The sequence below is a fragment of the Aquimarina sp. BL5 genome (assembly GCF_003443675.1).
Lineage (GTDB): Bacteria > Bacteroidota > Bacteroidia > Flavobacteriales > Flavobacteriaceae > Aquimarina.
This window is the reverse complement of sequence record NZ_CP031963.1, coordinates 346028-461370: the sequence shown is the minus strand read 5'-3', so window position 1 is coordinate 461370 and position 115343 is coordinate 346028. Positions and strand designations below refer to the sequence as shown.

General features: G+C 32.0%; 104 protein-coding genes and 1 pseudogene (2 of these 105 running past the window's edge). 33 read left to right on the top strand and 72 right to left on the bottom strand.

Annotated elements, in window-relative coordinates; genetic code table 11:
• The 6 genes from D1818_RS02145 to D1818_RS02120 all read right to left on the bottom strand — a co-directional run.
• Window positions 1-1557, bottom strand: partial view of a TonB-dependent receptor gene (locus D1818_RS02145; RefSeq protein WP_118455953.1) — the 5' portion only. It extends 630 nt beyond the left edge of the window; 1557 of the gene's 2187 nt are visible here — the first part of the coding sequence; it begins with the start codon at window positions 1555-1557; its stop codon lies beyond the left edge, outside the window.
• Between the two features lie 49 nt (window positions 1558-1606).
• Window positions 1607-1924, bottom strand: a complete 318-nt coding sequence (locus D1818_RS02140; RefSeq protein WP_118463433.1) for a DUF6660 family protein — start codon at window positions 1922-1924, stop codon at window positions 1607-1609.
• Window positions 1925-2104: 180 nt separating this feature from the next.
• On the bottom strand, window positions 2105-2842 hold the full coding sequence (locus tag D1818_RS02135; protein WP_118455951.1) for a hypothetical protein: 738 nt from the start codon (window positions 2840-2842) through the stop codon (window positions 2105-2107).
• Window positions 2842-6120: an Eco57I restriction-modification methylase domain-containing protein gene (locus D1818_RS02130; RefSeq protein ID WP_118455949.1), complete on the bottom strand. Its 3279-nt coding sequence runs from the start codon at window positions 6118-6120 to the stop codon at window positions 2842-2844. Before D1818_RS02130 ends, D1818_RS02135 begins: the two co-directional genes overlap by 1 nt.
• A 7-nt stretch (window positions 6121-6127) precedes the next feature.
• Window positions 6128-6337, bottom strand: a complete 210-nt coding sequence (locus D1818_RS02125; protein ID WP_118455947.1) for a helix-turn-helix transcriptional regulator — start codon at window positions 6335-6337, stop codon at window positions 6128-6130.
• A gap of 71 nt (window positions 6338-6408) precedes the next feature.
• On the bottom strand, window positions 6409-7023 hold the full coding sequence (locus D1818_RS02120; protein ID WP_118455945.1) for a recombinase family protein: 615 nt from the start codon (window positions 7021-7023) through the stop codon (window positions 6409-6411).
• A 171-nt stretch (window positions 7024-7194) separates the two neighbouring features.
• Between D1818_RS02120 and D1818_RS02115 the strand changes: the two genes are divergently transcribed.
• The 3 genes from D1818_RS02115 to D1818_RS02105 all read left to right on the top strand — a co-directional run bounded on the left by D1818_RS02115 (window position 7195) and on the right by D1818_RS02105 (window position 11183).
• Entirely contained in the window at window positions 7195-7767 is a 573-nt protein-coding gene (locus D1818_RS02115) for a metallophosphoesterase family protein (RefSeq protein WP_118455943.1), read from the top strand.
• Window positions 7757-8050, top strand: a complete 294-nt coding sequence (locus D1818_RS02110) for a hypothetical protein (protein WP_109438654.1) — start codon at window positions 7757-7759, stop codon at window positions 8048-8050. The genes D1818_RS02115 and D1818_RS02110 overlap by 11 nt, the downstream gene beginning before the upstream one ends.
• Window positions 8051-8111: 61 nt before the next feature.
• Complete coding sequence (locus tag D1818_RS02105; RefSeq protein WP_118455941.1) at window positions 8112-11183, top strand: Tn3 family transposase; 3072 nt, start codon at window positions 8112-8114, stop codon at window positions 11181-11183.
• A 17-nt stretch (window positions 11184-11200) separates the two neighbouring features.
• Here the strand turns inward: D1818_RS02105 and D1818_RS02100 are convergent, their stop codons facing one another.
• The 3 genes from D1818_RS02100 to D1818_RS02090 all read right to left on the bottom strand — a co-directional run bounded on the left by D1818_RS02100 (window position 11201) and on the right by D1818_RS02090 (window position 15047).
• Window positions 11201-11527, bottom strand: a complete 327-nt coding sequence (locus D1818_RS02100) for a nuclear transport factor 2 family protein (RefSeq protein ID WP_118455939.1) — start codon at window positions 11525-11527, stop codon at window positions 11201-11203.
• A gap of 115 nt (window positions 11528-11642) precedes the next feature.
• Window positions 11643-12701, bottom strand: a complete 1059-nt coding sequence (locus tag D1818_RS02095) for an AraC family transcriptional regulator (protein ID WP_118455936.1) — start codon at window positions 12699-12701, stop codon at window positions 11643-11645.
• Window positions 12702-12854: 153 nt separating this feature from the next.
• Window positions 12855-15047: a T9SS type A sorting domain-containing protein gene (locus D1818_RS02090; RefSeq protein ID WP_118455934.1), complete on the bottom strand. Its 2193-nt coding sequence runs from the start codon at window positions 15045-15047 to the stop codon at window positions 12855-12857.
• Window positions 15048-15465: 418 nt separating this feature from the next.
• On the opposite strand from D1818_RS02090, the gene D1818_RS02085 reads away from it, so the two are divergent.
• The 5 genes from D1818_RS02085 (at window position 15466) to D1818_RS02065 (ending at window position 19785) form a co-directional block, all read left to right on the top strand.
• Complete coding sequence (locus D1818_RS02085) at window positions 15466-16077, top strand: DEAD/DEAH box helicase (RefSeq protein WP_118455932.1); 612 nt, start codon at window positions 15466-15468, stop codon at window positions 16075-16077.
• Between the two features lie 36 nt (window positions 16078-16113).
• Window positions 16114-16758 (top strand): thiamine phosphate synthase, encoded by a 645-nt coding sequence (gene thiE, locus D1818_RS02080; RefSeq protein ID WP_118455930.1) that lies wholly within the window; start codon window positions 16114-16116, stop codon window positions 16756-16758.
• Between the two features lie 144 nt (window positions 16759-16902).
• On the top strand, window positions 16903-17802 hold the full coding sequence (locus D1818_RS02075; RefSeq protein ID WP_118455928.1) for an EamA family transporter: 900 nt from the start codon (window positions 16903-16905) through the stop codon (window positions 17800-17802).
• Between the two features lie 38 nt (window positions 17803-17840).
• Entirely contained in the window at window positions 17841-18968 is a 1128-nt protein-coding gene (locus D1818_RS02070) for a hypothetical protein (RefSeq protein ID WP_118455926.1), read from the top strand.
• The gene (locus tag D1818_RS02065; RefSeq protein WP_118455923.1) at window positions 18940-19785 is read left to right on the top strand and encodes a hypothetical protein; all 846 of its coding nucleotides are present in this window, start codon (window positions 18940-18942) and stop codon (window positions 19783-19785) included. Before D1818_RS02070 ends, D1818_RS02065 begins: the two co-directional genes overlap by 29 nt.
• A 95-nt stretch (window positions 19786-19880) precedes the next feature.
• On the opposite strand, the gene D1818_RS02060 is transcribed toward D1818_RS02065, so the two are convergent.
• Entirely contained in the window at window positions 19881-20453 is a 573-nt protein-coding gene (locus D1818_RS02060; protein ID WP_118455921.1) for a DUF4251 domain-containing protein, read from the bottom strand.
• A gap of 252 nt (window positions 20454-20705) precedes the next feature.
• On the opposite strand from D1818_RS02060, the gene D1818_RS02055 reads away from it, so the two are divergent.
• Window positions 20706-21929 (top strand): multidrug effflux MFS transporter, encoded by a 1224-nt coding sequence (locus D1818_RS02055; protein ID WP_233558665.1) that lies wholly within the window; start codon window positions 20706-20708, stop codon window positions 21927-21929.
• A 3-nt stretch (window positions 21930-21932) separates the two neighbouring features.
• On the opposite strand, the gene D1818_RS02050 is transcribed toward D1818_RS02055, so the two are convergent.
• Window positions 21933-22115 (bottom strand): hypothetical protein, encoded by a 183-nt coding sequence (locus tag D1818_RS02050; protein WP_118455917.1) that lies wholly within the window; start codon window positions 22113-22115, stop codon window positions 21933-21935.
• Window positions 22116-22313: 198 nt separating this feature from the next.
• Between D1818_RS02050 and D1818_RS02045 the strand changes: the two genes are divergently transcribed.
• On the top strand, window positions 22314-22919 hold the full coding sequence (locus D1818_RS02045) for a YceI family protein (RefSeq protein ID WP_118455915.1): 606 nt from the start codon (window positions 22314-22316) through the stop codon (window positions 22917-22919).
• 5 nt (window positions 22920-22924) lie between these two features.
• Here the strand turns inward: D1818_RS02045 and D1818_RS25185 are convergent, their stop codons facing one another.
• From D1818_RS25185 to D1818_RS01930, 24 genes are all read right to left on the bottom strand, one after another.
• Window positions 22925-23068 carry a hypothetical protein gene (locus tag D1818_RS25185; RefSeq protein ID WP_158597071.1) on the bottom strand — a complete coding sequence of 48 codons (144 nt, stop codon included), beginning with the start codon at window positions 23066-23068 and terminating at the stop codon, window positions 22925-22927.
• Window positions 23069-23211: 143 nt separating this feature from the next.
• On the bottom strand, window positions 23212-23754 hold the full coding sequence (locus tag D1818_RS02040) for a 4'-phosphopantetheinyl transferase superfamily protein (RefSeq protein ID WP_118455913.1): 543 nt from the start codon (window positions 23752-23754) through the stop codon (window positions 23212-23214).
• Window positions 23751-24005 (bottom strand): acyl carrier protein, encoded by a 255-nt coding sequence (locus D1818_RS02035; protein ID WP_118463430.1) that lies wholly within the window; start codon window positions 24003-24005, stop codon window positions 23751-23753. Before D1818_RS02035 ends, D1818_RS02040 begins: the two co-directional genes overlap by 4 nt.
• A 10-nt stretch (window positions 24006-24015) precedes the next feature.
• Window positions 24016-25293 carry a beta-ketoacyl synthase gene (locus D1818_RS02030; RefSeq protein ID WP_118455911.1) on the bottom strand — a complete coding sequence of 426 codons (1278 nt, stop codon included), beginning with the start codon at window positions 25291-25293 and terminating at the stop codon, window positions 24016-24018.
• 116 nt (window positions 25294-25409) lie between these two features.
• Entirely contained in the window at window positions 25410-25841 is a 432-nt protein-coding gene (locus D1818_RS02025) for a 3-hydroxyacyl-ACP dehydratase FabZ family protein (RefSeq protein ID WP_118455909.1), read from the bottom strand.
• Between the two features lie 12 nt (window positions 25842-25853).
• A complete protein-coding gene (locus tag D1818_RS02020) occupies window positions 25854-26336 on the bottom strand; it encodes a hypothetical protein (RefSeq protein WP_118455907.1) in 483 nt (160 codons plus the stop codon).
• 43 nt (window positions 26337-26379) lie between these two features.
• On the bottom strand, window positions 26380-27432 hold the full coding sequence (locus D1818_RS02015; protein ID WP_118455905.1) for a type III polyketide synthase: 1053 nt from the start codon (window positions 27430-27432) through the stop codon (window positions 26380-26382).
• 19 nt (window positions 27433-27451) lie between these two features.
• Window positions 27452-28162 (bottom strand): methyltransferase domain-containing protein, encoded by a 711-nt coding sequence (locus tag D1818_RS02010; RefSeq protein WP_118455903.1) that lies wholly within the window; start codon window positions 28160-28162, stop codon window positions 27452-27454.
• Complete coding sequence (locus D1818_RS02005; protein WP_118455901.1) at window positions 28156-29280, bottom strand: NAD(P)/FAD-dependent oxidoreductase; 1125 nt, start codon at window positions 29278-29280, stop codon at window positions 28156-28158. Before D1818_RS02005 ends, D1818_RS02010 begins: the two co-directional genes overlap by 7 nt.
• 79 nt (window positions 29281-29359) lie before the next feature.
• Window positions 29360-30052 (bottom strand): OmpA family protein, encoded by a 693-nt coding sequence (locus D1818_RS02000; RefSeq protein ID WP_118455899.1) that lies wholly within the window; start codon window positions 30050-30052, stop codon window positions 29360-29362.
• Between the two features lie 38 nt (window positions 30053-30090).
• The gene (locus D1818_RS01995; protein ID WP_158597001.1) at window positions 30091-30573 is read right to left on the bottom strand and encodes a lipocalin family protein; all 483 of its coding nucleotides are present in this window, start codon (window positions 30571-30573) and stop codon (window positions 30091-30093) included.
• Window positions 30574-30703: 130 nt separating this feature from the next.
• A complete protein-coding gene (locus D1818_RS01990; RefSeq protein WP_118455894.1) occupies window positions 30704-32290 on the bottom strand; it encodes a hypothetical protein in 1587 nt (528 codons plus the stop codon).
• A gap of 191 nt (window positions 32291-32481) precedes the next feature.
• The gene (locus D1818_RS01985; protein WP_370449446.1) at window positions 32482-33171 is read right to left on the bottom strand and encodes an OmpA family protein; all 690 of its coding nucleotides are present in this window, start codon (window positions 33169-33171) and stop codon (window positions 32482-32484) included.
• A gap of 22 nt (window positions 33172-33193) precedes the next feature.
• Window positions 33194-33670 (bottom strand): lipocalin family protein, encoded by a 477-nt coding sequence (locus D1818_RS01980; protein WP_118455890.1) that lies wholly within the window; start codon window positions 33668-33670, stop codon window positions 33194-33196.
• 347 nt (window positions 33671-34017) lie between these two features.
• Window positions 34018-35337 carry an MFS transporter gene (locus D1818_RS01975; RefSeq protein WP_118455888.1) on the bottom strand — a complete coding sequence of 440 codons (1320 nt, stop codon included), beginning with the start codon at window positions 35335-35337 and terminating at the stop codon, window positions 34018-34020.
• Between the two features lie 86 nt (window positions 35338-35423).
• Window positions 35424-36245, bottom strand: coding sequence for a M48 family metallopeptidase (locus D1818_RS01970; RefSeq protein WP_118455886.1), 822 nt, complete (start codon window positions 36243-36245; stop codon window positions 35424-35426).
• A gap of 126 nt (window positions 36246-36371) precedes the next feature.
• Window positions 36372-38777, bottom strand: a complete 2406-nt coding sequence (locus D1818_RS01965) for a glycoside hydrolase family 31 protein (RefSeq protein ID WP_118455884.1) — start codon at window positions 38775-38777, stop codon at window positions 36372-36374.
• 198 nt (window positions 38778-38975) lie between these two features.
• Entirely contained in the window at window positions 38976-40886 is a 1911-nt protein-coding gene (gene glgB, locus D1818_RS01960) for a 1,4-alpha-glucan branching protein GlgB (protein WP_118455882.1), read from the bottom strand.
• A 129-nt stretch (window positions 40887-41015) separates the two neighbouring features.
• Window positions 41016-42290 carry a glucose-1-phosphate adenylyltransferase gene (locus tag D1818_RS01955; RefSeq protein WP_118455879.1) on the bottom strand — a complete coding sequence of 425 codons (1275 nt, stop codon included), beginning with the start codon at window positions 42288-42290 and terminating at the stop codon, window positions 41016-41018.
• A 5-nt stretch (window positions 42291-42295) separates the two neighbouring features.
• The gene (locus D1818_RS01950; RefSeq protein WP_118455877.1) at window positions 42296-43702 is read right to left on the bottom strand and encodes a glycogen synthase; all 1407 of its coding nucleotides are present in this window, start codon (window positions 43700-43702) and stop codon (window positions 42296-42298) included.
• A 217-nt stretch (window positions 43703-43919) separates the two neighbouring features.
• Window positions 43920-44762 carry a DNA alkylation repair protein gene (locus D1818_RS01945; protein WP_233558623.1) on the bottom strand — a complete coding sequence of 281 codons (843 nt, stop codon included), beginning with the start codon at window positions 44760-44762 and terminating at the stop codon, window positions 43920-43922.
• Between the two features lie 23 nt (window positions 44763-44785).
• Window positions 44786-45100, bottom strand: coding sequence for a hypothetical protein (locus D1818_RS01940; RefSeq protein WP_118455875.1), 315 nt, complete (start codon window positions 45098-45100; stop codon window positions 44786-44788).
• Between the two features lie 137 nt (window positions 45101-45237).
• Entirely contained in the window at window positions 45238-45918 is a 681-nt protein-coding gene (locus D1818_RS01935; RefSeq protein ID WP_118455873.1) for a YafY family protein, read from the bottom strand.
• A 1-nt stretch (window position 45919) separates the two neighbouring features.
• Window positions 45920-47242, bottom strand: a complete 1323-nt coding sequence (locus tag D1818_RS01930; RefSeq protein WP_118455871.1) for a cation:proton antiporter — start codon at window positions 47240-47242, stop codon at window positions 45920-45922.
• 156 nt (window positions 47243-47398) lie between these two features.
• On the opposite strand from D1818_RS01930, the gene D1818_RS01925 reads away from it, so the two are divergent.
• Complete coding sequence (locus D1818_RS01925) at window positions 47399-48271, top strand: pirin family protein (protein WP_118455869.1); 873 nt, start codon at window positions 47399-47401, stop codon at window positions 48269-48271.
• 6 nt (window positions 48272-48277) lie between these two features.
• On the opposite strand, the gene D1818_RS01920 is transcribed toward D1818_RS01925, so the two are convergent.
• The 3 genes from D1818_RS01920 to D1818_RS01910 all read right to left on the bottom strand — a co-directional run bounded on the left by D1818_RS01920 (window position 48278) and on the right by D1818_RS01910 (window position 50642).
• Window positions 48278-48847, bottom strand: coding sequence for a hypothetical protein (locus D1818_RS01920; protein WP_233558624.1), 570 nt, complete (start codon window positions 48845-48847; stop codon window positions 48278-48280).
• 145 nt (window positions 48848-48992) lie between these two features.
• Window positions 48993-50216 (bottom strand): radical SAM protein, encoded by a 1224-nt coding sequence (locus D1818_RS01915; RefSeq protein WP_118455866.1) that lies wholly within the window; start codon window positions 50214-50216, stop codon window positions 48993-48995.
• A 210-nt stretch (window positions 50217-50426) separates the two neighbouring features.
• Complete coding sequence (locus D1818_RS01910) at window positions 50427-50642, bottom strand: hypothetical protein (protein ID WP_118455864.1); 216 nt, start codon at window positions 50640-50642, stop codon at window positions 50427-50429.
• Window positions 50643-51071: 429 nt separating this feature from the next.
• Between D1818_RS01910 and D1818_RS01905 the strand changes: the two genes are divergently transcribed.
• Window positions 51072-51635, top strand: a complete 564-nt coding sequence (locus D1818_RS01905) for a hypothetical protein (protein WP_118455862.1) — start codon at window positions 51072-51074, stop codon at window positions 51633-51635.
• 156 nt (window positions 51636-51791) lie between these two features.
• On the opposite strand, the gene D1818_RS01900 is transcribed toward D1818_RS01905, so the two are convergent.
• From D1818_RS01900 to D1818_RS01890, 3 genes are read right to left on the bottom strand one after another with little or no spacing between them, the layout of a single operon-like run.
• Entirely contained in the window at window positions 51792-52178 is a 387-nt protein-coding gene (locus D1818_RS01900) for a YchJ family protein (protein ID WP_118455860.1), read from the bottom strand.
• Window positions 52171-52356, bottom strand: a complete 186-nt coding sequence (locus D1818_RS01895; RefSeq protein ID WP_118455858.1) for a hypothetical protein — start codon at window positions 52354-52356, stop codon at window positions 52171-52173. Before D1818_RS01895 ends, D1818_RS01900 begins: the two co-directional genes overlap by 8 nt.
• A 42-nt stretch (window positions 52357-52398) precedes the next feature.
• The gene (locus tag D1818_RS01890; RefSeq protein ID WP_118455856.1) at window positions 52399-53070 is read right to left on the bottom strand and encodes a DUF2293 domain-containing protein; all 672 of its coding nucleotides are present in this window, start codon (window positions 53068-53070) and stop codon (window positions 52399-52401) included.
• Between the two features lie 194 nt (window positions 53071-53264).
• On the opposite strand from D1818_RS01890, the gene D1818_RS01885 reads away from it, so the two are divergent.
• A complete protein-coding gene (locus D1818_RS01885; RefSeq protein ID WP_118455854.1) occupies window positions 53265-53516 on the top strand; it encodes a hypothetical protein in 252 nt (83 codons plus the stop codon).
• A gap of 284 nt (window positions 53517-53800) precedes the next feature.
• Here D1818_RS01885 and D1818_RS01880 read toward each other — a convergent pair whose 3' ends face one another.
• The 3 genes from D1818_RS01880 to D1818_RS01870 all read right to left on the bottom strand — a co-directional run bounded on the left by D1818_RS01880 (window position 53801) and on the right by D1818_RS01870 (window position 58530).
• Window positions 53801-56581 carry an IPT/TIG domain-containing protein gene (locus D1818_RS01880; RefSeq protein WP_118455852.1) on the bottom strand — a complete coding sequence of 927 codons (2781 nt, stop codon included), beginning with the start codon at window positions 56579-56581 and terminating at the stop codon, window positions 53801-53803.
• A gap of 339 nt (window positions 56582-56920) precedes the next feature.
• On the bottom strand, window positions 56921-58207 hold the full coding sequence (locus D1818_RS01875) for a type II toxin-antitoxin system HipA family toxin (RefSeq protein ID WP_118455850.1): 1287 nt from the start codon (window positions 58205-58207) through the stop codon (window positions 56921-56923).
• On the bottom strand, window positions 58201-58530 hold the full coding sequence (locus tag D1818_RS01870) for a helix-turn-helix transcriptional regulator (protein WP_118455848.1): 330 nt from the start codon (window positions 58528-58530) through the stop codon (window positions 58201-58203). Before D1818_RS01870 ends, D1818_RS01875 begins: the two co-directional genes overlap by 7 nt.
• 395 nt (window positions 58531-58925) lie before the next feature.
• On the opposite strand from D1818_RS01870, the gene D1818_RS01865 reads away from it, so the two are divergent.
• The gene (locus tag D1818_RS01865; protein WP_120752443.1) at window positions 58926-59180 is read left to right on the top strand and encodes a hypothetical protein; all 255 of its coding nucleotides are present in this window, start codon (window positions 58926-58928) and stop codon (window positions 59178-59180) included.
• Window positions 59181-59209: 29 nt separating this feature from the next.
• A complete protein-coding gene (locus tag D1818_RS01860) occupies window positions 59210-60823 on the top strand; it encodes an FAD-binding protein (protein ID WP_118455844.1) in 1614 nt (537 codons plus the stop codon).
• 40 nt (window positions 60824-60863) lie between these two features.
• Here the strand turns inward: D1818_RS01860 and D1818_RS01855 are convergent, their stop codons facing one another.
• Window positions 60864-61697, bottom strand: a complete 834-nt coding sequence (locus tag D1818_RS01855) for a DMT family transporter (protein ID WP_255424769.1) — start codon at window positions 61695-61697, stop codon at window positions 60864-60866.
• A gap of 258 nt (window positions 61698-61955) precedes the next feature.
• On the opposite strand from D1818_RS01855, the gene D1818_RS01850 reads away from it, so the two are divergent.
• Window positions 61956-62921 (top strand): hypothetical protein, encoded by a 966-nt coding sequence (locus D1818_RS01850; RefSeq protein ID WP_120752444.1) that lies wholly within the window; start codon window positions 61956-61958, stop codon window positions 62919-62921.
• Between the two features lie 72 nt (window positions 62922-62993).
• Here D1818_RS01850 and D1818_RS01845 read toward each other — a convergent pair whose 3' ends face one another.
• Entirely contained in the window at window positions 62994-64709 is a 1716-nt protein-coding gene (locus D1818_RS01845; RefSeq protein WP_118455838.1) for a SulP family inorganic anion transporter, read from the bottom strand.
• Between the two features lie 148 nt (window positions 64710-64857).
• On the opposite strand from D1818_RS01845, the gene D1818_RS01840 reads away from it, so the two are divergent.
• Entirely contained in the window at window positions 64858-65613 is a 756-nt protein-coding gene (locus D1818_RS01840) for a sulfite exporter TauE/SafE family protein (RefSeq protein WP_118455836.1), read from the top strand.
• 69 nt (window positions 65614-65682) lie between these two features.
• Complete coding sequence (locus tag D1818_RS01835; RefSeq protein ID WP_118455834.1) at window positions 65683-66489, top strand: MBL fold metallo-hydrolase; 807 nt, start codon at window positions 65683-65685, stop codon at window positions 66487-66489.
• 66 nt (window positions 66490-66555) lie between these two features.
• Here D1818_RS01835 and D1818_RS01830 read toward each other — a convergent pair whose 3' ends face one another.
• Window positions 66556-67005 carry a cold-shock protein gene (locus D1818_RS01830; protein ID WP_118455832.1) on the bottom strand — a complete coding sequence of 150 codons (450 nt, stop codon included), beginning with the start codon at window positions 67003-67005 and terminating at the stop codon, window positions 66556-66558.
• Between the two features lie 260 nt (window positions 67006-67265).
• On the bottom strand, window positions 67266-68057 hold the full coding sequence (locus D1818_RS01825) for a hypothetical protein (RefSeq protein ID WP_118455829.1): 792 nt from the start codon (window positions 68055-68057) through the stop codon (window positions 67266-67268).
• Between the two features lie 162 nt (window positions 68058-68219).
• Here D1818_RS01825 and D1818_RS01820 point away from each other — a divergent pair, with 162 nt between their 5' ends.
• Both D1818_RS01820 and D1818_RS01815 read left to right on the top strand, forming a co-directional pair.
• On the top strand, window positions 68220-68813 hold the full coding sequence (locus D1818_RS01820) for a pseudouridine synthase (protein WP_118455827.1): 594 nt from the start codon (window positions 68220-68222) through the stop codon (window positions 68811-68813).
• 172 nt (window positions 68814-68985) lie between these two features.
• Complete coding sequence (locus tag D1818_RS01815; RefSeq protein ID WP_120752446.1) at window positions 68986-69576, top strand: hypothetical protein; 591 nt, start codon at window positions 68986-68988, stop codon at window positions 69574-69576.
• A gap of 117 nt (window positions 69577-69693) precedes the next feature.
• Here the strand turns inward: D1818_RS01815 and D1818_RS01810 are convergent, their stop codons facing one another.
• The 6 genes from D1818_RS01810 to D1818_RS01785 all read right to left on the bottom strand — a co-directional run bounded on the left by D1818_RS01810 (window position 69694) and on the right by D1818_RS01785 (window position 75565).
• Entirely contained in the window at window positions 69694-70599 is a 906-nt protein-coding gene (locus tag D1818_RS01810) for a DUF6268 family outer membrane beta-barrel protein (RefSeq protein WP_118455823.1), read from the bottom strand.
• 36 nt (window positions 70600-70635) lie between these two features.
• Window positions 70636-71274, bottom strand: a complete 639-nt coding sequence (locus D1818_RS01805) for a chloramphenicol acetyltransferase (RefSeq protein WP_118455821.1) — start codon at window positions 71272-71274, stop codon at window positions 70636-70638.
• Window positions 71274-71966, bottom strand: a complete 693-nt coding sequence (locus tag D1818_RS01800) for an HAD family hydrolase (protein WP_118455819.1) — start codon at window positions 71964-71966, stop codon at window positions 71274-71276. Before D1818_RS01800 ends, D1818_RS01805 begins: the two co-directional genes overlap by 1 nt.
• A gap of 46 nt (window positions 71967-72012) precedes the next feature.
• A complete protein-coding gene (ettA, locus tag D1818_RS01795) occupies window positions 72013-73704 on the bottom strand; it encodes an energy-dependent translational throttle protein EttA (RefSeq protein ID WP_118455817.1) in 1692 nt (563 codons plus the stop codon).
• Window positions 73705-73760: 56 nt separating this feature from the next.
• Window positions 73761-73943: a CAL67264 family membrane protein gene (locus tag D1818_RS01790; protein WP_118455815.1), complete on the bottom strand. Its 183-nt coding sequence runs from the start codon at window positions 73941-73943 to the stop codon at window positions 73761-73763.
• A 209-nt stretch (window positions 73944-74152) separates the two neighbouring features.
• A complete protein-coding gene (locus tag D1818_RS01785) occupies window positions 74153-75565 on the bottom strand; it encodes a DNA/RNA non-specific endonuclease (RefSeq protein ID WP_118455813.1) in 1413 nt (470 codons plus the stop codon).
• 242 nt (window positions 75566-75807) lie between these two features.
• Between D1818_RS01785 and D1818_RS01780 the strand changes: the two genes are divergently transcribed.
• From D1818_RS01780 to D1818_RS01770, 3 genes are all read left to right on the top strand, one after another.
• Window positions 75808-77436, top strand: a complete 1629-nt coding sequence (locus tag D1818_RS01780) for an acyl-CoA carboxylase subunit beta (protein WP_118455810.1) — start codon at window positions 75808-75810, stop codon at window positions 77434-77436.
• 235 nt (window positions 77437-77671) lie between these two features.
• Window positions 77672-78469, top strand: coding sequence for a hypothetical protein (locus D1818_RS01775; RefSeq protein WP_118455808.1), 798 nt, complete (start codon window positions 77672-77674; stop codon window positions 78467-78469).
• Window positions 78470-78878: 409 nt separating this feature from the next.
• Window positions 78879-79232, top strand: a complete 354-nt coding sequence (locus D1818_RS01770; RefSeq protein ID WP_118455806.1) for a hypothetical protein — start codon at window positions 78879-78881, stop codon at window positions 79230-79232.
• A gap of 30 nt (window positions 79233-79262) precedes the next feature.
• Here D1818_RS01770 and D1818_RS01765 read toward each other — a convergent pair whose 3' ends face one another.
• From D1818_RS01765 to menA, 16 genes and pseudogenes are all read right to left on the bottom strand, one after another.
• Entirely contained in the window at window positions 79263-80582 is a 1320-nt protein-coding gene (locus D1818_RS01765) for a M24 family metallopeptidase (protein WP_118455804.1), read from the bottom strand.
• 98 nt (window positions 80583-80680) lie between these two features.
• Window positions 80681-82180, bottom strand: a pseudogene (locus tag D1818_RS01760) (von Willebrand factor type A domain-containing protein); the annotation flags it as partial.
• A gap of 279 nt (window positions 82181-82459) precedes the next feature.
• On the bottom strand, window positions 82460-82732 hold the full coding sequence (locus D1818_RS01755) for a hypothetical protein (protein ID WP_118455800.1): 273 nt from the start codon (window positions 82730-82732) through the stop codon (window positions 82460-82462).
• A gap of 430 nt (window positions 82733-83162) precedes the next feature.
• Window positions 83163-91415, bottom strand: coding sequence for an RHS repeat-associated core domain-containing protein (locus D1818_RS01750; RefSeq protein ID WP_118455798.1), 8253 nt, complete (start codon window positions 91413-91415; stop codon window positions 83163-83165).
• A gap of 23 nt (window positions 91416-91438) precedes the next feature.
• Window positions 91439-92575 carry a prenyltransferase/squalene oxidase repeat-containing protein gene (locus D1818_RS01745; RefSeq protein WP_118455796.1) on the bottom strand — a complete coding sequence of 379 codons (1137 nt, stop codon included), beginning with the start codon at window positions 92573-92575 and terminating at the stop codon, window positions 91439-91441.
• Window positions 92568-93470 (bottom strand): phytanoyl-CoA dioxygenase family protein, encoded by a 903-nt coding sequence (locus tag D1818_RS01740; RefSeq protein ID WP_118455794.1) that lies wholly within the window; start codon window positions 93468-93470, stop codon window positions 92568-92570. Before D1818_RS01740 ends, D1818_RS01745 begins: the two co-directional genes overlap by 8 nt.
• 42 nt (window positions 93471-93512) lie before the next feature.
• Window positions 93513-94349: a phytanoyl-CoA dioxygenase family protein gene (locus D1818_RS01735; RefSeq protein ID WP_118455792.1), complete on the bottom strand. Its 837-nt coding sequence runs from the start codon at window positions 94347-94349 to the stop codon at window positions 93513-93515.
• 75 nt (window positions 94350-94424) lie between these two features.
• Window positions 94425-94727 carry a hypothetical protein gene (locus D1818_RS01730; protein ID WP_118455790.1) on the bottom strand — a complete coding sequence of 101 codons (303 nt, stop codon included), beginning with the start codon at window positions 94725-94727 and terminating at the stop codon, window positions 94425-94427.
• 65 nt (window positions 94728-94792) lie between these two features.
• Window positions 94793-95812 carry a hypothetical protein gene (locus D1818_RS01725; RefSeq protein WP_118455788.1) on the bottom strand — a complete coding sequence of 340 codons (1020 nt, stop codon included), beginning with the start codon at window positions 95810-95812 and terminating at the stop codon, window positions 94793-94795.
• A 14-nt stretch (window positions 95813-95826) separates the two neighbouring features.
• On the bottom strand, window positions 95827-96492 hold the full coding sequence (locus D1818_RS01720) for a hypothetical protein (protein WP_118455786.1): 666 nt from the start codon (window positions 96490-96492) through the stop codon (window positions 95827-95829).
• Between the two features lie 17 nt (window positions 96493-96509).
• Window positions 96510-96851 (bottom strand): hypothetical protein, encoded by a 342-nt coding sequence (locus D1818_RS01715; RefSeq protein WP_118455784.1) that lies wholly within the window; start codon window positions 96849-96851, stop codon window positions 96510-96512.
• 793 nt (window positions 96852-97644) lie between these two features.
• On the bottom strand, window positions 97645-98754 hold the full coding sequence (locus tag D1818_RS01710) for an AMP-binding protein (RefSeq protein WP_118455781.1): 1110 nt from the start codon (window positions 98752-98754) through the stop codon (window positions 97645-97647).
• 69 nt (window positions 98755-98823) lie between these two features.
• Window positions 98824-99735, bottom strand: a complete 912-nt coding sequence (locus D1818_RS01705; RefSeq protein ID WP_118455779.1) for a CPBP family intramembrane glutamic endopeptidase — start codon at window positions 99733-99735, stop codon at window positions 98824-98826.
• A 14-nt stretch (window positions 99736-99749) separates the two neighbouring features.
• On the bottom strand, window positions 99750-100790 hold the full coding sequence (locus D1818_RS01700; protein ID WP_118455777.1) for an o-succinylbenzoate synthase: 1041 nt from the start codon (window positions 100788-100790) through the stop codon (window positions 99750-99752).
• Entirely contained in the window at window positions 100790-101470 is a 681-nt protein-coding gene (locus tag D1818_RS01695) for a metal-dependent hydrolase (RefSeq protein WP_118455775.1), read from the bottom strand. The genes D1818_RS01700 and D1818_RS01695 overlap by 1 nt, the downstream gene beginning before the upstream one ends.
• Before the next feature lie 190 nt (window positions 101471-101660).
• Complete coding sequence (menA, locus tag D1818_RS01690; protein ID WP_118455773.1) at window positions 101661-102620, bottom strand: 1,4-dihydroxy-2-naphthoate octaprenyltransferase; 960 nt, start codon at window positions 102618-102620, stop codon at window positions 101661-101663.
• Between the two features lie 84 nt (window positions 102621-102704).
• Between menA and D1818_RS01685 the strand changes: the two genes are divergently transcribed.
• From D1818_RS01685 to D1818_RS01650, 8 genes are all read left to right on the top strand, one after another.
• On the top strand, window positions 102705-103892 hold the full coding sequence (locus D1818_RS01685) for an AraC family transcriptional regulator (protein WP_118455771.1): 1188 nt from the start codon (window positions 102705-102707) through the stop codon (window positions 103890-103892).
• Window positions 103893-104052: 160 nt separating this feature from the next.
• Entirely contained in the window at window positions 104053-105756 is a 1704-nt protein-coding gene (locus D1818_RS01680) for an alpha-amylase family glycosyl hydrolase (protein ID WP_118455769.1), read from the top strand.
• 134 nt (window positions 105757-105890) lie between these two features.
• Window positions 105891-106415: a DoxX family protein gene (locus D1818_RS01675; RefSeq protein WP_118455767.1), complete on the top strand. Its 525-nt coding sequence runs from the start codon at window positions 105891-105893 to the stop codon at window positions 106413-106415.
• A gap of 11 nt (window positions 106416-106426) precedes the next feature.
• On the top strand, window positions 106427-107311 hold the full coding sequence (locus D1818_RS01670) for a GIN domain-containing protein (RefSeq protein WP_118455764.1): 885 nt from the start codon (window positions 106427-106429) through the stop codon (window positions 107309-107311).
• A gap of 366 nt (window positions 107312-107677) precedes the next feature.
• Window positions 107678-108049: a hypothetical protein gene (locus D1818_RS01665; protein ID WP_118455762.1), complete on the top strand. Its 372-nt coding sequence runs from the start codon at window positions 107678-107680 to the stop codon at window positions 108047-108049.
• Between the two features lie 239 nt (window positions 108050-108288).
• Window positions 108289-108906, top strand: coding sequence for a YqaA family protein (locus tag D1818_RS01660; RefSeq protein WP_118455760.1), 618 nt, complete (start codon window positions 108289-108291; stop codon window positions 108904-108906).
• A gap of 55 nt (window positions 108907-108961) precedes the next feature.
• Window positions 108962-110200, top strand: coding sequence for a mechanosensitive ion channel family protein (locus D1818_RS01655; protein WP_118455758.1), 1239 nt, complete (start codon window positions 108962-108964; stop codon window positions 110198-110200).
• 66 nt (window positions 110201-110266) lie between these two features.
• Window positions 110267-110545, top strand: a complete 279-nt coding sequence (locus tag D1818_RS01650) for a DUF3817 domain-containing protein (protein WP_118455757.1) — start codon at window positions 110267-110269, stop codon at window positions 110543-110545.
• On the opposite strand, the gene D1818_RS01645 is transcribed toward D1818_RS01650, so the two are convergent.
• Complete coding sequence (locus tag D1818_RS01645) at window positions 110535-111116, bottom strand: hypothetical protein (RefSeq protein ID WP_118455755.1); 582 nt, start codon at window positions 111114-111116, stop codon at window positions 110535-110537. The two genes, D1818_RS01650 and D1818_RS01645, sit on opposite strands and share 11 nt — an antisense overlap.
• A 65-nt stretch (window positions 111117-111181) precedes the next feature.
• Window positions 111182-113227 (bottom strand): HD family phosphohydrolase, encoded by a 2046-nt coding sequence (locus D1818_RS01640; RefSeq protein WP_118455753.1) that lies wholly within the window; start codon window positions 113225-113227, stop codon window positions 111182-111184.
• A 182-nt stretch (window positions 113228-113409) separates the two neighbouring features.
• Here D1818_RS01640 and D1818_RS01635 point away from each other — a divergent pair, with 182 nt between their 5' ends.
• The gene (locus D1818_RS01635; protein WP_118455751.1) at window positions 113410-114588 is read left to right on the top strand and encodes an acetyl-CoA C-acyltransferase; all 1179 of its coding nucleotides are present in this window, start codon (window positions 113410-113412) and stop codon (window positions 114586-114588) included.
• A 61-nt stretch (window positions 114589-114649) separates the two neighbouring features.
• Window positions 114650-115343 carry the 5' portion of a C40 family peptidase gene (locus tag D1818_RS01630; protein WP_118455749.1) on the top strand. 56 nt of this gene lie beyond the right edge of the window, so 694 of the gene's 750 nt are visible here — the first part of the coding sequence; it begins with the start codon at window positions 114650-114652; its stop codon lies beyond the right edge, outside the window.

Here is a 115343-nt window from a genome sequence, read left to right as displayed (position 1 = left end):
TACCATTGATTTATCTATTGCGAGAACATTTTCAAAGTTAATATACTCTGCTTCTTCTGTAAAAATATCTGGAATCTTATACCCTAAACCTCCACCAATTCTACTTGAAAATCCACTATTGTTTTTATAGAGTAATGAAATTCTTGGTAGCGGAAAGAAACCAAAATCATTATTGTAATCTGCTCTTAATCCCGTTTCCAATATCCAATTATCGGAAATGTCATAGATATTATTTGCAAATGCTCCAAAGGTCAGATCTTTTTGGTCTCGTTGTAGTGGTGCATCATCATCTTCATCAAAGTCTGAGGTATATAGATTGGCTCCAATTATCCAATCCGTTTTTTCTGATGCTTTGTTGTACGTAATTTCAGTAAAAGTATTAGTCTGCTGACCATCAAAGTTAAAATCGGGAACAGTTAAATTTCTATCGAAAAAAGAGACGCTATTTTTAAACTCTAATGAACTAACAGAATCTAATTTCGTTTGATATACTAATTGACTGCTTAATCTTTTTGAATTGTTCTCTTCTGTATATTGATGAATACCAGCTTCTCCACTTTCAATTTTGGTAATATCTCCACCAATCCTATCGTCATATGTTCCGTTTAATCCAAACCAAAGAGTTGTTTTCTCTGATGGATAATAAAACAATTTAGGGTTAAATGAAATTGATGTAGTTTTTGGTAAATTGCTAAAGCCATCATCTTCGGGATCATATACTTTTTGATAGTGACCTGATCCATAAAGAGAAAAACCAAACTTCTCGTTTCGTTTGCTGTAAAATATATTGGCTGTACTTCCTAATGCCTGGGTTTGGGTAAGCATAATATCTAATGCAGGTTCTTCATCTGGCGTTTTAGATACCATATTTACTAATCCTGCTATTGCGCCACCTCCATAAAGCGTTGAGGAACTTCCCTTGATAATCTCAAATTGTTGTAAGTCTAAAGGCGGTATTTGAAGAATACTTAAACCACTTGAAAAACCACCGTATAAAGGAAACCCATCTCTTAATAGTTGCGTGTATCTACCGTCTAAACCTTGAATTCGAATATTTGTGCTACCACTACTTAAAGAAGTTTGTTGCATTTGTATTCCTGTGCTTTCACGAAGTACCATAGAAATATTGGTAGGATTCATTATAGCTTTTTCACCTAATTCTTCTGCGCCAATAAATTCAATTCGTGTTGGTATTTTTTTAACGGTTCTAGTGCTTCTTGTAGACTGTAATACTATAGCATCTAATTCATTACCACCTTCTTTGAGTTCTAATATCAAATCTGTTTTGCTTGGAACTTGAATTACTACTTCTAATGTTTCAAAACCTAAAAAGGAAATAATTATTTGATGCTGACCATTAGGTATTTCTGTAAACTTTGCTATCCCATCAAAGTCGGTTACTACTCCTTTTTTGAAAGCTTCAAAGTAAACGGTGGCGCCCATCAAAGGCTCGTTTTTCGTTTCTGTGATTACTTTTATATTTACGTCTGATGTTTGAGCCTTTAGCGAAAGGCACAGTAATAGAATGAGCTTAATGCTCAATATGTATTTATTCATTAAAATATGATTGTGATTAACTAAATAATTGATTTAAAACCGTATTGTTTTAGCTAATTACTTGTGGCGGTTGCCAAATATTGGAATGAAAGTTAAATCTATAATTCGACTTATAAATAGATATTACTTGAGTAGAAATTTTGTGAAAATTTAATAACTCAAATGTCACCAAAGGTTCATAGGTAATTGATATACCACAACAATTACAGATACAGGTAATAGGGCAAGAGTCGTCACTATCTTCTTGATGATTGTGATTAACACTTATCTCTTCTGGGTGTTGGTCTTCCATGTTTTGACCATCAGAACAAGGTTTTGCTGATAAGAACAGTATTGTTAATGATAATATGACTGTTAAAAATTTCATTGCCGTAAAGTTAAAAATTATTTGATGCAATGGCTGTGCAAAGTTCGCATAAATGACTTCCATTAAAAAGTATAGCCTTTGATATTAATTAGCCTCCTTTGCAGTAGTTGGCTTTATACCAAAAATCCGCAAAATTTCCGTTAGTGGTTTGTAATTTTAGTTATGATGATTGTCAAATTATTAAGAATCAATAATGTCGTAGTAATCTAAAAATACGTGATAAACTATGAGTTCTGTACTATCAATTCTTTTAATTAAAGAATTAAAGACTTCAAGAGTAGGATCTATATCCATATTTAGGTCTTTTTCACCAATATTATCAATGACATTCTTTTCGTAAGCTTCTTGAAGTAAAGTATTAAAATCTTTTACAATATCAATTGGATATTGTTTTTGAGAGTCTTTTTCACATTCCATAAAAGATAACATAAAAGCAACTTTCGTATCAGCTTCAGGGTAATATTGTCTAGTGATAAATCTATTTACCCCTTCATCAATATAATATCGTTTCTTATCAAGAAGCTTATTTATTCTTTTACATTCTATAGCTAGATACTCTTCACCTGAGAGTAATGATTTATTAGGAAAAATAACCTTGATATCTAAACTACCTGTCGTAACTCCATCATTAATTTCGTCAGCTCCAGGTATAAAGTATAGATGGTCAAGATTAAATTTGGTCTTGTAAATGGTTAAATAATTTTGAACAAGATCATTTCTAAGATAGTCTTCAAGCTCAAGTTTTGTTTTTGATCCAGCCTTACCTTTTTTTACTATATGTTTTGCAAGAATATCAGCTCTAGAAAATTTAGTTTTTGATCGAATCTTTTTAATTTCGGATTGAGCGTAACCAAGAAGATTAAATATATTTTCTTGATAATATGGTTCGCTGGTATATGTAAAACAATCTGCGTTCATTAATTTATTTTTTGTTTTACATTATTAATTTCTGCATTAGCTATTGCTTCAATAAACTCAATAAGATCAACGTGAGCCATCGCTAAATGCCAGTTTTTCACGATGTTTGGTTTAATAAGATAAAAAGAGTCTTTATTAAACCCCCTTATATCTTGCTGTGTAAAAAGTCCTGAACTTACCTCGTTAACACTTAAGCCTCCTAATGCAATTACAGTAGAATCAATATCTGCTTCATAACTATATTTAATGGTTTTGTTTTGTTTTTCAATAATGATGAAATGTAATGCGATGAAATCTTCATTAATAAAGATATCAATAGCAAACATCTTATTCTTTTTATTGAACCTCTTTGAGAAATGATTAATAAAAACATCGCAATAATCTGAAAGTATTTTATTATTGTTTTTATTAATCATTTTAAAAATAGAGGGTAACACATTACTTGAAAGATCTGCTCTCTTCATAACAGGAATACTAACGTCTAATGCGTAATTAATAAGCTCTTTTTCAAGAGGACTTATTTTATAAAGGTGATCAATTTTATTCTCTATCAGTTTTTCAAGAACATTAATTTGTTCCTGAGTTTGATTCATGAGATTACCTTTTGTAGACTTGTGAATTTCTCTAGAGTAGTAACTCAATTCAGAATCTGTTACGAAAGGCATATCTAAAAACTCCTTGTAATTAACCCTATTTCTTCCTGCTCCAAAAGATGAACTGGTCATAAGCAAATAGTAGGTAAATAATTTAGAATTAAAAATAGCAGACATACTATACAGGATATCTTCATCTTTTTTGGAAATTGAACCACTTATTAAACTAATAGAAGCAATTGTTGCAGAAAAAACACAATTATTTTCAACTACGGCACTTACCGCTCTATGATTTAAATATTGATCTAATCCTTTTTTGATTAATAACTTAACTCCTTTAAATATTGATATCTCAGCAATTTGAGGGACGCGTAAGTCACTATTAAGTACACCATTTAGATTAAGTTTCTCTAATTTTTGTTTGAATGTTTTATTAACAGAAACCTCGTATTGTTTTAATCCTTTTTCACCTTCAACTTCTATATAGTCATAGTCCCATAACATGGTTGTATCTTTTCTTTTTTCTACCCTTACATTGCTGTCTTTTGATTTGAAACCTCCTTTTAATTGCAACCCAGATTCTTCCATGATCTCCGATACAGTAGTACCCTGTTGTTTTATTTTTTTAACAAAAAGATAATCAAGAGAGTTTCCGTACATCATAACTTTCCAGAGTTTGTCATCAGCTAAGAATAGCTTTTGATTAACTAATTTAACATCATTTTTTTCAATAACAATTGTCTTGAAATAATGATAATACAAATTAGCTCTAGCTACAATATGCTTTACAATATTCTTTTTAGAATCATTAGTTTTCTTGGAATATAGTAATATAGCAGGTGGTTGTTTCGCATTATCAAAAACCTGATTACCACCAGCAATTTTATTGTTAATTCCAAATAAATCAAAACATTGATGTATATTGAAATTAGTTAAAAAATACTTTCTCCAATTTTCAGCACTTTTATCGGAATTATAAAGATTTTTCCCTGTAACAATAAAACATATTTTTGTTTGTGCATTTGACTGTATTAGATCATCCACTCGTACCATAAAAGCCTGAGAGATTTCTTTGTTACCTATTGCTAAACGTACTGCTTTTGGTTCTTTTTGTTTTTCAGCAAGTGCTCTTTCTTTTATATAATTTACATAATTAGACTTAAGCACAGCTCCCCAAGGAGGATTACCTACTATAAAATCAAGTTTCACTTTCTTTTTAAAAAGTTTATTGAAAGGATTATCTGTATTAAAGAAATCAGCTTCAGAACCACCAAAAAGATTTTTATTTCTTAACGGACGAAACTCAAAATTCTCTATTTCTTTGGGATGTGTTTTATAGTCAAGTAATGTTATATATAGTGAGAATATTGTAATCTCTATAGCATTTTGATCTATGTCTATTCCGTAGATATTATCTTCCAGAAGTTCCCACAAACGGTCATTAGAAATAAGCTCCTTTTTTAATCCGTTAGAGAAAGAAGCCTCCTCTACTTTGATTTCTTTATCGATTATTCGTCTCAATGATTCCACCAAGAAAATTCCCGAACCACAAGAAGGATCTAGTATCTTACATTTAGTGATATTTGATTTTCCTAGATGCGGTTTTACAGTTTGGCTTAAGACATAGTCAACTAAAAATGGTGGAGTATAGAATGCTTTAACCTGATTTTGTTTTGATAGCTTAGTAACAATCTCACCTTTTGAAAAAACTGTATTACCCAAGAAACTCTCATATATATTACTAATAAGTTCAACTGGTATTATCTCAAAATCATATACATTGAAGAGTGAAGGTTGAACAGTGTAACCTTTTACTTTATTTCCTTTAAACATATTAGAACAAGTGAAGAGATAATGTAAGACTTCTAGATTTTCTTTCCTTACATAATCTCGTTCTAAAAATGGAAGCCCTTGATTTTCAAAATTTAAAGGAAACAAGTCTCCTTTAAATTTTTTATTTATGTAATCAAAGAAATCATAGGTCTTTTTATGATCTAATAACAATTGATTTAAAGCTTTTTGACGTTCTGTTTTATTATTACCTAATAGTATATCTTGATCATTAAACGTAACTCTTCTATCTATTAAATATCGTATAAATATTAATCGTCCTATAAGTCTATTAGCTACATCAGGTGATAAATTACCAGCAGGAAAGTTATTTTCTTTTGCTATTAAGATTCTTCTAGCATCAGTAATATTACTTAGCAAATAACGATCTACTGTTTTTATTTTATTAAAATACTCTTCATGAATAGACTTCCAACCTTTACCAGATCTTAATTTAGAAATGGATAATAAATCATGATCAATTTCAATAGACTTTAACCATTTGTGGTTATTTTCAGAAAAGTCAAATCCATTAAAAATTTCAATATTATTATCTCTGTTAATTATGATAATTGGAGAACGACTGAGATTAAATGAATGCTTAGGGATCAAATCATAGTCGTCTTTTGATGGGTTATCGTAAAACAGTATAAGAGGATTATTAAATGGTTTTACATGATCTTCATTCTTATCATGTGAATCTAAGCTAAAAATAGCATATGGCTTAATTACATCAATTAACACTCTACTAATTCTACTAGGGAAATTATCCAGTATATCTTTTTCAGATTCTGAAAATATATATAACCCATTCTGCCTGGTATACCCTAATTTTTTAAATAACTTTTCTAACATCGATGCGTTAATTGCTTTTAGTAGGTACAAGCAATTCTCGAATGTCTACATCAAGAATTTCTGCTATTAATTTTAAATCTTTTAAATGAGGCTGAGACTTGTTATTACAAATTGAAGCTATAGTATTTGGATTTTTACCTAGTCTTTTTGCAAGATCTTTTTGGCTTACATCCTGTATTACAAGTATTTCTTTAATCCTATTAAGTCTCTCAGGCATTTCATAAAGGTAGAAATTATATAAATTATAAACAAACCTATACTTATATCAATTTAAACAATATTAAGTTATTAATGCTTTTTTACATTAAGCCTATTTGCAGAATTTGGTATTTTCTTATTATTTATTTCCTTTTCAACTCTATAAAAAGTAGCCTTACTCACTCCTGCCTTTTCGCATGCTTTATCTATAGGAATATTCTGGTTATCATAAAGATGCTTTGCATATTGATATTTTTCTACGGTTTCCTTTTTAGGTCCTTTAGGTCTTCCTAAGAGTTTTTTTCTTTTTCTAGCATTATTAAGACCAATTTTGGTTCTTTCACTAATAAGGTTACGCTCGAATTCTGCAACTGCAGCAAAAATCTGTAATAAAAATTTTCCATTTGCAGAAGTTGTATCGAACTCTGGTTCACTAAGGCTTTTAAAATGAACACCCTTTTCATTGAAGGTATCTATAAGGTCAATCATATTTTTTAATGATCTAAAGATCCTATCATTTTTATAAGTGTAAACTATATCACCCTTTCTGAGATATTCTATCATCTCATTCAGTCCAGACCGATCTTCTCTAACTCCACTGGCAATGTCAGTATAAATTTTTTCACACCCAGCTTCCTCAAGTAAATCTATTTGTGATTCTATTTTTTGATCAGGTGTTGATACTCTTGCATATCCAACAATCATAATTGTCTCATAAAAGATTATTTAACAAAACTACTAAAAAAGACCGAAAATGTTACTAATTATAATATTTCTGTCAGGGTGTCAGAGATGTCTCATAAAACGACCGTTTTATAGTACTACTTATCTGTAGGAATTAATTTTAATCTTACTATTATTTAATAACTTTGATGTATGAGTAAAATATTTTTTACATCGGATCATCATTTTGGTCATGCAAATATTATCAAATTTTCCAATCGCCCTTTTACACACGTGGAAGAGATGAATGAAGTCTTAATCGAAAAGTGGAATAAAAAAGTTGGAAAAAAAGATCAAGTATATCATTTAGGTGATATTGGTTTAACTAACCCTAAAAATCTTGAAAAAATATTAGAAAAATTGAATGGTAGAATATATCTAATTAAGGGTAATCATGAAAAATCAGGAGAAGCTTGTAAGGAAAGGTTTGAATGGATAAAGGATTACTATGAATTAACGGTTCAAGACACTGATTTTGAGAGAGGAAAACAATTACTAGTGCTTTTTCATTACGGATTGAGAGTATGGAATGCTTCTCACCACGGCACTTATCATTTATATGGACATTCTCACGGAACGCTTCCGGATAACCCAAATTCATTATCATTTGATATAGGAGTAGACTGCCATAATTTCTGCCCTCTGTCTTATGATGAAGTAAAAGTTATTATGAAAACTAAAAAATGGAAACCTCCATTTAAAACCAGAAAAAATAATGTTATCTGAACTTTCTAAACAAGAACTTATCGATAAAGTCATTTCATTATCGAATATACGTAAAAGTCAGGCTTCTAAATTAAAAGAACTTGAAGATGCTCTAATAATCCGTAATATAAAAGTACAATCACAAGAATCGATTATAAATTCATTACAAAACGAAAAAAAGAATAATGTCCTAGATCATTATGAAAATTTATTACGGGACTATCGATTAGAAATAAGTGATCTAAGGGAAGAAATTGAATCTTGGAAACTACGATATATCAATAAGAATATTAAAAAAAAATGATTACAAGTTAATTAGTAAAATTTTGCCCAAGTTTGGTATGAATCTATCTAAACCTTTATAAATGAAGCAGATTAATTTCCTTAAAGATTCGGAAATCCAAAAATTTGATTTACCTCCAGAACTAACGGATGAAGAAAGACAATTAGTTTTTACCACAAGAGATATTTTGGATCATAACCTATCTTTCAGAAAAACTATAACAAAAATTGGTTTCATTCTTCAAATGGGCTATTTCACTTTAAAAAGGAAATTTTTCTTGCCTTATCAATTTCATAAAGACGACATCAATTTTGTAATAAGATTATTGGATATAAAACATTCTATTTCTATTTCAGAGTATAAAAAAGTAGCCTATAATTTGCATCGTAAATTAATTTTAGAACTTAATGGATATAGGAAATTTAGTGAATTCAAAAAGAGTTTCATACAAGAAGCAGAGTCTTTGGTTAAAACTTCTTTAAAACCAAAAGATATATTTTATTCTCTTCTAGATTATCTAGAAGAAAGAAAAGTTGAAATACCCAAGTACTATGTCTTTTCTAATGTTGTAAGTGAAGCCCTTAATTCTTTTGAATCTATTCTTGTTAAGCAAATCGATAAGGCCTTGACAAAATCTCAAAAAGAGACATTAGATAGTCTAATGATTTTACCATCTAATCCTGATAAACTTTCTTCCAATAACCCATATTTAATAACTAGTTTAAAAAAACCAGAACAGGGTATTACACCAAAAAAAATAAGAGAAAGCCTTGAAGATTTTTATATTATTCAAGATTTACATTTCACTTTCTTACCGGCTATCACTACTACTGATATTTCTAAAGAATTATTAAACTATTATGCTGTTTGGTTAATTAAAGCTGAGCACATTCAGTTTGAAAGTATTAGTAACATAGAAATTAAAAGGCTATATCTAATTGCTTTCATTGTATATCAATTTAGGCTTAGACAAGATTTATTTACTGAAATTGTTTTACAATGTGTTCCAAAATATTTTAATGACACTGAAAAAATTGTAGCAACTCAGTTTTTAAATCAAACTATTGATCAAAATTCACAAAAGAAAAGTAGATTTTCAAATATTCGAAATATTATTCTTTCGTCTAAACAACAAATGACAAAAGTTAAAGAAATAATTATATCCAATAATTATCAGGATACTGAAAAAGTAGAAAAAATAACCCAACTTCTTTTTAAAAAAGAAAACTCATTTCAGGATAAGTTGTTAGAAGAATTATCCAAAATTGATCCATTCAATATAAAAGGGATTAAAGATCAACTGTTTTTCACTCAACTGTCTAAGGGTTTTAGAAAAATCCAAAATAGGGTTGGTAATATTATCCAAATTCTTGAATTTAATCCTAACACATCAAATTTGGAAATAATTTCAGCGATTAACTATTATAAGGATAAAAAGGGAAAAATAACAAATTATGCACCAACCGAATTTGTATCTGAAAAAGACAATAAGTGGCTATTTGATGAGAAAGGTGAACTAGATAAGAGTCTCTATAAAGTTATTTTGTATAGGGAAATCTCTAATCATATCAAAGCAGGATCCCTTAACTTAAAATATTCTGATAAATATAAATCTATTGATGAATATCTAATTAGTTCCGAAAAATGGAATTCCAGTAAATCCGAACTAATTGAGAGAGCTAATTTAAAAGAATTTAAATTTGTCAAAGGCTTTCTAACCAATTTTAAGAATATTTTGTCCGATCAGTATTTAAAGACTAATCAAGGAATTGGGGATAATACCAATTTAAAAATTGGTAAAGATGGAAAACCTAGAATTACCACCCCAAAACTGAATGATGTGGATACAAATAATGGTTGTATTGAAGTTTTAGGTTCAGACCAATATTTACCACTAATTAATATTTTATCTGAGATAAGGCATACGACCAAAATAGGAGATGTCTTTGTACACTATAGTAGAAAAACTTTTAAGAACAACTTGTCAGATGATGTCTTGTATGCCGCTATTATTGGATTAGGGTGTAATATAGGAATAAGAAAAATGGGTAAGATTTCGAAGGGAATAGGAGCGGATAAATTGGAATATGCGGTTAGATGGTATTTCAGTAAAGAAAATTTAGATGAAGCTAATAGAAGGATACTAGCGCTAATAAATAGCCTTTCACTACCCAAAATATTTTCAAAAGATAAATTACATACCTCTAGTGATGGCCAAAAATTTAATGTGAGTATTCCATCACTACACGCTAGATATTCTTATAAATATTTCGGATTTGGTAAAGGGGTTTCTGCATATAGTTTCATCGATGATCAAAGTAAATTGTTTTACAATACCATTATTAGTACATCAGAACGTGAAGCAGGATATGTTTTGGATGGATTAATGCATAATGATGAAATCGAAAGTAATATTCATTCAACTGATACACATGGATACAGTGAAATAGTTTTTGGAATATGTAATTCACTAGGTATTTTTTTTGCTCCTAGGATAAAAAACCATAAAAATCAACTTTTATATACTTTCAAAAGCCACCCAAGAAAGAATTATCAACAGAAAGGTTATCAAATTCTACCAGCAAAAGGAATGCAAATTGATGAAACTATTTTAGATACACAGTGGGATAATGTAATAAGGCTTTTATGTACGATAAAATTGAAAGAGGTAAGGGCATCAGAAATACTAAGTAGATTAAGTTCTTATTCTAAACAACATCCATTATATAAAGCTCTAAAAGAATTAGGCAGAATTTATAAAACAATTTTTCTCTTAAGATATTATTCTGAAACGCCATTAAGACAAGCGATAGAGAAGCAGTTGAATAAAGTTGAGTTATCTCATTTATTTGCTAAAGCGGTCTTTTTTGGTAATAATCAAGAATTCAAAGTAAGTACAAAAGAAGAACAAGAAATAGCTCTTTCTTGTAGACATTTAATACAAAACTCCATAATTCTATGGAATTATTTATTTATCTCTGAAAAGCTTTCAAAAATTGAAAGTAAACAAGAGTATGATAGGATAATCGATATATTAAAACAAAGTTCAGTTATGACCTGGCAGCATATAAACATGCACGGTGAATATGATTTTGAAATTTCTAATAAAGAATCAAAGTTTGATTTAAAAAGTATTTTAGAATTTCAGATATAAAAATAAGTTATTGACTATTAGTGTTTTATGTGTTTTAGCACACATTTTTCATATTTTTGGTATAAGGCCACATCTATAGAAACGATCTTCCCTACTCGATCTCGTTTTTGACCTTCTTTAAAATAGCCGATATATTTTTTTCCAGAAGTAATGCCCAGCGTATCGTTAGAAATGGAATATAAATTCAAGTCTTTATGGAAAGCATTTTTTATTCGTTCTGGTTGGCCATTAGCGGTTCCTTCTATATAATCCAAAAGGGTTTCGGTAATTTGATCTTTGTCTGATTGTGCTAATACTATTTCACAACTGATTAAGCATAAGAATACTACAAATAGATTTTTCATTGTTCGATTTTTATAAGATTGATTTCGAAAGCTAATCTATTTTAAACCTTGGAAATCAACATACAAAAAGAGGTTGATGTTCTTCGGATTTATAATTCCGAAGAAAAAAACGCGACTACTTCCAAGATTTTTTAAACTGAGAAGGTGTCATTCCTTCTTGTTTTTTAAAAGCCGTATAAAACGTAGAATTTGATTTAAAACCACATTCATTCCCAATGGCTTCTAGTGTAAGTAATGTATTGGTTTGAATTAATTTTGTAGCCGTTTTTACACGATGCATATTAATATAATTCGAAAAACTTAATTCCAAATTATCATTTAGATACTGAGAAAGTTCGTGAGGTTTTATGTGAAGTTGATCAGCAACATCAGATAACTTTAAATTAGGATTACGATGTATTTCTTCTTCTTTGAACAAGGTATTCAACTTATCTGCAATCGAAGAAGCTTTTTCTTGATCAATCTTTCTATTGGCATATTTTACGGTAGGTGTAAGAAATGTAAGTGTGCTTTTTCTTCGTTTTATAATCCAGATAACTAATGTGATATAAAAGGTAAAAGAAAATGATAAAGCCCCTACAATATATGAGGTATAGGTTGTAGTATTATATGCCAACCAAATAATAAAACTACCTGTGACAATATTAATAATCCAAAAATCCAGTGTAGTAATTTTTTTTGTGCTACTCCAAAGTATTTTAAATGTGTTTCTAGCTTGATGGATAGCTGCTATTGTATAGAGTGTCCATTGGATAAATAATAGCATCCCAAAAATTCTAGGAGGACTACGCCACCACAAATGCCTATACTCTCTATAAGGATATTGGATACTAATAATAGTCATAAATATCAATACCGGAATGACGTGAAACAACCAATTCCATTTATGGACTTTATGAGGGTTTATGGCAATTCTGGTATACAGATATAAAAATGGACCGATTAAAAAACAGGCTGTTAAACCCACACTTACGAATACGGAAGATGTTCCTGGGTAAAATGTTAGAAAAACAGATTTGGTAACACGTACACTTATTACAAATAACAATGCTGCTAGAAAATGGGTAGCTCTGCTCCTATTTTTAATTAAAAACCCAAAATATAAACTCAGAAAAAGCCCATTAAATGCTCCTAAAGCACTAAAAAAGAATAACAAATTTTTACTAAATTCCAAATGATCATAGTTAGTTTTACAAATATAAGGAATGTTATTTCTGATTTTCAGTATTCTTTATAACCTAAACCTTTTAAATAGCTTATAAAAAAAGATGCTTCAGTGAAAATACTGAAGCATCTTTTATATGTCATGAATCAATTATTTTGTTTATTATCTAACAATTAATTTTTGAGCGATTCCTTCCTCTCCTTGAGATTTAATTTTTACAACATAAATCCCAGAACTAAGTCCTAAACTATTCGCAGAAAAATTATTTACACCTGATTGTAATCTGGCTTCGTATTTTTTCTGACCTAATAGCGTATAAATACTAATCATAGTATCTACAGTGCTTTCTGAGTTTAGGTTTAAAGAAAACAGATCATTTGTAGGATTAGGAGTCATTTTAATAGCACCTATTCCTTCACCTTCTGTACCTAGAATTGGTGTTAAACTATCAAAATCACTAGATCTATCGGCTATAAGAGAGCCTCCACAAGAGCCTTCATATATTTTTACATTAGAAAAAACAGAATTATTTCCTGAACCACTATCATTATCATTGATAAATACTAATCTATCCATAGATCCTGTATAGAAACTCCCTACAGGAATAACATAGTTGGTAGTACCAGATGAATAGTTGTCAAAATTTGTTACACCATAGTTCTGAGTCCCATGTACTTTAAAATAACGCGATGCTGTTAATGAATTGTTATTCTCAAAACCTACTGCATGAATCTCTCCCTGAGATGTACTACTAAAATCAAATTCGATAACAGTATTCGCAGTAACGTTATAATTAAGACCAATATATTTCCAAGTATTATTGGTTAATGATAAAGCATCTCCACCACTTTCGATAGAGAAATTACCAGCATTATCTTGATTAGAAAATGGAGTAACAGTAAAATCATTAAAGTTAATACTATCACATGTTGGACCTGGATCTACAGTACCGTTCTGGATGGATACAGCATCAATTGCAATATCACTTTGCCATCCACTACCACCAGAACCAGTTACTACATTAAATCGTAGTTGAACACTTGGATTACCAGCATAATCTGATAGATTTATACTTGTTCCATTCCATACATTCCCTTGATCTCCAGATCTGCTAAATACAGCTAACCAGTTTCCTGTGTTGTCTGTTCTTGCTTCTACAGTTAAACTATTTATAGCACTACCAAACATATGATATTGAAAGTTAAGTGTCGGAGTATCTACACCACTAAAATCTAAACAAGGAGAATTAAGTATTGCTCTTTTATTAGGAAAACCGGTACCATTACCAGATGCTTCTACATAAAGGTAAAAATTACCATCTGCTCCATTAGATGGTCCTGTACTATTAGAAGGGGTACCTCCAGAATCTCTAGTCCAGTTTATATCATCACTAGTGGATTGCGACCATTGTCCTAAACCACTTTCGAAGCTTTCACTAAAAGGAAAGGATGTTATAGTAGTACTACAAGCTGTAGGTGGCGGTGGCGGAGTACCATCTATGGCTCCATCTATATCAAATCGAGAAAAGAAATTCCAAACCTCTTGAGAAGTATTTACATTTCCCCCGTTCCAGCTATGTCCTTTTCCCTGGACTCTAATAAATTCTGCTATCACACCATTATCACCATTATCCCAAATAGAACGTGTAGATCCACCTCCTAATTGAATTACGTCTGGTGTAGAATCTCCATTATTAACAGCAGACCAATATTCCATTACATCTTGTATAGGTTCATTACTTCCGTTACCGTTTATAGAAATTACATTATCATTAGTACCCGTTATTTGTAATACAGCCGTTGGATGTTGTGGTTGGCATTGATTATTATCAATCCATCTTCTCGTCATACTTCCTGCAACCGAAGCTACTGCTGCAATTCTAGGGCTCAATTCACAAGCCAAACGATAACTAAAAAAACCTCCGTTAGAAAATCCGGTTGCATAAATTCGTTTCTCGTTTATATTATAATCCTGTTGAATTCTATCTATTAACGCGTCTGAGAACCCCAGATCATCTTCATTACCACCAAAATTATTGTTTATCGCCCATCCCGCTAAAAAACCTAAGCCTTGTGGTGTTACAAATATAAATTGATTGTCTTCGGCTAGTTGTCTAAAATCACTCTGATTAAACTGGGTATCAATATTGTTTGTAAATCCGTGAAAATTTAAAATTAAAGGAGTTGGTGTACTGGCATCATAACTCGCGGGAATATAGAGCCGGTATTGTCGTGTTCTTCCGTCATTTTGTAAGGTAGCATTAATAATCTGTTGCGCTTCCATGGCGACAGTAGTAACCATTGTTATGGCCAATAGCCATAAAGTTCTTTTTGTAAAGCTTAGTTGAGTTTTCATTTTTAGGTTTTAGATTAATTGATTTGTGTTAAATAATTTAAAAGTATTATGCGTGAATAATAAATTAACTGTGGCGCAAATATATTTAATTAATTATGTAAATGTTAATTTTATTCTTAAAAAAATACAATATTGATAATTTTGTTACATAAAAAATAAGATAAGCGTAAATTTTTGGGACACCCATAGCAATTCGAAAGGATTTATTTGAGTTTCATCGATTTTTACTAAGCTTTTATCCTGCTCTTTTTTTTAATTTTTAGATAACTTAATTACTACCATTTCTTAAGCTTACTACTCGAGTACTTTAGATTAGAAAAAGTAATTATCCATTTATTCCGTTTCTAGGTAGTATCTTTGTTTCATACCAGAATAACAATTAAGAATCTTACGATAAACAATCATTTCTTTAATTCCTATGCCTTTTAAAAAATTACATTCTCATATAAAAGAGATGCTAGAGCATCTAGAAATCACAACGCCTACTTCTTTTCAGAGTAAAAGTATTCCGGTAATAAAAAGCGGTGCTAATGTCTTTTGTACAGCTTCAAAAGACAGTGGGAAAACGACTACCCTTATACTTACTACTTTACAAAAGTTAAAATGTGAGGCAGTTGGAAATGCGCCACGCGCAATAGTTCTTGTAGAAAATTCAGAAAGAGCTTTAGAGTTATACGATGTTTTTTTAGCATATACCAAACACAATTCTTTGCGAGTTTATGTAGGACACGAAAAGCTTCATATTGATCTACAGAAATCAGAAATATTTGAGGGTGTAGATATTCTTATTTCTACGCCTACTTCGATGAATAAATTATTATTATCTAATGGAGTTAGTACTTCTCAATTAAAGATTTTTAGTGTAGACGATGCCGAATTTTTAGTTCAAAACTCAGCGTATACAGCTATTCTTTCTATAACTAGAGGTATTAAGAAATGTCAGTATGTGTTATACTCAGAAAAAATACACCCAAAACTAAAACGTTTTGAATCTAGTTTTATGGAATACGCTAAAACGGTTACTACTTAAATGTTTGTCAACTGTTTATAATAATATAATCCACATATGCTCATACCTAAATTACATTACATATCACAGGGAAAATCTCCAAAAGAACATATAGAGAATATCCAAAAAGCTTGTACATCGGGTGCAGAGTTAGTACAGTTACGATTAAAAAATATTTCAGAAAAGAAACTTCTAAAATTTGCTGAAGAAGCTAGAGAGATTACAGCTCATTTTCAGACAAGATTGATCATTAACGATCACTATAAAATAGCAAAAGAGGTAAAAGCAGATGGAGTCCATTTAGGAAAAACAGATTCATGTCCTACTATAGCTAGACCAAACTTATATTCTTGGCAAATTATTGGAGGAACAGCAAATACATTACATGATTGCGAAACATTGATAAGCAAAGAAGTGGATTATATTGGTTTGGGTCCATTTAGATATACAATCACCAAAGACAATTTAAGCCCGGTTTTAGGTATAAGTGGTTATACTTCAATTATAGAAGCACTAAAAACTAAAACACCAATTATTGGTATTGGCGGTATTACTACAGAAGACGTTACAGATATATTAAAAACGGGCATTTCTGGAATAGCTGTCTCTGGAGAAATTACACGTAATTTTAATACCATAAGGACATTCAATGAATTACTAAATGCATCTTCGACAAAAGAACAGCGGCATACATTTAAATAAGATATAGGAGATAAGATAAGATAAGATAAAATGAACTTAAGATTGCTTCTTAGATCTAATACAACAGTTAGGAATTCAGAATAACACTACAACATAATTTCTATATTTTAATTAGAAAATAACTTAAAAAACTATATTCGCGGCATGTGGATGTATTTAGGTTTATTGGCTGCACTTTTTTTAGGGTTGCATAACTTGTGCAAAAAACACGCTGTGCAAGGAAATGAGGTTTTTCCTGTACTGTTAGGAACTATAAGCTCAGGGTTTCTATTACTCCTTCCATTTTTTATAGGTTCTCATTATTATCCAGAATACACTAAAAAAATAGGCTTCCATATCACTACTATTTCCTGGGAAACTCATGGATATATTTTTATAAAATCAATGATTATGACAACATCATGGGTTTTAGCATATCAAGCTTTAAAACATTTACCAATAACTATTGTAACCCCAATACGTTCTGCAGGACCCTTTTTTACTTTTATTGGTGCCATTTTAATTTACCAAGAAAAACCTAACCTGCTGCAATGGATCGGTTTTTTTCTTATCATATTTTCAGTAGTATTATACTCTAAAATCGGAAAAAAAGAGGGGATCAATTTTAAAAGAAACAAATGGATATTTGCGATTATAGGAGCCACATTTTTAGGTGCTTCAAGTGGTTTATATGATAAATTTTTGATTCAAAGTTTATCACTAAATCCACAAACATTACAATTTTGGTTTTGTTGGTATACTGTTTTAATACTTTTAGTGATTTTATCATTAACATGGTTTAATAATAAAGAAAAGCGAAAGAAGTTTACCTGGCGTTGGACTATTATCGCAGTGGGTGTTTTATTACAAACCGCAGATTATTTTTATTTTAAAGCGCTCCAAGATCCTGATGCGTTAATTATGCTATTATCGGCTATAAAACGTAGTCAAATACTCATTGCCGTGGTTATTGGTGGATTGGTATTTAAAGAAAAGAATAAGAGGAAAAAATTGGTCCCCCTATTTGGTATTATGATTGGTGTTTTTTTGATTTTGTATTCATAAAATTAAATTATCTTTATTCCAGAACCATTACCAACTAAATGAATCACAAATTACTTCTATTCTTTTTATGTATTATCGGTTATTCCTGTAATAATAGCTCAGACAATATTGAGCGATTTTTTATACCTCAGGATGGCGATAATAATGGTATCATTAACAAATACTACATAAACATCTATCCAAAAAATCAACAGAGTAAAAAAACTATAATTGATTATTCTTTGATTGAAAAAATTAATGATTCTATTTATCGTAAAGAAAGGTATAGTCCTTCCTTTCAATTACAATCTTCCAAACAGTTCAGAATTGAAGGTAAAGATTTTATTGAGGTTAATTATGAACGCTATTTTTTAGCCGATACATTAATAGCTTCCTATCCTGATGATAGAACAATGACTTATACGACCTTTGGAAAAGATACTGTCCATTATAGAACAAGTCTGAAAAATAAAGATTCTTTGTCCAGGAACATCCATCAGTCTAGTACGATGGTTAAAGACACTATTATACAAAACAAACCCGCTAAAATAGTAGAGCAAAACACTACCAATATTACTACTTTTGGAAAAATATTTAGTGATACGCTACAATTAAGTTCTCGTAGCATTTATGTTCAAGACTTGGGATTATATTCATCTACTCTTACTACAGATAAGGATGTTATAGAAAGAATTTTGGTAGAGCAATTATTGCCCTCAGAATTTGACAAATTGTCTAATCATACTATAAAACGTGTTGGTTATATTGATTTTGCACAAACCATTGATAAAGATAAGGAGTTAGAACTTTGCTTACCTCATAAATTAATTGCGGATTACTATAATGGAGGAAATGATCGTGCAGGATTTATTGGCGGAAAAAGTAATTTAAAAAAGTGGATATACAGTAAACTGGACACTAAAAAATTAAATAATGAATCAGGATACTTAACCTTTAGGTTTGTTATCAATTGCAAAGGCATTGCTGGTAAATTTACAACCGATGAATCTGCAGATTTTGACTATAATAAAAAAGAATTCTCGCAAGAGACTGTTATGCATCTCTACGACATTCTTGCTGATGTTAAACAATGGGAACCAGTGATCATCAGAAACAAAAAGAGAGATTCATATTTCTACGTAACTTTTATTTTAAAAAATGGAAAGATTCAAGATATTTTGCCTTAGTTTTCTTTGTAGTTTGTTGTTGATGACCTCTTGTAGTAAACAACCACAATTGTATAAAAAAGAATTTGACGAAACAGAGAAAAAAAAATATGCTAAACAATTTATAGAAGGGTTAAAAATAGCTCATAATCAAGGCTCTCCTGAAGAACATTTTTTAATTAAGGAAGCTATACTTCTTGATGCTACTTTTTCTGATTCGTATAGAGAAATGGGAGCTTCTAGAGTAAAAAGAGGGATCAATACAGAGACGATGAAGAAATATGCCAAAGCTGTATCACTTGATCCAGAATCTTGGCAAGGATATCGAGGATATTTATACTTATATTTTTATAGAGATTATGATAATGCTATCAAAGATTTTGATGAATTAGATGAGCTTACTCCAAATTTTGTAGATTATCCGCAGTCCGAAAATATTGACCTTATGAGAGGTATAGCCTATATGATGAAAAAAGAATATCCAAAGGCTCAAGAATATTTCAAAAAGTTTTTTGAACACGAGTCAAAATCTGGAGATTTAAATTATATAGAAAGTAGAGCTTTTATGTACTACGGTATTACTTATTTTGAAACGGGTGATTTAGAAAAAGCACTAGAAAAATTTGATTTAGGAATAAAAAATAACAAAAATGCGGATCTGTTTTATTGGAAAGCAAAAACGATGAAGGCTCTTCATAAAAAACCTTTAGAAATTTTAGCACTTATAAAAACATCGAAAGAACTTTTATCGCAAGGATATAATAGTAGAAGACCCTATGTAGAAGAATTTTATCAAACTTATATTGAAGACATTGAAGAACTACAGAATAGCATCTAAGCTTTGATTAGTCTATTTACTTTTCTTTATATAAGACATAAGCAACTAGTAGTTAACTTATCAAATGATATATTAAAAAACTTGACAAATAACAATTAATTTGTCACAACAGCGTCATCTGCTTCAAGCCCAGAGACCATTCCCCTGTACTGGACTGTTGTTAAGTAAGTACTATTGATTACAATATTGCTATTCCAATTAGGATATAATGTAATAATCCCCTGATAAGATTCACTATTATTTTTTACAGTAAACTTGATTATATGCCGTTGTCTTTTTTCATCTTTTGTTACCTCATATCGATCTGGTATTCCTTTAAAAACAATACCTCCATTGTTTCCACCATATTGCCCTGATGATAATCGTCTTTCTCCATAAAACGGTAAATCCAATGTAATACTATCTCCATGAACTTTTAGCGAATTCGGATTTCCTATAAGACTAATATTATTTGTTGTACTTCCAGGAGGAAGTAACCCGCTGTTAGCAATTGCATTCATACTAGATGTTGGTTGTGGATACATCCAATCTGATTCTATAATAAATTCCTTATTGGCAATCATTGCTTCCAAAGCTTTACTTTTTGCAGTTGGTTCAATTGTTTTTCTTGCACTATTACATCCAATAAAAAAACCACTTATGATAAATATAAAAACTAAAACCCTCATCTTTCTATCTTTTTGTTTTACAATTATTTAATCAGCAATTTTCATACCGTAATTTACAAATTTTATTTTTCAATAATCCATAGAGCGCCTGTATTTAGCTCAATTTTATAATTTAAAAGATAATTTTCTGTGGTTTTAAACTAAAATTATAATACAAATAAATTAATGAATGAGTACCAGTTTTAATACTAAAAAAAGTTGCTGCTAAATAAAGGTTAAATAGCAACAATGAATATTAGACTGTATTACTAAATGAGCTACTTTTGCGGGATGCTCAAAAAGAAATATGCACAGTTAGAATTTATTGTCTTAATGGCCTCGCTGATGTCTATTGTGGCTTTGGCTATTGATGCGCTATTACCTGCATTAGACATTATTGGAAATACTATTGGCTCAACTAAATTGTCAGATAATCAATTACTGATTACTATGATCTTTTTAGGTCTAGGCATTGGTCCTCTAATTTTTGGGCCTATTTCGGACAGTATTGGCAGAAAACCTGTAGTTTATATGGGGTTTGCACTCTTTATTATTGCAAGTTTTATGTGTATTAATGCTACTAGTCTTAGCGTAATGATAGCTGGAAGAATTATACAAGGTATTGGGCTTTCTGCTCCCAGAACGATTGCTATTGCAATGATTCGAGATATTTATAGTGGTGATTATATGGCTCGTATTATGTCATTTATCACTGTGGTTTTTATTTTAGTTCCCATCATTGCTCCGGCTTTAGGAAAATCCGTGTTGGATCATTATAATTGGCAAGCGATATTCTATATTCAACTAATATTTAGTGGATTAGTTTCTTTTTGGTTTTGGAAACGACAAACCGAAACCTTAGAAATTTCTAAACGTATTCAATTTTCTTCTCATATTTTTATAGATGGGGTTAAAGAATTAGTAAAGCATAAAAACACTATTGGTTACACCATTATTTCTGGTTTTATTGTAGGTTCCTTTTTAGTGTATCTTAGTAGTTCTCAGCAAATTTTTGAACAGCAATATCAGCTCAAAGATGAGTTCCCGTATATTTTTGCATTATTGGCAATTTCTATTGGAACTGCTACTTTTCTGAATGGCACCTTGGTTCTAAAATATGGAATGGAAAGACTTGTTTCTATTTCACTATACGCATTCTTTGGCATTTCATTATTATACATTGTCTTGTTTTATGGTGATACAAACCCTAGTGTAATTATATTATTGATTTTCTTTGGATTACAATTTTTTTCGATAGGATTTCTATTCGGAAACTTAAGAGCTTTGGCTATGGAACCAGTAGGTCATATCGCAGGAATAGCAGCTGCATTAACCGGATTTATAAGCACATTAATGGCTGTTCCTATTAGCACTTATATAGGAAGATATGTTGAAAATACTGCGTTACCATTATTTTTAGGTTTCTCAATTTGCGCAGCAATTTCTATTGGAATTCTGCTATATCTAAAAGCTTCCAGGAAAAAAGTAAAACAATAGTTTTCAGCTTGTAGCATCTTTATCACTTGTATTCTTATTTCCGGGAACAGATAATTCACCATTACCTGCGATAGCAAACTTATCTCTCTTCGATCCATACCCGAAATTAGAAGATCGACGATACTTGTTTTGGAAATCCGCAAACTTTCTTTTTGACCAGGACTTCTCTTTTTTTTGATTTTCCATACCTGAGTTTTTATGACTTAGTAACCTGATTAACAATTAATTTCCTTTCTAAGTTAGATTTTTTTTTAGAATTTCGTAGAAACGTTAACACCAAATTATAATTATTTACTCGATTTTCATCTATTTTACAATCGCCGATTTATTAAAGCAGTTGGAACGATTCTTGATCCTCGGTATACCTATAAAACGATATGTATTATGAAAACCTACGTTAATTTTATCTTTTTTTTAGTCTTATTGGTCCCTTTTGGATATGGCCAATTTACGCCTCCTTCTGAGGAAATGATTAATAGATCTGATGGTTATATTGGGCATGAAGATGCTTTAATCAATGATGTTATTAAGTTAGAGTTTGATAAGAAAAATGCTAAAATAACTTTTGATTTTATTTCTGAAGAAACTAACGGAACTATCGGTGGTTTGGATTTCAAGATATCTTTTAATCCAGAAGATCCAGATAATGCATATTTTAAAGGTACCGCCCTTGTGAATACATTGGATACGGATAACTTCATAAGGGATGGTCATCTGATGTGGGAAAAGTTTTTTTATAAAAAGAAGTACCCAAAAATTGCTTTTGAAAGCAAAGAAGTAGTTCATTTTGGCGATAACAATTACAAAGTAATAGGAGATCTTACTATAAAAGGTGTGACTAAAGAAATTATCATTAATTTCACTTTAGATATTACCAAAAACCTTTTAGGAAAAACTACTATTCATACCAGTGATTTTGGTGTTAATATCCACGATGAAAGGGAGAAAAACAAACTGAATATTATATTTGATTTCCCCATTTTGAAGTAAAATGGTTATAAATTTATACTATATGCCTTTGCCAATCTTTCTGAAGTTGTCATAAGTCCAGTATTTACAATATTCGCTTTTGTTAAACGTGTAATTTTAATTTTATCATCACGTTTTTCTTTCCCTTTTGTTACTAATTGTGTAATCATTTTAGTTGTTTTTCTGTATTCATTTTCCCTGATACAAAGATACCTACTATTCATAAACTATGTAAGGGTATAAATACTGTATTTTATAAGGGCAATACCCCCTAACATTTTTTGAAAAGAAACTAAAAAAACACTTTTAGGAATTATAAATCAATTGTAAAGGCCGAAAAAGATCCATGACTAGACAAAGAAATAGCTATATCTGTTACTTTATTATGAATTTTGACACATGGAATACCATTTACGTCCTTTTGTAAAGTGACAGCAGATAGATTCACATCCATTACATTGGCAATATAATACACAAGTTTACGCTTATACTGTAATGACTCATCTGTAAATATTTTTGAAATAAAATTCGTTTGATCTGTATATGCAATTGTATAAACGTACTTCTCGGTTTGTTTTGAGACAGTTTGATAATTATAATTTTGTATGGTCACATTAGCACCTGTACAAATAAAATCATATGGATTGTATCTAGGTGAAAGCGAAAAAAGCCGCTGATGTGCTTTATATGCAGCCTCTTTCATACTCCATAACTTCCATACCATATGATTGGAATCTTCCGCATCCCAAATCCTATCCTGTTCTGATTCATTAAAGATTTTTTGTAACCATCCCTTTCTCCGCCAATTACTTTGTACAGAAGCAAGTTTAAGGTCTACAATATCATTGCCTATCATTTAGCTGCTAATTTATCCCGTATTACCTCTATAGATGCCTTTATGGTAAGCATCTTATCCATTCCGTCATTATCTATCTCAATACCAAACTCATCTTCTACATCCAGAATAACATCTACCAAGTTGGCGGAGTTAATCTCTAAATCCTCTATGAAATTTGTATCCTCGGAGATATTATGCAATCCATCTTGGTTCTGCACATAAGGCTCTATAATAGTTTTTAATTTGGATAGTAATTCTTCTTTTGTCATGAAATTTTGATTATGAATATTTTTTAAAGATAATACAAGCATTTACATCTCCAAATCCAAAACTGGCTTTTGCTGCAATTTGAAGAGGTTTAGATACGGTTTTACTGGGAATCCTTTCTCTGTCTACCATAGCTGCAATTTCAGGATGCAAATCTTCGCAGTTAATATTTCCAAAAATGAAGTCTTCTTTTAACTGAAGTACTGTAGCAACACTTTCTATACTGCCAGATGCTGCAAGACAATGACCAACTAAGCTTTTTAATGAATTTATGTAGGGAAAATCTTTTCCTTTTCTCCCCAATGCATCACACCAATTCTCGATTTCCATAGCATCTTTGGTAGTAGCTGTTAAATGACCATTAACAGTATCGATATCATTTGCTTTAATTCCAGAATTTATAACTGCCTGTTGGATACATTCTTTTACGGCTATACTATTGGGGGCAGTCATACTACCACCATTTCGCTGACCACCACTATTTACGTGTCCTCCTAATATTTCTGCATAGATTGTAGCTCCACGTTTATGAGCACTTTCTAAGCTTTCTACAACGAGCGCTCCTGCTCCACTTCCCGGCACAAAACCACTAGCAGTTTCGCTCATTGGTCTTGAAGCCTCTGTAGGATTATTATTGTATTTATGAGGAAGAATTCTCATCGCATCAAAACCTCCCCAAACATAAGGACCACTATCACTAGTGCTACCCGCTAGTATGATTTCTGCTTTTTCGGATACAATACGATCATATGCCATTAAAATAGCTTCTGTACCCGTACTACAAGCAGACGAATTGGTCGTAGTAACATTTCCGCAACCTAGCATTCCTCCTAAAAAGGCACTAATACCACTTGCCATTGTCTGTATAACCGTAGTGCTCCCTAATCTTCTTACATTTCCTGCATCAACTTTATAAATTGCTTCTCTAAATTTATCAACTCCTAATACTCCAGTCCCGAAGATAATTCCAGCGTTCCAAAGTGGATTTTCGGTTTTATCTGGTATTGTTAATCCAGCATCTTTCCAGGCATCTAATCCAGCAATTACACCATATTCCAAACCTGAAGCGTGTAAACCTCTTAACTGAATACTATTAAAGTAATTATTTAAGTAATCATACTCATATATCGGTTTACCAGCAATTTGACAAGAAAATTTTAATTGATTTAATTCATCTACATACTGTATTCCAGATGTACCGGTTCTGATTGCCTCGGTAAAATCTGAAACGTTCGTTCCATTTGGAGCAACTACACCTAAACCTGTTATGACAACCCGTTTTTTACTCATAAGATTTAGAAGTATTAATAAAGTTACCTATTTTCTTAAATACTGTTTTAGGTTCAATTATCTGCACAATGATTCCTTATTTTTTGTTTTCCTTTAAGCTTAACTAATTAACTACTTCACACAATCATTCCGGCAATTTCTCCTTTTGCAATTAATTTTTGCTCCTCATTAAACATTTCAACTTTACATTTTAACTTATTAAATCTAAAGTATTCCTTTTCCGATTTCACCAATACCTTTTCTCCTGGCAGGACCGATTTATAAAAATTGATTCCAGTACTACTCATAGCAACTCCAATTGTGCTTTTATCTATTTGTTCTTTTAGAATAAATATTCCTAAACACACTAATCCGATTTGGGCCATAATCTCTGTTAGAATGACACCTGGCGTAATAGGATGATCTTTAAAATGACCTTTATAAAAATATTCATCGGGTTTTAATGTATAGTATCCTTTAATACCGTCCTCATTTACCTCTAAAATTTCATCTACAAATAAAAAGGGAGCTTCATACGGTAATTTTTCTATGATTTGTTCTTTAGTCAAAGTTTTTATTTTTTAAAAAGCACATCCGTTTGGTAAAGGTGCAGTCGTTTCTAATTCACTAGCAAAAGTAGTTTCCAACGTTTCTTGGTTAAACCCAGCAGATACGCTTCCTTTAAATACTACATCTCCATACCCTTTATTATTCATATGCGCTCTGATATATACTATCTCATCCTTAGCAATATTCACGGGACCTCCAGATCTGGTAAAAGGTTGCTCATTTACATGGCTATGCGCCAATATCCTACGATACAGTAATCTCCCGTCTTCAGACACGATTTCCCACCAATCTGCATATTGGTTACATCCTAAATCTGGGCTCTTTATTTCTACACTAAATGTATAATTATCCTCTTGTCCAGTTACAGAAACACTTGTAACACCAGCAGTAACTTCAGGTATCGAAATATCTGTTTCTATAGACGAATCATTGTCCTTTGAGCAAGCAGAAGCTGAGATTGTGAATACAATAATACAAATCAATACATTCTTCATTTTTGTATAGTTTTAGTTAATACTAATTAAACCTACTTTATGTTTACCACTCTAATAATATCCTTTGTGCCGAGAATCCGGGGCCAAAACTAAGCATAAGCCCTGTTTCTCCTTTAGTTGGCTTTTTATTCATAAAACGCTCTAATACATATAGCACAGTAGCGCTACTCATATTACCATATTCTTGCAATACAGCCTTAGTATCATCGATGTTCTTACCAAGATCTCCAAAAAGACCTTCTACGGTCTGAACAATCTTTTTCCCACCAGGATGAAAGATTAAATGATCAATTTCTTCTATCGTTTTTCCGTGCTTTTGTAAAAAAGGATGTATGATATCCGGAAAATGTCTTGCAATCTTTTCAGGAACCTCTTTGTCCAATACCATTTGCAATCCACCATTTGTTAATTTAAATCCCATCATTGTCGTTGCATCATAAAAATGATACATCTCATCTGCGATAATTTTAGGACCGTTAACCTCTTCTTCTGAAGAAAGCAATACACAAGCGGCTCCATCTCCAAAAATAGCCGCACTTACAATATTTACCATGCTATAATCAGTATGTTGAAACGTTGCGGTTGGTGATTCAATAGCAATTACTGCAGCTCTTTTACCTGGATTTGCTTGTAAAAAGTTTTTAGCATAAATCATCCCTGATACTCCGGCGGCACATCCCATTTCAGTAACAGGTAATCTTACAACATCTTGTCTAAGACCTAGTTCATTAATAATATATGCATCCAAAGACGGAATCATGATTCCAGTACAGCTTACAGTAATAATATAGTCTAGTGATTTTGGATCCCAATCTGCTTGATTCAAAGCTTTCTTGACTACAGAGTTCCCTAACTTTTTTACTTCTCTGATATGGATGTCATTCTTTTCTTCAAAAGAAGTTGCTGTAAAAACTTCTTCGATACTCATGATTCCATATCGTCTATCCACAGCAGCATTTTCAAAAATCTTAAGAACTTTTCGCCTAAAACGATCTTCCTGACCTGTAAGCCATTGGGATACAAAAGGAAGTATTTCCTTTGTATCTCTAACATATTGTGGCAACTCTTTAGCAACCGTCTTTATTTTTACACTCAATTTATTTCCCTTTATTTTTTTAATTTCTAATTACCCAACGATATCTAAACGCCCATTTCCAATCTAATTGATACGTATCTAACTTTAGTTCTTTTGCAAAATGAAGTAATTCTTTTCTTTTAAAACCTCTCTTTATAGATACTAATCCATCATTTTTAGCTATATATCCTTTAATAAAAAAGTAGCTAAACATTTTGAATAGATAATAAGACCACTTATTTCTATGAATATCATTAATAATTACTGCTTTAGAAACCAGCTCTAAACTTTTTTTAAGCACACTTTTTATATCTTCATCTTTAAAATGATGTAATGTTAGTGTACAAATGATAATATCACAATGAAAATCATTTTTTTCTAATGTTAAAATATTCTTATTATGGAATTCTATCTCAGTATATGAAGCACTCAATTCTCTTGCTTGTGATAGGCATTTTTCGTTATTATCAACTCCAATTAATCGTGCATTTATTTCTTTTTTACTAAAAACATCTGCTAATTTTCTAAGCATTTCGCCGTCACCACAACCTAAGTCCATAATCACCAAATTCTTTGTATGCTCACTCTTTTTTATTTCATCTAAAACCGCATTTATTGTAATACTATTTCCACCAAGTAATCGATTAACTCTAGAAATATCTTCTAGTGCTATTCCTAAATCTTTTTCATTAACCTCTGGATCATCCATGAGTTCCGCTTCATTACTTCTATATTCAAGGTTTACTAGCATACTATAGGTTTTCCATGTGTTTGTTTTATAATTTCCGGAACAATCGAAGGAACAGTGCTAGCGATTTTTTGAGCTACATGTTGAAAATTATCACTTAATAGCACTTTCTGTAATATTCTTCCTGCTCGTAATCTTTTAGAAAAAGTAGTATTCCATTGCTTAGTATACCGTTTTTCAATTTCTTCTGAAGAATATATTTTAGAACTATAATTCTTAACTAACAGTTCACATAAAATTTGAGAACTTTGGATCGCCATTGCCATGCCATTGCCACAAAGAGGATGAATCAGTCCCGCTGCATCTCCCAACATAAAAATATGATTCTCTACAGGTTTTTTCTTATCAAAATTAATCTGACTAATGGTTATAGGTTTCTCGAATATCTGCTTAGAGTTTTCAAAAAAGTCTTTTAGATGAGGGTTCTCATAAAGCACTTTCTTTTCAAATTCCTCAATATTTTTGTACTTTTTAAAGCTTTTATAATTGACTAAATAACAAGCGTTTACTGTATTGTTTTCTACCAAAGATAATCCACAATAACCTCCATCAAAATTATGCAATGCCACTGTTTTAGAATCGAAATTAGCCTTATAATGAGCTTTTACGGCTAACCAAGGAGATTTTTTATAACTAAAATCTCGTTTGAAATTTTTGTCCAAGCTAGAGCGTTTACCATAAGCACCAATTACATAATCACTGGTAAATATATTATGAGTAGTCAATACCTGAAACGTCTTGTGATCGTACTTAACATCTAGAACTTGATCATTTATCATTTGTACCCCAAAACTCTTAGCCTGGTTCCATAGATAATAATCTAATGCGTATCTACTTATCCCAAAACCACCTAATGGAAGTTTACTTTTGATCATTTTTCCTTTTTGGGTACTTATATTTAGCTCTGAAATTTTTACAGGTTTCAATTCATTCATATTCACTCCCAAAAAATCCAAATAAGACAGTACTTCATTAGAAATGTATTCCCCACAAACTTTATGCTTCGGATATATATCTTTCTCAATAAGAGTAACCGGAATTTGGGCCTTAGCGAGATGAATAGCACTGGTTAAACCTGCTAAACCACCACCGATAATTAGTATGTGTGCATGACTATTCATTTATTGAAGATACATAAATTTTGAGCATAAAAAAATCCCGAACATTAAGTCGGGATTTATCATTCTCAATTACAATATCTTACTCTTTTATTTGTGCAACCGCTTGTCGTCTTAGTTCTTCATTCGGTGATATTGTTACTTCTACCCTTCTATTTTTGGTTTTACCTTCTGTAGTAGTATTATCATATCTAGGTTGTGATTCCCCATAATACTTAACAGTAAACCTCTGTTCATCAACGCCTTGGAGAACAAGATAATCCCTTACAGCTTGTGCCCTATATTTTGATAACAGAAAATTTGATTCTTCTTTACCTACATTATCGGTATGTCCTTCAATAAGTATATTAGAATTAGGATATTCTTCCAGAATTACTGCCAATTTTTCGATTGTTTCTTTAGATGACTCGTTTAAATCATGCTTATTGGTATTAAAATACACGCCACTTTCTTCATCAAAAACAATATTAATGTCTTCTTCAATTCTCTGCACTGCTACACTTGGCATTTCTTCTTCTATTTTTTTAGCTTGCTGGTCCATTCGATTACCAATAACGCTACCTACAGTTGCTCCTACAACTCCACCTATAACGGCTCCAAGTTCAGTTTCCCCTCCTACATTATTTCCTATAACTCCGCCTATAATAGCACCGCCTGCTGCTCCTATATAACCACCTATCTCTGCATTTTTTATAGACTTACAACTAACCATAGTTATCAATAGTATTCCTAGGTATATAAGCTTTTTTGAGTATTTAATATTGTGTGACTTCATGTGTATTCTATGTTTATCGGTTTTAATGTTTATGAGTTTTATTGTTTATCAAAGTTCAGTTTTATTGTAAATTTTTCTCCATCGACTATCATATCATAACTCCAGATCATTGTAGTTTCTTCTAGTTCAAACAATTGCATACGATATCCTTTGTTGTTATTATTACTTTTCATTTTATGATTCACAGGTTTCATCATAATACTATGATTAAACCCATACATTTCTTTGGGAATTGACCATATAAAATTTTGGACACCAGTATTTGAACAAGACGAACCTGATAAGGCATAACTACCAGTGTTATTATTAGCAATAAACTCCCAATTAGTATTTTCGATACACTTTAGTGAAATGTTGTCTAAAACAGTAATAGCATAGGTTCCTTTACTATCTGTATTATAGTCCACATCTTTTAAGATCCAAACTCCATTAATCGATTTTTTTGCTGCTCTGGTTAGTTTATTTGATGCTCCACAACTGAATAAAATAGTACAGGTAAGTATTATATAGATTGTTTTCAAGATTTTGGTTTAAAGAGGTTCTTATAATTTGTACAGTACAAATATCATCATAACACCTTCTTTAAACTACATCATAAATGGTGAAAACTACATCACGGTTTTCAGGGAGAAAAAATATTATTTTTGGAAACTATTGTATTACCTTATTTAGAATAAGCTTTTTTAAATTCTTTTTAACATAAGAATTTGGTTCAATCTTTTTAAGTTTTAATAATTCATTTTCTATTTCTTGTGTCCAATTACTAGATGTCCATTTTTCCAGAGTTTCTATGGTTCTATATCTATTTTCGCTCATTGGGTTTCTTAACCCAGCTATTATTATCTCGTGACCCTCTTTTGGATAATTTTCTAAAAACGTAATTAGATACTGTAAAGAAAGATGTTTCTCATAAATTAATTTGGTATCTGGTATGGAACAATTTTTTGGACCCGTTGATATTTCTTCTAGAGGTAAATGTTTAATTGCTTGTTCAATAATTCTGGTTGCATCTTCTGGATTAGCATTTGCGATAATATTCGACCAAGTTACACTATCAAAAGGGTGGCTTATGAGCTTATCCCATAAAATATCTAAAATATTAATCCTCATTTTTTTTGCTGCCTCTACAGCAGAATTGTATTCTTCTTTATCCGAACTCTTAAAGGCTTTTTGAATATCAAAATTCCAATCTTTGGATATTAAGATTTCATCAATATCGATTAGGCAATTGGATAAATCATTTTCTTCCCAATTCTGAATATTTACATCTTGAATTTCAGACAAAAGATCTTCAAAGTAACTTTTAATCGTATTTATAAAATTAAAATCAGAAATCTTTAACTGTTGTTCTTTTGAATGTTTTAAATAATCTTTTAATAAAGAAACAGGATTCAATTGTTCTTCAGGTTCTTCATACATAACTACAGGAATTAATTTACCCGCCGAAATGAATAATTCATTATCAATTGAACTTTTAGATAACTTCTCACTTAATCTCCCATTAATAATACAAGTATACGCTGAGTGTTCATATAGCATGTTGTTTTTATACCCTTCATACACTAACCAATCACGTATTTCATCTGACATATCCATTTTGGCCATGTATTCCACTAGATTTATTTTACCGTATCCGTCAACTTTTTTTGCTAATTCCCATAAGTCAGATATCACATTATCTGAAAGGTATGATATCGCAAGACTTGACAAAACAGTGAATTCCTCGTGTAATCCAAGTATCTTTAAATCTTCAACAGGTTTCTTTTTTTCGCATATAATCAGAATAGCAATACCAAACTTTACACTGTTCTTATTATCTGTTTTCGTAGCTAAATTATGAGCGAAATTAAATAAATGGTCTTCAATAGGGATTTTTAATTGGGTTAACTTATAAAGAAATTCATCGATTATTTCTGTTATATACTTAGTCTCAGTAATTTCTTTGTAAAATTCTGATTCACTTTTTATATCACCTGTTTTAGATATTTTTTTCAAAAGTTTGGTAAGCTTTCCAATTCTTTTTTTTAATTTTTTTAAATCTTTTTTCCCAGGTTTAGGATTATCAAAAGGACCGAAAGTAGAAAACGGTAATTTATTATCAATTTTTTTATCTCCTGGCAACGTGAAGGCATTAGTGCCAAGATTACCATTAGTGTCAATATTGTTTTTCAAAAAACTAAGAATAGATTCATCTGTTTTCCATTTTATTACTTCTGTTTTATTAAAGATATTTTTCATATTTCTTCTGATTCTTAATTATTCTTTCCAAGAGTCTGAACACATATTTCAAAACTACTTTATTAATTAGAAATCAAAGTGCTTTTTTGTTAAACCTTGTAATTATAATAATTCTCTAAATAAGAATTAACATAAAATCCCCAACAGAACTTTATTCTGTTGGGGATTTTATATCTATTTTAAGTTTTTATTTAGTCTATTTTTTTAGCATCATTGATCATTTTATCATTTGCTAATACTCCAAACTCCACTCTTCTATTTTTTGCTCTTCCTTCCGCAGTGGCATTATCATATTTTGGTAAAGTTTCACCGTGGTAATAGGTTGTTAATCTTGATTTACTTATTCCCTGAGACATAAGATAATCCGTTACAGAGTTAGCTCGTTTCTTTGATAACTCCATATTATAAGCATCATCACCTGAGCTATCAGTATGTCCATCAACTATAATATTCGTATCAGGATAATCTTTAAAAACACCAATCAATTTATTAAGGGTTTCTTTAGATTTTGTATTGATATTATGCTTATTCGTTTCAAAATAAATACCACTATTTTCATCAAATATGATATCAATTCCTTCTCCTACTCTAGTTACTTCAGCACCAGGGATTTCTTCCTCTATTTTTTGAGCTTGTTTATCCATTTGTTTACCGATAACTCCACCGGCAACTCCGCCGATAACTCCACCAATGATAGCTCCAAGTACTGAGTTTTCCTTGTTTCCAACATTATTTCCTATTACTCCTCCAAGAACAGCTCCAGAAGTTGTACCGATTACTGCTCCTTTTTGAGTATTATTTGCATTTTGTACAGCATCACAGCTATTTAAAATTGCTAAAGCGGTTAGCGCTAGTATTGTTTTATTAAAAATTGTTTTGATCATTGCTTTATGATTTGAGTTATTATAGTTTGTTAAAATTCATTGTGATTACAAACGGTTTTCCTTCTAGACTTACTGTCTGAGTCCAGGTCATTGTTGTATCATCCAGATGTTTCAGAGTCATTCTATACCCTTTATTGTTATTGGTGCTTTTTTTCTTTTCGTCAGTGGGTTTAAAAAGAAAACTATAATCACCATTCTCTGTTGGTTTAGGAATAGTAAATCTAAAATTTCTAGCTCCTGTAGATGTACATTGGCTATCATTTACAGTATACTTACCAGTATTATTGTTAGGGATAAATTTCCATACACCTCCGGTAAGACATTCTGCAGAAGCATCATTGTACAAAGTAACTTCGAAAATTCCTGAACGGTCATATGATATCTTATCTAACGACCACTCACCTTTTAGTGTTTTTTTTGCAGCAATAATAGTTTTCTGACTAGCAGAACAAGACGCTAGTAAAATAACTGTAACTATTAATATTAGTTTTTTCATGAGTTTCTAATTTATTATTTATGTGTAAAATTTGGTTGCATAATTTAAATTCAAATATCTGTATACTTAAATACTTTATTTGAAAATTAATTTAAAACTATTTCATTAATTAGATAAAGTGTAAAGATTCTAGATTAAAATCAATTTTTAATTATTTTTGAACTATATATTGTAAAATAATAACGGTTAATTCAAATCTATATTTCTTTTTGACGTTACTTTTATATGATATTTCTGCGCAAATAATATATGTAGAAAACGTAAATCTTGATGAAGCAAATTTAGTTATAGATACTTTTTTTTATGTCCTTAAATGATAGAATAATTAATTCATATGAAAAATGTAATTATTGATTTTTGGGAACTCTGAACAATAACAGGACACCAATTACGAAAAATAAAACAAGAAAGAGTATTGAATATCTAATACTTCCGGTAAGCTGAGCTATTAAACCATATGAAAACATACCAATTACTATTCCTATTTTTTCTGCAACATCATAAAAACTGAAATAAGAAGCTGTATCCACAGCATTTTCTGGTAAAAACTTCGAATACGTTGATCTGGATAAGGATTGAATTCCACCCATTACTAAACCAACGATTGCTGCCGTTACATAAAATTGTTCAGGTGCGGTGATTGTATACGCAAATACACATATTCCTATCCAAATAAAATTAATAAAAATCAAAACCTTTATATTTCCATATTTTGCAGAAGCTATTGATGTAAGAAAAGCTCCCAAAACGGCTACCAACTGAATTAATAAAATACTAATAATTAATCCGGTAGTTGCATTCTGATCCCCCCAATCCAATTCTTCTATACCGAAATACGTGGCAATTAACATAATAGTCTGTACCGCCATACTATATACAAAAAAAGCAGAAAGATATCTACGAAGTCTAAGATCATGTTGCATAGCGTTCCAGATACTTCTTAGTTCCTTAAAACCATTAAAAACAACATCTTTTGTAAGCTTATCCTTTTTATTTCCTTTTGGTAAATAGTAGTACGTATATTGACTAAATCCTATCCACCATACTCCTACCATCACAAAAGATAATCTCGTTGGAACTCCTTCATTCTCAAAACCAAAGGTGTCATAAAAGAATATCATCACTAAATTTATTATCAAAAGAATAACACTACCAACATATCCCAAAGAATATCCCTTTGCACTGATAGCATCTTGTTGTTCTGGAAACGCGATATCCGGTAGGTATGAATTATAAAACACCAAACTTGCCCAGAAACCAATTAATGCCAAAAAATAACATAATAGTCCAAACCAAAGATGTTCCATATTAAACCAGTATAAACCAATACAAGACAATGCACCTAAATAACAGAAAAACTTCAAGAAGCTCTTTTTATTACCAATATAATCTGCAATACCAGATAATAAGGGACTAAGAATTGACACTAGTAAAAAAGCTAATGCTGTTACATAACTAATTAGAGAATCATTATTAAAATCAATACCGAGGAAATTAACGGTATCACTAATGATTTTATCATCAGCATCTCTAACAATCGTTAAAGCACCCCAAAAAATTGGGAATATTGCGGATGCAATGGTTAAACTATATACAGAATTCGCCCAATCATAAAAAGCCCAAGCGTTTAGTAATTTTTTATGCCCTTTAGGTAATGTTTCTTGCATGTTATAGAATTAAAAAAGCTGTTCTGGATTGTTCCAGAACAGCTTCTAAAATAGGTATAATCTTTTAAAGAATTGAAAATTTACAATTATTTAAAGCTAGTAACACCAAATTTCTTTGCTTCTTCTTTTGCTGCGGGAGCCCAAGCGGTTAGATTCGCAATACGCGTATCATTCGATGGGTGTGTACTCATAAACTCAGGTGGTGCCTGTCCTCCACTGTTTGCTTTCATACGTTTCCATAATTCAGCAGCTTCATCTGGATTATATCCAGCTATAGCCATTAGTGTCAATCCAATTTTATCAGCTTCAGTCTCGTGACTTCTGCTAAATGGTAACATAACCCCAAATTGGCTTCCTAATCCAAAAGCTTGCCCAACTAATTGTTGTGTTTGCTCATTTTGGCCACTAACAGCTACCGCAGTAGCAACTCCAGCCACTTGTTGGATCTGAGCTGCACTCATACGTTGCTGTCCATGATTTGCGATAGCATGAACTATCTCATGCCCCATGATAGCAGCAATACCAGTTTCAGTTTTAGCGATTGGTAAGATACCTGTGTAAAAAGCAATTTTTCCTCCTGGCATTGCCCAAGCATTTACTACTTTATCATCAATAAGATTATATTCCCATTTATAATCTTTTAGATATCCAGGAAATCCATTAGCATTTAGCCACCTTTCTGCAGCAACAGATAATCTTTTACCTACTCTTTTAATCATTTCAGCATCAGATGTACCTTTCACCACTTTACTTTCCTCTAGTACCTGATTGTATTGAGCAAAAGCCATTGGAAAGATCTGAGAATTAGGCACTAATGCTAATGTTTTCTTACCAGTAAACGGATTCGGTGCACAGGATAGGAAAAGTAAAATCGATCCTAGAGCAACTATTATTTTTTTCTTTTTCATGATATTTATGAATAGATATTAATTTCGTAAGTTAAAATTACAAAATTCAACACACCCTTTTTAATAAAAGATCATCAATTTATACAGTAAGATCTATATAAGGCAATAATTATCGATAAGTTGTTCTTATTTGGCTATAATATGTAATTCAGCAAAGTTTTTTGGAACGACAACTGTATTCTCTTTTTTATTAAATTTTAAATCTTTTAGAGATACAACCACATTATCGATTTCAATTTCATCAATATCAAAAGGTAATCCGATAAATTCAATCTTCATAGTATCGTACTCAGTAATATAGGTCCCATTCTTATGTTGCTGAATGATAAGTTCATTTTCTTTTCCAGTAAAAGCAAAACTTCTTAGACTATATCTACCTTTAGTATAATCATAGCCATCTTGTGCATCTTCATATACTTTGGACACTTCTTTATTTCCTAATTTATAGTATACTTCTAATTTAAGCTCTTCAATCTTTTTCTCTCCTACATATTGCTGGATTGGATATTTAGGTATAATAGCACCTTCTTTCACGAATAGCGGAATTGTATCTAGCTCAGCATCTACCCATTGTTCCATACCACCTTTTACATATTCACGAGTCCAGTAATTATACCAGTTCCCTCTAGGAATATACAATCTTCTACCTTTAGCATTAGGTTCTTGTACTGGGCATACTAATATCTGGTTACCAAACACAAATTCATCTGTTCTATAATGTGTTTGAGGATCTAGCTGATCATATAGAACTAATGATTTAAGCATTGGTATTCCTTCTTCTGCATACTCCCAAAACATCGTATATAAATATGGAAGTAACTGATATCGTAATTCTACATATTTCCTGGTAACATCTATAACTTCTTCGCCAAATGTCCAAGGTTCCTGATTCCCATGATCACCAGAGGAATGCGTACGACAAAAAGGATGAAATACTCCTAACTGTATCCACCTAGCGTATAATTCTCCCGTAGGGTGTTCAGCAAATCCACCAATATCACTACCTGTAAATGACATTCCACTCATACTCATTCGCTGTGCCTGGATATTAGCAATCCAAAGATGCTCCCAAGTCGCCACGTTATCTCCTGTCCACGAGGAAGTATATCGTTGCGCACCAGAATATGCTGATCTAGTAATAACAAATGGCCTTTTAGGGTATCCGAATCTTTTGATTCCTTCATAAGTAGCTCTCGCCATCTGAGTGCCATAGATATTATGTGCTTTTCTGTGACTACAAGGGTTACCATCATAATTATGACGAACATCATCAGGGAATGTTTTTCCTGGAACTTCCATTACTGCAGGTTCATTCATATCATTCCAAACTCCTTTGACTCCTATTTCGTCGATAAGTTCCTTAAATAATCCGGCCCACCACTCTCTAACTTCGGGATTGGTGAAATCAGGAAAGAAACATTCTCCTGGCCATACTTTTCCTCTCATATATGGTCCATCTGCCCGCTTACAGAAATAATCTTTTTCCATAGCTTCTTGATACACCCAATAATCATCGTCAATTTTAATTCCCGGATCTATAATAACTATCGTTTTATAGCCATCTTCTGCTAATTCCTGGACCATACGTTTGGGGTCTGGAAAATATTCTTTATTCCATGTAAAACACCTGAATCCTTCCATATAGTCAATATCCAGATATATCGCATCACAAGGTATTTTTAAATCTCTAAACTTTGTAGTGACTTCTTTTACTTTACTCTCTGGATAGTAACTCCATTTACATTGATGATATCCTAATGCCCATAATGGAGGTAGTTCTGGTTTACCTGTAAGATCTGTATATCTTGTTATCACATCTTCCATATTCGGACCATAAAAGAAATAATAATTCATTTCTCCTCCGTGTGCCCAAAAACTAGTAACGTTGCGACGTTCATTACAAAAATCGAAGTATGTTTTAAAGGAATTGTCAAAGAAGATTCCATAGGCTCTTTCTTCATACATTCCAATATAAAAAGGAACACTCTTATATAATGGATCCTGATCTTTACCGAATGCATATTGGTCCGTAGCCCAATTCTCAATTCGTTTTCCTTTTAGGTTAAGGTGCATTGGTTTATCTCCTAAACCGTAATAACATTCTCCCTGTGGAGCAGATTTACTCATTTTCACAATGTTACCACCATACTCGTAGCTTTGTTCCCAATGAAAACCCCAATCATCTTTACAGATAATGTTTCCTTCTTTGTCTTTTATAGTAACATGGATATTTGCCTTAGCAATAAAGATTTTTATTCTTTTGGTGGTAATCTCATACTCATTTTCCAGCTCCTTAACCTCCAATTCACTATATCCTCTTACTCCTTTTTCACTAATAGCATAAGAAAAATCTTTCTCAAAATTATTATCAGTGGCATATCTAAAACGAACAACACTTCCTCTTATAATAGTAACTTGAAGAATAACTCCATTTTCTGTGGTGAAATTAATCTTATCTACGTTCTGTGAAAAGGAGATGATTTTTCCGGGAAACAAATTCCCTTTTACTTCTAACTCAGTATTAGTAATCATAGCTGGTTGGTTTCTTTTGCTTCTTAGTAATGTAAAAAAACAATATCTATCTCAATAATTAAACTCTTTTAATCAGTATTTATTAATAAAAGTTAACGAAAACGTTTGAAACTAAATTCTATTAACAATTGTTTAATATGTCATAATAAAAGTTTGGAAATATTATTCAAACACATATTGATTTTAATCTTTAGATCTTTATTTATCAATTTTAAAAACAACAGCTCCTAATGGAGGTATATTAATCTCTGATGCATACTTTCTATAATGCCAATCCATTTTTTCTATTGTGATTTGATCATCCCTAAAATCTCCGGTTCCTCCATAGTTTTTATCGTTACTATTAAAAAGTTGCACTAGTCTCCCCTTAGAAGGTAATCCAATTCGATAATTAGTTCTAGGAACTGGTGTGAAATTGCAGGCTACCACTAAACAATCTTCCTCTTTATTCCCTTTTCGGATATATGCTACTACAGAATTTTCATGATCATCATAACTAATCCATTCAAAACCATCTGCATCAAACTGTTTCTCGTATAATGCGGGGTAGCTTTTATATAATGTATTAAGATCTATAATTAGATTTTTGATTCCGGAGTGATAATCATATTTTAATAAGTGCCAGTCTAAACTACTCTGGAAATTCCATTCTTCTCGTTGTCCAAATTCTGCTCCCATAAACAATAGATTGGTACCTGGATGTGTAAACATATAACTGTACATCAATCTTAGATTAGCAAACTGTTGCCACTCATCACCTGGCATTCTACCAATAATGCTTTTTTTACCATACACCACTTCATCATGCGATAATGGAAGCATAAAGTTTTCTGTAAAAGCATATGTCATACTAAAGGTTAAGTCATTCTGATGATGCTTTCTATAAATAGGTTCTTTTGTAAAATATTGTAAAGTGTCATGCATCCACCCCATCATCCATTTCATACCAAAGCCAAGACCACCAAGAAAAGTTGGTTTAGAAACCATAGGGAATGAAGTAGATTCTTCTGCTATGGTCTGTACATCTGGGAAACTTCTATAGACTTCTTTATTTAATTCCTTCATAAAATCAATAGCATCCAAATTTTCTCTTCCTCCATAGATGTTTGGCTCCCATTCTCCTTCTTCTCTGGAATAGTCTAAGAATAACATAGAAGCAACCGCATCAACTCGTAAACCATCGGCATGATACTGGTCTAACCAAAAAATTGCGTTACTAATCAAGAAGCTTTTTACTTCATTTCGACCATAATTAAATATCAGACTTTTCCAGTCTGGATGATATCCTTTTTTCTTATCGGGATGTTCATATAAACAAGATCCATCAAAAAAGCCTAATCCATGAACATCTTCAGGAAAATGAGATGGTACCCAATCCAATAGTATTCCTATATCATTTTGATGTAATTTATCAACTAATACCTTAAACTCTTCTGGATAACCAAAACGCGAAGTAGGTGCAAAATAACCAGTAAGCTGATATCCCCAAGAAGGATCATACGGATATTCCATTACTGGCATCAATTCTACGTGTGTAAAGTTCATCTCTTTCACATAAGACACTAATTCATCTGCTAATTCGATATAAGAAAGTGATCTATTTTCTTCTATTTTTCTTTTCCAAGATCCTAAATGAACTTCGTAAACAGAAAAAGGAGCATCAATAGCATTATTCTTCTTTCTTTTTTTCATCCATTTAGCATCCTTCCAGTCATAAGAATCTTCCCAAACTACAGAAGCTGTTTTTGGCGGATGTTCACATCTACGAGCGTAAGGATCTGCTTTTTCGGTTTTAATATCATTATTATGAGAGTGAATCTTATATTTATAGGTACTACCTTTTCCTACTTCTGGAATAAAACCTTCCCATATACCAGATGCATCCCAGCGAACATTTAATTGATGTTCTCCGTCTGTCCAAAAATTAAAATCTCCAATAACAGAGACTGATTTAGCAGAAGGAGCCCAAACAGCAAAATAAGTTCCTTTTACTCCATCAACAGAAATGATATGAGATCCCATTTTTTCATACAACCTATAGTGTTTTCCGGATTTAAAAAGACTGATATCAAAATCAGAAAATAAACTATGTACTATTACTTCACCCATATTTTTTGGTTCGCCATTAATAATTAACTACTTCCAAAAATAGGAAACAATCATTTTTAGTTTCTTAATTATTATATGGCTCTCTTAAAATTTTAAATTGAAAAGGGTCTACAATAATTATTAAAAATTTTATTCTATTCTAAAACCATCGGGAATAATAGCTCCTTTTTTGATTACAACAATACCGTCTTTTATTACATACTCATCTTCATTTTTATCAGCTAGGTGTTCTCCTCCATTAATAATTACATCATTACCTATTCTACAATTTTTGTCAATAATAGTATTTTTGATGTTACATCGTTCTCCTACACCAATAAAAGGTCTGTTTTCTTTAGCATCCCTTTCTAATTCATCTATATCTTGATACCTATTACTACCTATCATGTAGGATTTTTTAATATTTGTATCCTTGCCTATTCTGGATCGTATTCCAATGACAGATTCGTTAATTTCCTTTGCTTGAATTAAACAACCCTCTGCAATCATGGATTTATCTAAACAAGTCCCCGAGATTTTTGAAGGAGGTAATATTCTTGGTCTAGTTAAAATTCGTCGTGAATTGTCAAATAAATCAAACTTAGGAACATCATTTGCTAACTCTATATTTGCCTCAAAGAATGAAGAAATGTTACCAATATCCGTCCAGTATCCTTCGTACTGGTAGGCCAATACTTTTTTATTACCTATTGATTCAGGAATAATTTCTTTACCAAAATCTATTCTCTTAGGATCCGATAAAATATCTACTAATAACTGTCTACTAAAAATATAAATCCCCATAGAAGCAAGATAGTGTCGATTTTCACTCTTCATTTCTTCACTTACTTCAGATTCCCAACCTGGAAGTTTGTCAAGACTTGGTTTTTCTGTAAAGGAAGTAATAAAACTATCGTCGTCGGTTTTAAGAATCCCAAATTGAGTTGCGTCTTTTGGATTTACTGGTAAAGTAGCAATAGATATATCAGCTTCTTTTTCGATATGCGCATCGATCATCTCGTTAAAATCCATTTGATACAGTTGATCTCCAGATAAAATCAAAGCATATTCGAAATCATGATTAAGAAAGTGATGCATCGATTGTCTTACGGCATCAGCAGTTCCCTGAAACCAAGTTTTATTGTCAGGAGTTTGTTCTGCGGCTAAAACGTCTACAAAAGCATCACTAAAAGAACTGAAGATATAGGTGTTCTTTATATGACTATTTAAAGAGGCAGAATTAAATTGTGTAAGCACAAACATTCTCTTGATATCAGAATGTATACAATTAGTAATAGGTATATCTACTAATCTGTATTTTCCTGCAATTGAAACCGCGGGTTTTGATCGACTTTCTGTCAGTGGGGATAATCTGGTTCCTTGTCCTCCTCCGAGAATAATTGCAAGAACTTTTTTGTTAATCATATTTATTATTTTAAAGATTTGTATAATTCGATATATTGCGCTGCTGAATTATTCCAAGAATGATCAATTTTTAAAATCTCTTTTTGTGTTTTCCTATAATATTTTTGGTCTTCATAAAATTCAACTCCCCTTTTAATTGAATAATAGACATCCTGTATACTTACGTGGTTATGACAAATTCCGAAACCATTATCCCCTATATCTATAACGGTATCCTTTAAACCACCAATACTTCTGACTATAGGTATTAATCCATATCGTAAAGCATACATTTGATTAAGTCCGCAAGGTTCTACTCGCGAAGGCATTAGTAGAAAATCAGCTCCCGCATATATAATATGTGATAATTTTTCATCATATCCGATATATGTATTATAAGAGCCAGGGAAATATTCCTTTAATTCCTCTAAACGCGATTCTACAGTAGAATCCCCAGATCCTAAAATTAAGATATTAACATCCAGACGTTCTAATGCTTCAGAAATGATATCTGGCAGTAAGTCTGCTCCTTTTTCATATACCAAACGACCAATAAAAGCAAATAACGGTTTATCTACATCGAAATTAAACTCCTTACATAACCATTCCTTATTAGCTTTTCGCCCAGAAATTATATTTTTTGCCCCATAGTTATGTACGATCATTGGATCTGTTTTAGGATCCCAGATATCCTGATCTATTCCATTTAAAATGCCAACACATTTAGCTTTCTCATGAGACAAAAGTCCTTCTAAACCATTAGCTTGGTGTTGCAACTCATCCATATAAGTTGGTGAAACTGTCGTAACTTTCCACGCGCATTTAATACCAGTAGCCAATGAATTAATACAATGATCCCAATCCAACAAACCAATATTATGCAGGTCAAATTGTGGTATATAATCTAATTTATCATATGAAAACTGACCTTGATATTGCGCATTATGAATTGTAAGTACCGTAGGTATATCAATTAAACTGTTATATTTATTAACTTGTGATACTAAAAAAGGGATTAATCCCGTATGATGATCATGACAATGAATAATATCAGGTTTTATTTCAGTATCTAATAACCAATTCAAAACAGCTAATTGAAAACCTAAAAACCGTTCTGTGTCATCTTCGTAGCTATAAACATTAGGTCTATACAGTAACTCCTTTTGATGCACCAAATATATCTGAAATCCAAAGTCTTTAGACAATACTTTTTTAATACTAAAATCGAATGTATTCTTGCCTAAATCTAGAGCACCACTATACACCTCTTCGAATGAAAGATGATTGATTTTTTCATTATCAAAAAATGGCATAACAACCTCAGTAATGCAATCTAAATCAGTTAAATATTTAGGTAGTGAACCTACTACATCACCGAGACCTCCAACTTTTGCTAAAGGATAACATTCTAAACTCGTGTGAAGTACTTTCATAACTTATTCTTTAGTGCCAAAATTTAAGAGATAAAAAAATTGTTAATATCTCTTAAAAGGAGTTTAAATCTATAAAAAACTTGAAAATATTTCCTTATAAAAATTTTAAAAAGAACAAGAATTAATGATTATTTAATAATTATTTGATAAAATGTTTTCTGATTTGATAATTTTTAGACAAAATGAGAAATACTATGAGATTGTTAATAAACGAAAACTACTTGTTGATTGTACGCAATGCCTTCTTAATGATATAAGCTGTATCTTTAGTCGTAGAATTTGTTTTCCACTTTTCGCAAACTTTTATAACCCAGTCGGGTCTGGTTTTACTGGCATCATTTAACCAATTACCAACAGCATCTTTCACATATTTAGAGGTATCTGATTTTAAGGGTTCTAGAATGTCTATCGCCCTTTCTGGAAATTCTTTTAGTATATCTATCTTTTTAGTCCAAACACCGATAGGCCTTGTCGCTTCTACTGCATATCGTCTAATATTTTCATTAGTATCTTTTGTCCAGTTAGATAATATCATAATAGCTTGATCCAGATCCTGAATGATATATTCCTTAGCAGAAAAAATAGCAACTTCTCTAACCCCGAAATGAGAATCAGCTGCATACGGTTTGATGGTATGCAGTCTTTCTGTGATAGACATATCTATAGCTGCGTAATATTGAGCAGCCCAGCACCTGGGGACATCAGATGTGTGATTCGCTAAATAATCAATAATATCAGTATCATAAGTAAGTTGAGCAAAAGTCATTCCTATTACTTTTGTGTTACTATTGGCACTAGGCTTTTTTTGATTAGAAACAGCCTCATAAAAATTATCATACCAATCTGATTTATTCAATTCATCTAATACTTTTTTTAACAATTTTAATTGATCTACTGCTAGCCACTCCATTAAATTGGCTGTTTGGATAAGACCATTATTTAAATAATCGACAACCTCTGGATTAAGATCTTTAAAACTCCTTGCTCCTTTTCGGTTTAAAATATGATCTGGAATCATTTTATCTTGATATTGTGTAGTTGGTTTTAAGTCTAATAACATGCTAATGAATTTTAAATATATAACTATTCTTCGAACTGATTAAAAACATCCAGATGATACATTTGCATACTCTCAGGTTTAATAACTTCGAAAATTGCAACAGCCTCTGGATTTTTCATGATATCCTCCCCTGCTTTTTTAGCAGCTTCTATGTCTGTCCAATATAATAGATCTATATAGTTACCTTGTTCATTGCATGCGGTAGTTCTATCTATGAATCCATCATATAATTTTATGATATTGTTTAAAGAAATTAAGGCAGTTTTTACTTCTTCTTTGGAATAATTAGGATTTGCTTCGAATAATACAACTTCGATTGCGTACGGTTTGTTTTTCATAAGGTTTTGGTTTTGACTAAATGTAGTTGCGCAGCATAAAAACATACTAAGCATAATTGTGTGAATTAAGTGATACATTATTTAATTTTAGTCAAAATTACTAGAGGCCTATGACAACCTTATGTCAGTAGTAATTACTAATTTTCCCGATATTTCTTAAAATAATCTTCTAGGGTAAATAGTTTAGTAGGAAATAAGTCTGATGTTTCGATAAGGTTAATGATTCTATCAGTTCTAAATTCGCGATAATCCTTACGCAATCTACAATAAGCAATCACTACCCAAATCGTATGAGTAAAATATACTCCAAGTGGTTCTATTGTTCGTTCAGTATATTCTTTAGAAGCTGCTGTATATTGAATTTTAAGAACTCTTAAATCAGTAATTGCTTTTTGAATTACAGATAAATAAGTACTAGAAGGCGATTTTTCATAAGGAGGACTAACGATTCGTTTTTCTAAAAGTTCTAATTTTTCTTTTTGAGTTGCATTTAGAATTGCTTTCACCTTTTCTATAGCTTCATTAAAGTCAGAAATTAGTGACTCGTCGTTATTAGTCTCTATTATTTTAGAAGCCGTAATAAGAGCATTGGCTTCTTTTTCGCTAAACATAATTGGAGGCAGTGAATATCCATCAACCAAAAAATAACCAGTACCAGCTTCTGCTCCTATCGGAACCCCAGCATCAGATAATGCTAACATATCACGATAGATAGTTCGTACGCTAACATCAAATTTATCAGCCAAATCCGAAGCTTGAACGACTTTTTTAGATTGTAATTTTACCAAGATCGCCGTTAACCGATGTAATCTTTTCATTCTAATTACTTATGGTTTCTTCATCAATATCATCATTATCAGTCGCTTCTATTTCACTGAGATCTGTAGTGGTATTCATTATAAATTCCACTTCAGCATCAGCAGCTGCTTCGACTTCTTCTGGAGTAAGTACTGCTCCTTTCATTCTTTTATCACGTATCATTCCACCTGTCATAATTAAGCTGGTTCCGATAATTACAAATAATAAAATTCCAGGTTCAAAACCAGGGACCATTGCTTCTGCAGGAATAGCATAAAATAACAAAATAGTTATTAAACCTCTTGGTGCAATGAATAATTGCGGTGATATGTCTTTACCAACAAATATTCGTAATAGTACATATCGTATCAAATAAATAGATATAATAATCAAAATACTTATCAAGGCTACTTTTAAGTTTAGTAATGAAGATAGTGTTATGGTAATTCCAAAGATTACAAAGAAAAGAGTTCTTACCACAAAAGCAGTTTCTGCAGTGATTACATGCAACTCATGGTAAATAGCCTTTGCCTTTTCATAATCAAGCAGATTTTCCAATTTCCACTGAAAAAACAGTTTCATATTTGCTATTACCAAACCAAAAATCAGTATAATAATTAATGATGATAAATGTATTTTTCCACCTAAACCATACAATAATAATAAAACTGCAATCAACAGGAAAAGTTTTACCTGACTCTTGATTTTTTGAAAAATTAGGATAATTCCATAGCTGACTATTAACGAAATAATAATAGTAAGAATTAGATTAAACCCAAAACCAGCTACTCCTGTATCTTCAGCGGGATTTAACTTTCCTGCAAGAAAATAAAACATTGTGATGCCCAAAATATCCGAGAACGTACTTTCGTATACATGAAATTCCTTCTTGTCCTCTGATAATCCCGCAACACTAGGAATAATAATAGCACTCGATAAAATGGATAATGGTGTAGCATATAGTAATGCAGATTGCATTGTCATTCCGTCAACTAAAGCTTTTAAAATAATGGCTGCTGCATAAGCAGAAGCTACCAATCCTAATAACGAAATAACTAGCGATTTGAAAATAGGGACCAATTTTTCACGTTTTAGTTTTAATTCTAAAGCGGCTTCTAAAACAATCAATATTAAACCAACGGTACCTAATACCTTAAGCTCATCCATGAAATCAGGAGATTCTGCACCAAATGTCTTAATACCATATTGATAAACAATCCCAAGAATAATAAGCATTAATACTGAAGGAATATTCGTTTTTTTAGCGATACCATTAAAAATAAAAGAAAGAATGATTGTAAGCGAAGTACCTATAATTAGATTATAAGAAGAAAATATTTCCATTGGTTAATTTAGGTTATTTAAGATTACTGGGGAAAAGATAGTAAAATAATTTCATCTACCTCTTAGGTAATTATCGTATTACTACTTAATATTTATTTAACGTAACGCTCTTACCAAAAAGTGTATTTTAGAAATTCTAAATAAAAAACTGTTTTAATGTCTAATCAAGGATTAATAATTGAAGAACGCAGTCGTGATATTGGTGATTTCCTGGTAGGAAGGCTCATTCCGTTTAGAAAGAAAAGAATGGTTGGTCCTTTTATTTTTATAGATCATATGGGACCTACCATGATCAAAAAAGGAAAGTATATGGATGTTGGTCAGCATCCTCATATTGGGTTATCCACATTAACCTATTTATTAGATGGCGAAATTATGCATCAGGATAGTATCGGTACCAACCAACGAATTTCTCCAGGTTCTGTAAACTGGATGGTTGCCGGAAAAGGCGTTACTCATACAGAACGTACTCCACGAGATATGAGAGATGGCTCAGAATTTTTAGCACACGGATATCAGATTTGGGTGGCTTTGCCAAAACATCTGGAAGATATGGAACCAGAGTTTCATCATTTAGATAAAAGTGATTTACCTACTTGGGCAGATGGAACTACAGAATTTAAACTCATCGCAGGAAAAGGATACGGAAAAGAGTCGCCTTTACCGGTGCATTCTGAGCTGTTTATGGTAGAAGTAAAAAGTACAGAACGTTATGAATTACAAATCAAAGGAGAGTTACAAGGAGAAATAGGTATCTGCATAGTTGATGGTGAAATACAAGCATGTGAAACTACGATTACAAAAGGAAATATGCTGGTTTCTAAAATAGAGGATAGCTGTTCTGTTATTTTAGAACCCAACACACATCTTTTATTATTTGGTGGGCAACCATTTCCTGAAGAACGACATATCTACTGGAACTTTGTAGCATCAAGTAAAGAGAGACTGGAAGAAGCTAAAAATAAATGGAAAAACAAACAATTCCCTAAGGTTCCGAATGATGATAGTTACGTAGTAATGCCAGAATAGCATTATTTAATAAGCAGCCAATTCCTGTCGTATCTCCTGCAATGATTTATTGGTATTAACTAGTTCCAGAATTACTTCTTTTCTGAACTCATCTAAATCATCGTAATCGTAATATTTTGCCCATTTATGATCTTCTAAAAGATTCTTAATTTGCTTAATCAATTTACGAGTGGCATCCACAGGTCTAATAATTGCTATCTGATCGTAGGCTGGATTATCTTTATGCTTATAACTCACGGTTTTCGTTTCAAAATCTACAGCTATATAATATGCATCTACATCTTCACTTAAATTCTCTCTAAAATCTGTCCAATCCGCATACCCTAAACGTAGATCATCAATCTCTACAGGGATTTCTGAAACCAGTCTCCAGTTACATTTGGCTGCTCTTCCCCAATGATTGGATAATCGATATACTCCGTTAGTTGTATAATAATATGTACTACCGGATTCACTACGATAATGTGGCTTTCTTCTAGATATTTCTCTTAATCGTACTCCTTTGAATACACAATAAGTATTCTTAAAGAAATTATTTCTAGTAAATTTCTTTGTTGTAACAACTTGCTCTTCCAATGACAATTTTTTTTTCCGTGAACAAAGAACTTGTTTTTTTAGGAGAAAAAGAAAACAAGTTTTTAACAGTTCATTGTTGGAAAATATATTTTAAGTTGATTTTGATTTCATTAAAAAATAAAACCTACAAAGCACTATTACAACTTTAAATTTGTCCAAAAAACTCTAGTTCATCAGTATAACTGATGTTTGTACGTTTTTTTTTATGTGCATCATTAACATATCTCATTATCTCATCAGTTTTCATGCGATCTATATGCTCTTTAGAATATAGTTCTGGAAAAAGACCGATCAGTGTATTCTGAACATGAGCTATGAATTTAATAAGATCTTTACAATATACAGATGGATTATTAAAACCATTCTCCTTTTTAAATCGATGTACTAATCTTCCTCCCTGACAAACATCTCGAATAGGACATTCTAAACATTGAGAACATAGTTTTGTAGTACTATCTTCGAAATATAATTTTCCTAGTGGTGAATTTTTGATATCAGAAAAATCATTATTCAATACATTCATTTCCGACTTAGTAAATCCATGACCACAGGCTTTCAATGAATCGATTGCTTCAATTCCCCCATTAGTTTCAATTACTAATACTGCCGATTCATTATTAGAATTCTCGGTAACACCTAGTAACCTATTCATTATCCCAATGAACATTGGTATTTTATATCTATTCGGATCTTGTATCCAAATATCAAATAATACAATCAACCAATCCGCCATTTCACTTTTTTCCATATCAAATGGAAAGTTATCATGTGTGAAATCAGGAATTAAAAAATTTACAGAATTCACCTGCATCTTTTTAAAACTTTCATAAATAGCTTTTGGTTCTTCCTCTATATTAATTACACAAACCGTGTCGGCATACCCTATTTGATTTTTAAGTAATGTTACTGCATTAAAAACTTGATCATAACTTCCATTACCCTTATGATCCACTCGGAACATATCGTGTGCTTTTTTGGTACCATCTACGCTGGTACTGGGATAAATCTGTAACTCTCTAAACAATGAACACCAATCCTTATCAATCAAAACTCCATTGGTCTGAATGTCGTATCTAAAAACGACATCTTGTAACGTTTCTTTAATAGTATTCGCTTTGGTAATAAAAGCTCTATAAAAATCCTTTTCTATTAATAAAGGCTCTCCTCCATGAAAGATAAATGAAAACTCTTTTTTGTTATATCTCAGAATGTATTTTTTGGTTTTTTCTAAAATCGAATCGATCATATCATATGACATAAATTTAGGCTGCCTTTTATAGGTTGTATCGCCAAGATTATACATAAAACAATAAGAACAATTAAGATTGCATCTACTGGCAACCTTGAGTATTAAGGCATCGAATTGCATGAGTTGTGTTTTTTAAGAAGTTAAAGTCGTTTATTTAGCATACTAAGCGAAGTTCAGAGATAATAGATTGTACAAGTAAGTTTCTCTGGCTTCGCTTAGTATTTTATGGATTGATAGATCAACCCTTTTCTATATACGAATTTGAAATAGTGATTGTTAAAGTTCTATAGTGACTATCACTAAGAAAATTAACACCCATTTCTTAATCGTCTACCTACGTTCAATAGGTACTCCGATAACAATCGGAACACATTTTTGTAATGTTTCTGACCAAACCTGGCCATCTGCACATCTTCTACCGCCACTAGTTGGATAGTATATTTCTACAGGGACATCGATTGTTCCTCCTAAAATAGCTTCCATGTTTTTAAGTTCCTTTGAAGAAAACTTGTCTAAGCCTCTTGGTAATAAGAATACCTTTTTCATTATTTGTATGTTTAGATTTTGCCTACTCTTTAAGATTTTCGGCGACCTCAAAAAAAGTTGTATTTATCAAGCGCGCTTTTTGATATTACACCTTTATATAACTGAGGAATAATTTTGTTACCCATTTCATATTTAAAATTTCAAAAACTGCAAAAAATTCGGTTATAAACAATTTTATAAAACACATTATCTATTTCATCAATAAAACACTGTAAACAAGTTACTTGCCGATGATTTAGAATAAAGATAGACTTGTTAAAGAACTAGTATAAACCTTAAAAAAAAGACTTTTCAATTAATTTATAATTACTTTTTTATTCTAGATTTTATCTTTAGGTAAACAATTTTATTGAACTGAAAAATTCCCTTCTTTTTGAATAATTTTGGTGCTATCATTAACCAATTTTATTTAATCAAAAAGTTCATAAAATGAAAAAAATCGTATTAAAATTTAGTCTTATCTTTTGTTCATTTGTATTCATTACAAGTTGCCAAAAAGAAGAAAACGAAACACCTGAGATCCAAAAATCTTCTCCTAACGTACAGCAATTTGTTACCGTAAAAGATGTTTCTAATGAACAAGAAACGTTACAATTATTAGAAGAATTACAACAAAAGCAAGAGGATGGTATATCCACTATGAAAAGAGTGGGTTGTACGCTAAATAGTGATATTGGCTGTGGTAGTGATGCCGCTTTAGAAATAGAAGAATATGTTAATGCTTCGGGATGTATTAGTTATCCTGTAGGAATTATAATATTTCCAATAGAAGCTCAACAATTTACCTATGACTATTCTTATTATATAGATGGTGACTCTGATATTAATATGGATATATATCAATTTCAGTTCGAAGCTCATATCGCTGATATCCAAAGACAAATCAGACCAAAGAAAATTTCTTTTGTAAATGCCGATGCTTCTAATAGATGTTTTAATGAAAGAGGTTGGAACGTAGACAATGTGGTATATACTGTATTTTTAGGAAACTAACACTTTTTCTGCTTTATTGTATGTATATCCATTGTATACAATAAGACATAAATAACCCTACGAGATTCTATCGTGGGGTTTCTATATTTAGAAACTTAGAATAATTAGGTGAAATTTCTACAAAATATTTATAAGTATTGACTTTATGTACGTGCATTAATTTTCTCCAAGATATACCCAATAACCATTTTCTTTAACGAATGAAGAATCTTCATGAATAAATTCCAATGCACCATTTTCAAAGTAAAAAGCCTTGAACGTTACAGTACCTTTTTCATCCGATGCTAGACCTTTAGTAGTATGTAAAACTTCTAATTTGATCCATTTTACAGATTTTGCCCACTGTACAATAGATTTTTTTTCTTTAATAGAGCGGGTCGAACTATGGTGGCTTTTCATTAAATAATCACCTTTCGCCAATACAAAAGCAGTATAACGAGATCTCATTAAATCTTCTGCAGTTAATGCTTGTCTTATATCGTTATGAATACTGCCACAACAACTATCATAAGTCTGTGACCTTCCACAATAGCATTTACTCATTATCAGGTTCATTTTGCTTAGACTCATTTGCTCTTTGTACAATTGCTTTTAATCGTTCTGCTCTAAGCTCTTTTTCTTTTCGGAGTTTATTCTTTTTACGATTCATAAGCTTTGTATGCTTTGCCTTATTCTGAGTATTTTTTTCTCTTCCTTTTTTAGCCATTTTACTCGATACCATGTAATTCTATACACAAAAATAGAAAACAAAACCCTCTTAATCCTATTGTTTCCATTTTTTCAAGACACTGTTAATATTGGATCGGACATCAGATCTGATTTCTTTTTTACGTTTTCCTTTACGAAATTGTTCATCATAATTTGTTTCTGTATGTCTAATATGTGCTTCTACCGCCAAATCGATCATTTTGGGGTCAAAATCTTTTGCATCTGCCGTTCTCCCTACTCTTCCACTATATTTTTCACAAGCATGTATGGCAATTGCAAATTCCCTTTTTTCAGGGCAATTGGGATATCGCCCTCTGATCGCTAATGCAAAATTAAATATATATTCACGATCCTTTTGCTCCCTAACTAATGCTGCCTTCTTATTTTTAAGATCTCTGGATGCTTGGTCTTTCTCACATTCTAAACGCGCTTTTTCTATCGCTTTTTCTTCTACCAATTGCCCTCTACGTTCATATCGTTTTCTGCGTTGATTCCATTCTAGAACAACTCCACAAAGCGTAGAATATTTCTTAGATCTTCTAGTCATTGCTACATTACCAGGAGGCAATAGTACATAACCCACAAAGGGAGAACAACTAAAACAAGTGCCTTTATGATTTTCACTCTCTGAGATAAAAGATTTTCCTAATGGAATTTTTTTATTACAAGAAATACAACGTAATTTTTCTTTTTTAGTAAGAAAGATATTTTGAGAAACAGTAGCCAATACGATACATTTTTCGACTACGAAAATAAGATATTATTCTATTTCCTCTATTAATTATTTACACTAGTTTAGATTATTTCCGGGTAATTTACAAGTAATAAATGGGGAATTATTATCTTTTTTAAGTTTTTATGTTTGTTTTCTTACGGTTTTTCCGTAGATTGTACTTGCCTTAAATTTTTAAAACCCTGCTTATGCAAAAAACTACCCTTGAAAAACGTTTTAATTCACAAGACTTATCCGAAAAATATCATCACATTTGGAATAAAGGAATTCACCTCTTTTCTATTAATGATGCTAACCGCGATTTTTACTATAGTGTATTTTATATAGATTTTCTGTTTGCTGAAATCATATATAATAAATTGAATGGTGAAATTATAGCTATAAAAAGCTTCACTGATAAAGCTAAGTTAATGTTCTATTTAAGAGAAGATTTTAATTAGACTATCACAATATATTTTTTGAGCGTATAAGTGCAATGAGACTTAATTTAGTTTCTTTATTAGAACATTTTGCCCCACTTATTGTAACCAAATTTGAATAATTTGCCCTAGATATTCACCAAATTTCTCGGTACTTGTATGCTCATTAATAAAATATTTTAATGATTATTTTTATATTATTAAACAAGTCAATTTAACAAAAATTCTCTAGTAAATATTAGAGCATAGGATGGTTTAGCATATACTCTTTAGTTTTACAGAACCAATTCAATTGGACATACTATTTAAAAAGGATCTTCATTTATAGTATACTTAATCAATTCGTTATGCTCATACCCATACAAACTTCTACCTAATAAAAAATACAAATTTTGCCCTGAACCAAACACAGAATGATCAGTCAGAACATTGAGTGTAGGCACTTTTTCTATCCACTGTTTTGTTTGTAAATTATACGCATACAACCCTCTTTCTGCATCTTCGTTTCCGAGACCACCACTGAAATAGAGAATTCCATTATATACATATAAATTATTTCGATGAAAATACTTATGACTTCTTGGGAAACCAATATTTTCCCAAGAATCGTTATCCAAGTCGTACACATAAATATCATCATTAAGCGTGTCTAAATAAATTTTACCATTATTATAATAAAAGGTCGTAGCGCTTATGGTACCTATACTTGGAAATTGCATTAATTCTTTTGTATCATCATCTAAATTGTATCTGTAATGAAAAATATTAAAACCACTATCCATTACAATTGCTATCAAAATATTATCATGAATAGCGACTCTTTGAAGTGATAACTCAGAACTTAGATTTAGCTCCTTTATACTCCAGGATTTAGTATCAAAATTATATATATGAAACGTATTTCCTGATGGTATGTATAGCTGGTTTCCAATAACTGGAGGTTGAACTTTATTATTTACAAAAACATTAATAGGAATATCAGTTTCTATTTTATTCCAAGTATAAGAACTCTCATCCAATTCAAATATTCCATTAATGTTGATATAATGAAACTTGTTATTATATTCAAAAGAATAACTACCAACATAATAATCTGATAGGTACAATGAATACCCTTCTATTCTTTCATAGGGTTCAGTTACAGTAATACTTCCCACATCGAAAGTTTGTGGCCCATATTCTAATGTTATATTGGCTACAGGATCTAATTCTATACCCTGTGGTAATTTAAACTCCACTTTATTTTTTGTAGAATTAATTACCTTACAATTATAACCATTAGCCTTAATACGATATGATAGTCTATATTCTAAATTATCGCCTTCTATTGAATACACATTTTTTCTAGTTCCTGCGGTAGGACTTAGACTATTTATGGTTAAAGATTTTATCGTAAATTCAACTTGATTACTTTCCTGTCCTCCTGTAATTATTTTTATTTTATGATTACCAGGATAAAGAGTATTAGAAACAGGAATCTGAGCAGTATAGTTATATAAAAAATAAGAAGAGTTACCAGGATTTTCAACCAATATATCATCAACATAAATTTCAGCAACCCCAGCATAACCTTTATTGTATCCAAAATCGGTTCCTTCTAATGCAATCGAGGATGCGTGAAAAAAAGCTGTTTGATTAATCTTTGTTATTTCTGGTGCATAAATTAAAAAGTCCTTGGAAGATGTTCCATAGTTGGTCTCAATAAACACTTCCATTAAACCAGAATTTTTAATTATATAGTCAGGAAATAAATCTGAAACATCAAGCCATTTTTTCAAATCAACTTTAAAGGTTCCGTCATTATCAATTTGAGTATAGGCACTTTCCGTATCTGCTATTATACTACCTATTTTAGCTGTACTTCTATTTCCTAAATAATATTTTGTTTGTATAATAATTTCACCATCTAAATGATACTTCTCTTTATCAAATCCTATAATTTCAGGAGGTAACATGGTAATTGGTTCAGACAAACTAAAAGTCCCAGTATTCAAAACTAACTCTGGGTTATCAACCGAAAATAACTGATCAATAATAACTTTAATTTCTTCATCACTTTGGCTAATAATATTCTGCGTCCTATCACCTATCACAACTTCAAGAATATCGCTTTGTTGGTCTAAAAATTTTCCTCTTATAGTTAATGTATCTAAAAAACCTGTATTGCGGGGGCTAATTTCTTCTATTACAGGTGTTGTACTTTGATAAAAATCTGTACGTTCAATTATTTTATCAAGTACTTGAAGTTTAAAATCTAATTTTCCCGCTGGCAAATTTTCCGGAACTCTAGCTTTTATTTGCGTAATCGAATCCGTAACAATTAACTCAGTTTCAACACCCTCTAACCATACTTTACTTATATTATGATGGATGTTTTCTCCATAAACAACTAATTCCTCTCCAACATATAGGTTTTTACTTGTTATTGAATCTAGTACAGGCGGATTCACAGAGAACTTCCCTTCAATATCTGTTATGATACCACAACTTTTAAGAGAAGGCGATGCTTCTGAAGAGGTCAAATAAGGATATATTACTGCTCTGATTAACGAATCAGATTCAAAAATCACATTATGATATGTATCATCTAATAAAAGTCTATTGGAACTATTAAAAGATGCTGAACAAAAATTTTCTCCTTTAATCGTAACAGTATCACGTATAAAACCATTCCTTGGAGTTAATTCTGTAATCAAAACATTAACGTCTACATTACTAACAAAACTTAATGTATCACCATAGGTATATCCATATTCTGATACTAAATAAGGAAATACGGAATATCTTTCTCCTTTAATTAAACTTGTTGCAAAATTTGCTTCAAAACTGTTTTGCTGAAGATCTCCAAGATTAAGTCTGTCAACAACAGAACCATTCTTCATCCAAATTACTCCATGGTCATTTATATTATATGCTTCTACATTACTTGGAAAGATATTGGTTGTTGTATAAATACCATTTTCATTATTGTCTATAATTTCAAAAGATGAAATTTTTAAGTCTAGAAAATTGATTTGATTTTCATCTTCATCACAAGAGACAAACAAACCAGCAAACAAAAAAGTTAGAAGTATTTTTTTAAACATGGATCAATTATTTTGGGCCGCTAAATTAAACATATTCTTAGACAAACATCACGCAAATAACATCTTTAGATTTATTATAGATGGTTACTATATATTAGTTGCTAAACCTTAGATTTTGTTACCTTAAATTTTTATTTTTTTTCTATCTGCCAATTTTATTTTAGGCAATTACATAGTAACCAGGCTTTAGAAAGCCTTAACCATTATTTGACATTAAAACCCTGTGAAAAGTTTATAGAATTATTGTTCAAGGTTAACCGTAACAATTATCAAACTTATGTATAGAGTAATAGCTAAACCTTGAAGTATTATGACAAAAATAGTCCTGTAAAAAGAATACTACAACCTAATTCTAAAGGCTTTTTGCAATTTAGCAGCTTGTTCGGGAGGAATTCCTGCTTTATTAGCATAATGATTCCAGTTATTTACTACTTCTAAAATTTGCTGTATTTCGGCCTTACTATTTTTATAACTTATTTTATCTCCTACTTCAAGTAAGTCACTTAACCTAAAATCATCTCTTTTTCCATTTATAGACATCTGATGCATACTAGTCCAAATTCCGGTAGGATTATATGAATATGTGATATCATACGCTGGAGCTAGTTTCCAGATTCCTTGTTTATTCATTAGGAATGAAATATTTTTGGTATGGTCATCTTGATTTCTAGCGATAACGTTTAATAACATTCTTTTATAAAGCTGAATAGCATCCTGATGAGGTAACCTAAGTTGTCTCATAATTTCGAAAGCATTTTCATAAGAGTATGCTCCTGGAGATTTATAATCGAAATGAGCTAAAGAACATAATGTTTGCATATGCAGCTTCTCATTATTGGGTAATCGATCAAATCTTTTCGTCATAAAATGTGCACGATCGTGCTCTTCGAACAACTGAGAATGCTCCATATCAATGCCGCAATCCAGCGCCATTAAATAATATGCGTATTCAATTCTTCCATATCCTTGCGGATCACCAAGAGATATATCATTTACTCCATCGAACTTAAAGAGATAATGCTCGAATCCATCTGGAACATCGGTTTGTCCGGATCTAATCTCATTGGTTGTAGAATTAAATGCAATAATCGCCTTAGCTCTTTGTCCACCAGCAGAAGTACCTACTTTGATTAATTCATTTAGGTGTTCGGTTTCGGAGATATTTAATGCTATTTTCTCACGTGAATTCAATACTTTTTGAGCAAGCGTTACTAGTTTATCTATTTCTACAGTACTTGATATCTTCTTACCTATATTTCTTGCAGGTTGAAATTCTAAAGCTCCCATTCCACGAGTTCCAATATAACATAGGCGATCTAAAGGTGTAAATTGAGCTTTAGGAATATTATTAAGCAATAACCATTGGTCGATCAGACGATTTCCAAAATCATCCGGAAGAACATCTGATAACATTCCTGGTAACCCTTTATAAGTATCTTCATTAATACGAGGAAAACTATATATTCGTTTTTCAGAATTAAGAATTGGCATATGTATGGGTGAAACATCCCAATTGTTCCTTAAGAAATCAGGAAAAAACTCAAAAGAAGCATACTTCTTATCTGCATCCCAGCTCAAAGCACCTAGTTCTTGACCCCAAAGTGTTATTTTAATAACATCTACCATGATGATTTGTTTGGTTTACTTTTAGAGCTTCCAGAAGCTCTTTCTCTTTCTTTACCTTTCAACTTCAGTAATTCAATAGGACTAACTCCTGGATCAGGTAAAAACAAACTCAATGCATCAAGTTCTCCAAATGCTCTTAAAATCTGAATAAAAGTAAGTAAGGTTGTTGCTTTACCAGATTCAAAGTTTTTGATGGTCTGCACATGAACTCCTGCCCTTTTAGAAAGTTCTTCTTGGGTTATATTAAGATTGAGTCTTCTTTTTTTTACCCGCTGTGTAAGTTCTGATAAAACATCATCATCAGAAAGTCTGTTTAAATCCATATCTTTAAATTAACGTATACCAAAATATACTTTATGATATAATAAATATTTTTAGGTATAAAAAAATATACTTAAAGTAATTTATTATTACAAATATAATAAAGTATATAAAAATATACCTTAAAATTATTATAAACATTTAATGTATACTAATCTATACTTTAAAAATTAATATACGCTTTTATACACATATTAGTTGCCAACAGGTACAATCCTAACAAAAAACAGTTAAAATCCCCTTTTTATACATATTTTATATATGTATTTTTAACTCATAACGCATTCACACCCAACTTCCGTCTAATTGCCTCTAAAAATTACGAGGTATGCAAAACTATGTTCGATTACGAAGTGTAAGTCTATTACTTATACTTATCCTATGTTGTCAAAGCTGTATGTCAACACGAGTTGTCAGTGAGTATGATAATGATTCTGTAGTAAAACACACTAAAACTTCATGGAGCTATGCTTGGGGACTAGTAACACCAAAAGATATTGATCCTGGCTGTGAATCTAAACGAATGAACTCAGTTACCAGCACTACTAATTTAGGCTATATTCTTATATCAGCAATAACAATTGGGATCGTAGTACCACAGACCGTAGAATGGGAATGTGCCCCAGTAGACACACCTATAGAAGATTTGTAATACGTATAAGAATTAAAAAAACAGTTAAAATGGCATTACCAAAAGGCATAGAAATATTACCAATCACATCTTGGGAAAACAGACACCAGAATTTTAAACAAAAACTGACTAAGGATGCTTCTTTTAAAATTAGAAACGATCATTCTTTATCTAAAAGTTCTGAAAAATACAAAGCAACCACTAAAAATATTCAATGGTTGATTGGGCATGCGGTCAAAAACAAAATCCGACTCAGAGCAATGGGTAGTGGTTGGTCTTTTTCTAAAGTAGCAGTATCCGAAGGAGGAATCATTGACACTAAATCATTGCGGCTCTCCTTCTCTGTTTCCAAATCATATGTCGATACTGCTTATTTAGACAAAGGCGGAACACCTGAAAACCTATTTTTCACACAATGTGGCATGTCAATACTGCAACTAAACTCAAAACTTGAAAAGGAGAAAAGACCCAATAGATCTATCAAAGCCTCAGGAGCTAGTAACGGACAAACCATTGCAGGAGCTTTATCAACAGGAACACATGGAGCAGCATTTAATGTGGGAGCACTACAAGATTTTGTAGTAGGATTGCATTTAATCGTTGGTAAGGATAGACATATTTGGTTAGAACGTCATTCTAATCCGGTAATGTCTGATAAATTTGTTGACTGGTTAGGAGCCGAAAGAATTCAGGATGACACTATGTTTAATTCCGCTATAGTAAGTTTTGGGAGTTTTGGTTTCATTCACGGAGTGCTAATAGAAACTGAGCCTAAGTATTTATTAGAAGAACACCGTATAGATAAAATCGCTTATAACGATGCGCTAAAACATACGATGAACACACAGGATTTTTCTGCTATTGAAACCCTGCTACCTTTTCCTCAGTTTTCTCCTGATCGGGAATTATATCATTTCGAAGTACTTATCAATCCTTATGATTTTAAGCCTAATGACACAAATAAAGGAGTTTACATCAAAGTTGCATATAAACGAAAATATCGTGATGATTATACGCGTAGAACTAGAGACAGTAACGGATTAACGTACGGCGACGACCTTTTAGGATTGATACAAACTATGATGGATAGTCTAGGAGCCTTATCCGTAAAGCTAGTGCCAAGTCTTGTGAATCTATTATTTCCTCTTGCATACAAAGAAACAGGAGCATTAGAAGGTACTATAGGTGAGACTTATAACAATACGAAGTTTCGAGGAAAAGTAGCAAGTGCAGCACTGGGTATAGACATAAAAAATAGTGCGAAAGTTGTAAAAGAAATACTAAATATAATCGATGGAGGTGATCCTTTTCCTGGCGGGATTTCTTTACGATATGTAAAAGGAACTGATGCGTTATTAGGTTTTACTAAATTTCCAAAAACCTGTGTCTTAGAATTAGACGGAGTAGACTCAGGAGTTACCAGAAATTTCTATGAAAAAATATGGAACCGACTCGAAACTAAAAACATTCCATATACATTACATTGGGGGAAAATAAATTTCAATCTCAATTTTAATAGGATACAAAAAATGTATGGTGCTGCAACTGTTCAGCATTGGATAGACTCTCGGAATGAATTATTAAATGATGATACAAGAGAAGTGTTCACGAACAAGTTTGTAGAACAATGTGGATTAAATAAAAAACTTGGAGCAATAATTTAATTAAATCTTATAAAAAAACTATAAAACAAATGATTAACTTTTATTTTGATCGATAAAACATATTAAGAACCAATCCGGTAATTACCATAGCAGTACCTAAGATACTTAACAAAGGATACTTGTCGCCAAACAAGAAAATCCCTGCAATCATAGTAAAAATAACTTCCATATATTTTAGAGAAACTACCTTATTGGTAACCTGTGACTGAAAAGCTTTTGTCATAAATAATTGTCCAAAATAACCAAAAACACCTAAGCTTAATAACAATCCCCATTCGATCCCTTCTGGCGTTTTCTTCCAATTAAAAATAGAAAAAATTCCACCTAAGATTGTTGCAATCCACATAAAATAATTTACAATGACCACTGGATGATCTCGTAAACCTATCTTATTAATTAAGACATACACTACTCCACTAAACAAAGCAGATAAGACAATTAATAACAATCCAACAGAATTAATATCTGCATCAAAACCTTTGATGATCAAAACACCAAAAAAAGCAAGTAAGAAAAATAACCATTGTATATTTTTCACCTTCTCTCTAAGAAATATAACCGCCAATATAGTTGCGAAAATAGGAGAAAGATACCGTAGAGAAACGGCAGAACCTATTTTAAGATATTCCACAGACATGAAAAACAACCCCATAGAAGTCACTCCAGCCAAACCACGAAATATGAGTAAGCTCTTTTGATTACCAAGAATAGAAATCTTATGATAAAATAAAAATGGCATCGTAAAAAACAATGTACCTATAGATCTAAAAAACACCAGCTGATACGCACTAAAACCAACAAGATATTTAACGAGTAAATTCATAGCCGTGAAGGATATGGTGCTCAGAATCATAAAATAAATTGCTTTCTTCAAATACTTACTTTTTAAACATATTATAGATATAATATATTGAGTCAAAGATAAAACTTGTTCCTCTATCTATTTACCAAATCAAAATACACTATTCTCAAAAATACAGCACATCTAATGAATATGTTTCTTTTTTTGGCTTTCTTTTTGATAATAAAAAAAAGAGAAATACAATCATAAAAATAATATGGCGTTATTAGATTAATTATTGTTTTAAATTATTTTCATTAATTTGCTTAATATTTAAAGCCCCTAACCTCTATGAAAAAAGTATGCTTCATACTTGTATTACTAATGTTTGAAGGCATTTATGCTCAGGTATACAAAATACAAGATGCAGAACAAAAATTCCCCATATCCTATGCAACAATTTCATTTGGAAATGGTAACGGTTTGTTTGCCGATGCTGATGGAGTTTTTAAATTTTCAGAAAAAAGATATAATGGTATAGATTCATTATTTATATCAGCACTTGGATATAAAGAAAAAGGCCTAAGCACAAAAAATTTACCCAAAAATATTTTATTAATACCCGATATAGCCGAACTCCAAGAAGTAGTAGTAAAAGCAGATAATTTAGGTAAATACAAAACAAAGAAAAAGAATTCTAAAGTACACGATGATTACTTTAGATGTTGGTTACCCACAGTAGAGTCCGAAATTGCTGTGTTTTTCCCAAGAGATCCTTTAAAATCTACTAAAATAGCTTCGGTGTTTTTGCCAGTAATGATGGAAACTTCTAGCGGATCCTCTTCCGGTAGAAAGCAATCTTTTTCTACCTTGTTCAAAATGCAATTCTATGAAAATAATAATGGTACTCCTGGTAAAAGGTTATCTGGAGATGATATTATTTTTAGAATCACAAACAGAGATAAAACCAATTTTGAGCTTGATATTTCTGAATATAAAGTGTTTATACCTAAAAACGGTGTTTTTGTTTCCGTTCAAGTATTAGGATATACAGATAAAGAAGGGAAGCTTCAGGACACTAAAAAATACCACGAGGTGGAAACCCGTAAAGGTATCGTGAAAATCTCTACTACATTTAGACCTTTACTTCCTTTCACGAATAAAATAGAAGATAATATTACGTTCACTAGGAGAATATTCTTTAAAAATAGAACTTGGCAGTGTTTTGACAAAAAATACAGTGAAAACAACACTTTAATCCAAAAAGGTTTTATGAATTATGGAATGGGTATAAAAATGCACGTTTACGAAAAATAAGATTTTTAGTTCGAAACTATTTTTCAATCTTACTAATTTATTAATAGAACTTGTTGTGTATTTAGAACTACTTTAATCCAGAAAAGATCGTTTCTTATTATACTGAACAGCAACCTCTAACAAGTTTTCCTGAACTGTTTTATTCTTTGTGTATTGTACTGCATCTTCGATATTAAGAAAATTATGATGACTACCCAGAGTATCTGTAAAACCTGATCTTTTAAGAAAGTCTCTTACTGGCCCAATGGTTCCTGAGATTAATAACTGAACACCTAATTCTTCTAAATATTGATGTACATCTTCCAGAATATGTAATCCCGTACTATCTATATCATTAATATTTGTACTATCTAAAATTAAAAACTCAGGCAATACCTCTCTTCTTTTTATGTGATTTAAAATTTCATCCTTAAAATAACTGGTGTTAGCAAAATACAATTGATCATCAAATCTAATAATCAGATATTTAGAAGATTGTCTTGCTTCTGGAAATCTATTAACATTACGGTAATAATTGGTTCCTGGAATATTTACTAATTCTGCTATATGAGGTCGGGAACTATAATATTGTAAAAAAACATAAGACAGTACTACACCGATAAAAATACCTTTCTCTACTCCAAAAACTAATGTCCCAACAAACGTAATAATCATTACAATAAACTCTCTTCTTCTCAGCTTCAAGAGATATTTTGCTTCACTAAAATTAATTAAACCAAAAACAGAAACCAGTATAATAGCTGCTAAAACTGCTTTGGGTATGTAATAAAAAAAAGATGTTAGAAATAATAATGAAATAACAACCATGATTACAGTAATGATTGACGAAACTGTGGTCTTCCCTCCTGCCTCATCATTAATAGCCGACCTGCTATAACTTCCGGAAGATGGAATGGCCTGAAAAAACGCTCCTATCAATTTAGCAATCCCCAAGGCTAATAATTCTTGATTAGGTCGAACCATATGGTCTCTATTCTTCATTTCTAAAGATTTAGCTATACCAATACTTCCAACATATCCTATGAACGTTACCGTAAGCACTGAAGGTATTAATGCTACCATTGAATCGTAATTCATTTCAGGAATGGTAAACGATGGCAAGCCTTTTGGCACATCCTCAATAACAGAAAGACCTAAAGCTTTTAAATCAAAAAAAATGGTAATAACTGTACTTATAATCAACACAAAAAGGGCCCCTGGAAATGATTTTTTCCATCTTTTTAGAATTAACATAATTAGTATAGATCCTATACACATACAGAATGTTATGAGATGTACTGAAGAAATATTCTGCAATACATACCATAAGGATTCGTGGGTATAATCAAAATTTGGAATATCTATGCCTAATGATTCACTAAGCTGAGAAATAATAATAATGATAGCCGCTGCTGAAATAAATCCAGAAATTACTGGTTGAGAAATAAGATTCACTAAGAAGCCCATTCTTAATAAACTTAACGCTATTTGCAATATTCCAATCAACAACCCAGAAAAAATTACCAAATTGGTGAATTCCTGTGTAAATGGAGTGGCAATCTGGCTAACACCACTCATTACTAAAATAGCAGTAACGGCTACTGGACCAATACTCAATTGTCTTGATGTGCCGAAAAAAGCATACAAAATCAATGGAATTAAGCAGGCATATAATCCATAAATCGGTGGAGTTCCCATCAATAAAGCATATGCAATAGCTTGCGGAATAAGAATCACCCCGACCGTAATACCTGCAATGGCATCTGAACCAAAAGTAGTTTTATCATAGCCTTCAAAAGAAGCTAAAATAGGAAGTATTTTGTGTAGCGCTTTGACTGTTATTTAATTTTTGAATTGTATCGTAAATCTACGATAGTTTAAGATTTTATACTAAATGAATTACAAAAAGCATTGGTATTTTTTAGATTTACTTATTTTTGGGCGCTAACACAATCAAATGAACGAATCACTACTGCTTATTCTCCTGGCATTAGTAGGCTTTATAGCGGGAGTTATTAATACTATTGCTGGAGGCGGGTCTTTATTAACATTACCAATGCTAATTTTTATGGGCTTACCCCCATCAGTTGCCAATGGCACAAATAGAATTGGGATTTTTATACAGAGCATTACTTCTGTAGCAGGTTTTAAAAGTAAAGGAATACAACCAACTCTTTTTAGTGTATATCTAGGGGTATCGGCGCTAGCTGGTTCCTTAATTGGAGCCAGAATTGCAATTGATATAAAAGGTGAAACTTTTAATAGAATATTAGCCACAGTAATGCTGATTGTTGTATTATTTATAATTTTTAAGCCTAAAGTGAATGTTGCGGACTTTGTAGAACGCATACAAGGAAAGTATCGCCTAATAGGGATTTTAGCATTCTTTGTCATTGGTATTTATGGTGGTTTTATACAAGCTGGTGTAGGAATATTTATTCTTCTAGCTCTTACTTCTATCAATAGAATGGGTTTAGTAAAATCTAATGCTGTAAAAGCTGTAGTAGTTTTCATATACACTATAGGTGCGTTAGCAATTTTTGCTTTCGATAATCAAATAAACTATCTATATGGGTTTGTTTTAGCTTTTGGAAATGCTTCAGGTGGCTGGATAGCTAGTAGATGGTCTGTAAAAAAAGGAGATGGTATCGTAAAAGTCTTCCTCCTTATTATGGTAATTGCCATGGCCATTAAGTTATGGATGGATAGTTAATCTTACATTAAAATGTTTCTGGTTTTATAGTCGTTTTATACCTTGTTAACGTAACTAAAACCAAATACAATGAAGTCACATACCCTATTCCTTTTAGGAATTTCGCTTTTTATCATTAGCTGTAAGGATACTAAAAAAGAAGAAACAACTACCAATACAGAAAACCAAGAAACTGCCTCTACGGATAAATCCACAGAAAAACCGATTTCTGATTTAAAAATTATTCCGATCACACACGCTACAGCAGTATTAGAATATAAGGAGAAGACAATTTATATAGACCCGACTGGTGGTGCAAAAGCTTTTAAAAACCAAAAAATTCCTGATATAGTGCTTATAACGGATATACATGGAGATCATATGAATATTGAAACTTTGGACAGTCTTGACCTTGAGAAATCAAAATTAGTAGTACCGCAAGCAGTTGCAGAAAGGCTTCCGGCTCGTTACACAAAACAATTAGTTATTATTAATAATGGAGAAGTAAAAGATGTAGAAGGAATATCAATCGAAGCCATACCTATGTATAATTTAAGAGAAGAAGCATTGAAGTTTCACGATAAAGGACGTGGTAATGGATATGTAATTACCTTAGGGAACGAACGCTTATACTTCTCTGGAGACACAGAGGATATTCCTGAAATGAGAGCACTCAAAAATATTGACAAAGCTTTTGTCTGCATGAATCTTCCTTATACCATGACTGTCGAAAGCGCAGCAGACGCCGTTTTGGAGTTTAAGCCAAAGCAAGTTTATCCATATCATTATAGAGGAAGTAATGGGTTAAGTAATATCATTAAATTTAGGGAAACTGTGAATAAAGGAGATAGTAAAATAGAAGTTGTACAGCTAAATTGGTATCCCACAATGAAATAAAACCAAAAAAGCATTTGCAGATCATATACTGCAAATGCTTTTTTAAATAGTATTATAAAACGATTTTTAAATCTTTTTTACGCGTACAGCGTTTAATCCTTTCATTCCCATTTCCAACTCAAACTGCACTTTATCACCTTCTCGTACTTCCTGCATTAAACCATTCACGTGAACAAAGTATTTTTCTTGAGATTCTTGCTCCGTAATAAATCCATATCCTTTTGAATCATTGAAAAAAGCAACTTTACCCTTTTTAATCGGATCCTCTTCTACGTGTTCTCTTTTAGGTATACCAATTTCTATATTTTCAGCTTTTACCTTTTTCTTTTTTGATGGATCTGGAGGAGTATCAGTTAAGTGGCCATTTTCATCAACATAAGCAATCATATTATCGAAACCGCTTCCTTTTTTAGAATTCGCTCTTCGTTCTTCTTTCTTCTTCTGCTTGTCTTCGCGCTTTTTTATTTTCTTTTTTTCTTTTTCAATCTTGCTAAATGTCTGTTGTGATTTTGCCATTCGGTAAACTTCTATTTTTTTTATTAAACATAATTGTCATCGAAATACTAAACGAATGATTGGAAAATGACAATTCTTAGAGATTGATTTACCGAATAATTGACCCAGTTGTTGCAACGACCAAGTACACATAACTTAAAATATTTTAATATGTACTAATTTCTACAAAGATAGATGATCCATTTTAATTAAGGTAATTATATAGGTAATTTAATCTATATCCTAATAGAAGGAACTTATAATTAAAAAATAATCATCAGTTAACGTTCTCTGAAACGTGTCATTTCTGATGAAGAAAGCATACGCGAAGAAAACCCTGGACATCCCCTAAGCGCTTCTCTAGTCTGACGACTTCGCTCCAAAATTAGTGGTCTACTACCGAAAAGTCGTATCGCAGGAGTTGAACTAGCATAGCAAATAAAATACATATAGGCATTACATAAAGCTTCTAAACTTCCAGGATTTCTTGAAACTCTCGTGTTAGATAAGGTAACTCTATCTCTTTCAGAAAAATATCGATAACTAATTTTACCAGCATGTGTCATTATATGACCGATTTCGTGAATTAATGTAGGCGAAATGCCTAAATTTTGATATCTCCACAATGATCCGTATGTAATTATAATACCCTCACTTTCATCAAAAAACGGAGTACTCCTATCGTCATATCCAGGATTCAAACCACCAGTATATCGCTCTGAACTCCCCCTTCCTGCAGAATTTGCAAAAATGATCCCTTCTGGCTTACGCTCTTTTAGCCATCTTAAATGTCCTGAAGGCAGTAAATCTAATGTTCTTTCTACGAACAATACTTCGGATTGTTTTACAGCATATATATTAATCGAAACATTCTCGTTTGATCTGTAATAATGTATGTCTATTAAATCCTCTTGCTCCATTACTTGATAAAAACCCCTTACTCGATCTCGTTCCCAAGGATCTAAAAAGTTAGGGGCAAAATAATTAGGTTCTCGGTTTCTATTTCTCCCCGAACCATATCCTCCTATAATAATATCTTGGCTATATGGCTGTCCTATCATATGAATTGACATAGTGAAATTTATTTAATTAGCTTAAAAAAGAATAATCCTTATCAAAGTATCAATTAGTGAAAAACAAAACATAAAGGTCAACCTAAAGAAGATAAAAGTTTTCTTATACTGTTAGACAATTATTACATTTGGCTACATCTTATAATAAATGTTTATTTAATAATGTTAGAAGAAAAGAAGAAAGATGATAGGCATTTTATGATCTATAAACCTTATGGGTATTTAAGCCAGTTTGTGAATAATGGACAAAAACAGAATTCCAAAAAATTACTTGGTGAACTATTTGATTTTCCTAATGGAACTATGGCTATAGGTCGATTAGATGAAAAATCCGAAGGCCTATTATTACTAACTACAGATGGAAAAACTAGTAATTATATATGTAGTAGTGGTATTGAAAAAGAATACTATGCGCAAGTAGATGGCGATATTACCAATGATGCTATATCCAAACTAACAAATGGAGTAGAAATTGGTTTTGATGGTAAAAAATACACGACAAACCCATGCAAGGCATTTAAAATAAATGGTATTCCTGATTTTCCAGAAAGATCGAAAAAAATAAGAGATGAAAGACATGGCCCAACGAGTTGGGTTTCAATAACCTTAAAAGAAGGTAAATTCAGACAAGTTCGAAAAATGACATCTGCAGTAGGCTTTCCTACATTGCGATTAGTGCGTATTAGAGTGGGAAATATACAACTAAGTGATATGCAAATTGGTGAGGTAAAGGAGCTACAAACAGTAATGCTGTAAAACAATTATGGTAATACTTCATGGGATTTTGTGCTAAAAAAAATAATTTAAAACACACATCACTTAAATAACGACATTAGTCCACAATTTCCCCAAAAAACACCACAAAACAATTTAAGAAAATGAGATAAGCGACACCTTTGGCTTATAACATATTAATCATTCTTAAATTATGAAAACTACATTAAAACTATCAATTATGTACACAGCAATACTTGCTGTATTGACATTAACATCTTGTGAAAAAGATGAAATTAATTCTGAAAACACGGTATCTGAAGAAGTAAGTACAACTTCAGATATTAACGCTAAAGCAAGTGCTATATTAGCGGTAAGTCGTTATTATTCTGGTGGATCAAATACTGTACACACATACAGAGTATTGAATCTGGGAATAGGAATAGGCACTTATGAAGGTAGACCCTTTAAATTGGGAACTTATGACTTTATCTCTGCACCTCCATCAGGCACCAAACAAATATTCTTCCTCCTTGCACCGGGAAATAGAGATTTTGTTATGACTACTAGTAATTCAGAAAAATCTAATTTATTAAGAAGAGGGTTTAGAGACTATAGCGTTAGAACTTTATATGGGAACATTAAAAAAGCCGCTTATATTCATAATAGTGGAGGAAGCGGAAGAGTAAAACTTTATAGATTTTACGGAGCTTCTAATACTGATCATTTATACACTACTAATTATAATGAAGGTGTAAATGCTGGGTATGCTTATGAAGGTGTTGTAGGATATGTATATCGCTAATCATTACTTTTTTTATGATAAAAGCTTCAAAGTTTAGGTTGAAACTTTGAAGCTTTTCATAATAGTCAACCTAAAACTGTATTTAATAATCTAAATCGACCAAAAACACAATAGATATTATTGTTTTCCTGAAATATCAAATCTATAGATAAAATCTAACCCAAAGAATAAACTACTATCGAACTCATTGTTTAATCGAGTTCTATCATCGCCATCAAGAGCAAACGTAAGAACTTGAACACCTACTTTATCATCAGCAACATACAATCCATAATCAGTGGTATCAAAACCAAGTTTCGCTCTTAGTAATAAAGAATCATTAAGCAATCCATAAGATGTATAAAACGCTGCACGAACAGATTCTTCCTGAACATAAAAATCAATATCTTCATTAACCAAATTATAAGATTTCACAGAAGTTCTTAAATCAAAACCTAAGCTAAAATGGTTTGCTAGCATATAATTTGCCTCAATACGTATTGGCAGAACAGCATCAATATGAAATTTCTTATTAGGTGACTTATAAAAAGCACCTAATAGTGGGGTAATAATTGTCCCAAAATTTTCTGAAGAAGAATATAACCCAAATTTCGCTCTCACCTTTTCGTTATACTGAAAATCTAAAAGAGCAATTGCGCCAAATTGAAAATCCCTGGATCCTACCTCCTCAAAATTAGAAGCCAATTTAGGTAAAACCACATAAGTTCCCGACCATTTTTCCGAATGCTTTACTTTAACCCCCGCATTTACGCGTGTCATAGTTAAATTCTCATCAGTAGCAAACTGAGAAAGGTTTAGATGTGTATTTTCTGCGGTTATACCTGTAAGTAAAACGAACTTATCATTTAATACTTTAGGATATAATAATTCAAAATTAATATTTGTAATATCGGTATCAAAAGTCTGCTCTACATCCTCCAGATTTACTCTTGATATATTCAATCTTACGATATCAGTATAATCCTGAGCATGTACTAGAAATGAAAACAAAACTAAAAGAACCAGAGGTATTAGTTTTTTCATAAAAACATTATTATCTACAATATAATTCTAACTTAATTAAGCGTCCTCGTTTAATAATCGTTGAAACTCTTCTAAATACAATCCCACGTGGTAACCATCCATTAGTGCGTGATGTACATGGATAGATATAGGTAGATTGATTTTACTACCCTCCTTTGTATATTTTCCGAAAGAAATTTTTGGTACACTATCTCTATATTGAAAGTGTCTTGCGTGAGAAATACTAGAAAAATTATACCACGGAATAGAAGAAATATGTAAACTATCCATTCGTTTTGCATTATCATTATTGCGTAATCCTGTGGAATTTCTAACTGCTTCTATTTCTTTTTGGGCGTTTATGCTAAAAGATTTAAAATCTTCATCAAACATTATAAATGAAAAACCAAAAGTATGATCCTCTCTTCCAATAGTTGCAGAAGCGTGAATACTTTCATACACATAGACTTTGTCTTCTTCGATTCTATATCGAAAAGGTGTTACGTGATTAGCTGCTTTTAGTGCTTTATGCAAATAATAAAGAAAATATGGATACCCATTGTCTTTAATTTTTTGATATCCAATAGTAAAATCTACTGTTGATACGATACCAAAAAATGGCTCATCAAAACCACTAAAGAACTCATAATGTTCTCTTCTGTTCCATGTAGTTAGATCCAAAGCCGATTTATTCATTATAGATATTGCAATAGTTCCTTTGAATTAGTTAAACTTCTAAAATTAGGGTAATCAATCGTTCCATTGTGTACTTCGTGCTCCCAAGTAGTATGAAACGGAATATGAAAAGCGTGAGCTCCAATATTCAAAACTGGAATAATATCTGACTTCAAAGAATTACCAACCATTAAAAATTCGGTTTCGCTGATATCCAAATGATGTACTAATTTCTGATATTGCTTTTCTGTTTTATTAGAAACAATTTCTATATGATGAAAATAGGTTGATAATCCGGATTTAATCAACTTACGTTCCTGATCTAATAAATCACCTTTGGTTGCCACTACTAAACGGTATTTTTTAGATAAATATTGAAGTGTCTCTTCGATACCATCCAACAATTCTACAGGTTCTTGAAGCATCTGCTTTCCTTTTTCTATAAGATTCTCTACTAATTGGATGTTCATATTTCCATTAGTAATCTTAATAGCTGCCTCTATTAAAGAAAGCGTAAAAGGTTTAATACCATAGCCATACAGCTTAAGGTTTTGCATTTCTACTTCGAAAAGAAGTTTATTAGCTTGTTCCTTTGGAAGATGATCAGACACAAGTTCGCAAAACTCCTCTTCAGCTTTCCTAAAAAAAGTCTCATTCACCCATAAGGTATCATCCGCATCGAAAGCTATTGCCTTAATATTCTTTAGTGGCATATTTAAGTATTTAGAGGAATATTTAGAGATCAAGGCATTACCTCTTCTACCTAACTAGTTTCTTGTATTTAATACGTTTAGGCATTAAATCTCCTCCTAAACGTTTCTTCTTATTCTCCTCGTAATCTGAGAAACTTCCTTCGAAGAAATATACCTGAGAATCTCCTTCGAAAGCTAATATATGAGTACAAATACGATCTAGAAACCAACGGTCGTGAGAAATCACAACTGCGCAACCTGCAAAGTTCTCTAACCCTTCCTCTAATGCTCTTAATGTATTGACATCAAGATCATTAGTTGGCTCATCTAAAAGTAATACATTACCTTCTTCTTTTAGTGTCATTGCCAAATGTAATCTATTACGTTCTCCACCAGAAAGTGTAGATACCTTCTTATTTTGTTCGCTTCCACCAAAATTAAAACGACTCAGATATGCACGAGAATTTACTTCCTTACCTCCCATCATTACTAAATCCTGTTCATCACTAAAATTTTGCCAAATTGATTTATCAGGATCAATATTAGAATGCGCTTGATCGACATATGCAATCTTTGCAGTTTCACCTACAGAAAAACTTCCTTTATCAGGAGTTTCTTCTCCCATAATCATTTTAAAAATAGTAGTTTTCCCAGCTCCATTAGGACCTATAATCCCAACAATACCTGCTTGAGGAAGCTTGAAATTAAGATCTTCATATAGCAATTTATCTCCATAGGCTTTACTTATTCCAGAAGCTTCTAATACGTTCGTTCCCAAACGCGGCCCGTTAGGAATATATATCTCTAATTTTTCGTCAAGTTGTTTTTGATCTTGACTCATTAATTTATCATAATTCTTTAAACGAGCTTTTTGTTTGGTTTGTCTTCCTTTTGCACCTTGACGTACCCATTCTAGCTCTCGTTCTAAAGTTTTCTGACGTTTTGAGGCAGATTTACTTTCCTGTGCTAAACGTTTTGATTTTTGATCCAACCAGGAAGAATAATTTCCTTTCCAAGGGATTCCTTCTCCCCTATCCAATTCTAAAATCCAACCAGCAACGTTATCTAAGAAATATCTATCGTGCGTTACTGCAATAACAGTTCCTTTATATTGTGCCAAATGGTGTTCTAGCCAATGTACTGATTCTGCATCCAAGTGGTTTGTAGGTTCATCTAATAAAAGAACATCTGGTTCCTGAAGCAGAAGACGACACAGCGCCACTCTTCTTCTTTCTCCTCCTGATAATACTCCTATTTTTTTATCCTGGTCTGGAGTCCTTAGTGCATCCATGGCAATTTCTAGCTTAGTATCTAGTTCCCAACCATTACCAGCATCTATCTGATCCTGTAACACAGCTTGTCGATCCATAAGCTTCTGCATTTTATCAGCGTCACTATATACTTCTTCTAAACCGAACATATCATTAATCTTATTATACTCGTCTAGAATAGAAACCATCTCTGCAGCACCTTCTTTTACGACTTCCAGAACTGTTTTTTCCGGATCTAATTGTGGTTCTTGTTCTAAATATCCAACAGAATAATCTTGAGAAAACAACACGTCTCCCTGATAATTCTTGTCAATACCAGCTATTATCTTAAGTAATGTAGATTTACCAGATCCATTAAGACCTAGAATTCCAATTTTTGCACCGTAGAAAAAACTTAAATATATGTTTTTTAGAACTGGAGTATTCGCGCTTTTATACGTCTTTGTAACCCCAGACATAGAAAAGATGATTTTTTTATCGTCTGACATAAGCCCCTATAATTTTTTTTAATAATATCGTTAGTAATCCAAATAAGTTTGGATAATTATAATCTGCCTTTTAAAGCATTAAATACCCATGCATTAGCGAAAAAACCTACTCCAACAGCTGCAAATCCCCACCCTGAAACATCTCTATATCTAAATGCTCCTAAGGCTATCAACCCTAGTCCAGCTAGAATCATTATAAAAGTAGCCCACGCTAATACCGTATTTTTATTCATTCCCATAGCAAGTTATTTAGTTAAATGTTTTTGATATTAAATCAAAAACAGCGTACAAATATCGGTATTTTATCGTCAAAAAACAGCTTTTTAGAGAGATCTTCGACTACTTTATCTTCTTATCTATTGTTAGACAAATGGTTATCTAATAGATTTCATAAAAAAACAGGAACTGAAATATTAAGTCCCCGTTTTTATACAATTAAATCATTTTTTTAATTAAAAGGTCCATTGTCTATTACAGATTCTAAAACAGATTCAATAGAATTTGTTATGTTTTCCAAAAGATCATACCCAGTTAAACTTTCAATAGAATCAACAGATGTTCTAAACTGAGTCCAATCTGTACTTATCCCTTGATCATTAGGAACATTAATAGCAATAACTCTGGTAGAAGTGGTTACTCTGTTAATATCATTAGTCCCATTAGGCAAGATCAAAGCAACTTTCCAAAATGAATCTGGCACGGTAATATTACCTCCATCTATAGTTGAAGCAAATCCGTTTCTCCCAGTACCGCCACTTCCTACTACTCCTGTAATTATATGGACTTCATTACCCTCTAAAGTTAATGACCTAAGGTAGTTTTCAAAATTTGCCCAACTCCTTTGGTTATTATCTGGTGCTTGTGGAGCAATGTTAGTCATATAATATGTATTTTCATTAGAATCTTCTGACCCATTACGATCTGCAGATGGACATAAATGACCTCTATCGAACCCTGAATTTGTATAATCGCTAGATGTGGCTCTAAAAAAACTACTTGGAAGAGAAGTATCTCGTTTAAAGCAATTACATCTTGGTGTATTTCCTGTCCATGCACTACTTAAATGCCAGCTTACCCAATTAGCAGTTCCTTTGGCGTTATTATATGAAAGAATAAAATCTGGTTTTGATAAATAATAATTATCAGAGTTTGATCCCGCATCGGATGGATTACCAAATGTAATATTACTATCTTTTCCTGCAACTCCGCCGCCAGACGATGGAATAGTAATTTCCACATTATCAATATTAATTCTATTAGAACCTCCAGAAGTTTTTTGTATTCCATAACGAACATTCCCCGTTTCGTTTACATTAAAGCTTACCGTATTTAATGTAGTGGAACTTGTAGTAATTTCAGATCCAACATAATACCAAGAAACTCCGTTATCATACGATGCGATTAATCGCCAAGTAGAATTCCCATTATTGCCATATTTAGCATGGCGTATTCTTACAGTTTCTGCCCCATTATCCATACTAAAAGACATGATTGCATAACCAGTATTCCGGATTCTAACAGATTTAGAACCATATTTACGATCATTAGATAAACTTCCTATCAAAGCATCACTTAAATACCAATCTCCAGAATCTGTAAGCGTAACGGTACCTCCTGCATAACTTCCTTTAGAACCTGATTCATAAGTTTCAGTAAAACCATCAATCCTTTTTTGGTTAAAGAAATGATCATGAGGTCCCTCATTATCATAATAATTTGTCAACACCTTTAATTCTCCAGTAATTTCTAACGGAATCGTCTCTGAAGCTTGGTCAACAAAATCTTCTTCTACGCTACAAGCAGTAAGAAAAAAAGAAAAAAGAAAATAGAATGCGATAGAATTTGTTCTAAATAGTTTCATAATTGGACATATTTTTAATTAGTTCTGATAATTAATTTTCTTAAAATAAACATAAAACTAATTAAAATAGTTAAATTTTCCCCAAAAAACAACATTTAACAAATTGTAAATCAATAATTAACAATTAAACAATACTAAAAAAAAACAACAATATTTTTGATTAAATTAACGGGTGTATGCTTTGGTTTTAATCATTCGAAAATTCCTTGATTTTTGTATTTTCGTGCAAACAATACACACAAATGGATATAAACTTCAATAAGAACGAAGATCACAATAAACTTTTGGTCTCTTCATTACACCAGAAACTAGGAAAAGTAAAACTTGGTGGTGGAGAAAAACGTATAGAAAAACTACACGCTAAAGGTAAAATGACTGCTCGAGAAAGAATCGAATATTTATTAGATGATGACTCTAAGGCTATAGAAATTGCTGCTTTTGCAGGAGACGATATGTACGAAGAGCATGGTGGATGTCCTAGCGGTGGAGTTGTTATAAAGATTGGTCATATTAGTGGTAAGCAATGTATTGTAGTTGCTAATGACGCTACTGTAAAAGCAGGAGCTTGGTTTCCTATTACGGGTAAAAAAAATCTTAGAGCTCAGGAAATATCAATCGAGAATAAACTACCTATAATTTATCTTGTAGATAGTGCTGGTGTTTATCTTCCTATGCAGGATGAGATTTTTCCTGATAAAGAACATTTCGGGAGAATTTTTAGAAATAATGCAGTTATGAGTAGCATGGGAATTACTCAAATCTCTGCAGTTATGGGAAGTTGTGTAGCAGGAGGAGCCTATTTACCAATCATGAGTGATGAAGCATTAATTGTAGATAAAACGGGAAGTATCTTTCTGGCTGGTAGTTATCTTGTAAAAGCTGCTATCGGTGAAAGTATTGATAATGAGACCTTAGGTGGAGCAACTACGCATTGCGAAGTTTCTGGTGTAACCGATTATAAATCTAAAGATGATAAAGCTGCACTGGATACCATAAAAAATATAGTTTCTAAAATTGGAGACTTTGACAAAGCAGGATACAATAGAGCTAAACCTTCTAAACCTAAAAAAGATCCAAAAGATATCTACGGAATTTTGCCAAAAGCAAGAAACGAACAATATGATATGATGGAAATCATCCATCGATTAGTTGATGATTCTGATTTTGAAGAATACAAATCTGGCTATGGTCAGACAATAATTACTGGATATGCTCGAATCGATGGCTGGGCTGTTGGTATTGTGGCTAATCAACGAAAGCTTGTAAAAACGAAAAAAGGCGAAATGCAATTTGGTGGTGTCATCTATTCTGATTCTGCAGATAAAGCTACTAGGTTTATAGCTAATTGTAATCAAAAGAAGATTCCTTTAGTTTTTCTACAAGATGTTACTGGATTTATGGTAGGTAGCAAAAGTGAACATGGAGGTATTATAAAAGATGGTGCAAAAATGGTAAATGCTGTTAGTAACAGTGTGGTACCAAAATTTACTATTGTTATTGGTAATTCTTATGGTGCCGGTAATTATGCGATGTGTGGTAAAGCTTATGATCCAAGATTGATTTGTGCTTGGCCAAGTGCTGAATTAGCAGTGATGGGAGGTGCACAAGCAGCTAAAGTATTGACGCAAATCGAAACAGCTTCTTTAAAAAAGAAAGGAGAAAAACTTTCTGAAGAGGATGAAAAAGCTTTATTCGATAAGGTAAAAGCCCGATACGATAAGCAAATATCTCCTTATTATGCGGCAGCAAGGATCTGGACTGATGGTATTATTGACCCGTTAGACACCAGAAAGTGGGTTTCTATGGGTATCGAAGCTGCGGACCACGCTCCTATCGAAAAGCCTTTTAATCTTGGAGTGATTCAGGTGTAGAATTATAGAGTGAAAACAGTATTTGATAGAATATAGGATTCTATTTATAGTTACTTTTTAAAGAAACAAAAGATCATAGTATTTTCTTGTTAGATCGAAAGGAGTGCCTTTTGTTTTTTGTTTTGATGGCTCATCTACTACATTCTTATTTTAAAAATTAGTATCAAAAATTGAGCTATACATAAAATAAAAAGTAATAAATCTAGTTTTTAAGTAGGACTTAAAAGCAAAAATAATGAACAAACCATTTTTTAAAATTAAGGTATTAGGTATCGCTATAATGGCTTCACTACTCGTAGTGAGTTGTAGCGACGATGATAGTAATACCAATGCTTCTTCTGAAATTACTCAGGAAGATGTAATGAAGAGTTTAGAAGTAGAAGAGATTTCTAATTTTATTGACGATTTGACATTAGATAACATATCTATGAACAGATCCAATGCTGAAATTTCTTCAAGATTTAACAGACCAGATTGTGCAGATTTTAGCGTTACCGAGAATGGATACACTCTTACTTTTACCGAGTGTACTAATGAAGATGGTGAAACAATAAGCGGTTCAATTAATGTAAACATAGTTATCGAAAATAATGCTGTTTCTACATCTATTACTTTTGATAATTTAACGTATGCTGGAAATTCAATTAACGGTAGTAAAACTACATCGTATTCTTTAGATACTAACGGAGGAAGTTTTGTATATACTGTGACTTCGGATTTATCGATAACTTTTGCGGATGGGACAACGGCTTCAGAACAAGGAACTAAGACCTATACAATAACAGGTCTTGGTACTGCTGATGCAGCATATACACTTGGTGGAAACTGGACCGTAACTGTTGATGCTGATACATATGCATTAACTACCGATCCTATTCTAGAAGGAACTTTTAGCTGTGAGTATATTACTACTGGAACTTTAGTAATGACTAAGAATGGACTAACTGCTTCCATTAATTATGGAGACGGTACTTGCGATAATAAAGCAACGGTAACATATCCAGATGGTACAACTGAGGAGATTGATCTATAGACACAAATCTTAAAATCTTACAAAAGCATCCGTAAATAAGTTTTTACGGATGCTTTTTTTATCTACTATCTCTTCGGAATTGTTGTTAATTCGGTTTGTTTTTATTTACATATCTAAAACCTTTAGATCCTCACAAACCTACTTCTCCTAATATAATTCGAATACCTAAACACAATTCTCAAAAGAAAATATTTTGGTTTTTGCAATTATCTCTACTCCTACAATTTCTTGAAGAATTTAAATCAATGTTTATTGTATCAACAGAAGCTTTAAGATACTCTCCTTGCTTAATATTAGCACATTAAAAGGAATAATAGACATCATTCAAGGAAAAACGGACAATCTTAAAGCATTAAAACATAATCATCTTTGATAAGAAATTTTAATTAATCTTATAAAACATAAAATTATGCGCTTTATCACCAAAAAAATTCACGCATTTTTAGATTATCCCGTGGCAATTGCATTAATGGTCTTACCTTTTTTATTAGGTCTTGGAGGATCTAATCCATTAGCAATACAAACTTCGGTAGCTGTTGGAGCAGTAGCTTTTATTTTAACTTTGTTAACAGATCATCAACTAGGAGCACTTAAAGTAATCCCTTACAAGTTTCATTTAATTGCTGACTTTTTAGTCGCTGTACTATTTATTATAGTCCCTTTTGTTCTTTCTTTTGAAGGATTAGATGCTCTTTACTACTGGGTTATCGGTGCAACAGTATTGGTTGTAGTAGGCTTACATAAGCCAGAGATTGAAGGTTAATAGTTATATTTCAAATATTATTTAATTCATTTATCTCTTTGGAATTGTTATTAATTCGGTTTGTCTTTCATTTACATATCTAAAACCTTTAGATCCCCAAAAACCAGCTTCTTCCAACATAATTCTGATATCCTTATTCCATTCTGGTATATTGACTGTAGTATTTAGTTCTATAGCATATACGGTATTTTCATATAAAGGATAGTCACCATTTACAGGAACTCCTCCTTGAGAATCCCACATACCTAAAGTTGTACCTGAAGAATGTCCATACAATCCTAACGGATGTGTGTATATGGATGGTTTCAATCCTTCTGCTCTACCCTCTTCTAATGATTTCAGTAAAATCTGATTTCCAGTTTTTCCAGTTTCAAAATTCGCAGTAAAAATATCTTGAACACGATTCCCATCAGCAAAAGCCTTGGTCAAAAATTCTGGAGGAACCATTTCTTCATTATTAAGGATATATGCGTGCTGCTGGCAATCTGTATTTAATCGTAAATATGTAATTCCAAAATCACAATGAATTAAATCTCCTTTACGAATAATCTTCTTATCCGGTCTATTAGAAAAGGAAGTGATATGACTTTCTAATTTCTCTCCAGCCCTTTGGATATCTACTGTTGGGTGAAACCAAGTCTTTAGACCCATATCCGTAACTTTCTGTCGCAACCACCAAACCACATCATCTGTTGTGGTTGTTCCTGGTTTAATCACCTTTGTACTAAATGCTTCTGCTATAATATCATGCGTAGTTTGAACCAATTCTTTATATAGTTCCATTTCCTGCTCTGTTCTGGTTTCTACCCAAGCAATAGCCAATTTCTCAGCAGAAGTTACTCTAGATTTATAAGTTTCAGGAAGTTCTTTCATAAACTCCTCATAATCTGTCTTTACAATTCCGTCTACGATACCAAAATGTGTAGAATAATTAAGACCTATTTTTTTAGGATCTCTTTTTGTGATTATATCCATAAGCGCTTTCCACTGATCCGGTTGTTTTTCTTTATCCCAAGCAGAATCGATATTCTTACCTACGTTATATCTTGCCACAGCTAATTGTTCGATAGTGTTTTTTTCTTTATCCCTGTAAAAAACAAGGATGGTTCTCCTTCTGGCATTAAGCCATTTAGCCGGTAACATAGTTTTAAGAACAGGATCTTCATTGTATTCTCTGGAAATCAAAATCCACATATCAAAATCCGTACGATCCATGAGTTGAGGTAATAGATTATTAAACCTATCAGAAAGGATTTGATCAATTATATCAGCCCGCTCTCGTTCTGGAAGGATTTGTGCATTGGATATGTTCGTAATAAAAAGTAGTGTAAGAACAAGTAATTTTTTCATTTGTGTGATTCGTTAAGTTCGAATAAAAGTATCACAAAAAAGAGACAACTGCAATCCTTTACAGATGTCTCTTTACCAATTAAACTCACCAATCTTTATTATAAGGTCTGATAACTATTCATTAGCCTGACAAATTCAGCTCTATATCCCTGGTTATCTGTTGCTCTATTTTCTTCTGCTAAAGTGACGATATCTTTTATTTGGTCATTGTTTATGTATTTAGATTTTCTAATTTTCATTCCAAACCAAGCCACGGAAGCAGCAAAGCTAAAATCTTTAGAAACTTTGTTTTCGCCTGTTTTTAGTACATGTATCATTTCAATACTTTTACTTTCTTGTGGTTTTTTATATCTAAATTTTACCGTTAACAATTCATCTCCAAAAGTTTTATTGATTTGAGAGCTTGTATATTTTAGATCTGGAATATCGTTAAGATACTCAGTTCTAATACCTACAGGAATTACTTGGTATAAAGCAGTAACGGTATGACCACTTCCTAATTCACCTGCATCTTTTGTATCATCCACAAAATCTTCATCTGCCAACAACCTGTTTTCATATCCTATAAGTCGATATGCTTGTACTTTTGCTGGATTAAATTCCACCTGAATTTTAACATCTTTTGCTATTGTATACAATGTTCCTCCAAACTCTTTCCCTAACACTCTTTGTGCTTCCTGCATCGTATCAATGTATGCGTGATTTCCATTGCCTTTGTCTGCTAAGATTTCTAATTTACTATCTTTATAGTTATTCATACCGAAACCTAAACAAGTTAGAAATACTCCGGATTTACGCTTTTCTTCTATCAAGGTTTTCATATCCTTATCACTACTTATTCCAACATTAAAGTCACCATCTGTAGCAAGAATTACACGGTTATTACCTTTTTTTATGAAATTTTCCTGAGCAATCTTATAAGCAAGTTGGATTCCAGCCCCTCCAGCTGTTGATCCACCAGCACTAATATTATCTAAGGCTTGGTTGATTTCGTTTTTATAAGCACCAGATGTAGGTTTTAATACCATTCCGGCAGCTCCAGCATAAACCACTATAGAAACCTTATCTTTTTCTCTTAATTGATTTACTAATAATTTAAAAGCTCTCTTTAATAATGGTAATTTATTTGCTTCATCCATAGAACCTGATACATCAAGCAGAAATACTAAGTTGGAAGCAGGAATCGCATCTTGCGGAATTTCCTTTCCTTTTAAACCAATTTTGACTAATTGAGTTTCTTTATTCCAAGGAGTTTTTCCATATTCTGTATGGATTGCAAAAGGATGATCTCCTTTTGGTTGTTTATAATCATACTCAAAATAGTTGATCATTTCTTCAATCTTTACAGCGCCTGCAGGTATTTGTTGTCCATTGTTAATCATTCTACGCACATTACTATAGGATGCTTTATCCACATCAATAGAGAATGTAGATAGCGGAGATGTCTGGACTTTTTCAAAACTATTTTCTACAATTTCTTCATAGGATTCTTTGTTTTTTATTTCGTAATTTCCCTTATGTGTAGTAATAATAATACATCCATGAACTGCTCTAGATCCATATAACGAAGCAGCTTTTTTATCTTTTAAAACTCTTACATCATAAAGTAGTGTAGTGATTTCATATTGGATAGTTTTTTAATTATGAAATAAAACTACACTGAGATAGTACTAATTACAATCGATATTGAGTGAAGTAGACATTTGGTTTAGGGAAAGTAGGTCCTCAGAAATTATGTTAATAGTATTTAAGAGTCAATGATGATTATCGAAGTTCTAATTTATTATTCTTAAATATCATGAACAAATCAAACCATCTGGTAGATAGTTTGATTTGTTGTTTGTTCTAATATGGTTTTATGAATTTTAACTCTAACCTCAGGAACATCCGTTTATAGTATCTTGAATTCCACTCCATATCGAGCTTTTGGGTGCCAATACAGGTTTTTTTACAATCGTATAAGCAACACTCTCCTTGGTTGGATCAAAATCAAAATCTAGAACAACATCACCTACAATTGTGCTTGTTTTTGCTGTTCCTTTATTCGCTCCAGGAGGCGCATAAACCGTTCCGTGTTCTTTTAAACTAGTTTTTTTTACACATTCCCAGATTGAAATACTTACTCCATTAAAAGTTTTTGAATCAGACATAATTGATATATTTTAATTTATTATTTATTGATAAAAAACGATGTTATTACTTTTTCTTTTCGATTTAATATTCTAATTGATAAAAACATTTGTATTGTTTTCTACCAAAACAAGATTAGCCAAATACTTTCTTTGTTAATTTGCTCTGATAGATATTATGAGAATAATATTTAGTTAGTATTGAAGATTCCCAAGCCCAATTATCATTAGGATCTCTATGGTCTGAAAACCCCTTTTTGATTGTATCAGTAAATAATTCTCAGGGCAAGCTCACGAGGATTATTTATTTTCTATTTTCATTTGTGGGTTTTTAAGAGTTACAGTTACCTAAATGGTTGGTTCACCTTTTTTAAAATCTTCTAGTATGATACTCATCGCCATCTTTTTACTACAGTGATAACAAAATGCTAAAGTCTAATAATACCGTCTTCTAGAAGTTTATATTACTGAGTTCTTGACCCAATAAATCAATTTCGCTTTTTGTTTTCTCTTTAGCATATGACTTCGTTCCTAAGGCTCCTACACTTCCACTTACAAATCCTTTGATTACGGTATTCATTAATCCGGTGTCTAGACTATTACCATGTACAGCATTAGATCCTAATTGAATAGAGACTCCAATTCCTTCAGATTTAGCAACACTTGCCGAGATTCTTTTAAAAAGATTTCCCCACCCTGCTTTATAATCTATTCCTGGAATAGCCCAAGATAAAGTAGAACTTAAAACACCCTTAACCAATGCCTCATCAAGGCCAGTGGTTAGGCTATTTCCATGAGCTCCATTATTAATTAAAGTAGATGAAACACCTGCGATTTCAGCTCCAGTAATTGCAAATCCAGCTTTTATACCTGCATTGGCAACTTTAGCTAATGTGCTCACAGCTTGCCCTGCTTCTGCTGCAGCCTTAACACCAGTAGCGGCTTCTGCTGCAATAGCTCCTGCCGCACCAAAACCACCAGTTATTGCTCCCGCTACAAATCCGATAGCCGTATTTACGCCATATTCTTTCCAACTAAATTCGTTGGTTATCAAACTAACTACAGAATAAGATACTGCACTAACTCCTGATCCTATAAAACCACCAGCTAATGCAGCAAGACCAATACTTACTGGAGTGGACAAACCACCAGTTACTACTTCGAGTATACCTGCAACGGCATCAATAGCCACACCTATTAAAATTTCGAAAGCTCCTATGATAGCTCCTCCAATGGCTGAAAAGAAATTTCCAATAGAAAAATTTCCTGATGGATCAATATATACTACAGGACTGTTGCCTGCATAGATATATGGACTAAAAAATTGATTATAATTATCTATAACACCAAAGCGACCTATTCTACTAAAATAGAAACGTGCTTTATAATTGTATATCCCTAATTCTAAATCATATTCCTGACTTGTATATAAATATGGAAAAAAGCCTTGCTCTGGTTCTGTTAATACTTCTACATTACCATATATATCATAATCATAAGCAGCAACTACTCTAGCTTTATCATCTAGAACAACTCTTACAGAACCTAAATGATCCTTTAGAGTAGTAAATTGATTATCATTTTTAACAAAAGATATAATCCCAATTGGACCGTACACAATGTACATACTATCCTCTATCTTTTGCTGTCTTCTTATTTGCACTAAAGGATTACCTGACAGACTTTTAACATATAATGTGGTTTTTTCAATGGTTGTTCCAGATATTTCTTGTTTCAGTACTCTATCATTAGAACTATTATAATAAAAACTATAATCTAATGAACTATCTAAATTTTCAATCTTAGACGTCATCCTGTTACCAGCATCATACTTAAAAGAAAGATTTTGTGGTGCATGTCCGTCTGCTCCCGATGCAGTGTAAAGATGTACTGATCCATTCTGATTATAAGAAAGATTGAATAAAGATTCATTAGTAACACTGTTATCTACTTTCTGAAGACGATCTCCTTTATCAGGCTCTGGTATAAATTTATACGTATTTGCATCTATAGCTATTGTATCAAAATTACCATTGTTATCAAAATCATACAGTCTTGTTTTAGGAGATATATGATTACTAACTTCATCTACTTTTTCTAAAGCATTAAGACTATTATACCAATTAGTATAAGTAGATCCTGCTTTTATACTCTTTGGGTACTGGAAAGCTATTTCAGCTGATTGTCCGTTGAAGTATTTTGGCCCATTATTACTGCTAGCATCGGTTTTTAAGGTTTCTTTAAAAATTTGATCCGTATTATTTCCGATATCCTGCATGGCATCTAACCAAACTGGTGAATTATATCCATAGTTTCTTGTCACAGGATTGCTACTATTAGGATACAAAATCTCTTGTTCTGGTTTCCCTGCCGGATTATATGTATAGGTAGCGATCTCATTTTTGGACATTGAAGAATTACTTATTCCTTCTATTTGTCCAATACTATTATATGTGTAGTAAACGCTATAAGCCGTTTTATTTTTCTGTACTGGATAATCAATTCGAAGTATTCCTCCTAGATTATTGTATTCGAAATTTGTAGTAAAATACTCGTCTTCAAATTCCAATACTTTTTGACTTCTGGAGATCACATTTCCATATACATCATATAAGAAATTTTCCTCTACATCTGCAACTCCGTTGTCTGAATGATTGTTTAATGTTTGCACAACCTGACCAATTTGCAAAGGACTATCGGTACCATTATAATCGTACAAAGTCTTTAATCTCCAGGTATTCAGATTGGTAGGATAGTCTGGGGTATTATTAGCTTTCTTTTGTAAATCATCACGATTCCAGGTACCTATTATATAACCTGTTTCTTTAATTCTACCGGAATTATCATATTTATAATATTGATAATTCCCTTCTGTTTTAGCTTCTGCATCTTGTCTAAATCGTAACCTATTTGCTTGATCATAAATCATTTCTGTAGTACCACTTGTATTAGAATTTGTAGTAATTAATTGTCCTAAAAAGTTGTAAGTACTATAATTTATCCAGTTTTCACTATTCGTTTTGATCATTGCATTTGGTGTATGCATAGCTATTGGATTACCTGAATCATCGTAATACACAGCTGAAATAATCTCTTCATTGTCATTTTTTTGACCCATCTTTCGAACTTCTTGTTGTCGTTTATCAGCTATCGAATAAGATGTATTTCCATTTTGATCAATAATTGTAGTTTTAAAATATTCTCCTACAGGCAATCCTAATTCTCCTGTATTAGCTCCATACATGAATTTTTGAGTATTTGTACCCAACTTATATGCTATTCCTGGCATCGATTTTTCTATAACTCTATTTAATGGAGAACGTTCATAACTGTATCCAAAATATGGATATCCATTATCATCAGGATAAAAATCAGAAACCAATCCACCCATAATTCCAGTTTGCGAATTATACGTTACGAAGTCTTTGGAATATTCAAATATTGGATTTTTTTGATTTGCTTTTACGAATGCAGGTTTTGTATTAGCTATTATAAATCCTTGACTATTATAAATATTCTCCACAATTGTCATTGTAGTATTGTCTAATAACTGTGATTGAATATCGTTACCAGTTGCATTAACAAAGGTTAGTGTAGATAAATTATCAAATGAGGTTAATAAACAATCTATTCCAATTGTATTATTTGCAAATAATGATGCCTTGCCCGAAATTACAGAATCACTTACGTAATTAAATATAAGAGCTCCATCGGCAAAAAACAAAATGCTATTTTCATTAACCAGCAAGAACCATTGACTCTCTAAGTTATTAATACTCAAACCTGCAGATGATGCATCTATAGCATAATATTTATTATATTTTTTATCATATACACCACTGCTTTTTCCATCAATCACATTCATTTCACGGTTTATATGCAAACCTGATCTTAATAGCTTCGAACTTAAGGTAGAAGTATTATTTATTTTTTTTGAAGTAGCAGCTGTACTTATGTCAATTGTATTACTACTGTTTTGTTGCAAAACTTGATTATTTCCATCTAATAATTGCCACTGACCAACAGATGGATTCCACTGAACCGTAAATTGATTCCCAATTCTTATTCCCAAAGACTCATTAATAGCTTCTAGCGGAGAGAGATTTAACATTACTCCGTAATTATCGGTCATTTCTTCTTTGTATGTTAATATCCCTTCGGATGATGAATGAGTAAATTTCAGTATGGTATCTTCGACTTGCCAATCAGATTTATCATTTGGTGTCCAAAATTCTTTCCATTGATTTCCTTTTTTAAAACAAAGTGCCGGACCTCCGCCAGCGGATAACACTTTAAGCTTATTATTTGGGTCTTCAGCTACATATGTATTATCATTACCTGTCCGAGAAAAATAGTTTGTAGCCATCGAAGTTGTTTCATCAGAAAAACTAGTTGTAGCCATGACTCTTTGATAGTTATCAAAAAACTTACTTCTTACCTCTCCGTTAGAACCTAAACTTTCACTTATAAGGTTAATTTTTGTATCCACTGAAACAGCAGAAAAAAGACTTTGCAATGGCGAAAACCGCAAGCAATCTATTAGTACTGCAGTATCTGAATTATCATTTTGTGCTTTTAGCGTTATCGTTATTAATTTAGAAGTTCCAGCTAGATTATAGTCTTTCAAATTTAATATGCAATAAACATATTGCCAGGATCCTACAGTTTCTCCAAAGGGTAAGATTATATTTTTCCCTACAGCAGTACCGTTATTACTAAAGGTTATGATCCAATTAGCTTCTCCTTTATTTTTATCGAAAGTGTCTGGTAATTTTATATAGCTAGAAAACACATAATCCTGTTCTTGATTGGTAGGACTAAATTGTCGTTGAATTCCCGTTCCTTTAGCTATTTTTAGGGATGAGACACCTATTCTGGCATCAATAGTTTTATCAATACTATTTGGAATTATAGATGCATTTGCATTAATTTCCCATCCATTTGATTCTTCATATGTTTCGAAACTATAAAAAGAAGCTTCCTCTCCTTTTCTACTGGCTGTTATAAATTCTGCAACTTGAAATTGTCCGCTTTTATCATAAATATAGGATGAACTTACACCATCTACATTCATCATTTCATCTACAGTATCAAATATACCTCTTGTAATAACTTCTTGTTTCTTTAACCAATCTGAATTACTATTCTTAAGAGAAAAATCAAAAACAGGGTTATTTTGTGAATTATTCAACCAATCATAATTTTGATACGCTGACCATTTCCATTCATTAGTATCAGACCAATTTTTCCAGGTAACTACCTTAGAGCTTATATATTTTTTAATGTCATTTTTTCCTGTTACAGCAACTGATTCTTGAACTATTGCATTAAGAAAGTGTTTCTCTTTCATAACTGACTCATATTCAGGAATTTGAATAGCATATTTTTTCTCGCTTGTAATTGTTTTTTCTACTCCACTAGAATCAAAATAAGTAGTTACGCTATTCATGGGTAATCCTAGATCCTGATAATATGTTATGCTAGAAGTTTGACTAACACCATCTCTAACCGTAACCGATTTACTTAACCTAAAAAAAGCGCTGTATAAATATCTTTTTTGAACTACATCATTGCTAAAGATTTTCCAATAATTAGTTTCTTTAGTTACCAGATTACCATCTTTATCATATTGTACTTTTTGAAGTAGAGCGCCATTTAATAATTGGTTATAATTATAAATCCAATTACTATATGGTATTTCGTTTTGCGTTGCTACTCCATTAGAGAAATAACTGATTGTAATTCCATTTGTAGTTAATGATACATCAGGAATTTTAGTTCCTGTAAATACAGTAACTTTCGGGAATTGTGCTAAACCAGAACGACTATCATATGTAATTACGGATTGTGCTGATCGCGCATAATCATATGATTGATAGTACTTTTCTTCTAAATCTGAACCACTTGAGATTTCAATATGAGATACTGGTTGTACTTGGACAATATCTGTTGCTTTTCTATCTACGACTTTGTATAATGCAACAGAAGTGGCTGTATCGAAGTCTTGATCAGCAGGAAATGTAACAAAAGAATCAATTCCGGCTAACAAAGTACCAGGTTTTACTGTTTCTTGATCTACCATTATTTTTTGACCACTACCTCCAGCAGTTAGCGGTAATTTTATAGGAGAACCAGGTACACTATTTAGAGGAGTAGCAAAATATGTTTGGGCATTATTATCTGTATTATCTTGATAAGCAATATATACTGACCCTCGATTTTGCACCGTTTCTGTAGCTCCTAAATTAGTAAGCTGTTGTGCTTGTTTAATCCATTGCCCATCTGTATCCTGATAAAAAATGTCTTTACCAGCTGTCATATAATCGCTACTTATTGTAACATTTCTTCCTGTTGATGGTAGACTTTGCACAATGTCCCAAGTACCGCTATTAGGGTTGAATTGGAAATACTGATTTGTATTTATTGTTCCTTGTTCTTTAGACATTGTAGAGATATCCTGTCCAACTGCAAAATTTACTATATCGTCTTTCGCGGTAAGAAACGAAGTCTGTTTCCAATTTACTGGATTATTACTATTTCCTAAACCGCCCGTATATCTATTTAAATAAGGATTATTCGCTACCAGAGCATCTGTCAATAATGTATTAAATAATTGAAACTGAGATTTTCCATTAACAATTGGTGACTTATAATTATTAAGTAATGGATTACCTGAACTTAATAAATTAAAATTTTTATCCCATTGCAAAATTCTAAGTGTATAATCTACTTCTGTACTTGTTTGATTGGTAATATATGTAGCAACTCCAAAAGAGCTATTTAGATTAATATTAAACGCAAAATCCAAGCCTTCTGATGGATTTTTGTAGATAGTAACGTTTGGAGTATTGTATAAAGCGCTTTTACTCCATACATTATTTCCATTATGATGGAACAATTGAAACTGTAATAACTTAGTAGTACTATTATAAAATGTAGCTATATAATAATTATCTCTCGCATTAATTTTTATATCGGTCGCTTTTGCTACATCCGCTGGTGATGGTAAAAGAATCGAAATTCCTACTTGTTGATTAAATGGAGAAACACTCCAAATTCTTTGTTTCCAATCCCACTGAAAAGCAGTTATTGGATTGGTTGTAATGTCTTTACTAGATACTATTATAAAATCTTTTCCGGATTCAATACTAACTTTTGATGTATCTGTTTTAAGTGGAAAATAATCTGGTCCCTTCGTTAAATTAAATACACCAAAGTTTTCTGGATTGCGTCTATATAAAAATAGTTGAAGTTGTTTTTTTGTTTTCTCAGTAAAATATATACCAATAAAATCTTTTTTAGTAATAACACCTAACGTATCAATATCAAAGTCGATATTATCAAAATAATGGTTAGAAGGATCATCGCTATTTAATTCGAAATCTATCCAGTTGCCTGACCAAGTATGCACTTTAGCAATTAACTTTTTAGTCGCCTTATGATACCAAGTTACTACCGTGTAATCTGATCCGAACCATACTCTTGGTGTTGCTCCTGCAATAGGACTGTCTAATTTAACATTACGAGCTGTATTTAATGCTTGATCTTTATACGTATAAACAGCTTTAGATCCCTGTGGATATAGTATACTTTTTAATGCTCCAGGATATGTGTCCTGAACTTTATCATAATAATCAAATTCGATTCCGGGAAGTGAACTTCCTGAAGGTTGTACTTGCCAAAAACTTTTTAGAACTCGTTTCCACATCAGTGGATATATAGTGTTTTGGCTATTGTTTCCTAAGTTTATAAAATCATATTCAAATAAAATCGAAAATTGAAGAATATCGATATTATTATATACTTCTATGTAATCCAGAAATCTTGTTTCGAATTGATCTTGATAAGCATTCGGTGTATCCTTTTGCGTATGTAAAGCTTTATATTCAATAATATTTTGGCTCCCTACATTATTGGCTCCAAATTTTTCTCCATAGTAAAAAGAAATAGTTCTATCAAAACTATCGTGAATCGTTTTAATATAGGATGCTTGTGTAAATTTTAATCCGTTTTTATCCCCAACACTAACTTCGACATTATCATAATAGTATAAAATGGTTTCTCCCCAAGAGTTCCTGATTTCGGATAAATTCCAAGAACTTACATATTGTTCCTGACCACTTAATACTGAAGTAGCTCCTTGCCAATTTCCCCATTCTACACCATATTGTAGTGTATTACGTCCGCTATTTTTATCTCCATAAATATGAACCGTACCGTCTTCTTTTATTATAGTCCATTTTTCATTAGTTTCATCATAACTAATATCCCAAAATTCAAAATTTCTTAACTGAAACAGCAATATATCTGATGGCTTATTAGGAAGAATTCCATCCTGAATCAATTGATTACCAGAGCCATTATTTAACAAATAATATTCATTAGAAGATGTAGATCCGCTTCCATTTTTATTTACTGAGATTTTATCAAAAGACATATCCCATCCCAATCCTAATATTCCGGTAGGATTAAGTAAATTCCAGTTTTTAACACTATTTTGCACATTACTATTATACATAATACCAATGTTTACATCTAAATCTTTTCGACCAGGAAAAGAAGCTATGTTAATAGGAATATTCGCTGTTCCAGTAAAAAGATTAACACTATCTTTTATCTGACCTACCGCGTCATTATTAAACTGAAAAGTGGTTACCTGCGGCAAACCTTGTTCATTACTGTTTTTGTGTGAATTAAAACTCATGTTTGCTTAATTTTTATTAGTTCTTATATGAATTTTTGACAGGCTTTGGTTACATAATTATTTGTAATTGTTGCACTCTCATAAGTAAGAATTGTATGAATATAACCACTAGGCCTTCCCATTGGCATTCGAATAAATGGGCTTGACTCCCACCCGGATATTTCGTTATATTTTTCTTGTAAAAAAACACGACTCTTTTCTAACCAATTCGGATCAATACTAATTCCCAGATATTTATTAGCTATATCTATTCCTAGTAAAGCTAAAGCCGTTTGTAAAGGAGTTGATATTTCATTTTCCAATGCCCAACCACCATCTGCCTTTCTAGAATTGATTAAAAAATCTACTGCTTTTCTGATCGTTTGTTTGTCTCCATTATTAGCGCAAATAGCTCTTATACTCACGTATGTACCGTAGTTTTTTCCGTAATACCAGGTACTTTTCCAAGAATACTGCTCGTGACTATTATACAGGAAGGAAAGTCCTTTTTTTATTTCTTTAGAAAATCTATCCTTATCATAAATACTTAATGCATATAATACATTACCGACAACATCAATATCCGATCCTTTGCCCCATGCTTTGTTTACCCAAATGGTTTGTAACTGCTCCTCTAATGATTGATTTTCTTTAGGAATAATCCAGGATTCCCATCCATTATCTATATTAGCTTGATCTCTAAATAATACTTTTAATGGCTTTTCGAATAAGGATACTGTTTCCTTTTTATATCCGCTTCTACATAACACCTGCATAACTTGTGCTAAATCATCTGCATCAGGTGGTAATTCTCTTAATTTAGGAAAATAGGCCCAACCTCCTACTCCTTCTTTTCGCCTAGAATCTATAAGGTAAGTAGCTTCAAAAGTAATAATATTTCCTAATAGATTATCTAATATGGTATTTGCATCAATGAAAGTATCTAAAATTAAAGCTCTCTGAAAAATATCACCTTCCTGAAACTCTTCTGTTACTTGAAAAACTTCTGGAGAAAAAGGCATCACATGTTTTGTGTTTACATATCCATCATAATGCTCTTTAATCAAATGATTAACTCCATTTAAGAACATATTCTTCCAGGTATTCAGTTCAATAGAAGAATTTATCTGTTGGATGATTAGATTTTCGACCTTATTTTCTTCCTTATCTATTTTAAACATTTTCTTCTCTTTTATTAAAATGATTTAGCAGTTGAAATAGCACTTCTCTGCTCGGTGGTTTTTGAATATTAATCGATTCTAATAATTCATATTCGGACGCATTAGGTTTACTAAATAATGGAGCAGATAAATAGTATGAATCATCTACTTCGAACATTTCTGCTATTTCTTTTTCTTCTGTAATTTTATAATGATGGTACCTCAATTCACTTTCTGTAGGTCCAGCTAAACATGCCGCAACAATTCTAGGCTGTAAGCTTTCATTAGATGGCGAGGCATGAAATAAAGCAGGATTTCCTATATATGCTTGACCAGCTTTCATAAGCAATGATTTTCCGAAGTTTTCTAATAAAGAATCTTGTATTGCTGAATATGGGAACAATTGTCCGCCACATCTGGGGTTGTCTAAGATTGTATGACTGCCCGGAATTACTTGCAAGGCACCATTTTCTTTATTCGTATCTACTAGTGGAACCCATATTCCTAAAGGATTGAAATTTCTTTCATCTAAAAATGAAGGGTCTTGATGAAGAGGTACTACTCCGTTATTTTTGTTTGGATATTTTATATTAAAATTTCCCCAAAAGAATTTGACATCTATAAATAATTCCTGTATTGCTCTCCGAAAAATTGTATTTATTATTGAAGACACAGCGAATCGATATTCGGCATTCTTACTCATTATTGTAGAAGCAAACGCGGCTTCTCCCAAATCTCCTTGAAGTGTTTGATAGGAATTTATTAATTCTTGGATTTCTGAAGCATTTAAAAAATCAACAACCACAAAACCATTTTTGAGAAAAGATTCGTTTAAAATCTCTTCTTTAAAAAGTACTCTATCATTTTTCTTTTTTTCGAAAGAAATGTTACTTAATAACTCTTCTTTAATGCTCATGATTTTTATTTTTAAATTCTCTTTAGGCAATTAAAACAAGGACTAGACTGTTACTCCATTGATAATAGCATCAATTTTGGCTTCATTTAGCGGTTCGAATTGACTATCTACCTCTCCGATTTTTTTTGCTTTGCTTTCATCTGGTCTACTAAAAAGTGGGTTTTCTATATAATGATCCGCTTCTAATTCAAAAACTTCCATGGTTTTTCCTGGGTTTTTAAAATCTTGATAATAGCATCTCATTTGGCTTTCTTCTTCTGCCATCCAGGCTAAAGCTGCAACTCTTTCTTCATTACTCATGTTTGATGGTGACCAATGAAAAACTTTAGAATTACCTATGTAAGCTTGTCCAGCTTTGATATCCAATCTTTTGAAATATTTTTCTAATAGTAAAGGGACTAAATCACCGTATGGAAATCTAGGTAATGTACTTCTAGGGTATTCATTAAGTAAATGACTTCTGTCTATTACTTCTAGTGCTCCATTATTCTCATTCGTATCTATGAGTGGTACCCATATCGTGATTCCCTGGTATTTACTTTCATCTACATATGTAGGATCTTGATGCATCGAACAAAGACCTTTCTCCTGATTCGGTTGTTTCGAAGTAAATATTCCAAAAAATAGTTTAAAGCGATTAAAATGTTCGTTAACGGCATTACTAAATACCGAAGTAATCGTATTAGACACTTTTTTTCTATAATCAGCATCCATACTCATATTAGAAGTTGAAAAACCCATTTGAATAGGTTGTCCATTTAGCTCTTTATATATCTCTTTTAACTGGGTCACTTCTTCTAAGTTTAAAAAATCTATAACCACATAACCTTTATCTTCAAATTCTAATTGAAGTTTTGGATCTTTAAAAATCGTTCTCATATAATATTTAAATTAAATTGTATTAAAGGCATTATTTTAATTAACAATCGTTATTGTTTGGATCGCAAAGAATTATTACTTTTTACCAAAAATCATTTGTATACGATACACCCAGGATAACATGATTGCAAAAGGAACAGCAGGGAACACCCAATAATTATATATAGGTCTGGCTCCTAAAAAAAGAATGGGATACCCTTTGGCTTTTGGATAGTCCTCAAAAAATAGTTTAATACTATCATCTACTTCCAGAGGAATTCTTTTCACAAAGTTGAAAGAAAGCAACACTACTAACTTTGATAAAATTTTACATTTCCCACAATACCCCTGATAGTAAATTAAAATTCTATTTCTAGGAATAATTACATCTTGTTTCATCTATAAATTTTTATTGTATTCTATTAGTTTTAATTAGAAAGTCTTAGGAGATAACAGTAACTATTTCAGTTCAATAATTTATTTTTTAAGTATAAATTTATTCTAACATTACCTTTTCTATCAACCCCCATTCCGTAATAAGAAATAGCACACTGATTATCAAGAACACTATCATCTACCGGAAATGGTTTTACATCATTCTTTAATGTTGTTTTATTCAGTAATGCAATCCATTCTTTAGAGTTCAGTTTTACACAAGAATTACAACCACATACGTCTATTTTTGCATCAAACATTGTAGAGGAAGCAATATGAAAACCTATGTTAAAAACAAGTCCAGAAAGCCTTATTGCTTTATCTCCAACAACATCATTTAGAAAAGTAGTAAACTTGTCTTCTCTTAGCAGAGGAATGTCTAAATCCTTAAATGAAATAAGCTTTGATAAACGGAAATAGATTTTTGCTCTTAGGTTTCTTAAATTACTTCCTTCTAAACCTATGCTCATAATATCTGCAAAAGGTTTTACAGAATTTATAAAAGAATCTACTTCTGTATTATTTGGCATTAAATCAATGAGCCAGTTTCTTAAGCGTTCCCATGAAGCATTATGCCCTCCTCTTCTTCCGTCTACGTAAACAGCCATACCGGATCTATCAGGTGAAGCTCCTAACCAAAATACCCCATCAGGATATTCATCTAGTATTTCTTGTTCCTTAGGCAAATGATATGCTAGCATTTCTTCACATATCTTCTGAATATCAATAGATCCAGTTCTTTTATAAAGCTTTTGTAAAGCCAAATAACTATATTGATATCGCTCTTTTGGTGGACCTATTATACAAGAAGGATCACTTATAAACCGTCCGTGCAATCCGCTATTAGAAGAACTAATACAATATTGAAGTGGACTTCCATCAGAATTTAATCCCGATCTACCACCAAGGGTCCACTTAGTTCCATTTGGTAAGGCAAGTAATTCATCTCTAAGCTGCAACACCTGCTTAGCCGGAGCCAAGCTAAGTGTTGTAGCATAAGATGAAAGTTGCGTTACATTATTAATGATATTTTCTTTAGTATCATTCATAAATACGCTTTTTACTATACTGGTTGTGTAATAATATGACTTGGTGTACCATTATTTCCTGCGGTACCTCCTGTTCCTGCTGTACCACCACTAGCTGGTTTTCCTCCTGGAGAACCGGCTTTACCAGCTACACCGGCTACACCAGATACTCCTCCTAGTCCACCCTTTGGTGTTGGAGTTGAGGTGAGAACGTTTCCACCATGGTACTGTACTACAATTTGACTTCCGTTTCCACCGTTTCCACCATTTCCGCCATTTCCGCCGTCTCCGCCGGTTCCTGCGTCTCCACCATTACTACCACCACAATCAGAACCAGCAGGACATCCAGAGGGTTTTCCTCCGTCTCCACCATTTCCACCAGCTTGCCCAGTTCCACCATCTCCACCTTCTCCGCCACTTCCTGCAGCAGCAGAAACAGTTATTGTTCCTGTAAGTTGTCCTATTGTTATAGTAGCTGAAGGGCAGTCTACACCATCTCCTGCAGAAGATCCAGTTCCTCCTGCTATTCCACTACTTCCTGACGTACCGGAGCTTGAACTTGGACGACAAACTGAATCCCAATCGCAGTTCGCATTTCTACCATTATCTCCACTATGCGCGGGAGTTGTTTGACTTTTTCCATTTGAACCTTCCATACCGTCAGCACCGGATATGATTATATCACCTGTTAAATTGCTCATTTCGAATGTTTTTTTTATTATTTTTTTATTAATTCATCGATTCTAATATCGGCCGTTGTCAATACTCTAATTTGTCCTCCTGGTTCAATCGTTACCTTTCCAAAGCCGACCGAAACAGGGCCACTACCCGAAATAACCAAAGGATTAGCAGCAGTAACCACGACATCTGGGGCTACCGCATAAACCGCAACTTTAGGCAAACTCGATTTAGCTAAGCTTTTACTTTTAGCTGGAGTTTCTATTTTAAAATCTTTTATATCATGAAGTTCTTTAAATTCAGGTGTATGACTTGAATCTGGATGAGGAGGGTTTGAAAAAAACAATTTCCCACCGGCTGTTGAAATACCATTTGTGCTCATAATTTTGTTTTATTAATTATTAATTTATATTAAACGAAGCCACCCTTAATAGAAAAATATAGTGATCAGGTATATTTAAATTTTGAATATTGTTTTATGAATCGGTTATCCAATATTGGAAAATTCACTGTACCATAAATTATAAAAATGATGATATCATTGATGTCGTTTTTTGTTCATAAAAAACATTAAGAATTGCCCCTGTCTTTGTACCTGAAATCAGATATTTAAACTTGTTTATATAGTACTACATTACAAAGCTACAACGTAATCAACATGAAAGGTAACCGTATAAATACTTGTTTAACAGGTTATTTACCCCTGATTCTAATCAGCTATATATTACATCTTGATTAATAACCATAATGCTTGAGTAGTGTTTAAGCAATTATGCTAAACCTTCCTAAAAACAGGGAATAATACATTTACACAAAGAGGTTTTCAAGGAAAGAAACTATACTACTTAGAGCATTAAGCATAAAACAACTTGGGTAATTAGATTCCGAAAAAAAACAATTTCTGGTATATCATTATATGCTTAAGGAATGTACCGCATAATTTTTAGCTTTGTATTCCCCTATAAGGATACATTAAGGGAATAATCTGTATTGCGATAGCCTCTATTAAATTATAGTTAAAAAAAGAAAAGTTTGAAAAGTATTAAGAAAAACAAAAAGTGAAAAATAAGTTGGTGAATGTTTTCTAATCTTCCATAATTATTATCATTATGAGATATAAAACAATTTTATTTTACTAGATAAAGCAAAATTATGAGGCTACGTTTTTCTTTGGATTATGATCCTACTACAAATTCTAACGTCTTAGCACGCTGAATTTTTCCATTATCTGTTTCTATAAATTGAGGGATGAAATAAATTTTCTTAGGTATTTCGTATTTAGAAAGTGTTTTAATACTATGTATAGCTTCTTTTAAGGTTTTATACATTAACTCATCATAAACATTCTCAATGATTAAGATCACTTTATCTCCTAAGGTATCATCAGGAATACTTGTTATAAAAAAACGATGCCCAATAAGTAATTGTAGTTTTGTTTCAATTTCTTCGGGAAACAATTTGATACCTCCGCTATTAATCACATTGTCGTAACGTCCTTTCCAGATAAACTTTTTATATGTTTTAAGCTCCACTACATCATTCGTTATAACAGTCTCTTCATTAAGCTGAGGAGCTTTAATTATCAAACAATTCCTATCATCTATACCTAATGTTATGTTAGGTAATGCTCTGAAGTATTTACCATCCTTTTTATCCTTCTTCTTTGGGTTAATTCTTCGTGCGGCAACATGAGTTACTGTCTCGGTCATTCCATAGGTTTCAAAAATTTTAGTTTTGATTCCTTGTATAAGCTCTTTAAGGTTCTCTGATACGGTCCCTCCTCCTACTATCAATTTCTTAAGAAGATGAAGTCTATTGATTGAATTATCAAGTTGCAATGGTACCATAGCACAAAAATCATATTGCTTATAGACAGTATCCAATGGATTTGTTTTAGGCGGAACTAAATCTATTTTCCATCCTAGTACCATTGCTCGAACTAACATCATTTTACCCGCAATATAAGTAGCTGGCAAACACAATAAGGCCGTTGTACCTTCATTAACTTTGAAAAAAGCACCTGTAGCCTTGGCACTATTAACCATATGTTGTTTATAAATCTTTATGTTTTTAGGTTTTCCAGTAGAACCTGATGTACTTACCACAATGTGATCTTTATCATTCAACCAATCTAATAGAAAGTTACCAACTTCCTGTTCATAAAACTCTCCTTCTTTAATGAAATTGTAAGCAATCCGTTGCAATTCTTCATTATCCAAAGACTGTCTATTAATACTAAAATCTTGGTGTACTTGTGGTGTAGAAAATGTATTATCTATTTGCATATCCAAATTTCAATTTTCTAGTATATTCATAGGTTACGTTTAGGTAAATTGTATATTATGAATTTGTTATCATTCTTCTGTCTGAAGTTCTGGTTCTATTTTTCCGAATAATTTATCTTTCCATCCAGACCATTTATATTTTTTGGTTAAAATGAATAAAAAGGCAGGAAATATAATCAATACTGGAAATAGAATTTCGAGATTAACCTCAGGTTCTGCGGTATATAATAATACAGAATCTGTTTGAAAAGCAGTCCAAGTAGATGTTACCAACATAGCGGTTACAAGGTTATTGGCAGCATGAAATCCTAATGCTAATTCCAACCCTTCATCCATCAAGGTCATAATTGCTAAGAAAAATCCTGTACCAATATAATAAATCATAATTATAGGTCCCAACTTGCTTACTTCTGGGTTGGCAATATGCATTAATCCAAACGTAACAGAAGTAATTACAAAAGGAATCCATTTCGTCTTTGTAGCAATACCTAGTCCTTGCATTAAATATCCTCTAAAAAAATACTCTTCAAAGCTGGTTTGTATTGGTACTAAGATTAATGCCATTATTGCTAGTATCAAAAATGGTTGTAATTGAAAATTTATTTCATAATCATCTGGAGCAATAACATATCCTATATATGTAGTAATACAAATATATAATGCCATTAATCCAAACATAAAAAATACTCGTTTCCAATCTATTTTTTTTCTAGAAGTAGTCAATGAAGTAATACTTTGTTGATGTACAATTTTTACCCAAAAAAATAACGCTCCCAAGAAGACAACAAAAGGTCCTACAGCTATGAGAAAAAATAAAGGTTTACCTAAAGTTTCTATTTGATCTTGCATAACAGTTTCGGTATCCGCCCCCATTAATAAACTGACTAAAAAATTTAAAATCATTAAACCAAAAAACCCTATTGGAGGAAATAAATACTTCCACATTCCTAGTTTTCCTTTTCTTCCTTGTTCTATATACATCTATACTTATTTTATTAATCTAAATATGATACAACCCATTTCTTATGAGGTTGATACCTTAATGTTCCTTTATCTACTGCCAAAGGTGCTTTTATATTATTAGTATATAAACCTCCAGTTCCTAAACCTTGTGGCATTTTACTATTTAGGGTAAAAGTATATTGAGCAATCGCATTTAATCCAATATTACTTTCTAATGCACTTGTGATCCACCATCCTATTCCTAGGTCTTCAGCCAAATCAATCCATTCTTGGGTGCCTTTAAATCCACCTATTAAACTTGGTTTTAAAATTATATATTGAGGTTCTATTGTTAGTAGTAGTTTTTTCTTTTCCGTTACATCAAAAATACCAATTAGTTCTTCATCTAATGCAATTGGCAATGGAGTAACCTTAGATAACGCTTTCATCTCCTCTGATTGGCCCTGTTTAATGGGTTGTTCGATACTATGAAGATCATACTTGCTTAACTTTAATAATTTCTCTAGAGCATCATCAGTAGAAAAAGCACCGTTAGCATCTACTCTTAGTTCTATAACATCTTTAGAAAACTGAGAACGTATATAAGAAAGAAGTTCTAACTCTGCCTCAAAATCGATTGCTCCAATTTTTAGTTTTATGCAATCAAATCCCTGATCAAGCTTCTCCACGATCTGATCTTTCATAAATTCTTTCTCTCCCATCCATATCAGTCCATTGATAGGAATGGCATCTTCTCCATCAGTAAATTTTGAGGGAAACACGATATAAGGAGATTGACTTTCCAATGATTTAAAAGCCATCTCTACTCCAAACTGAATACTAGGAAACTCTTTTAGTTCCTGCCAAAGTTGATCAACTCCTAAATGAATATTATTACAAGTCCATTGCAATTTCTCCTCATAATCTGGTCTGTCATCAATACTTAAAGTTCTTAGAATTCCACATTCTCCAATACCCTGTTTTTCTTCAGAAGTAATAACAATAAACCAGGTTTCTTTTGTCTTTAGTACTCCTCGAGAAGTACCGCTGGGTCTTTTGAATTCTAGAATATGTTTATGATAAGTAGCGTTCATTATAGTTCTATGCTCTGACCAACATCTAACAACATAAGATCCTTGTCTTTAGCGAAAAACTTTCTTTTAGCTTCATCATGATCAATCTCTATATATCCAAAAGTATCATAATGAACTCCCAATACTTTGTCACACTCCACAAAATCACTAGCAATAATTGCATCATCAATTCCCATTGTAAAATTATCACCGATGGGAAGTATCGCTAAATCCAATTTAGTGGATAAAGGAATTAATTTCATATCCATAGTTAGAGCAGTATCACCTGCTATGTAAATATTTTTATGTTCACCTTCGATTACAAAACCTCCAGGTTGACCGCCGTAACTCCCATCAGGGAAACTACTCGTATGGATTGCATTCACATATTTTACCTTACCAAAATCAAATTCCCAATTACCACCATGATTCATCGGATGTACTTCTATTCCTTTTGCTTGATAATGCATTGCAATTTCATAATTAGAAACGATGGTTGCATTATTGTTTTTAGCAATAGCTTCCGCATCTAGCGTATGATCCTGATGTGCATGAGTCAATAAAATATAGTCTACTCTAATATCATTAATGTCTACTTTGTCTTTGGCTAATGGATTACCTGAAATAAAAGGATCAATTAAAACTTTAGCATCCTTAATTTCTAACAATAATGTATTTTGCCCAAAAAATGTAATTTTCATTATGTGAGTTTTTTGTTTTTATTAAATATAAATTCCGCTCTCCGCGGGATAGGTTTTACTAGTTTAAAGCTCGCTTTTCGAACTCTTTAAATAAATTATAATTGTATTAGATCCCGCTCTGCAGCGGGATAAGTTCCACTAATAGTTTTAAGTTCGCTTTACAAGCTCCTTAAAACTAAGTGTCACTAAATTAAAAAATCTGACCTAAACTAAATAATACTGCCAATAAAAATGTTGACAATGCTACTTTTTTCAGCTCTGGATCTAGATCAACCGCATTTTTTGTCTTTACCACTTTATTTAGGTGAATTAATAAGGGAATAAATGCTATCAAAAAGAGCAGATTCGTATAATATTCATATGTAAAAAATGAGAAAACCAACATCGATATCATAGCGCCTATTACTAGGAAGTAATGGTATTTTTTTGCTTTTACTAATCCCATTTTTACTACAATTGTATTTTTTTTAGCTTTTTTATCACTGTCATGATCACGCATATTGTTAAGGTTTAGCACTGCAGCACTTAAAAAACCTATTGCCATTGCTGGAAGAAAAACTAACCAGTTTAAATTCTTGGTAAACAAAAAATAACATCCTACCACACTTACCAAACCAAAGAATATAAAAACAAATACATCCCCTAATCCTCTATATCCATAAGCTGAATTACCCATTGTGTATTTTATAGCAGCAATGATAGCTGCTAATCCTAATAGGAAAAAGAAAACAGAATACACAAAATATTCTCTACCAAAGGATACATAGATCAGTAAAATTGCTAAAATCAATGTAATAGTAGCTGTAATAACGATACCTCTGAACATTTCTTTTCTAGAAATGGCTCCACTCTGCAATGCTCTTTGAGGTCCTACTCTATCTTCATTATCAGTACCCTTTACACCGTCACCATAGTCATTAGCAAAATTTGATAAAATCTGCAATCCCAGGGTAGTCGCAATAGCTAACCAGAATATTGAGGTTTCAGAAAAAAACAAAAGCTTTCCTCCAAAACCTGTTTTATATTCAATAGATGGATTCGTGTTCAGAATAATATTATTAAACATAGACGACCCCACAATAATTCCCGATATAGATAAGGGTAAAGTGCGAAGCCGTGCCGCCGAGATCCAAGCTTTCAATTTGGTCATTCTAATTAAATTATAGTCAAAGGAACAGTATTTTAATTAAAAAAAAAATAAAAAATACTTCTGTGAATTATTTAAATTAGCATCATGTCAATTCCTTTACCATTAGAGTTTCCTTCTTTTAATTTATACAGTACGCCATTATTACTTTTGGTATTGCAGGCCTTTGTGTTTGCATTCCTTCTATTAGTTCGATACTTTAAAAAGAAATATGTACCAGCATTAATATTGTCTATCCTCATTTTTATTACTGGATATCATAGAACTACCTATACGATTGGTTTTATGGATTGGTATGATACCTATAGGAATACAAAAATTAATTATTGGCTCATTGCACTATCATTAGCTATTGGACCGTTGCTCTATTTTTATGTAAAATCGATAACAACTTCCAATTTTAAGTTTAGAAAAAAGGATCTCATACATTTTATTCCCGTTAGTTTATACATTGTTTATAAGATCTTTATTCTTATTTATGATGCAGCTCAACCAGGATTTGATGAAACCCAAAACGGGTATCTAAAGGTTTTTCTAGATGAAAAATATGTAAGTCCACTAATAGGAATTGTAGAAAATCTACAGATGTTATTATATCTGGCATTTACCATACAACTATATTATATATACAGAAAAAAGATCCAGCAGTTTTTCTCCAACACCTATAGTCTAGAACTAAATTGGATTAGAAACTTTCTTTTTATTTATTCTTTCCTATTTTTATATAGCATTTTTCAGGGAGTCATTGGTTCAGTTATTACGGATTTACATTGGACCCAAAAATGGTGGTATCATTTCTTTACTGCTGTAGCCATTATCTATTTTGGAATAAAAGGATACTTTACAGACACTAATAAATTGAATAACTTGAATTTTTCAGTGACTGTAAAAGAGAGTATCGATACTCCACAAATTGAACTTAGTGAAGATGTTATTAAGATTAAAGAAAAAATTGAAGAGTTCATGGAGAATGAAAAACCATTTCTTAATCCAGATTTAAATCTTACAGAGCTTTCTAAAATGCTTAAAATCCCTCCACCAACCCTATCAGATGCAATAAATTCAGGGTTTAAGAAAAACTTCAATGATTTCATAAACTCATACCGAGTTAAAGCAGTTCAAGCGATGTTACAAGAAGGAAAACAGCAACAATTATCTTTATTAGGAATTGCATACGAATGTGGTTTTAATAGTAAGGCAACCTTTAATAGAGTATTCAAGAAACTTACAAACACCTCACCTTCTCAATACTTAGCTTCCCAAAATAAAGCCTAATTTGTGATTTTTACGAATTTCACAATTATACAAAGATGGATTTTTATGCTCAATTTTATAGATTAGCACCTTAAACCAGTATTTACTATTGTTTCAATTCTTTTATTCTGTCTTAATTATTATCAAGACAAGGAATACTTTGAAACACAAAAACAAACACATGAAACATTTATTAACAACTACTTTTTTGGTGCTTTTCTGTATCCTTATTTCCTGTAAGAGTGATACCAAAACAGCATCTTCGACAATCGAAACTGCAGCATTGGAGACTGCTAAACCGGTAACTACAGAAAATATGCCTTTTATTTGGGAAGGTGCAAATGTTTATTTTTTACTTGCCGATAGATTTAAAAACGGAGATACAACCAATGATGAAGTTTTAGAAAGAAAAAAGGAAACCGGAGTGTTACGGGGTTTTGAAGGAGGTGATATAAAAGGAATCATTCAAAAAATTGAAGAAGGATATTTTACAAATCTTGGAATTAATGCGCTTTGGGTAAACCCGCTTGTAGAGCAAATTCATGAAAGTGTTGATGAAGGGACTGGTAATACGTATGCATTCCACGGATATTGGGCAAAAGACTGGACAACCATAGATCCTAATTTTGGAACCTATGAGGATCTTAAGAAATTAGTAGAAATAGCTCATAAAAACGGTATTAGAATTTTAATGGATGTAGTTATCAATCATACAGGTCCTGTAACTGATAAAGACCCTGTTTGGTCTGATGATTGGGTACGTGCCGCTCCACAATGTTCTTATAAAGATTATGAAACCGCGGTGAAATGTACTTTAGTAGAAAATCTTCCGGATATCAAAACGGAAAGTGATGAAGAAGTAAAACTTCCTGAAGCATTAAAAGTAAAATGGGAAAAAGAAGGTCGACTGGAAGCCGAAATGGATGAATTAGAAATCTTTTTTGCAAAAACAGGTCTTAAACGATCACCTAAAAACTACATCATTAAATGGTTAACCGATTATGTTAAAGAGTTAGGTATTGATGGATATCGTGTAGATACTGTAAAACACGTAGAAGAAGGTGTATGGAGTGTACTGGCAGAACAAGCAAAAGTTGCTTTTGCAGAGTGGAAGAAAAACAATCCAGATAAAGTATTAGATAACAACGAGTTTTATGTTCTTGGAGAATTATATGGGTATGGAATAGATGGGAAGCGTTTTTACGATTTTGGAGATCGTAAAGTAGATTATTATGCTAATGGTTTTGATAACCTTATTAATTTCCAGTTCAAATATGATGCACGACAGTTAAACTATGAAAAATTATACAGTAAATATAGTACAGCACTACAAACTGGTTTGATTGGTAAAAGTGTTATGAATTACATTACTTCACATGATGATGGTGATCCATTCGATAAAGAAAGAAAGAAAACCTATGAATCTGCAACTAAACTTTTATTAACACCTGGTATTTCTCAGGTATATTATGGTGATGAAACAGCAAGATCATTGATCATTGATGGGGCCCAAGGAGATGCTACATTAAGATCAAATATGAACTGGGACGATCTAGAGACAGAAGAAACCAAGTCATTATTACTACATTGGCAAAAATTAGGGATATTCAGAAAAAATCATCCAGCCATTGGAGCTGGAAAGCATAAAATGATTAGTGAAACACCATACGTATTTTCAAGAACATATAAAAAAGAGGGTGTCAATGATGGTGTTGTTGTAGGATTAAACCTAAGAAAAGGAACTAAAACTTTAAAAGTAAATGCTATTTTTAAAGATGGCACTGTCTTAACAGACGTATATTCTGGAATTGACACTACCGTAAAAGACGGCAGTGCAACAATAAAATCTGATAATGACATTGTACTATTAGAAGCTAAAAAATAGCTTATTAACAACTATCTCACTTAATTTAGGACGGCTCAAATTATAATTTGAGCCGTCCTATTTTGTTTTGGGGCGTAGTATTCACAATTGGTTCGGACATTTGAAACATCAAACAATCTAAAATCGTTTCAGTTATGAAAAATGTCATTAAAAAAATTATCCATCCGATTACTATGTTTCATTGGTCAGTAGACGCACTATTCGCTTTTCCTAGAATCATCTGTGGTTATTTTTTAGCAGTGAATTTTGGGGGAAGTAAATTCGGAGTTCCTTGGAGTCCAGAAGGATCTCCTGATTTAGCTTTTCTAGAAGTTGTAGAATGGTTCCCTAAAGATATTGCAGAATACGGAGGTCTTTTTGCAATGTTCCCAGTATTCTTTGCATGGATGGGTGCCGCTAGCGAAGCTATCGGAGGTGTATTCCTTCTACTAGGTTTTAAAACGAGAATTGCTTCTTTTTTTATTATGTGCACGATGCTAGTTGCTATAATTTTCCAAAAATGGGACAATGGATTATGGGCTATGCTACCAGCAATGGGATTCTTATGGATTGCTATATACAACCTTATTTTAGGATCGGGAAGATTTGGTATCGATTATGTAATCACAAAAAAGTGGCTCCCTAAAACTAATCACAACATTATTAAAAATCTAATTTAAAACACAAAGTCATGAAAAAAATCATAAACATATTACTACTATTAGTTAGTATAACCACCATAGCGCAAATAAAAGGAAATCAAGAAATTATAACCAAAACATTTAACACTACTAATATCGAAAACATAAAAATCAATTTTTATGCTCAAGTAATTATTGATCAATCCAAAGAAGAAAGTCTAACTATAACTACAGATGCTAACCTATTTGATTACATAGATAAGGAGGTAGTAAATGGGACTTTACATTTGGATCAAAAGGAATGGATACAACCGTCAGAAAATGCTAAAATCGTTATCGGTGCTCCTAATATTAGAAAAGTAGAAAGTGGGACACACGATACTACAAGAATTATTAACCTTAATAACAATTACATTCAGGTCCTAGCACCTATCGGTAAAATCTTCATGGATGGTAAAACAAAAGAACTCCGTATCGCAGCAGAACTTGCAACTATTGATGCATCTAGCTTGGTTGCAGAAAATGCAAGAGTCGATATCTGGAGCAGGGGTTCTGCAAAAGTCTATGTTACTAATGAATTGGATACCAAATTAAGTAAAGATGCTAAGCTAAAAATCCTAAATACTCCAGAAAAAATTAAAGGAGATGCAAGAAAAGTAATCGTTCATAGTAAAAAGAAAACCAAAGATGACCAAGTGAAGTATATAAAATTCGAAATCAAGAATAATTCCCTAACCAGAAATCAATTCTTTGTTATCGGTCCCAAACCGGATGGTTCGAAATTTAGTTATGGTTTTCCTATGATGCCTCAGGCAACTAGAAAAGAAAATTGGACCACTGGAACTAAAGTATATAAAGTGAGTATGTTGGGAAAAAGAAAATTATTAATTACAATAAAAGAAGAAGATGAAGATAAAACTGTAGCTTTATTTTAATTACGAAATACCCCAAGAAGAACTTACCTCCTGTATTCAAGGAGGTAAGTGTTGGGGAAAACAAAAAAAGTAAGGGAAAAATTGTAATTGGAATACTTTTCAAAGATAAAAAGGATTAAGGAATTTTGGTTACGGTTTAACCTCAAACTTTAGCTGGAATACAAGCATAGACAAGTTTTTCAGGCAATAAACAACTAATGGTCAGTATTTTATGGGGAAAATTCCTCGTCTTAATTAAAGATATTTTTTTTCAATATTTTTTTTAACAATAAAAAGTAAATTTATTGTTTTAAAAGATTTCAAAGATTTAGATAAAGGGTTAAATTTGCCATAATCATTTTTTAAAACAAACTAATTTTATAATCCTTGGAAAATAAAAAGGCGCTCAAATTAATTGACAAAATTCTGACTGATTTAGAAAAATCCGGAATCAATACAGATACACTGATAGAGGATCTTAAAGCTTTGAGATCTTATGCTTTAGAACAGCAAGTACCATTGGTGGTAAAAGTGTTAAGACTTACCTACGAACATATCGAAGAAAATGATAGTTTTCTTATTCCCATTCCAGACGATGAACCAATCGAGGAACAAGAAAATGAAAATGAAGCACCAGTGAAGAATGAAGATGTGAATCCGGTGGAAAGTCTTATGTATCTTGTTTCTCTGTTTAAGGATATAAAAAATAAAATGAATGTTATGGATTTGGCAGATTATAGAGATGCCCTGAATGCATAAAATTTAGATAATATTATTTTTCTTATTACAATATCAAAAAGAAACCTTGATTATTTTCAGGGTTTTTTTAGTATAAATACCTTTGTCTAATTATACATTACACCTTATAAAATGAGCATTTTGGTACGTTTTCTTTGTATCCTGTAATTATTATAACAACTTCTCGACAAATTTTATGATTTTATAAACGTGAAAAAATCAATTATATATTATTTTTGTTGCCTTGTGGAAAAATTGTTATGAAAATGAATCCCCGATCTGTAAAAAAAACACGATTGCAATTATTGCATCAATATTATAGTTATACCGGTTTCTATAAGTTTTTAGGAATCAGCTTAAAAAAAGCATTACCTCCTATTTTACTTTTTATAGCAGGTTTATTAATAGTAAATTATTTTGTTATCAATATCAATGATGTATTGATTTATGTAACAGAAAACTATTCGGATTATGTAGTTTTTAGTGTGTTTTTTGCATCGGAGTCTTTGTTAGGCTTGATCCCTCCAGAAATTTTCATCGCGTGGAGTGACAAAACAACAAGTCCTATCCTATATCTCTCAATTCTTGCATTATTATCATACTTAGGTGGAGTTATCTCCTATTTCATAGGGAAATCAATCACCAAAATCCCCTCAGTTCACCAGTATTTAGAGGTGAAAATGGCCAAACATATTAAAAACACTCGTAAATGGGGTGGTTTTTTAATAGTGGTAGGAGCATTACTTCCCATTCCTTTTTCTATTACCAGTATTGCGGCAGGAATGATAAAATATCCTTTTATTAGTTATTTGCTATTTGGACTATTACGTTTTGTAAGATTCTATTTGTATGCCGTAGCTATTTTCAGTTTGGTATAGAACTTATTAAAATAATAAGTTGTAGGTTTAGATTCGATCTGAATTCATTTTTTTTATGGAAAAACTAACTAGGTATTTTTATAAAGTTTTAGTTTCTAATGGCTTTACGGAAACTATGGCAGAATACCTAAATGTGGTTATTGGTGTTTGTGTCCTGCTAATAGCCCTATTCATTCTAGATAAAATAATTAAAAAGGTAATCTTAAATCTTTTTAAAAGATACGCTTCAAAATCAAAGAATACTTTTGATGATCATTTGGTCAAAAACAAAACTTTTGACTATTTATCTCACATCATACCATTATCCATTAGTATTTGGATCATACCTGAACTATTTATAGATTTTCCTATTGCAGAGAATTACTTAGAAATTCTTTTTAATATATTGGTTATTGCTTTAACGATTTGGATTGTAAGAAGTATTCTCGGAACCTTCAGAGATTTCTTGAAGTCTTTAGAGTCATTCAGAGATAAACCTATAGATAGTTATATTCAGGTCTTTATGATATTTATCTGGGTAATTGGTGCTATTTCAATTTTCTCTTTAATTACTGGGAAATCAATTTGGACATTTTTAACAGCACTTGGGGCAATGTCTGCAGTTATTCTTCTGATATTTAAAGACACTATTCTTGGGTTTGTAGCAAGTATTCAGGTTGCCGTAAATGACACTGTTAGAATTGGTGACTGGATTACAATGGCTAAATATGGAGCTGATGGAGATGTAATCGAAATCAATCTGTCCTCGGTAAAAGTCCAGAATTTTGATAAAACAATCACAACAATCCCTACCTATCATCTAACTTCTCAGTCATTTAGGAATTGGCGAGGTATGATGGATTCTGGTGGAAGAAGAATAAAAAGAGCTATTTTAATAAAAGCTTCTAGCATTAAATTTTTATCTGAAAATGATGTAGATCGTCTTAAGAAAGTAGAGCTTATAAGGGAATACTTGGATCAAGCACAGCACAAGGTAAATTCTTATAATGAAGAAAATCTGATAAACAAAGAGGTTTTAATGAATGGTCGAAATCTTTCTAACATGGGTGTATTTAGAAAGTATGTAGAATCATATCTAGAGGATCATCCTCATATTAATAGTGATATGATGATTATGAGTCGCCAATTAGCGCCTACTGCTCAAGGGACTCCTTTAGAAATCTATGCTTTTAGTAATGATAAAATATGGAAAAATTATGAGAAGATAGTAGCAGATATCTTTGATCATTTGTTATCAGCTATCCCCTATTTTGATCTCGAAATATTTGAATTGGAGTATCCTACTAAAAAATAGGTATTTATTAACGTTTGGATATATTCTGAACCTTAAATTTGCATCCAATTTTAAATAAATATAAATATGATCACCAGTTTCAGATTGATTAGTTATCTCGAAGGGATTTCATACTTGGCTATACTATTCGTAACAATGCCGCTCAAGTATCTATTTGCCTCACCAGAACCTAATAAGTTAATTGGTATGGCACACGGTTTTTTATTTCTAGCTTATATCGTATTTGCTTTTTTAGTGAAACCTGAAAAAAGATGGGATAATAAAACATTAGCAATAGTGCTTATATGCTCTATAATACCTTTTGGAACTTTCTGGATGGATGGGAAATATTTATCTAAAAAATAACTGTACCATTAAAATCTCCCTCAAATTTGCTGTGTAGGTTTATGACAGAGTGAAAACCATTTTCTTTTGGCTGAAGCGATAAACTTCCGTCTCTTAGTGGTATTTTCTGATCATTTAATAATACTTCTAAAATTCTATTTTTTTGCGAACATTCACAATTATCACTATAACTATGATAATTAAAATCTTGGAGATTGGCTGTTACAATAATTAATTCTAATACATCTCCTGAGTCTAAAACATAGGTAACGCTTTCAGAACCAACACGGTTTGATTCTAATTGTGCATGAGTTACTAGATATATTTGACGTCCATATGGCCCGTTTTGATTTTGAATCTCTCCATAACTAACATATTCATTATGAGAACAGTTATGATCACAACTGTGTATTACTGGAGCAGAAGGCCTTGTTTCAATTCTTACATCTGGTCTTCGTTCAATAACAATATCAGGAACCGGAATATTTATACTTATATCGATAGAAGCTTCACCTCCTATTATAACTTGACTATATGATGTAAGACTAAATATTAGACATGTTAGAAATGTAAAAGTTCTGAAAGTTTTCATAGTAAAATTTTAAGATGGTTTATGTTATCGATTACCTTATCAAATAACATACCAGTCTAAAAGTACTACTCAGGATATTCAATCCTTAAATGGTAGATATTAGTTAACTTTCGTTTAAAGATCTTTTTAACCTGTTGAATTTCCTTGAACGTAATATTTGCATTAAGAAATTGACCATCTTCCATTTGCTTATTTACTATCTTCTCCACAAATGAATCGATTAAACTACTAGTAGGGTTTTTCAAGCTTTTGGAAGCAGCCTCTACACTATCACTCATCATCAAAATAGCAGTTTCCTTAGAAAAAGGTTTTGGTCCTGGATATTGAAAATCTTCCTTGTTTACATTCTCATTGATTTCCTTAGCTTTCATGTAAAAGTAGTATACCGTACTAGTCCCATGATGCGTTCTTATAAAATCAATTACACGATCAGGTAATTTGTTCTTTTTTGCAATCTCAATACCCCTTATAACGTGATCGATAATAATTTTAGCACTCTCTTTAGGAGATAATACATCGTGGGCATTTCCTGAAGCTGTCTGATTTTCAGTAAAATATGTAGGGTTTGCCATCTTTCCAATATCGTGATAAAGAGCTCCTACCCTAACCAGCATTACATTTGCCCCGATTTCGCTAGCCGCAGCTTCTGCAATGTTAGCAACATTAAGAGAATGATGAAAAGTTCCTGGAGCTTTATCAGATAACTCTTTTAATAAAGAAGAATTAGTATCGCTAAGCTCCAAAAGAGACACATCAGAGATTAAACCAAACATCTTTTCATATGCGTAAATCAATGGATGCACTATTAATGTAGCAAAACCACTTATAACAAATAAGCCAATAGTAGTCCAATCAATATCACTAATACTTCCTTCATGAATGATATGAAAAGCTATATAAGCCAAAATGTAAATCGCAGTAATCTGTCCGACAGTAATGAATAAATTAGCTCTTTTATAGGATTCAGAAATAGTCAATATCGTAACAATCCCTGCAATGATTTGTAAAAAAGTGTATTCATAACTATTAGGAACAACAAAACCTAAAATCATTACTGTTACTACGTGCGTAAATAAACCAAGTCTAGAATCAAAGAAAGCCTTTAAAATTAAAGGTAAAATACACAAGGGAACTATATAAATATAATCTGACTTATATTTCACTACTAACGTAGTGATCAAAACCATTAGTAAAATATTGAATGCAATAAAAGTAACCTGAGTATTATTATCGTAAATATCCCTTCTATACTTTCGGATGAAAAGTAATAACATCAACAAAGCCAAAGAAACTAGAATTCCATATCCAAAAACAATCCAGTAAAAATTCTTATCACTCCATACCTGGGACTCGTATTCCGCCTTAAGAGACGTAAGAATCTGCAATCTATTTCCTTCTACTACTTCTCCTTTTGCGATAATTCTACTTCCCTTAGAAACACTACCTCTAGTAGTAAGCACTTGAGCTAATTCATTTTCTAGTGTGCTTTCAGTCAATTTTTGATTTAGGGATACGTTTGGTTTAATCAAATCATAAAATAAAGCTACAAAACCACTTTTAAATTTAACATACTCGCTTTTATCAATTCTGGAACTAATTAGCGAAGTAACCGCATTAGGAGTTAATATTTGCCCAAAAGTTATAGCCTCTGCTTTATTGCCTTTATTAAGAAAGATTTGTCTTTTGCTTTCATAGGAATATGACTCTTGTAAAACACCATATCTATAAATATCATTAAGAAGTATTCTACCGAAAAGCTTCGCCTGTTTTCCGGAACTACTCTGATCCAAAGTTTCTAAATTACTTTTGAACGCTGCATTATAATTATCCTTTGCAGTATTTGCTATAATAGTATCATACTCGAAATACGGTATGTTATTATCTTCGATACGTTTCTTCTCTGCATCAATATCATCTTGAGTTTTTGCAATGGCAAAATCAAATGGAGCATATAGGTTTTCATATTGCCAAGGTTTCCCTTTTGTAAACTCATATTTAAAAACACCTCCTTTTGGAAATAAATATACTATGAGAATCAACGTACTAACAAAAAGAAACCCTTTATATAAAAAGGATTGATTTTTATAAAAATTATTTAAAAACTTTTTCACCAGGATATTCGTATAGATTACTCAAAAGTACTAAAAAATAAGTCAGTACAAAGAAGGTAAAAAAATAGTGTATACCTATAATTCCGGATTAGTAAATCCTATAAATAACTTAGCTATGTATATCCTCCAAAAATCCTTAAATTCGCAAAATAACAAACACACATATATTAAATTCGAACATAATGAGCAAAGACGTTGTAATAGTATCAGCAGCACGTACTCCAATAGGTAGTTTTTTAGGAAGTTTATCCACAGTTCCTGCTACACAATTAGGATCAATAGCAATAAAAGGTGCATTAGATAAAATCAATCTGGATCCTTCATTAGTAGAAGAAGTATTCATGGGAAATGTAGTACAGGCAGGAAATGGACAAGCACCGGCTAGACAAGCCGCTTTAGGTGCTGGTTTAAGTGAAATGGTGCCATGTACAACGGTAAACAAAGTATGCGCTAGTGGTATGAAAGCTGTAATGCATGCTGCTCAGACGATCGCGTTAGGAGATGCAGATATTGTTGTAGCTGGTGGAATGGAAAATATGAGTCTAATTCCTCATTATGTTAGATTAAGAACTGGTCATAAATTTGGTTCTCAAACACTCGAAGATGGAATGCAACGTGATGGTTTAGTTGATGTATACGATCAGAATGCGATGGGAGTTTGTGCAGATTTATGCGCCACAGAACATAACTTTAGTAGAGAAGATCAAGATGCTTTTGCAATTCAATCTTATGAGCGTTCTGCCAAGGCGTGGTCAGAAGGTAAATTTACTAATGAAGTTGTGCCTGTTCCAGTACCACAACGTCGTGGAGAACCTGTAATGGTTACAGAAGATGAAGAGTATAAAAATGTAAAAATGGAGAAGATTCCTGCCTTACGCCCTGCTTTTACAAAAGAAGGAACAGTTACAGCAGCTAATGCTTCTACAATTAACGATGGTGCTGGAGCTGTAGTAGTAATGAGTGCAGAAAAAGCGGCCGAACTTGGATTAAAACCTTTAGTAAAAATTAAAAGTTATGCAGATGCAGCACAAGAACCTAAGTGGTTTACAACAGCACCTGCAAAAGCACTACCAAAAGCAATTGATAAAGCAGGAATTACATTGGATGATGTTGATTTCTTTGAATTTAACGAAGCTTTCTCAGTAGTAGGTCTTGCTAATATGAAAATACTTGGATTAAACGATTCTAATACCAATGTTAACGGTGGAGCGGTATCTTTAGGACACCCATTAGGATGTTCTGGTGTTCGTATCTTGATTACGTTAATGAATGTGTTAGAACAAAATAATGCAAAAACCGGAGCAGCGGCTATTTGTAATGGTGGTGGTGGTGCTTCTGCAATGGTAATTGAACGCCTATAATAAGGATAAAATATCATTGAAATTCTATTAAATGTTTAATATCTAGTACCTATAAAGATTCATGCTATACGGTATTTGCAATCTTAGTATTGTCCCTTTGCGTTTTGAACCAAGTGATCCTAGTGAAATGGTATCACAGGTTTTATATGGTGAGCATTTTAAAGTTTTAGAAAAACGAAAAAAATGGAGTAGAATTCGTTTAGCTTTTGACACCTATGAAGGTTGGATCGATAATAAGCAGTATGTAGAAATTACAGAAGAAGTGTATAAAGATTTTGATACGAAGCCTTTAGATGTCACGGCGGATTTAATTGATTTCATAAGCTGTAAGGATAATCAGTTGATGCCAATTGCCCTAGGTTCTTCATTAGGAGCTTTGGATCTTTTTGAACATCAATATGATGGCAATAGAATTACTGAAAAGCAACCAAAAGATAAACTAGTAGAAACTGCATTTCTTTTCCTAAATGCTCCTTATTTATGGGGAGGAAAGACAAACTTTGGAATCGATTGTAGTGGTTTCACACAAATGGTTTATAAACTAAACGGTTATAAACTATTACGAGATGCATCTTTACAAGCAACCCAAGGAGATCCACTAAGTTTTATTGAAGAAAGTGAACCAGGTGATCTTGCTTTTTTCGATAATGACGAAGGAGCAATTACACATGTTGGTGTCATTATGAAAGATAACTATATCATCCACGCGCATGGTAAGGTACGCGTGGATCGTATAGATCATACAGGCATTTTTA

Bases quoted from the DNA above. Each gene is read 5' to 3' on its own strand.
- D1818_RS02140 (WP_118463433.1), bottom strand. From the start codon at position 1,924: ATGAAATTTTTAACAGTCATATTATCATTAACAATACTGTTCTTATCA.
- D1818_RS02135 (WP_118455951.1), bottom strand. From the start codon at position 2,842: ATGAACGCAGATTGTTTTACATATACCAGCGAACCATATTATCAAGAA.
- D1818_RS02130 (WP_118455949.1), bottom strand. From the start codon at position 6,120: ATGTTAGAAAAGTTATTTAAAAAATTAGGGTATACCAGGCAGAATGGG.
- D1818_RS02125 (WP_118455947.1), bottom strand. From the start codon at position 6,337: ATGCCTGAGAGACTTAATAGGATTAAAGAAATACTTGTAATACAGGAT.
- D1818_RS02120 (WP_118455945.1), bottom strand. From the start codon at position 7,023: ATGATTGTTGGATATGCAAGAGTATCAACACCTGATCAAAAAATAGAA.
- D1818_RS02115 (WP_118455943.1), top strand. From the start codon at position 7,195: ATGAGTAAAATATTTTTTACATCGGATCATCATTTTGGTCATGCAAAT.
- D1818_RS02110 (WP_109438654.1), top strand. From the start codon at position 7,757: ATGTTATCTGAACTTTCTAAACAAGAACTTATCGATAAAGTCATTTCA.
- D1818_RS02105 (WP_118455941.1), top strand. From the start codon at position 8,112: ATGAAGCAGATTAATTTCCTTAAAGATTCGGAAATCCAAAAATTTGAT.
- D1818_RS02100 (WP_118455939.1), bottom strand. From the start codon at position 11,527: ATGAAAAATCTATTTGTAGTATTCTTATGCTTAATCAGTTGTGAAATA.
- D1818_RS02090 (WP_118455934.1), bottom strand. From the start codon at position 15,047: ATGAAAACTCAACTAAGCTTTACAAAAAGAACTTTATGGCTATTGGCC.
- D1818_RS02085 (WP_118455932.1), top strand. From the start codon at position 15,466: ATGCCTTTTAAAAAATTACATTCTCATATAAAAGAGATGCTAGAGCAT.
- thiE (WP_118455930.1), top strand. From the start codon at position 16,114: ATGCTCATACCTAAATTACATTACATATCACAGGGAAAATCTCCAAAA.
- D1818_RS02075 (WP_118455928.1), top strand. From the start codon at position 16,903: ATGTGGATGTATTTAGGTTTATTGGCTGCACTTTTTTTAGGGTTGCAT.
- D1818_RS02070 (WP_118455926.1), top strand. From the start codon at position 17,841: ATGAATCACAAATTACTTCTATTCTTTTTATGTATTATCGGTTATTCC.
- D1818_RS02065 (WP_118455923.1), top strand. From the start codon at position 18,940: ATGGAAAGATTCAAGATATTTTGCCTTAGTTTTCTTTGTAGTTTGTTG.
- D1818_RS02060 (WP_118455921.1), bottom strand. From the start codon at position 20,453: ATGAGGGTTTTAGTTTTTATATTTATCATAAGTGGTTTTTTTATTGGA.
- D1818_RS02055 (WP_233558665.1), top strand. From the start codon at position 20,706: ATGAGCTACTTTTGCGGGATGCTCAAAAAGAAATATGCACAGTTAGAA.
- D1818_RS02050 (WP_118455917.1), bottom strand. From the start codon at position 22,115: ATGGAAAATCAAAAAAAAGAGAAGTCCTGGTCAAAAAGAAAGTTTGCG.
- D1818_RS02045 (WP_118455915.1), top strand. From the start codon at position 22,314: ATGAAAACCTACGTTAATTTTATCTTTTTTTTAGTCTTATTGGTCCCT.
- D1818_RS25185 (WP_158597071.1), bottom strand. From the start codon at position 23,068: ATGATTACACAATTAGTAACAAAAGGGAAAGAAAAACGTGATGATAAA.
- D1818_RS02040 (WP_118455913.1), bottom strand. From the start codon at position 23,754: ATGATAGGCAATGATATTGTAGACCTTAAACTTGCTTCTGTACAAAGT.
- D1818_RS02035 (WP_118463430.1), bottom strand. From the start codon at position 24,005: ATGACAAAAGAAGAATTACTATCCAAATTAAAAACTATTATAGAGCCT.
- D1818_RS02030 (WP_118455911.1), bottom strand. From the start codon at position 25,293: ATGAGTAAAAAACGGGTTGTCATAACAGGTTTAGGTGTAGTTGCTCCA.
- D1818_RS02020 (WP_118455907.1), bottom strand. From the start codon at position 26,336: ATGAAGAATGTATTGATTTGTATTATTGTATTCACAATCTCAGCTTCT.
- D1818_RS02010 (WP_118455903.1), bottom strand. From the start codon at position 28,162: ATGCTAGTAAACCTTGAATATAGAAGTAATGAAGCGGAACTCATGGAT.
- D1818_RS02005 (WP_118455901.1), bottom strand. From the start codon at position 29,280: ATGAATAGTCATGCACACATACTAATTATCGGTGGTGGTTTAGCAGGT.
- D1818_RS02000 (WP_118455899.1), bottom strand. From the start codon at position 30,052: ATGAAGTCACACAATATTAAATACTCAAAAAAGCTTATATACCTAGGA.
- D1818_RS01990 (WP_118455894.1), bottom strand. From the start codon at position 32,290: ATGAAAAATATCTTTAATAAAACAGAAGTAATAAAATGGAAAACAGAT.
- D1818_RS01980 (WP_118455890.1), bottom strand. From the start codon at position 33,670: ATGAAAAAACTAATATTAATAGTTACAGTTATTTTACTAGCGTCTTGT.
- D1818_RS01975 (WP_118455888.1), bottom strand. From the start codon at position 35,337: ATGCAAGAAACATTACCTAAAGGGCATAAAAAATTACTAAACGCTTGG.
- D1818_RS01970 (WP_118455886.1), bottom strand. From the start codon at position 36,245: ATGAAAAAGAAAAAAATAATAGTTGCTCTAGGATCGATTTTACTTTTC.
- D1818_RS01965 (WP_118455884.1), bottom strand. From the start codon at position 38,777: ATGATTACTAATACTGAGTTAGAAGTAAAAGGGAATTTGTTTCCCGGA.
- glgB (WP_118455882.1), bottom strand. From the start codon at position 40,886: ATGGGTGAAGTAATAGTACATAGTTTATTTTCTGATTTTGATATCAGT.
- D1818_RS01955 (WP_118455879.1), bottom strand. From the start codon at position 42,290: ATGATTAACAAAAAAGTTCTTGCAATTATTCTCGGAGGAGGACAAGGA.
- D1818_RS01950 (WP_118455877.1), bottom strand. From the start codon at position 43,702: ATGAAAGTACTTCACACGAGTTTAGAATGTTATCCTTTAGCAAAAGTT.
- D1818_RS01945 (WP_233558623.1), bottom strand. From the start codon at position 44,762: ATGTTATTAGACTTAAAACCAACTACACAATATCAAGATAAAATGATT.
- D1818_RS01940 (WP_118455875.1), bottom strand. From the start codon at position 45,100: ATGAAAAACAAACCGTACGCAATCGAAGTTGTATTATTCGAAGCAAAT.
- D1818_RS01935 (WP_118455873.1), bottom strand. From the start codon at position 45,918: ATGAAAAGATTACATCGGTTAACGGCGATCTTGGTAAAATTACAATCT.
- D1818_RS01930 (WP_118455871.1), bottom strand. From the start codon at position 47,242: ATGGAAATATTTTCTTCTTATAATCTAATTATAGGTACTTCGCTTACA.
- D1818_RS01925 (WP_118455869.1), top strand. From the start codon at position 47,399: ATGTCTAATCAAGGATTAATAATTGAAGAACGCAGTCGTGATATTGGT.
- D1818_RS01915 (WP_118455866.1), bottom strand. From the start codon at position 50,216: ATGCAATTCGATGCCTTAATACTCAAGGTTGCCAGTAGATGCAATCTT.
- D1818_RS01910 (WP_118455864.1), bottom strand. From the start codon at position 50,642: ATGAAAAAGGTATTCTTATTACCAAGAGGCTTAGACAAGTTTTCTTCA.
- D1818_RS01905 (WP_118455862.1), top strand. From the start codon at position 51,072: ATGAAAAAAATCGTATTAAAATTTAGTCTTATCTTTTGTTCATTTGTA.
- D1818_RS01900 (WP_118455860.1), bottom strand. From the start codon at position 52,178: ATGAGTAAATGCTATTGTGGAAGGTCACAGACTTATGATAGTTGTTGT.
- D1818_RS01895 (WP_118455858.1), bottom strand. From the start codon at position 52,356: ATGGTATCGAGTAAAATGGCTAAAAAAGGAAGAGAAAAAAATACTCAG.
- D1818_RS01885 (WP_118455854.1), top strand. From the start codon at position 53,265: ATGCAAAAAACTACCCTTGAAAAACGTTTTAATTCACAAGACTTATCC.
- D1818_RS01880 (WP_118455852.1), bottom strand. From the start codon at position 56,581: ATGTTTAAAAAAATACTTCTAACTTTTTTGTTTGCTGGTTTGTTTGTC.
- D1818_RS01875 (WP_118455850.1), bottom strand. From the start codon at position 58,207: ATGGTAGATGTTATTAAAATAACACTTTGGGGTCAAGAACTAGGTGCT.
- D1818_RS01870 (WP_118455848.1), bottom strand. From the start codon at position 58,530: ATGGATTTAAACAGACTTTCTGATGATGATGTTTTATCAGAACTTACA.
- D1818_RS01865 (WP_120752443.1), top strand. From the start codon at position 58,926: ATGTCAACACGAGTTGTCAGTGAGTATGATAATGATTCTGTAGTAAAA.
- D1818_RS01860 (WP_118455844.1), top strand. From the start codon at position 59,210: ATGGCATTACCAAAAGGCATAGAAATATTACCAATCACATCTTGGGAA.
- D1818_RS01850 (WP_120752444.1), top strand. From the start codon at position 61,956: ATGAAAAAAGTATGCTTCATACTTGTATTACTAATGTTTGAAGGCATT.
- D1818_RS01840 (WP_118455836.1), top strand. From the start codon at position 64,858: ATGAACGAATCACTACTGCTTATTCTCCTGGCATTAGTAGGCTTTATA.
- D1818_RS01835 (WP_118455834.1), top strand. From the start codon at position 65,683: ATGAAGTCACATACCCTATTCCTTTTAGGAATTTCGCTTTTTATCATT.
- D1818_RS01830 (WP_118455832.1), bottom strand. From the start codon at position 67,005: ATGGCAAAATCACAACAGACATTTAGCAAGATTGAAAAAGAAAAAAAG.
- D1818_RS01825 (WP_118455829.1), bottom strand. From the start codon at position 68,057: ATGTCAATTCATATGATAGGACAGCCATATAGCCAAGATATTATTATA.
- D1818_RS01820 (WP_118455827.1), top strand. From the start codon at position 68,220: ATGTTAGAAGAAAAGAAGAAAGATGATAGGCATTTTATGATCTATAAA.
- D1818_RS01815 (WP_120752446.1), top strand. From the start codon at position 68,986: ATGAAAACTACATTAAAACTATCAATTATGTACACAGCAATACTTGCT.
- D1818_RS01810 (WP_118455823.1), bottom strand. From the start codon at position 70,599: ATGAAAAAACTAATACCTCTGGTTCTTTTAGTTTTGTTTTCATTTCTA.
- D1818_RS01805 (WP_118455821.1), bottom strand. From the start codon at position 71,274: ATGAATAAATCGGCTTTGGATCTAACTACATGGAACAGAAGAGAACAT.
- D1818_RS01800 (WP_118455819.1), bottom strand. From the start codon at position 71,966: ATGCCACTAAAGAATATTAAGGCAATAGCTTTCGATGCGGATGATACC.
- ettA (WP_118455817.1), bottom strand. From the start codon at position 73,704: ATGTCAGACGATAAAAAAATCATCTTTTCTATGTCTGGGGTTACAAAG.
- D1818_RS01790 (WP_118455815.1), bottom strand. From the start codon at position 73,943: ATGGGAATGAATAAAAATACGGTATTAGCGTGGGCTACTTTTATAATG.
- D1818_RS01785 (WP_118455813.1), bottom strand. From the start codon at position 75,565: ATGAAACTATTTAGAACAAATTCTATCGCATTCTATTTTCTTTTTTCT.
- D1818_RS01780 (WP_118455810.1), top strand. From the start codon at position 75,808: ATGGATATAAACTTCAATAAGAACGAAGATCACAATAAACTTTTGGTC.
- D1818_RS01775 (WP_118455808.1), top strand. From the start codon at position 77,672: ATGAACAAACCATTTTTTAAAATTAAGGTATTAGGTATCGCTATAATG.
- D1818_RS01770 (WP_118455806.1), top strand. From the start codon at position 78,879: ATGCGCTTTATCACCAAAAAAATTCACGCATTTTTAGATTATCCCGTG.
- D1818_RS01765 (WP_118455804.1), bottom strand. From the start codon at position 80,582: ATGAAAAAATTACTTGTTCTTACACTACTTTTTATTACGAACATATCC.
- D1818_RS01755 (WP_118455800.1), bottom strand. From the start codon at position 82,732: ATGTCTGATTCAAAAACTTTTAATGGAGTAAGTATTTCAATCTGGGAA.
- D1818_RS01750 (WP_118455798.1), bottom strand. From the start codon at position 91,415: ATGAGTTTTAATTCACACAAAAACAGTAATGAACAAGGTTTGCCGCAG.
- D1818_RS01745 (WP_118455796.1), bottom strand. From the start codon at position 92,575: ATGTTTAAAATAGATAAGGAAGAAAATAAGGTCGAAAATCTAATCATC.
- D1818_RS01740 (WP_118455794.1), bottom strand. From the start codon at position 93,470: ATGAGCATTAAAGAAGAGTTATTAAGTAACATTTCTTTCGAAAAAAAG.
- D1818_RS01735 (WP_118455792.1), bottom strand. From the start codon at position 94,349: ATGAGAACGATTTTTAAAGATCCAAAACTTCAATTAGAATTTGAAGAT.
- D1818_RS01730 (WP_118455790.1), bottom strand. From the start codon at position 94,727: ATGAAACAAGATGTAATTATTCCTAGAAATAGAATTTTAATTTACTAT.
- D1818_RS01725 (WP_118455788.1), bottom strand. From the start codon at position 95,812: ATGAATGATACTAAAGAAAATATCATTAATAATGTAACGCAACTTTCA.
- D1818_RS01720 (WP_118455786.1), bottom strand. From the start codon at position 96,492: ATGAGCAATTTAACAGGTGATATAATCATATCCGGTGCTGACGGTATG.
- D1818_RS01715 (WP_118455784.1), bottom strand. From the start codon at position 96,851: ATGAGCACAAATGGTATTTCAACAGCCGGTGGGAAATTGTTTTTTTCA.
- D1818_RS01710 (WP_118455781.1), bottom strand. From the start codon at position 98,754: ATGCAAATAGATAATACATTTTCTACACCACAAGTACACCAAGATTTT.
- D1818_RS01705 (WP_118455779.1), bottom strand. From the start codon at position 99,735: ATGTATATAGAACAAGGAAGAAAAGGAAAACTAGGAATGTGGAAGTAT.
- D1818_RS01700 (WP_118455777.1), bottom strand. From the start codon at position 100,790: ATGAACGCTACTTATCATAAACATATTCTAGAATTCAAAAGACCCAGC.
- D1818_RS01695 (WP_118455775.1), bottom strand. From the start codon at position 101,470: ATGAAAATTACATTTTTTGGGCAAAATACATTATTGTTAGAAATTAAG.
- menA (WP_118455773.1), bottom strand. From the start codon at position 102,620: ATGACCAAATTGAAAGCTTGGATCTCGGCGGCACGGCTTCGCACTTTA.
- D1818_RS01685 (WP_118455771.1), top strand. From the start codon at position 102,705: ATGTCAATTCCTTTACCATTAGAGTTTCCTTCTTTTAATTTATACAGT.
- D1818_RS01680 (WP_118455769.1), top strand. From the start codon at position 104,053: ATGAAACATTTATTAACAACTACTTTTTTGGTGCTTTTCTGTATCCTT.
- D1818_RS01675 (WP_118455767.1), top strand. From the start codon at position 105,891: ATGAAAAATGTCATTAAAAAAATTATCCATCCGATTACTATGTTTCAT.
- D1818_RS01670 (WP_118455764.1), top strand. From the start codon at position 106,427: ATGAAAAAAATCATAAACATATTACTACTATTAGTTAGTATAACCACC.
- D1818_RS01660 (WP_118455760.1), top strand. From the start codon at position 108,289: ATGAAAATGAATCCCCGATCTGTAAAAAAAACACGATTGCAATTATTG.
- D1818_RS01655 (WP_118455758.1), top strand. From the start codon at position 108,962: ATGGAAAAACTAACTAGGTATTTTTATAAAGTTTTAGTTTCTAATGGC.
- D1818_RS01650 (WP_118455757.1), top strand. From the start codon at position 110,267: ATGATCACCAGTTTCAGATTGATTAGTTATCTCGAAGGGATTTCATAC.
- D1818_RS01645 (WP_118455755.1), bottom strand. From the start codon at position 111,116: ATGAAAACTTTCAGAACTTTTACATTTCTAACATGTCTAATATTTAGT.
- D1818_RS01635 (WP_118455751.1), top strand. From the start codon at position 113,410: ATGAGCAAAGACGTTGTAATAGTATCAGCAGCACGTACTCCAATAGGT.